The following is a 111,125-nucleotide window of genomic DNA, read 5'->3' as shown; positions in this document are numbered from 1 at the left end:
CACCGACACTTCCGAATCTTCGGTGAGGCACCATTCCGCCCACAAGCCGGCATCGACCAGCGCCTGTTTGCGGATGATGCACATCGTACCGATCGTGATCGCCGAATTATACTCGCTGAGCCCGGCCATCTCGATCTTGTTGTTGGGCATATATTCCCAATAACAGGCGGTCAGATAGGCGCTTTCCTCATGCTCGCGGTAATCGTGCGGGGTCTGGACGTAGCCGATCTTCGGGTTTTCGAAAAAGGCGGCGAGGCGCGACAGGAAATCGGGGGTTGAGAAATAATCCGCGTCGATCACCGCGATCAGCTCGGCGTCGGGCGAAACGAAACCGCCCTTCATCAGATAGTTGAGCGCGCCCGCCTTCGCGCCGTCGAGCGGGGCGACGTGGAAGAACTGGAAGCGGTTGTCGCTGCGCCCGGCGTTGAGCTTGGCACAATAGTCCTGCACCGGCATCCACAGCGTCGGGTCTTTGGTGTTGTTGTCGATGACGAGGATTTCGTAATCGGGGTAATCGAGCGCGGCGAGCGCATCGATCGTCGCGATCACCACTTCGGGCGGTTCGGCATAGCAGGGCAAATGGATCGACACTTTCGGCGCGCGGCGCGGGTGGAGCGGGTCGGCCGGCTCGACCGGACGCTGCCATTCGCGGTGCGTCATCAGCGCCTGCCGCGACAGCGCGACCGCGAAGGAGATGACCAGCCAGACCGCCGAGAACACGCTCGCGATCACCGCCATCACCATCATCCAGGTCGGCATATGCCCCTCGGCGAGCAGCCGCATCGTCCAGGCGGTGCCGACGATCCAGCCGAGCGGCAACATCGCGAGTTGTTGCGCGCCCGCCATCGTCAACCGCGGCAACCCGAAGCGCAGGGCAAGCGTGACGAGCGTGGCGACGCCGGTGACAAGCACCGATCCGGCAATGACGCCGGTGGCGATGCTGGCGACGACACCGCACAGCACCATCGACAAGGCCAGTTCGGCAGGCTCACGCTGGAGATCGATCTTGACGACGAAGGGGCGGTGGATGGTCATGACCATCAGAATCACCGTACTCACGCCCATCGCGGCAAGAAAGACGAGGCCGGGATCAAGAATCTCGCGTGTGATCGACATTGGCAAGCTGTGCTCCGATTGGCATCAGATGCGGGTCTGCGGTGCAAGCCTCGTCAGAACCCCCGTTCACGTCCGATACGATTGACCAAGTGCAGTAGTTCCATTGATACGATATGGAAACGGCTTTGGTCGCCTTCGCGGCCCGGTCCATCGCGTGCGGGGTCTTGCCTTGGGCGGCGTGCGATCTAAGGGCGGGGGGTATGACCCATGCCCGCTCGCCGCTCGCGCCCGCCGCTTTCCCCACCCTCCCCGCCATTGCCGGCGTGACCGCGCATGTCGCGCGCGCCCGGTATAAGAGCTGGGATCGCTGCGACCTGACCTTCGTCGCGCTCGACCCCGGCACCGTGGTGGCGGGCGTGACGACGCAGAGCCGATGCCCCTCGCCCGAGGTCGAATGGTGCCGCAAGGCACTGACGCTGGGCAGCGCGCGCGCGCTGGTCGTCAATGCGGGCAACGCCAACGCGTTTACCGGCAATCGTGGCCGCGCCGCAGTCGAAGCGATCGCGGCGCGCGCGGCGGGGCGGCTCGGCTGCCTGCCGTCGGACGTGTTCGTCGCCTCTACGGGCGTGATCGGCGTGCCGCTGCCGATCGACAAGGCCGAAGCCGGGATCGACGCCGCGTTGGTGGCCCCCCCCTGCACATGGGAAGACGCGGCGGCGGCGATCAGCACGACCGACACGTTCACCAAGGGCGCGGTGACGACCGCGATTGTCGATGGCCGCAGCGTGACGTTGGTCGGGATCATCAAGGGATCGGGTATGATCGCGCCCGATATGGCGACGATGCTCGGCTTTATCTTCACCGATGCCGCGATCGAGCCGGGGTTCCTCCAGGCAGCACTTGCCGAAGCGAACCGCGCCAGCTTTTCGTGCATCACCGTCGATAGCGACACCTCGACCAGCGACACCGTGCTGGCGTTCGCGACCGGGCAGGCTGGCAACGCGCCGCTCACCGCGTCCGAGGATGACGGTGCGGACGCCTTCCGCGCGGCGCTGTCGGACCTGTGCCTCCAGCTCGCGCATCTGGTGGTGCGCGATGGCGAGGGCGCGACCAAGTTCATCGAGGTGGCGGTGACCGGCGCCGAGAGCGACCGCAGCGCCCACCGCGTCGCGCTGTCGATCGCCAATTCGCCACTGGTGAAGACCGCGATCGCCGGCGAGGACGCCAATTGGGGCCGCGTGGTGATGGCGGTCGGCAAGGCAGGCGAGCCGGCCGAGCGAGATTTGCTCTCGATCCGCTTCGGTGACACGCAGGTTGCGACCGGCGGGCTGGCGGTGGAAGGCTATGACGAGGCGCCAGTGACGGCGCATCTTAAGGGCAGCGACATTGAGATAGGCGTCGATCTCGGCCTCGGGGAAGGCCGCGCGACGGTGTGGACCTGCGACCTGACGCACGGCTACATCTCGATCAACGCCGATTACCGGAGCTAGTCATGCTGACGATCTGGGGCCGGCTCAACTCGCATAACGTCAAGAAGGTGGCGTGGCTGGCCGAGGAAATCGGCCTGCGCTACGTCCGCCACGATGTCGGCGGCGCGTTCGGCATGTCGGCGGCGTATCTGGCGATCAACCCCAATGCGCTCGTGCCGACGATCGAGGACGGCGATGTCGTGCTGTGGGAATCGAACGCGATCCTGCGCTATCTCGCGGCGAAATATGCGCCGGCGCTGTGGCCCGCCAATCCGGCGGTGCGCGCGATCGGGGATCGCTGGATGGACTGGCAGTTCGGCTATGCCGACGCACAGCGCGATGCGTTCCTCCACCTCGTCCGCCGCGCGCCCGAAGCGCGCGATCCGGCAGTTATCGCTCGGTCGGCCGAGGCGTGCGCGGCGCAGATGGCGGTGCTGGAGCGGTATCTCGCCGAGACGCCGTGGCTGTCAGGTGCTGAGTTCGGGATCGGCGATATTCCGATGGGCGTTTACGCGCACACCTGGTTCATGCTCGATATCGCGCGGCCTGAGCTGCCGCATGTGCGGGCCTGGTATGAGAAGCTGGTGGCGCGTCCCGGGTTCGCCACGCAGGTGATGATACCGCTGACCTAAGGGTAGACACGCCCTAACCCGCTCGTCCTGAGCTGGTCGAAGCACGTCGCCCGAACGCAGCGCTTTTGCCACGCGCTTCGACAAGCTCGATGCGAACGGGTTAGGGTTGGCTTGCGCGCGACATGCGAGCGTAATCGCATCCCCTCCCCGTTCGTGCCGAGCGAAGTCGAGGCACCTGCGCTCCGGGCCGATCCCTCGACTTCGCTCGGGACGAACGGAGCGAGAGGGCTTAGTTCAGCCGACCAAGCCCGGCGATGGTGCGGTCCACCAGCGCGCGATCCGCGTCGGCGCCGTGCTGCTCCGCGAGGATCGTCGCGGCCGCGCGCGCCGCCGCATCGGCGGCGATGGCGCGGACTTCGGCGATCGCGGTGCGTTCGGCGGCGGCGATCTTGTCTTCGGCCATCTGCTGACGGCGCTTGACGAGATCGGCGGCGTCGGTCTCAGCCTTGGCGAGAAGCGTCTTGGCTTCGGCCTGCGCGTGCGCGACGATCGCGGCGGCGTCGCCGGCGCTGGCGGCGTTGCGCGCCTTGGCCTGAGCGAGTTCCGCCTCTGCTTCGGCGCGCAGCTTGGACGCCTCTTCGAGTTGCGTCTTGATCGTGGCGATGCGCGCGTCGAGCATGCCGGCGATCATCTTCGGCACCTTGGCGACGATGATGATGCCGATCACGACGAGCATCGACAAAGCGACGAACATCGGCGGGGTGATGCCCATGAACGCGAGTTCATGGTGGAGTTCTACGGTGCCGGTGCGTGCCGTCATGGTGGGGTGCCCTTCAGCCATGCGCCAGTTCCGCCTTCACCTGCTGTTCGATCCGGGCGCGATCGACCGTGATGCCGGACAGTTTGGCGAGGATCGATTCGACCGCCTCGACCGTCGCGGTTTCAATTTCGGAGACGGCGGTCTGCTTGGCCGAAGCGACCGCCTGGGTCGCCTCCGCAAGCCGCGTCGCCGCCGCCGCGTCGCCCGCCTTCAGCGCGGTCTCAGCCTGGGCAGTAGCGACCGCTTTGGCTTCGGCCACCGCCTTGGACGCTTGCGCGCGGGCAGTGTCGAGGCCCGCCTGATAGCGTTCCTCGTCGGCGCGCGCGGTGTCCCGCGCGGCCGCCGCCGCAGCGATGTCACCCGAGATGCGGGCGTCACGATCGTCGATCGTGCGCTCGATCTTGGGCACCATCGCCTTGCCGATCCCGAAATAGATCAGCGCGAATACGATCGCGAGCCAGAAAAGCTGCGAGGCGTAGATCTCGGTGATCTGGGATAGCTGCGGCATATCGGTCTCTCTTCGCTTACTTGACGACGAAGAGGATGAGGATCGCGACGACGAACGCGATCAGGCCGAGCAGCTCCGATGCCGCGAAGCCGATGAACAGACGGCCCTGCTGGCCATCAGCCGCGCCCGGATTGCGCAGCGCGCCTTCGAGGAACGAGCCGAACACGTTGCCCACGCCGAGCGCGGCAAGGCCGACGCCGATCGCTGCGAGGCCGGCACCGATGTACATTGCGCCAAGATCAGTCATGTTAAACTCCCTGAGAAATACGAAAGGCTGAAATACGATAGGTCAATGATTCAGACTTAGTGCAGATGCACCGCGTCGTGAAGGTAAAGCGAGGTCAAGAGCGCGAACACATAGGCCTGGATTGCGCAGACCAGCAGTTCGAGCGCGCTGACGCCGACGATCATGATGAAGCTGAGCACCGCGACGACCGGGCCAAGCGTGCCGCCGGCGTTGAGGCCCTGCACCACGAAGCTGCCGAACACTTCGAGCAGGATGTGCCCCGCCGTCATCGCCACGAACAGTCGCAGGCCGAGGCTGAACGGGCGCACCATGAACGAGACGAACTCGACCGGGATGATGACCGGCATCAGCCACGCCGGTGCGCCGTGCGGCACGAACAGCGAGAAGAACTTGAGGCCGTGCTTGGCGAAACCGACCGCCAGCACGATGCCGAACGAGAAGAACGCCAGAACTGCCGTCACCGTAATGTGGCTCGTCACCGCAAAGGTGTGCAGCCCCGGCACGATCGCGAGCGGCAGCACGCCGACCAGGTTCGAGATCAGGATGAAGAAGAACAGCGAGAAGATGTACGGCGCGAACTTCTTGCCGCCCTTGCCGATGCTGGTGCCGACCATATTGTCGATGAAGCCGACCATCATCTCGACCAGCGCCTGCCAGCGGCCGGGCACCAACTGGCGCTTGAGGCCGCCGCTCACCAGAACGGCGAGCAGCACGCCGACGACGACCATGAACAGCGCCGAATTGGTGAAGGAGATATCGAACGCGCCAAGATGGATCGGTCGCGTCAAAGGCGCGACGTGGAACTGCTCCATCGGGTCGATTCTGCCGGCGCTCATTCGGCGCGCTCCTTCGAAATGCGGTAGATGTTGCGGAAAGCGACGATGATGCTGAGCGTGATCAGGATCAGCAAAGCCCAGGGGCTGGTGCCGAACCAGTGATCGATTGCCCAGCCGAGGATGCCGCCGCCGAGCGGCGCGCCGATGAGCTCCATCAGCACGCGCGACCCTTGAGCATACCCCTTCGGCTGCGGCTTGACCGGCTTCGCCACACGCATCTCGGCCGCCGCCTTCGCTTGCGCGATACGGTGATCTAGATCGTCATTGTGACGAAGGTCGGCCAACACCCCAGCATCCTGATAAGAAAACGCCGCCGCGCGGTGCGCGACGACGAAAACATGGGGCATCACCCCCGTTGCCGGTGCGTTTAGAAAAGGGGTGCAGCCAAGTCAACCGCAACGGCAGTCACGGCAAAGTAGCGATTTTGGCTATGCCGCCCGACATTTACCGGCGGCGGCATCGCCGGTTCTTCTATGGTAGCGCTCGCAACCGCGTGCGGTTTGTCCGCGCGACGAACGAACCGGGCCGATATTCCTCAAACGCAGCGCGAATCACGCTCGGGCGGCGCGGCGGTGCGAGTCGCCCAGGTGCCGGCGGGCGTCTTGTACTTCTCGCCCGGCGCGGTCGCCGCGATCAGGCGGCAACCCGAGGTGAAGGCCATCTGCTCGACGGTCGCGCCGGCGGCGGCGGTCTGGGTGTATTTCGCCTTGCGCTGGATATTGATGTTGTTGACCAGCGCGCGCAGTTCCGGGCTGGCCGCGCCGACCACGCCGAGATAGCCGTCGGGCTGTTCGCCGACCTGCCCCGCCGAGCGCGCCGCCTGATACGCAGGATCGCGCTGGGCGAAGGCTGGGGTTGCCGCAGCGAGGGCGGCGGCGATCAGGACGAGGCTACGAACGGTCTTCATCAGAAAATCCCCGGGTTCGACTGGATCAACGACTTCGCCTCGCCATCGAGACGATAGACGACCTCCTGAGTCACGCTGATGTTGAGATTGATGACGATCGGCTTGTCCGGCGCGTTGACGCTTATGCATCCCGAGGCCAGCAGCGGCGTTACCACGCCTGCGATCATCATCCGTCTCTTCATCCTGCGACTCGTCGGTCTCCGCATCGGCTTCGTCAATCCTGTTTCGGTCATGGCACGGTCTCGATTGCGGGGGGCTGAACGGGTGGCGTTTGCGCGGCCTTCTTACGCTGCTGTTCCATCAGCGCGGGCAGGTTGCGTTCGATCAGCCGCTTGGGATCGTAGAAGGACTGCGCCGAATCGATGAGCTGGCGGAAGGGCGCGCGGATCGTCACGTTGAAGACGAGCGGCAGCTTCTGGAGCCGATCGAACAGGAAGTTGCGCTTGGCGCCCTTGCCCTGCGCGATGCCAGCGAACTTGACCTCGGTGATCATCTCGCCGGCGAGCGGGCCGTTCATCACCACGCCAAGGCTGCGATAGCGCAGCGATTTGAGCGCCTGGAACGCGAAATTGCCCCAGGTGCCGAGATCCTTCTGGCTGATGTCGCCGACATAGGCGATCGTGCCGCCGCCGTCCTGGACGGTGAGCCGGCCATTCTCGATGCGCCCGCCGCTCTCGTCGAAGATCATCGGCAGCACGCCATCGAAACTGCCGGTCGCGTCGAGATTCTTGAAATCGAACTGCTGGAGGAACTGCGCGGCATCGAGCGAACTGACCCGGAAGGTCATGTGGCGTTCGACGGGTTGCGAGAAATCGAGCAGGGTCGGTTCGAGCACAAGCGCGCCGCCCGCGAACGGCCAGCGCCCGTCCTCCACCATCACGCGCGCGCCGGCGAGCGTTTGCAGCCGGATCGTACCGTCGTTGACCGGCACGCCGGGGTTGATCGTCTTGACGGTGATGATCTGCGCGGGCGCGCTTTCTAGCGCGAGCAGATCGGTGAAGCGGATCGTGCCGGCGATGCCGGTGACCGGGCCGAACGCGGCGGCGAGATCGGTGCCGGCGGTGCCGAACACGCCGTCGCTGGTGACGCCGACTTTATTCCAGCGGATATGCCCCTCGCCTTTCACCGTGCCGGCGACATCGGCGATCACGCCGAAGGTGAGCGGGGTCAGCGCATCGGGCTGGAACGCCTTGCCGAAAGTGATGCCGGGCACGGCGAGATCGGCATGGCCCGATGCGTCGCCGAGATCGTGGACGATGCTCACGTCGGCGACTTTGACCTGCTTGGTCGGCTCGACCAACGTGCCGGTGGTGGTGATCTTGCCGCCTGCGAGCGTAAGCGCGACATTTTGCGCGGCGAGCGGTTTGAAGCGCGGGGTCGCGTTGCTGTCGGCGACGCTCAGCGCGCCATCGAGCGCGAGTTTCCCGGCGGCGAAGCGCCAGCGCCCCGCCGCGCCCGAAAGTGCGAGCGGCACGTTGGCGATCTGGCCACCGCCACCGGTGAAGCTGCCGCCGAGGGCGTTTCCGGTGACGCGGCCTTCGAGTGCCGCGAAGTCGAGCCGGGTCTGGCGATCCGCCGGGCCGAGTTTCGCCGACACGCCCGCGAGGCTGAAGCCGGTCGCGCCGAGCCGCACGCTGCCGCCGGTCGCGGAAAGGGTGAGCGGCGCGCCGCCGATGTTGCCGCGCAGGTTGGTCGCGGACAATCGTGCGCCGCCGCCAAGGTGGCCGCCGGCGAGCGTCACCAGCCCTGCGCCGCTCGGGCACAGGGTCAGCTTGGCCGGATCGAGCGTGAGGCTCGATACCGTAAGGCGCGCTACGGCAAGCGGCGTGCAGGACGGGTTGACGATCACGCGGTCGCGGCCGTTCCAATAGAGCGACAGCGGCGCGATCAGCCGCTCGACGCGCCCGCCCGAAAGCGGCCCGGACAGCGCGACCTGCGTCTCGACATGGGTGTTGCCGCCCGGCGTGGCGGTGAAGCTTACTGGCGTCAGTGCCAACGTCGCGCCGCCGGTGGTGTAGGGCGCGAGGGTGGCGGTGCCGGTGATGGCGGCGCCGGGCTGCGCTTGCGTAAGCGCCAGGCGGGTGGTTGGGAAGCCACCGCCATCGAGCGTCGCATTGGCATTGATCAGCGCGCGGCCGCCGGGCCAGTTATAGGCGATGCCCTTGCCACCCGACACCACCAGCCGCGCGCCCGAGGCGCTCTGCGCGGCGAGGCGTGACAGCGCCACCCGCCCGGTCGCGCCATCGAGCGTCGCGGCGACGTCGGCATCCACATCCGCCGAGCGTAGCGCCGCTTCGCTCGCGCTCGCCAGCCCGTTGAGGATCGGCGCGATCGGAGTGCTGGCGTCGCGGGTGCGATAGGCGGCGATGCGATCCCGCAACGCGGCGTCGGCGGTGATGCCGATGCCGCGCACGGTGCCCGACACCTCGCTCCGCGCCCCCGCGACCGCGAAACGGCCGGCGAACCCCAGCCCACGCCCGGTCGCGCCGGGCAAGCTCGCCGCGCCGCTGCGCAAATCCGCAGTGCCGCTGGTGCCCCGCGCTGTGCCGGTGAAGCCGATCACGCCGCCGATCGCTTCCGCACGCGCGCCCGCGCCGCGCACCGAGTCCACCGCAAGCCGCACGTCGCCGCTCCAGCGCTCGAGATGCGCGCCAAGCGTCGCCGTGATCCTCGCCGCCGGAAAGCCGGCGACGATGCCGCCGCACGCGCCCTGCGCGGCGCGCACCGGCCCTGCGATCGTCGGCTGCCCGGCGAGGGTCGTCAGCGTGAGCGCCAGCTCCGCCTGCGTCAACGTGCAGCCGCCGCTCGCGAGCTGGTCGCTCACCGCCGCGACCTTGCCGGAGAAGCCGTCATCGAGCGGGCCGCTCCCGGACAGCTTCGCACCGACCACGCCGTAGGGCGTCACCAGTCGCAATCGCGCGTCTGCGATGTCAAGCCGGATCGCCGGCAGCGCGAATGGTGCGGTGCCGCCCGATGCCGGGATCAGCCGGTCGAGCGTGCCGAACGACAGCTTTCCGTCCACCAGCCGCGCCGCCACGCGGACATGCCCGGCGCGCACGCCCGTCACCCGCGCGCCGCCGGTGCCAACCACCGTATCGAGCTCGATCCAGTCCGCGACCAGATCGGGATGCGCGGGATCACCCAACACGACGTTGGTCAACCGCTGACGGTTGAAGCCGAGATCAGCGATGCGGTAGCGCGCCGGTACATGATGCGCGGCGAGGAAGCGGTCGGCATAGCCGCGCGCGATCTGCTTGCGCTGAGACCACACAGTCACCAACGCGACGAGCAGCACGATCGCGAGCACCAGCAGGATTCGCCGCAGCCGCGCGAAGCCGATGCGCGGCGGCGCCGGCTCGGCCAGCGGCTGTTCGCTCGGTTCTTCCGTCACGCCTTCGCCTGCACGCCCGCTCATGCGTCTCCTTTAGTCGCATCGTCGCCGATTGCACGCGACAGCGACGCGGACTAATCGCAGGAACGGCGATGACAGTTCCCGACTCCGATCACACGGGCCATCGCGCCCGGCTGCGCAAGCGGCTCACCGAGCAGGGCGGCGAGGGTCTGCTCGACCATGAACTGATCGAATATCTGCTCGCACTGGCGATTCCGCGCCGCGACACAAAACCGCTCGCCAAGGCGCTGCTCACCGAATTCGGCGGGATCGGCGGTCTGCTCACCGCCGATCCCGAAGCGCTGGCGCGGGTCTCCGGCATGGGCGAAACATCGGTCGCGGCGATCAAGATCGCGCATGCCGCCGCGATCCGCCTGGTCAAGGCCGAGGTGGCGGCGCGCCCGGTGCTGGCCAATTGGCAGGCGCTGCTCGATTATCTGCGCGCCGACATGGCGCATCATACGATCGAGCGGGTGCGCGTGCTTCACCTCAACGCGCGCAACATGCTGATTCGCGACGAGGTGATGAACGAAGGCTCGGTCGATGAAGCCCCGGTCTATACCCGCGAGGTGATCCGCCGCGCGATCGATCTCGGCTCGGCCTCGATCATCCTCGTCCACAATCACCCGAGCGGCGACCCCTCCCCCAGCCGCGCCGATATCGACATCACACGCAAAGTCGGCGAGGCCGGAAAGCGGCTTGGCATCACGCTACATGACCATATCATCATTGGTAGCGACGGGCATTGTAGCTTACGCGCGATGGGACTGATCTGACACCGGGAGCCGGCATGTTACGGGTTTCGCTTCTGCTCGCCGCTATCGTCCTCCCCGCTGCACCGGCCGCAGCCGCCGACTGCAAGCTCGGTGTCCTCGCCGATCTGCCGGTGACGATGCAAAACATGCGCGTGAGCGTGCCGGTGAAAATCAACGACATCGAAACCCGGCTGTGGCTCGATAGCGGCGCGTTCTTCAGCGTCATGCCCAAGGCGAAAGCGATCGAACTGGGGCTGAAGATCGGTGCCGCGCCGTTCGGGCTGCGGCTGATCGGCATCGGCGGCGATTCCTCGACCGATCTGGTTACGATCAAGAAGTTCGGGATCGCCGACAGGGCGCTCACCAACGTGCAATTTCTGGTGGGCGGCAGCGATGTCGGCAACGGGCTGATCGGCCGAAACCTGCTCGCGCTCGCCGACACCGAGTTCGATCTTGCCGGCGGATCGGTCAAGCTGATCCAGCCGCACGACTGCAAGAATATGGCGATCGCCTATTGGGCGGCGGGCAAGCCGTTTTTCACCGCCGCGCTGGAGCAGGAAGAGAATCCGAACAACCGGAAATTCCGCGTGACCGTCCGCATCAACGGTGCCGCGATCGACGGCGAATATGACAGCGGCGCACCCAACACCTTGCTCAGCCGCCACGCCGCCGAAAAGGCGGGGATCGCGCTGAGCGGGCCGGGCGTGACGCCGATTCGCGGCATTGGCGGCTTCGGTCGGCGCTCCACTCCGGGCTGGACCGTGCCGGTCGAGAGCGTCGCGATCGGCGACGAGACCATCTTGAAGACGCGGCTCGACGTGATCGACGGGCCGATCTCCGCCAGCAACACCGCTCCCGACATGCTGATCGGCGCCGATTACATGCTCGCGCACCACATCTATGTCGCGCGCAGCCAGCACCGCATTTATTTCACTTACAGCGGTGGCAAGGCGTTCCGCACCATTGGCGCCGTGCCGGTTTCGGCTGCGCCGGGCGCGCTGTTGCCTGCCGACATCCAGCGCGTCGCGCCGGTGACGGACACCACCACACCCAAGACGGCGGACGAGTTCGCCCGACGTGCCAGCGCGCGCATGGCCCAGCACGCAGTCGCCGACGCCATCGCCGATCTGACGCAGGCGATCACGCTCGCGCCCAACACCGCCGATTATTACCGCGACCGCGCGCTTGCCTATCAGATCGCCGGGCAGCGTGGCCTCGCGCGCACCGATATCGAGCGCGCGCTCCAGCTTGCCCCGAGCGATGGCGCGCTGCTGCGAATTCGCGCGATCCTGCGGCTGCGCGAACGCGACCGCACCGGCGCGCTCGCCGATGCCGACGCGGCGGCGCGGGCAACCCCAGCGACCTCGCTCGACATGGTGCCGATCGCGAACCTGCTCGCCCGGCTTGACCAGCCGGCGCGCGGGATCGCGCTGCTCGGCCCGGTGATCGCCAGCCACACGGAAGATAGTGCGCTACCGCGCCTGCTCAACGCGCGTTGCTGGCTGCGCGCGCAGGCCGGACTGGATCTCGACGCCGCGCTGGACGATTGCAACCGCGCCCTGAAACGCGCCGGCAAGCAGCCGATGTTCCTCGACAGTCGCGGGCTGGTACAGTTGCGCAAGGGCGATCCCGCCGCCGCGATCGCCGATTACGATGCGGCGCTGGCGCTCAATCCCAAGCTGGCCTGGTCACTCTATGGGCGGGGTCTGGCGAAGATTGCGCTCGGCCAGAAAGATGCCGGGGAGGCCGACAAGTGGGCGGCGATCGCGATCTATCCAGAGATTGTCGAGGAAGCGAAGCGCTTCCACGTCATCCCATAACGTCGCCCCGGCGAAGCCTGTCCTGAGCGGCTGGCTTGCCAGCCAGCCGAAGGGGCCGAGGCCGCTGCGTAATCGGCAACCGAGTGCCACACACACAGCGGCCCCGGCCTGCGCCGGGGCGACGCCGGACCTTGCGATCCGGCGCCCCTCGTTAGCGTCTTACGATTTACCCTGCGACAGGAAGCCGGTCAGTTCGGTTTTCGACACGGTGCGGCTCTTGTCCTTGTCGGCGCTGGCGAAGGCCTGACCAACCCAGGTCTTGGTGGATGCCGCCTCGGCCTTGGTGCTGGGGTCGCTCGCGGTCTTCAGCGCGACCATCCAGTCGCTGAACTCGGCCTTGCTCAGCACGCCATCCTTATTCTTGTCATAAGTCGCGAACTCGGTGTCGACGACCTGCGCGACTTGCGCGCCACCCGAGGCGGGCTGCTGTGCGGTTTCGCCGGTGGTCTGCGCCGGAGCCTGCGCAGTATCGGTCGGCGCGGCGGGTGCGGCCTGGGCTGGCGCGGCTGCGGATGGGTCACTTGCGGCCGGTGCGCTAGATTGCGCAGGCGCGGTCTGCGTCATCGGCGAGGCTTGCGGAGCCGCTTGCGGCGCTTGCGCGAATGCGGGCACAGCAAAGCTCATCGCCGCGCACAGAAGAATTGCCTTTTTCATATAACTCTCCATTGCAGTTACTGATACTGTTCTGCTCATCACCGCGTCTCCACTGCGAGAACATTCAGGGTAACAACCCCTCATCCAACACAATGGTTCACCGTAACGATATTTGAAGGCTCGGCTCATCCCTGCTAACGCGCGGCTCATCGCGAGTCCGTGTCGATTCTGCGGTGATGTGAGCTACCCCGCGCAAAGGAATCCCGATGGTCCCCCGTTACTCCCGCCCTGACATGACCGCGATCTGGACGCCCGAAGCGCGGTTCCGCATCTGGTTCGAGATCGAAGCGCACGCCACCGAAGCGCTCGCCGACCTCGGCGTCGTGCCCAAATCGGCCGCGAAAGCGCTGTGGGACTGGTGGGCGACCAACCCGGCGATCGACGTCGCCGCGATCGACGCGATCGAAGCGGTCACCAAGCATGACGTGATCGCCTTCCTGACGTGGGTGGCCGAGCAGGTCGGCGACGAAGCGCGCTTCATGCATCAGGGCATGACCTCGTCGGACGTGCTCGACACCTGCCTGTCGGTGCAGCTCGTCCGCGCCAGCGACATCCTGCTCGCCGATCTCGACGCGCTGCTCGCAGCGATCAAGACGCGCGCCTATGAGCACAAGATGACGCCGACGATCGGCCGCAGCCACGGCATCCATGCCGAGCCGGTCACGTTCGGGCTGAAGCTGGCCGGAGCCTATGCCGAGTTCGCCCGCTGCAAGGCGCGGCTGGAGGCGGCACGCGCGGACATCGCGACCTGCGCGGTCTCGGGCGCGGTCGGCACCTTCGCCAATATCGATCCGGCGGTGGAGGCGCATGTCGCCGCCAAGCTCGGCCTCACGGTCGAGCCGGTTTCGACCCAGGTGATCCCGCGCGACCGGCACGCGATGTATTTCGCGACGCTCGGCGTGATCGCCTCGTCGATCGAGCGGCTCGCGATCGAGGTGCGCCATCTCCAGCGCACCGAAGTGCTGGAGGCCGAAGAATATTTCTCGCCAGGGCAAAAGGGTTCCTCGGCGATGCCGCACAAGCGCAACCCCGTGCTGACCGAGAACCTCACCGGCCTCGCGCGCATGGTGCGCAGCGCGGTCGTGCCGGCGCTGGAGAATGTCGCTTTGTGGCATGAACGCGACATCAGCCACTCCTCGGTCGAACGCTATATCGCGCCCGACGCGACGATCACGCTCGATTTCGCGCTCGCGCGGCTGACCGGCGTGATCGACAAGCTGCTGGTCTATCCGGCGCGGATGCAGAAGAATTTGGACAAGATGGGCGGCCTCGTTCACTCGCAGCGCGTGCTGCTCGCGCTGACGCAGGCCGGGGTGAGCCGCGAGGATTCGTACCGCCTCGTCCAGCGCAACGCGATGAAGGTGTGGGAGTCGGACGGCGAACTGTCGCTGCTCGAACTGCTCAAGGCCGATACCGATGTGACGGCGGCGCTGTCCGTCGCGGAGATCGAGGACAAGTTCGATCTCGGCTATCACCTCAAGCATGTCGACACGATCTTCGCGCGCGTGTTCGGAGAATAATGCGGATCGGGCGGGGTCGCATACCCCGCCCCACGACCGTCATGCCCGCGTAAGCTGCGGTGGCGCGGGCTATTTGCTAGCGCTGGGGTGACAATCAGACGATTTGGAGCAACCTAATTTCGCGAGAATAAACAGTTCATCGTCAGATTTGCACGGTTCAACGTGCAAATGCTGCACTTGCGAATGTCTGTAATAAAATTGCGCGATGCCGCAACAATCTCCAAATAGCTCTCAAGCCGGAATTGACCGGCTGGAGACCCTACCATGCGCATCCTTCAGAACCTCGTCGGCAGCATCTTCGCTGTGGCGGGTGTCGCGCTGGTGGTCGAGGTTCTCATCCTCTGATCCATCGGCCCACCCCGCCCCTTTTCATGAGGGGCGGAACGGGCCGGCGGGATCAAAGTTTACATATGGCCCGCGTCGATAAGACCGCAGGGCTGCGAAATTCCAGATCATAACGGCACTTGCGGCGGCACGTCGAACATCACGTTCCGTCCGCCCACAGGCAAGTGCCAAAGCCGATGCCGCCCGCCGCCAGCATGGCGGCGGGCGCAAGCATCACCCCCAGGCACCCTTCATCTTCTGGAAGAAGCCTGCGCTCTGCGGGGTTTCCGCGCCCGTCTCGGTGGCGCGCAATTCTTCGAGCAGTTCGCGTTGGCGCGCGCTGAGCTTGGTCGGCGTCTCGACCTCGATCCGCACGACGAGATCGCCGCGCCCGCGCCCTTGCAGCACCGGCATGCCAGCGCCGCGCTGGCGAAGCTCGCGGCCATGCTGCGTGCCGGCGGGGATCTTGATATGGTGCTGCTCGCCGTCCGGCCCCGGAATCGTGATCTCGCCGCCGAGCGCCGCCGTGGTGAAGCTGATCGGCGCGCGCGCGAGCAACGTCGTACCCTCACGCTCGAACAGCGGATGCCGCGCGACGTGCAAGAAAATGTAGAGGTCCCCCGCCGGCGCGCCGCGCAGACCCGCCTCGCCTTCGCCGGTCAGGCGGATGCGCGTGCCCTCATCGACGCCCGGGGGCACGTTGACAGTGAGCGTCTTGGTGCGCTCGACCCGGCCCTCGCCGTGGCACGCGCCGCACGGATCGGCGATGACGCGACCCGCGCCGTGGCAGGTCGGACAGGTCCGCTCGACCACGAAAAAGCCTTGCTGCGCGCGCACCTTGCCGTGGCCGGCGCAGGTGGTGCAGGCCTTGGCACTGGTGCCGCGCTTGGCGCCGCTGCCCTCGCAGACGTCGCACACCGCTGACACATCGACCGTGACGTCGGTCGAGCGGCCGTTGAACGCATCCTCAAGGCTGATTTCCATGTCGTAGCGCAAATCCGCGCCGCGCCGTGGCCCGCTGCGGCCACCGCCGCCGCGCTCGCCGCCCATGAATTCGCCGAAGATGTTCTCGAAAATATCGCTGAAGCCGCCGAAATCCTGCGCACCACCATGCCCGCCGCCCGGTCCGCCATTACGGAACGCAGCATGGCCGAAGCGATCATAGGCCGCGCGCTTTTGCGGGTCCTTGAGGCAATCATAAGCCTCGCTGATCGCCTTGAAGCGACCCTCGGAATCCTTGCACCCGGCGTTGCGATCCGGGTGATATTTCATCGCGAGCTTGCGATACGACGCCTTGATGGTGGCATCGTCAGCGGTGCGCTCGCATTCGAGCAGTTCGTAGAAATCGACTTCGGTGGTCATGTACCGCCCTCAAGCCCTCTCCGCTCCGGGAGAGGATTGGGAGAGGGGCAGCCACGAACCGATCGTTCGCGACTGCCCCTCTCCCGCCATCGCTTCGCTCGGCTGCCCCCTCCCCTCAGGGGAGAGGGCGAACCGGATTACGCCTTGGTGTCGTCGACTTCGGAGAATTCCGCGTCGACCACGTCCTCGTGCGGTGCCTCAGCACCGGCCGAAGGCGATGCTTCGGACTGGGCCTGCTTCTCGTAGATCGCCTGACCGAGCTTCATCGCAACCTGGCCGAGCGCTTCGGCCTTGGCCTTCATCGCCTCGGGATCGCCACTCTCGACAGCCGCCTTGGCCTCGGCGATCGCCGCTTCGATCTCGCCCTTGAGCGACGCATCGACCTTGTCGGCATTGTCGGCAAGCTGGCGCTCGGTCGTGTGGATCAGGCTTTCGGCGTTGTTCTTCGCCTCGGCCGCCGCACGGCGCTTCTTGTCGTCTTCGGCGAACTGCTCGGCGTCGCGGACCATCTGCTCGATGTCGCGATCCGACAGACCACCCGAGGCCTGGATGCGGATCTGCTGCTCCTTGCCGGTGCCCTTGTCCTTGGCCGACACGTTGACGAGGCCGTTGGCATCGATGTCGAACGTGACCTCGATCTGCGGCACGCCGCGCGGTGCGGGCGGGATGCCGACCAGATCGAACTGGCCGAGGATCTTGTTGTCCGCCGCCATTTCGCGCTCGCCCTGGAAGACGCGGATCGTCACGGCGTTCTGGTTGTCGTCCGCCGTCGAATAGGTCTGCGACTTCTTGGTCGGGATCGTCGTGTTGCGATCGATCATCCGGGTGAACACGCCACCCAGCGTCTCGATGCCGAGCGACAGCGGCGTCACGTCGAGCAGCAGCACATCCTTGACGTCGCCCTGCAGCACGCCGGCCTGAATGGCGGCGCCCATCGCGACGACCTCATCGGGGTTGACGCCCGAATGCGGCTCCTTGCCGAAGAAGTCCTTCACGACCTGACGGACCTTGGGCATGCGCGTCATGCCGCCGACGAGGACGACTTCCGAAATCTCGCTGGCCTGGATGCCGGCGTCCTTCATCGCCTTCTTGCACGGCTCGAGCGTGCGCTGGATCAGGTCCTCGACCAGCCGCTCGAGATCGGCGCGGGTGATCGCCTTGACGAGATGCTTCGGACCCGTGGCGTCCGCCGTGATGAACGGCAGGTTGACCTCGGTGGTCGCCGCCGACGAAAGCTCGATCTTCGCCTTTTCGGCCGCTTCCTTCAGACGCTGGAGCGCCAGCTTGTCCTTGGTGAGATCGATGCCTTCCGCCTTCTGGAAGTCGCTCGCCAGGAAGTTGAGCAGCTTGTTGTCGAAATCCTCGCCGCCGAGGAAGGTATCGCCGTTGGTCGCCTTCACCTCGAACACGCCGTCGCCGATCTCGAGGATCGAGATGTCGAACGTACCGCCGCCAAGGTCATAGACCGCGATCGTCTTGTTGGTGTCCTTGTCGAGACCATAAGCCAGCGCCGCAGCGGTCGGCTCGTTGATGATGCGCAGCACTTCGAGGCCGGCGATCTGGCCGGCATCCTTGGTCGCCTGGCGCTGCGCGTCGTTGAAATACGCCGGCACGGTGATGACCGCCTGCGTCACGGTCTCGCCGAGATACGCCTCAGCGGTTTCCTTCATCTTCTGGAGCGTGAAGGCGCTGATCTGCGAGGGGCTATATTCCTTGCCGCCGGCGCCGACCCAGGCGTCGCCGTTGTTGCCGCGCACGATCTTGTAAGGAACCAGTTCGGTGTCCTTCTTGGTGATCGGATCGTCGAAGCGACGGCCGATCAGGCGCTTCACCGCGAAGATGGTGTTTTCCGGGTTGGTCACCGCCTGGCGCTTGGCCGGCTGGCCGACCAGTCGCTCGCCATCCTTGGCGAACGCGACGATCGACGGCGTGGTGCGCGCGCCCTCGACGTTTTCGATGACCTTGGGCTTGCCGCCCTCCATCACCGAGACGCAGCTATTGGTCGTGCCCAGATCGATACCGATTACTTTTGCCATTGGTCCTCTACGGCCCCCGTCATGTTCAAGTTTGCAACACTGGCGGCGCCCCCGAATGGGCGACACCGCGCTCTACTCGCCGGATATAGGGGGGCTTTCGCTTGTCGCAAGATTTCGACGCGCCTAGAACGTCACGATCCTTTCCCGAAGCGGGAGTTCGTGTGCGCATCCTCGGTCTTTTGATGGCGATCCTGCTGGGCCTCAGCGGCTGCAGCCAGCCCAGGCAATTCTATATCGACCACGGCTACGTCCGCCTCGCGGCGGCGCCGGGCCGGCCGGCAGCGGCGTATTTCACACTGCACGGCGGCCCTGCCGACATGACGTTGATCTCCGTCCATACCGAAGTCGCGATCAAGGCCGAGCTTCACCAGTCGATGATGACGGGAAATATGTCCGCGATGAAGCCGCTCGACCGGGTCGCCTTGCCGGCCGGCGGGACATTAGTGTTCAAGCCGGGCGGGATGCACGTAATGCTGTTCGACATGAACCCCGCGATCAAACCCGGCAAGACGATCACGCTGGACTTCACCTTCTCGGACGGGTCGCGCTACGAATATGACGCGATGGTGATCCCGGCTGGCGCCCCAGCACCGAAGTTTTGACGCCTCCCTCCCGACCGCTGACCGAAGGGGAGATCGCGCTGGCGCGCAGCGTGTTCGGTGAGGCGATCGACTATGCGCCGGTGCGGATCGTGCTCGGCAAATGGGCGTTCTTCCAGCCGCGCGACACGGTGATGGCGCCGCGCGGGCGAATCCATTTCCACCCCAAGGGCACCGCCTATCGCGACGATTTCTCGCTCGCGCCGCTGGTCGCGCAGGCGCTGTTCATTCACGAGATGGTGCATGTCTGGCAGCACCAATGCGGGCTGTTCCTGCCTATCCGGCGGCATCCGTTCTCGCGCTATGATTATGCGATCCGGCCGGGCCTGCCGTTTGCGCGCTACGGCATCGAGCAGCAGGCCGAGATCGTCCGCCATGCCTTCGTGCTGCGGCACGGCGGCCGCGTGATCGGCGCGGCGGCGCTGGAGGTTTACGAGGGGATGCTGCCCTTCGCGGCGGGCGGACGCGCGTAGATGAGCAGCGCTGGCGCGGTGCGGTAAGATCCGGCTCGGCGCTGCCGAGGCTTGAGAGATGCAAGCTGCCTTCGTGGGCAATTGTTGGATAGCTACGGTGAAAAGGCCGGCAAACGACATCGCGGCGCTTTCCCCCGATCATGTCGTTACACACACGATTGAACTTCTCGGTGCCTTCGCGGGTTCTTGTTCCACGCCAAGATAGAAACGAAGGATTCCGCAGATGTTCAAGAAACTCGCACTGGCGACGTTGATCGCCACCGTCGCCATTCCGACCACCGCCTTTGCCGGTGGCCAGGATTATGATCGCAGCAGCCAGTGGCATCGCGAGCAGGCCGAGCGCGATTCGTCGTACAACAACCGCCGCTATCGTGACGGTGACCGTCGCTACAACGATCGTCGCTATCGCAACAGCAACCGTCGCTATTATCAGGATTGCCGGCGCAGCAGCGGCACGACCGGCACGATCGCTGGCGGCGCGGGTGGCGCCGTGCTCGGCAACGTGCTCGGTGGTGGTGTGCTCGGCACGGTGGCGGGCGGCGTCGGCGGCGCGCTGCTCGGCCGCACGCTCGACAAGAACCATGATCGTGCGCAGAACCGTCGCAACGGCTGCTGATCGCGCTTTGCGTCACCCCGGACATCGGTCCGGGGTGACGCTGACTCCAACGATTATTCCACCGTAACCGATTTCGCCAGGTTGCGCGGCTGATCGACGTCGGTCCCCTTGGCAACCGCGACATGGTACGCCAGCAACTGCACCGGCACCGCGTAGACCAGTGGCGCGATCAGCGGGTGGACCTTGGGCATGGTGATGGTCGCGATGCACCCCTCGCCCGCCGCCTGCACCCCGTCATAATCCGAGATCAGCACGACCTTGCCGCCGCGCGCCTGCACTTCCTGCATGTTGCTGACGGTCTTGTCGAACAGCGGACCCGACGGCGCGATAACGATCACCGGCACGGCATCGTCGATCAGCGCGATCGGGCCGTGCTTCATTTCGCCGGCGGCATAGCCTTCCGCGTGGATGTAGCTGATTTCCTTGAGTTTCAGCGCACCTTCCAGCGCGAGCGGGTAATCGGTGCCGCGCCCGAGATACAGCACGTCGCGCGCGCCGGCGATGAGATGCGCCATGTCGGCAATCGTCTCATCATAGGCGAGCGCACCGTTGAGCGCGGCCGGCGCTTCCGACAGATGCTTGACGATCGCCTTTTCCTCGGCGGCGTTGAGCTTGCCCTTGGCGCGTGCGAGGTTCGCCGCCAGCGCCGCCAGCACGGCGAGCTGGCAGGTGAACGCCTTGGTTGAGGCGACGCCGATCTCGGGGCCGGCGTGGGTCGGCAGCAGCAGATCGGCCTCGCGCGCCATGCTGCTGGTCGGCACGTTGACGACTGCGGCGATCGTCTGGCCCTCGGCCTTGGCGTGGCGGAGCGCCGCGAGCGTGTCGGCGGTCTCGCCCGACTGGCTGATGACGATCATCAGACCGCCCTCCTCCATTACCGGCTGGCGATAACGGAACTCGCTGGCGACATCGAGATCGACCGGCACGCGCGCGAACTGCTCGAACCAATATTTGGCGACCATGCCGGCGTAGTAGCTGGTTCCGCACGCGACGATCGTCACGCGCTTGACCGTGCTGAGGTCGAATTCGGGGATCGGCAGCGTAACCTGGTCCTCCATCCGCTGGAGATACGAGCGCAAGGTCTGCGCGACGACGATCGGCTGTTCGTAAATCTCCTTGAGCATGTAGTGGCGGTGATTGCCCTTGGAGATCAGCTCGCCGGTGACGCCCGAGATGGTGATGGCGCGCTCGACGGGATTGTTGTCGCGATCGAAGATCTGCGCCCCATCCTTATCGATGACGACCCAGTCGCCCTCGTCGAGATAGGCGATACGCTGCGTGAGCGGCGCGAGCGCGAGCGCGTCCGAACCGAGATAGGTCTCACCCTCGCCATAGCCCACCACCAGCGGCGAGCCGAGCCGCGCGCCGATCAGCAGATCGGGATGCTGGCGGAACAGGATCGCCAGCGCGAACGCGCCGTGCAGGCGCGGCAGCACCTCGCGCACGGCGTCGGCGGGGGCAAGCCCGGCCTCGACCTTCTCGCTGATCAGATGCGCGACGACCTCGGTATCGGTCTCGCTGGTGAACACGCGGCCGCGCGCGATCAGTTCGTCGCGCAGCGGCTTGAAGTTCTCGATGATGCCGTTGTGGACCAACGCAACCTCCTCGGTCGCGTGCGGATGCGCGTTGTTGGTGGTCGGCCCGCCATGCGTCGCCCAGCGCGTGTGCGCGATGCCGGTGGTGCCGGGCAGCGGATGCTCGGCAAGTTCGGTGGCGAGATGGACGAGCTTGCCCGACGCGCGCCGCCGCTCGATCCGCCCTTCGAAATCGGTGGCGATGCCGGCCGAATCATAGCCGCGATATTCGAGCCGCTTGAGCCCATCGAGCAGACGATCCGCGACCGGCCCCTGGCCGACGATTCCAACGATTCCACACATGCGCGCGTCCTTTACTGCTCGATCCGGTACGGAACCCGAATGCCTGGCGTCGTCTCTGGGAAATCTTTCGTGTTTCGGGTTACCAACATGCGACCCGCTGCCTGCGCCGATGCGAGAATGACCGCATCGGCCAGCTTGAGCTTGGTCCGTTCCCGACGAAGCTGTGCGGCACGATCCGCAATGTCAGCGTCCAACTCATCGATCGTGAAGCCAGTCAAAAACCGGATGACGACAGGCATCGTGCCATCCTCCACTTTGGACAGAACCTCGATCCACGTCACTCGGCTGATGCACGGCACATCAGCACGTCGAATCTCTTCGCGCGCCAGTTCGTGCCCGTTCAGCGCATCGATGAGAATGTTGCTGTCGAAGGAAATCGCGGTCACTTTTTCTCGCGCTGCCGGCTCAAGTAAAATTCTCGCTCCCGATCATCCTGCTCATCGAACAAATCAGGAAATTCCGCTTTGACATCCTCGTAATCATCGTCCCACGGTCGTGTCCAACTGGCGCGCTCACGCCGCTGCCACTCGACCGCATCGCCGATATCCGTTCGATCCTTCCAGATACCAAAGGCAGCGTCCAGCCATTCCTTTTTTTTGTCTGACTGGTTCTCAGCACGGTACTTCGACACCGCCTCGCGTACCAACGCGGCGCGAGATTTGCCGTTTTCAGCCGCTTGAAGATCAAGCCACTTCATGTCGTCCTCGGGTAAGTCGATTAGCGTGCGCATTTGGGCATGATATCACACCGCGATATCATTTCCCAGCATCCTTCTTCGCCTTCGCCGCCTCCCGGAAGCGCGGTGCCCAGCCGTCGCGCGTTTCCTGCCGGCCGCGCGCCACCGCGAGAGCGTCGGCGGGCACATCGGCGGTGATGACCGATCCCGCCGCGATCAGCGCGCCGTCGCCGATCGACACCGGCGCGACCAGCGAGGAGTTCGAGCCGATGAAAGCGCCCGCGCCGATCCGCGTCAGCGACTTGTTGTAGCCGTCGTAATTGCAGGTGATCGTGCCCGCGCCGATGTTCGCGCCCGCGCCGATCTCGGCGTCGCCGAGGTAGGTCAGATGATTGGCCTTGGCGCCCTTGCCGAGCACGGCCTTCTTCATCTCGACGAAATTGCCGACATGCGCGTCCTCGCCGACCACTGCGCCGGGGCGCAACCGGGCATAGGGGCCAATGATCGCACCGCTTGCGACGGTCGCGCCCTCGATATGGCTGAACGCGCGCAGCGTCACGCCGTCGGCGATCGTCGTACCGGGGCCGAACACGACGTTCGGTTCGATCACGACATCGCGCCCGATCACCGTGTCGTGCGCGAACCATACCGTCTCGGGCGCGATCAGCGTCGCGCCGTCGGCCATCGCGGCGGCGCGGCGCGCCTGCTGCCACGACGCCTCGACCGCCGCCAGTTCGGCGCGGCTGTTGACGCCGGCGACCTCGACGGCATCGGTCTCGATCACCACCGAGGTGCGGCCCTCGCTCGCGGCGAGCATGACGATGTCGGGAAGGTAATATTCGCCCGCCGCATTGTCATTGCCGACCTTCGCCAGCAACGGGAACAGATCAGCGGAGCGCACCGCCATCAGCCCCGAGTTGCACAATGTCTGCGCGCGCTCGTCGGGCGAGGCGTCCTTATACTCGACCATCTTGGCGATGCGGCCATCGGCATCGGCGATGATGCGGCCATAGGCGGCGGGATCGGTCGGGCGGAAGCCGAGTACCACCGTCGCCGGCCCATCGTCGGCCGCGAGCCGGTCTAGCATCCGCCGCATCGTCGCCGCGCTCACCAGCGGCACGTCGCCGTAGAGGATCAGCACCGCGCCATCGAACCCCGCCAGCGCAGCCTCGGCCTGCGCGACGGCATGGCCGGTGCCGAGCTGCTCGGCCTGAAGCGCGGTCGTGGCACCAAGCGGCGCGACCGCCGCCTCGACTTGCTCGCGGCCCGCGCCCGTCACCACCACCACCCGCTCAGGCGCGAGCGATTCGACGCTCGCCAGCAGATGGAGCAGCATCGGCCGCCCGGCGACCGGGTGAAGTACCTTGTGGAGATCGGATTTCATCCGCGTGCCCTTGCCAGCGGCAAGGATGATCGCGGCCAAAGGCGATGCCGAAGCAGGGGATTTCGCGTCCATGACCGCAGCCCTGCCACGAGAGGGTTGCCAATTCCATACCGGCAGTGTCAGGCGCGCCGATCATGACGGATTTTTCCTTCGATATCGTCGGATTCGACCTCGACGGCACTTTGGTCGACAGCAGTGGCGACCTCGCCGCAGCGGTCAACGCGATGCTCGCCAGCGACGGGCGGCCAACGCTCACCGTACCGCAAGTCGTGGCCATGACCGGCGGCGGCGTGGCGCGGCTGGTGCGGCTCGCGCTCGAGGCGACCGGCGGCGCGACGCCTGACGAGGCCGAGCGGCTTCAGGCGGTGATGCTCGCGTCCTACGAAGCGAACATCGCGGTGCTGACCCGGCCCTATCCCGGTGCGGTCGCGGCGATCGAAGCGTTGCGGGCGCGCGGCGTGCGGGTGGCGATCGTCACCAACAAGCTCGCCGCGCTGTCGGAAAAGCTGCTCGCCGACCTCGCATTGCGCGACCTGTTCGACACCGTGATCGGCGGCGACACGATGGGGCCGGGCAAACAGAAGCCTGATCCCGCGCCGATCCACGAGATGATCCAGCGGCTCGGTGGCGGGCGCGCCGCGTTCGTCGGCGATACGATGTTCGACGTGACCGCCGCGAAAGCCGCCGGCGTGCCAGTGGTGGTGGTGAATTTCGGGCGCGAGCCGGTCGATGGCTTCGACGCCGATGCGGTGATCGACCATTTCGACGCGCTGATCGCGACACTGGAGGGATTGAGGGCATGACCAAGGCGACGCTGGCGTTCCGGCTGCTCTTGTGGGCGGCGATCGTCTTCGCGGTGACGATGGCGGTGCTGCCGCATCCGCCACACATGCCGATCGACCGGTTCGGCGACAAGTTCGAGCATATGACCGCCTTCGCGGTGATCTCGGCGCTGGCGGCGCGCGCCTATCCGCGCTTTCCGCTGCTGCGGATCGGCGAGCGGCTGTCGTTCCTCGGCGCGCTGATCGAGGTGGTCCAATCGATCCCCGAACTCCACCGCGATTGCGATATCCGCGACTGGGTGGCGGATACGCTGGCGATTGCGGCGGTGTTGCTGGTGGCGGGGATGTTTCGGGCGCGACGCAAGCGGCGATAAACAGCCGTTCGCCCCGAGCGACTGTGAACGGTCAACCGGACTGCTTGCGCCACTTCGTCCACAAATGCCGTGCCAGCATCGCCGGTGGCATGCGTAGCCAGTGCGAGCGGATGTAGAACGCCAACCGCGTCCACGGGCGCGTCGCGCTGCCCCAGCCGTCGCGGGCGGTGACGCGGCGCAGGCAGGCGCGGTCGCCGGGCGAGAGTGTCGCGCCGTCGCCGTAGAGCGCCGCCGCCAGCCGCAGCGCGCGACCGACCGCGTCGCCGAGGCCGTGGTGCTCGGCGCGCTCGACCAGCCCCTCGACACCGAACTCCTCGATCAGGCAATGCACGTCCCACAGGTTGCGCATTCCGCCGGCGAGATCGCCGTCCGCGAACAGGTGCGCGGCGGCGTGGACGATCACGTCGGTGCGCGAGAGCATCGCCAGCCCCCCCTTTTCCTCGGCGCGCAGCGGCACCGACTCCGCGAGCAAGCCCTGCGCATCGGGGGTAATGCGGGCGGTGAGCGGCAGGATGGTGTGGTGGACGTCGATCATCCGGTCGCGGTCGCGGTGGATCAGCGGTGGCAGTTCGTGCATCCAGCGGCGGTAATAGGCGTCGTCATAGGCGTCGGGCTTGACCCATTCCCAGCCATTTTCGAGCAATGCGCGCTCGACCGCGTCGAGGCTCCCGCGTGGCACGAGGATGTCGAGATCGCCGATCGAGCGCCCCTGCCCCGCCATCAGCCCTGCCGCGACGAAGGCGGTGCCCTTGAGCAACACCACCGGCACGCCGAGCGGCGCCAGCGCCCGCCGCGCGGCCTCCGCCTCCCACAGTGCCAAAGTACGACCGTGGTCAGCGGACGCGCGCGCATCGGCGAGGATTCGCGCCACCGCCGGCGGCATCGCCGTGCCGTGCAGCCGCCAGGCGAGCGTACCGATCATCTGCTCGGCGCGCGCGATCGCGATCAGCGCGGTCCAGCCCGTCGCATCGAGCGCCGCCGCGTCGCCGGGCGAGCGCAGGATGCGCGCGAGCAGCCAGCCGTTCGCGCCAACACTCATAGGGCTTCCCACAACGCCTCGACCTGCGCGAGCGCGTGCTTGGTATCGGGATAGTCGATCGCCTGCGCGGGAATACTCAGCACCAGCCGGGTCAGCGCGTCGAAGCCGCGTTCGCCCATTGCGACATAGTTGGTCGAGGCCTGAGTCAGCCGCATGAACACCTCGCCCGGCGCAACGTCGCGGATGTCCGGCGCGAAGCCGAAGCGCGGGAACAGCAGCAGCGCGGGCTTGCCCGGCATGTCCATCGCCGCGACCGCAGCCGCATCGGGCACGAGATGGCGGATCGCGCCCTTGGGCGTGCCCTCCAGCAGCGGCCCGAAGCGTGCCTGCGGCATCGCCGCCTCGGCCACGGCAATCGCCGCGTTCTTGAGGCTCACCAAACGCGGAAAGGCGTGGGCGAGTCCGGTGACCGGATCGATCAGCGCGAATTCGTCGCCCATCAGTCGCCAGCCGCGCTGCGACAGCAAGGCGGCGAGCGTCGATTTGCCCGACCCGGACTCGCCGGTCATCAGCAGCACGCGCCCGTCACGCTCGACCGCCGAGGCGTGGAGCAGCAGATAGCGGCGCTGGCCGAGCGCCATCTGCAGGTTCATCGCCATTTCGGCGGCGAGCAGCCCCTGCGCGAGCGGCAAGGGCGCCGCATCGGGAATCATGAAATCGCCGCCGATCATCACCGCCGGGCGGATCACCCGCCGCCACGGGCGCTGCGCGAACAGCCGCACGGTAAAGTCAGGCACACCGTCTTCAGGCTGGGGATAGCCCGCGTAGAGCGCGGCGAGTTGGCGGATCGGCGCGCGCCAGTCCGATCCGACGCGAAAGCCGACCGGCCCGATGCGGACCGAGAAGACGTGCTTCATGCCGTTCGCACCAGACCCGCCGCGACCAGCTCGTCGAGCCGCGCGCCGAGCGCCGCCTCATCCGCATCGAGCAGATCATAAGTGTCGCCGAGGCGCGCGATCAGCGCGGGGAGCGTCAGCCCGTCCGGCCCGAGCGCCGTGAGAATCTCCGGCACGGGCGGGCCGACGAGGTGGGTGATGCCGGAGGCGCGGTGATAGATCGCGGTGAAGGCGTCGAGCGGCACGATCCGCAACGCCTCGGCCGGCGCGGCACGGTACACCGCCGCCACGCGAAATCAGCCGCGCGGCATCTGCAAGGATGCGAAGCAGGTGAAGCCGCTCGTCCCCGAATGGAGATTGCGGACATACTTCATATACGCCTGGCTGCGCTCATATTCGACGCCGGGCAATTGGCCACCGGCGAGCGCCTGCTTGACGTCCTCGCCCTTGAGCGGCTGGCGCGGCGGCGCGAACGCGCCCGCCGTCCCGCTCGCCACGACCGATCCGTCGGCGGCGATCCAGCCGCTGGCACGCGCCGCGTCGGGCACCGGGATCTGGCAATGCACGATCGACACCGCTGTGGAAGCAAGCGCGGGGCGGATCGACACGATCGCGCTCGCGCCGACCGCGCCGAGCATCAGCGCGCGCCGGCGGGTGGGGACACCTTCACGCTCGGGAATCTCGTTCCGCTGCTCGCCGTCTTCGCTCATCGACCGTCCTTTATGGGCATAGCCCTTTCACAATCATAAATGGCTGGCAAGCAAGGCTATCGCGGTTAACGATGTTTCGGATAGGGACACTGGCGTGATCCGTGCGGGCCGGGCGACGTCGAAGCCCATGCCTGTGGACACGTCCTCCGACTTCGCTCAGGACGAGCGGAACGCTGGGTCGCTCGGAAGGCAGCAGGAAACCGCATGATCAACGGCTTCGGTCTTCGCACGCTCGCCGCGATCGGCATCATTGTCGTCGCGAGCGTCGCGGTGTTCCTGATCGGCGACCTGCAGGCGAGCCTCATCACGCTGATCGGCGGCATCGCGGCGGTACTCACCGCTGCCGGCATCGGCGATGGCGAAGACGCCGCATCGCCCGCGCCCGCTGCCGACCCCACCCCGCCGCCCGATCACATCCCGGCGGTGATCGACGCGATCGTCGAGCCGATCCTGATCGTCACGTCGGGTCAGGTCAGCCACGCCAACGTGGCTGCGCGGACTCTGCTCGGGCAGCACATCGTCGGGCAGGACGTGCGGCTCGCGATCCGCCATCCGGGTGCGGCCGAACGGCTGATGAGCCCGCCCCGCGAAGGCGCGCAACCGCCGGTCAACCTCGTCGGACTCGGCGCGCGCGAGCAGCGCTGGGAAATGCGGATCGGCGATGCCCATGACGGGGCGGCCGGCGGGCGGCGGATCGTCCACCTCGTCGACCAGACCGGCAGCTATGCGGCCGAACGGATGCGAGTCGATTTCGTCGCCAACGCCAGCCACGAACTGCGCACCCCGCTCGCCTCGATCCTCGGCTATATCGAGACGCTCGGCGAGGAGGCAGGCGACGAGAAAGATTTACGCGAACGTTTCCTCAAGATCATGTTCGATGAGGCGCGGCGGATGCAGCGGCTGATCGAGGATCTGATCTCGCTGTCGCGGATCGAGGCGGAGAAATACCGCCTGCCCGATCGTGCGGTCGATCTCGCCGGGCTGATCGATGAAGTGCGCGGCGACATTCTCGATGCGCAGGGCGAGGATGCCGTGCCGATCCTTGCCGATCTCGCCGCCGACGTGCCGCCGGTATCGGGCGATTCCGCGCAGCTCAGCCAGGTGCTGTACAATCTGATCGGTAACGCGATGAAATACGGCCGCAAGGGCGCGCCCGTCACGATCCGGCTCGAACGGTTGCCGACCGGCATGGTGCGCTTCGCGGTGAGCGACGAAGGCGACGGCATTCCCGCCGAGCATATCCCGCGCCTGACCGAGCGCTTCTACCGCGTCGATACCGGCCGCAGCCGCGCGGCGGGCGGCACCGGGCTTGGCCTGTCGATCGTCAAGCACATCGTCGAGCGGCATCGTGGCCGCCTCGATATCGAGAGCATTATCGGTAAAGGCACCACTGTGGCGGTGATGATTCCGGCTCACGGAAGCGCAGTCATAAAACGGTAACCAAACCGTCACACAGGCTGGTGTTGCGGGTGATAGCGCGGCGCGGGGTGATCCACTTGCCCCGTGGGGAGGTCTTCATGCACAGGATGATTGCGATCACCGCCGCGTCGATGCTGGCGGCAGTACTGGGTGGCTGTACCGATCAAGCGGGCGGCGGCGGCGCCGGTTCGCGCGACCAGATCAAGGTGGTCGGTTCTTCGACCGTCTTCCCGTTCACCACCATCGTCGCCGAACAGTTCGTCGAAAAGACGCCGGGCGTGAAATCCCCCGTCATCGAATCGACCGGCACCGGCGGCGGCATGAAATTGTTCTGCGGCGGCGTCGGTGCCGCCCATCCCGATATCGAGGACGCTTCGCGCCGCATCAAGAGTTCCGAATATGCCACCTGTAAGGCCAATGGCGTCGGCGACATTCTGGAAGTGCAGGTCGGGCTCGACGGCATCGCCTTCGCCGAAGCGAAGAACGGCCCGGGCATGCAACTCACCACCACCGATCTCTTCAAGGCGATGGCCGCCACGATCGACGGCAAGCCCAACACCGCCAAGACGTGGCAGGACGTAAACCCGGCGCTGCCGACGACCCCGATCCAGATCTATGGCCCGCCCGCGACCAGCGGCACGCGCGATGCGCTCGCCGAACTGATCCTGGCGCGCGGGTGTGAAGCGCTGATGCCCGATCTCGCCGACCTGCGGGAAAAGAACCCCGCCGATTTCGCCCAGAAATGCACGCGCATCCGCGAGGACGGCGCCTATATCGACGCCGGCGAGAACGACAATCTGATCGTCCAGAAACTCCAGTCGAACGCGAACGCGATCGGCATCTTCGGCTATTCCTATCTCGAAGAGAATAAGGACAAGCTGAACGGCATCTCCGTCAACGGCACCGAACCGACTTATGAGACGATTTCGCAGAATCGCTATCCCGGCTCACGCCCGCTCTACCTCTATGTAAAGAAAGCGCATCTCGGCGCGATCCGCGGCCTGCGCGAGTTCCTGAAGTTGTACGTCGCATCGTGGAATCCAGGTGGTCCGCTCGTCGCCAAGGGGCTGATCGCCTCACCCGAAGATGTCCGCAAGAAGGCGGCGTCGGTGGTGAGTTGGGAAACCCCGCTCGACCCCAAGACGCTACCGTAACGCCACCGCCCGCCGGCTAGGTCGGCGGGCACCCTCCTTTTTCTGATCGAGCCATTCTTGTCCATCTTGGTCCTCTTCTTCCTGATTACGGGGCTCGGCCTGATCGCCTGGCTGAGCGCGCGGATGCGCGCGGCACGCTTCCGCCGCGCGAGCAAGGCGCGCTTCAGTTCGCTGCCGTCGCATTTCGGCGGGTTCGTCGCGATGTGGACGGTGCTGCCGGCCGCGATCTTCCTCGCGGTGTGGGCGTCGTGCGCGCCGGGACTCGTCACCAATCGCGTGCTGACCGAACCCGCCGCCGCGCATCTGCCGCCGCCCGGGTTCGAGCGCGCTGCGATCCTGTCGGAAGCGCGCTCGATCGCAAGCGGTGACGGCTTCGGCACGCCCACCCCGCTCGCCGCGACGCTCGCGCCCGCTTATGCCGCCGCGCAGACCCGCGCCGACTGGATCGGCGCCGGCGTCGCTCTGCTGCTCGCCTTCGCCAGCGGGGCGTGGGCATTCACGCGGGTCCGCCCCGATTTCCGCGCACGCAACCAGATCGAGCGGCTCGTCATGGCGCTGCTGCTCGCCGCCGCACTGGTCGCGATCCTGACGACGATGGGAATCGTCGCCTCGCTGCTGTTCGAATCGGCGCGCTTCTTCGGGATGGTGCCGATCGGCGAGTTCCTGTTCGGCACCCACTGGAGCCCGCAGGTGATCGACCCGCGCGATCCCGGCGCGTCGCTCGGCGCGGTGCCGCTGTTCTGGGGGACGTTCTTCATCGGCGCGGTGATCGCGATGTTCGTCGCCATCCCGCTCGGGCTGATGAGCGCGATTTACCTGACGCAATATGCGCGCCCGAGCGTGCGGATGTGGATGAAGCCGCTGATCGAGGTGCTCGCCGGCGTGCCGACCGTCGTCTACGGCTATTTCGCCGCGCTGACGGTCGCGCCGCTGGTGCGCGATTTCGCGGTCGCGATCGGCGTGCGATGGGCGAGTTCGGAAAGCGCGCTCGCGGCGGGCCTCGTGATGGGCATCATGATAATCCCGTTCGTCTCGTCGATGGCCGACGATTCGATCACCGCCGTCCCCGCCGCGATGCGCGATGGCAGCCTGGCGATGGGCGCGACCCAGTCCGAGACGATCCGCCGCGTCCTGCTCCCCGCCGCGCTCCCCGGTGTGGTCGGCGGCATCTTGCTGGCGGTGAGCCGCGCGATCGGCGAGACGATGATCGTGGTGATGGCCGCCTCGGGCGTCGCCACGCTGACGCTCAACCCGTTCGCCAGCGCGACCACCGTGACCAAGCAGATCGTCGACCTGCTCACCGGCGAGGCCGAGTTCGACAGCCCCAAGACGCTCGCCGCCTTCGCGCTGGGGCTGACCCTGTTCGTCATCACCCTGCTGCTCAACATCGTCGCGCTGACGGTCGTCAAACGGTATCGCGAAGCGTATGAATAGGGTCGCCATCGCTTTCACCGTTCGCCCCGAGCGAAGTCGAGGGGCCGTCTCGGCTCCGCTCGACGGGGCGCCTCGACTTCGCTCGGCACGAACGGCGTTGGGGAGCGGCGTATGACTGAGCGAGCGTCCATTGGCACACCCGCGCCGACCGACTGGCGCGATGCCGCGCACCAGCGGCGCATGGCGAAGCGCTATGGCGCCGAGCGCCGCTTCCGCTGGCTCGGCCTCGGCGCGGTGCTGATGTCGGCGGGGTTCCTCGTCGTGCTGCTCGTCTCGATGCTGTCGGCAGGGGTCAGCGGCTTCGTGCAGACGCAGATCGCGCTGCCGATCGATTTCGCGCACAGCCGGCTGACGATCGACCCTGCCAAGCTGCGCGGCCCCGGTGCGGACCTCGCGCTCGCCGCCGCTGATCTCGGCGGCGCGACCGATGCCGCCGCGATCGCGGCCTACGGACCGGAGGGCGATGCCCTGCTGTCCGATGGCGCGTGGACGCGGGTGCGCGACCAGCTCAAGGCCGATCCGTCGCTGCTCCACCGCCGCGCGACTGTGTGGGTGCCCGCCGCCGACCGTATCGATATCGCCGCGAAGCGCGAAGGCGCACCCGCCGACGAGGCGATCGTCGCCAAGCTCAATGCCGCGCACGCGCTCAAGACCAGCTTCAACAGCTTCTTCCTGACCAGTTCGGATTCGACCGATCCGACGATGGTCGGCATCTGGGGCGCGCTCAAAGGCTCGCTGCTGACGATGTTCGTCACGCTGCTGATCGCCTTCCCGGTCGGGGTGCTGTCGGCGCTCTATCTGGAGGAATACGCCCCGCATAACCGCTGGACCGATCTAATCGAGGTTTCGATCAACAATCTCGCGGCGGTGCCGTCGATCATCTTCGGGCTGCTCGGGCTGGCGGTGTTCCTCAACACCTTCCACCTGCAGCGTTCGGCGGCGATCGTCGGCGGGCTGACACTGGCGCTGATGACGATGCCGGTGATCGTCATCGCCAGCCGCAACGCGATCAAAGCCGTGCCGCCCTCGATCCGCGACGCCGCGTTCGGCATCGGCGCCAGTCCCGTGCAGGTCGTGTTCCACCATGTCCTGCCGCTGGCGATGCCGGGCATCCTCACCGGCACGATCATCGGCATGGCGCGCGCGCTCGGCGAGACCGCGCCGCTGTTGATGATCGGGATGCGCGCGTTCATCACCGCACCGCCGGGCGGCCTGCGCGATCCGGCAACGGTGCTGCCGGTGCAGATCTTCCTGTGGTCCGATCAGGTCAATCGCGGCTTCGTCGAGAAGACCAGCGCCGCGATCCTCGTCCTGCTCGTCTTCCTACTCGCGATGAACGGCGTCGCGATTTACCTCCGCAACAGATTCGAGACTCGCTGGTGACCGCTGCCCCCCACAAGATTTCCGCCCGTCACGTCAACGTCTTCTACGGCGACAAGCAGGCGATCAGCGACGTTTCGATCGATTTCGACCGCGATGTGGTGACCGCGCTGATCGGCCCGTCGGGCTGTGGCAAATCGACCTTCCTGCGCACACTCAACCGCATGAACGACACGATTCCCACGGCGCGGGTCGAAGGCGAGATCGACCTCGACGGCGAGGATATCTACGCGCCCGAGATGGACGTGGTGCAATTGCGCGCCCGCGTCGGCATGGTGTTCCAGAAGCCGAACCCGTTCCCCAAGTCGATCTTCGAGAACGTTGCCTATGGCCCGCGCATTCACGGCCTCGCGTCTAACCACACGCAGCTTTCCGACATCGTCGAACGCTCGCTCAAGCGCGCCGGCCTGTGGGACGAGGTGAAGGATCGCCTGTCGGACAGCGGCACCGCGCTGTCGGGCGGCCAGCAGCAGCGGCTGTGCATCGCCCGCGCGATCGCGGTCGATCCCGAGGTGATCCTGATGGACGAGCCTTGCAGCGCACTCGACCCGATCGCGACCGCCAAGATCGAGGAACTGATCCACGAACTCAAGGGCCGCTACGCGATCGTCATCGTCACGCACAACATGCAGCAGGCGGCGCGCGTGTCGCAACGGACGGCGTTCTTCCACCTCGGCGCGCTCGTCGAATCCGGCTCGACCTCGGACATCTTCACCAATCCGCGGCAGGAACGCACCAAGGATTACATCACCGGCCGGTACGGCTGAAGGACGCGCGCATGGCCACTTACGAACATACTATCAAGGTTTTCGACGACGAGATCGGCCAGTTGCGCGGGCTGATCGCGCAGATGGGCGGGCTTGCCGAACAGGCGATCGGCGACGCGATCGAGGCGCTCAAGCGCCACGACCTCGAAACCGCCGCCGAGATCGTCCGCAACGACAAGAAGATCGACCAGCTCGAGGTGCAGGCCGAGGAACTCGCCGTCCGCATCATCGCGCTGCGCGCGCCGCTCGCCGACGATCTGCGCGACGTGGTGGCTGCGCTCAAGATCGCCGGCGTGATCGAGCGGATCGCCGATTACGCCAAGAACATCGCCAAGCGCACGCCACTAATCGATTCGCACAGCGAGATCGAGCCGCTGTCGGTGCTGCCGGCGATGGCTGCGCTGGCGATCGAGATGGTGCATGATGTGCTCGACGCGTTCGCCGCGCGCGACCCCGAGGCCGCTCAACAGGTCTGCGCACGCGACCGCGCGGTCGACGATTTCTACAACAGCCTGTTCCGTGTGCTGGTCACGCACATGATGGAAAATCCCGCGACGATCGGCCAGGTCACGCACCTGCTGTTCATCGCCAAGAATCTGGAGAGGATCGGCGATCACGCGACCAACATCGCCGAGATGGTCTATTTCGCCGCGACCGGCACGCACATGGCCGAGCGCGATCGCGGCGCCTTCGTAACGCGTCAAGGGGAGTAAGCACATGGCCCGGGCCAAGATGTTGCTGGTGGAAGACGATGCCGCGCTTGCCGAATTGCTGATCTGGCACTTCAAGCGCGAGGATTTCGACGTGAAGCAGACGCCGGACGGCGAGGAGGCGCTGCTGCTCGCCAAGGAGAACACGCCTGATATCGTCCTGCTCGACTGGATGGTCGAAGGGCTGTCGGGGATCGAAGTGTGCCGGCGCCTGCGCCGCATGCCCGAAACCGCCAACGTGCCGATCATCATGCTGACCGCGCGCGGCGAGGAAGAGGATCGCGTGCGCGGGCTGGAGACCGGCGCGGACGATTACGTCACCAAGCCATTCTCCCCGCGCGAACTGGTCGCGCGCGTCGGCGCGGTGCTACGCCGGGTGCGGCCGGCGCTGGCGGGCGAGCAGCTCACCTATTCGGACATCGAGATGGACACGGTCGGCCACAAGGTCCGCCGCGCGGGCGAGGTGATCCCGCTCGGGCCGACCGAATTCCGGCTGCTCAAGCATTTCCTCGAACATCCCGGCTGGGTGTTCTCGCGCGAGCGGCTGCTTGATGCGGTATGGGGGCATGACAGCGACATCGAGAGCCGCACCGTCGACGTCCATATCCGCCGCCTGCGCAAGGCGATCAACGGCGACGACCGGCCGGACATCATCCGCACGGTACGCTCTGCGGGGTATGCGCTGGATTCGGGGGCTTAACCGTCTCCGATGGTCGGTTCACCGGCAAACCCCGGCAAATTTCGAATCGCCAGCGAAACGAGGGAGCCTTGCGCGCCGACGTGCGTTGGACCGGCGCGCAGTGGATAAAGCTGCCCGTTATTGCAGGAGTGAACCGATGAAGCTGATGATGCTCGCCGCGTTGGCGGTTGCCACCCCCGTCGCTGCCTTCGCCCAGATGGCACCGGCCCCCGAAGCCCAGACCGCTCCCGCCGCGCCGGCGGAGCAGGCCGCACCCGCGCCCGCCGCTGATCCGGCGGCCCCCGCTGCCGCGACGGCACCCACCGAGGCGGCCCCCGCAGCCCCTGCTGCTGCTGCCCCGCAGATGGGCGCGCCGGTCGCCAACCCCGCGCCTGCGGCGCAGGACAGCTATCCGGTCTGCTCGGCGAGCGTGAAGGACCAGTGCCGCGAAGGCGCCGGCGGCGCGCACAAGGCGCATCGCAAGCACAAGAAGTAAGCCGATCGGGGCGGGTGCGTGAGCGCCCGCCCCTTTCCACAACGTCTTCTACTCCACCGCAACGATCCGCGTGCCGATCCGCTCGGCCTCGCTCGCGTCGTGCGTCACCATCAGAATCGGCAACCGCACCGTATCGCGGATATGCTCGATCGCGGTGAGGATCTCCTCGCGCCGCGCACGATCCAGCGACGACAGCGGCTCATCGAGCAGCAGGAACGCAGGCGCGCCGAGCAAGGCCCGGCCGATCGCGACCCGCCGCGCCTCACCGCCGGACAGCGTTCGGGGCCAGCGATCGAGCAAGTGCGCGATGCCGAGAAAGCCGATCGCCGACATGTCCACTTGCCCGCCCGGCGCGCCGTAGCGCAGATTGTCGCGCACGCGCAGGTGCGGAAACAGCCGGGGTTCCTGGAACACATAGCCGGCGCGGCGCCGTTCTGGCGGCAGGTCGATGCCCGCGCGCGCATCGAACAAAGTTTCACCGCTCACGCGGACATAGCCCGCGTCGGCCGCAGTAACCCAGCGATCATGTTGAGCACGCTCGTCTTGCCTGCCCCCGACGGGCCGAACAGCACCGTCGCGCCCTCCCCGGCCTCCAGCGCGAACTCGATCCGCGTCTCACCGAGTTGCTTGGTTAACCGCAGGTCAAACGCCACCCTGCCCCCTCCCCGCCCGGCGTATGAGCAGTTCGGACACGATCAGCGCCGCCAGCGACAGCGCGACCGAGATCGCCGACAGCCGCCATACCAGCGCATCGCCGCCGGGTTGCTGCAACGCGCTGTAGATCGCCAGCGGCAGTGTTTGCGTCTCGCCCGGTACGTTCGAGACGAAGGTTATCGTCGCGCCGAATTCGCCCAGCCCGCGCGCGAAGCCGAGCACCAGCCCCGCCGCCACACCGGGTAGACTGAGCGGCAGCGTGATCGTGCGGAACACCCGCCAACGCCCCGCGCCGAGCGTGCGCGCGGCATTCTCCAGCCGCCGGTCGACCGCCTCGATCGACAGCCGCATCGCGCGCACCATGAGGGGCAGCGCCATCACCCCAGCCGCAATCGCCGCGCCGGTCCAGCGGAACAATACGGTGACGCCGAACGCGTGATCGAGCCAGTGTCCGATCGGGCCGGTCGGCGCGAACAGGATCAGCAGCACCCAGCCGGTCACGACGGGCGGCACGACCAGCGGCAAGTGAACGACCGCATCGACCAGCAGTTTGCCGGGAAAGCGCACGCGGGCGAGCAGCCAGGCGAGTGCGAACGCCAGCGGCAGCGTCACCGCCATCGCGACGAGACCGACGCGGAGCGAGAGCGCCACGATCTGCCATTCGGTGGGGGTCAGCATCGCGCGGCCGACTTTCTGCCGTTCCCCCGCGAAAGCGGGGGTCCAGAGCCAAGCAGTGCAGCGTTCGTGACTCTGGACCCCCGCTTTCGCGGGGGAACAGGTGTGAACCGCGTGCTTGCCTCTCCAAAGACAAATCCGCTCGCACTGAGCGATGTCGAAGTGCGTGCCTCAAGCGCGCCGTTCCGGGCACGTCCTGCGACTTCGCTCAGGACGAAGGGGGGGTGTTGGGCAGCGCCCTTTCCCAAGCCGTCGCTCACGTCGCCGAGAAACCGTAGCGCATGAAGATCGCCTTGCCAGCGCGGCTGAGCAGGAAGCGGCGGAAGGCTTCGCCCTCGGGGTTGGTCGAAGCTGCGAGCCGCGCGACCGGATAGGTGATCGGCGGGTGCGTATTTTGCGGGAACACACCCGCGATCCGCACCTTGGCCGAGGCGCGCGCGTCGGTCGCGTAGACGATGCCGAGCGGCGCCGCGCCGCGTTCGACCAGCGCCAGCGTCGCGCGTACGTTCTCCGCCGAGACGATATGCGGCTGCACCGCCGCCAGCACGCCGAGACGGGTCAGCGCGATACGACCGTACTTGCCCGCAGGCACCGCCGGATCGGCCATCGCCAGCGGCCCCGCGCTCAGGAACCGCCCGAGCCGCGCTCCGCCCGCTGGCGCGCGCGCGGTGCTGCCGGCGGGTGCGACGATCACCAGCCGGTTGCCGAGGAAGGTCGCGCGCGTCGCCGGCACGATCAGGTGCTTCGCCGCGACGTAATCCATCCAGTCCTCATCGGCGGACACGAACAGATCAGCACGCGCACCCGCTTCGATCTGCCGCGCGAGCGCGGAAGAGCCGGCAAACGACACCACCGGCCGGGGATGCCCCTGCGCCGCCCAGGCATCGGCGGCGGCGGTCATCGATTCCTGCAGGCTCGCCGCCGCCAGCACCAGCGGCGGTGCGGGCGGCGCGGCGACGGCGGCGCTCCCGGTCAGGAGCAACAGGAGCGCGGCGAGCAGGCGAGTCAACATATCCGCCGATATACAGCGTTCGAGCGACGGCGCTACATCGTCACCCGTCCGGTCCGCGCGAGCTTGCCCCAGCCGACCTTTGGCCCGCGCAGCGCCTGCGTGATCGCCTTGAGCACGACATAATACATCACCTGCCGGTAGCCGATCCGCTGCGGGATCAGCAGCCACAGCAGCTTCCAGTTCTCACGCCGCTCAAGCGCGAAGGCGATCGTCGCGGCAAGCAGGTCAATCGCGGTGAACACCAGCCAGTAGATCAGCATCGTCTCGACATCATGCTGGGTCTGCGCCCAGCCATGCGCGCGCACCGCGATATAGGTCATGACGAAGCTGACGATCAGCGCGAGATCGATAATCGGCGAGATCGCCGCGAGCACGATCTGGAACAGGATCGCCTGCGGCAACCCGACACGGGCGAGCCCGGCGGGCTTGCCGCTCGCCATCACGCCGCCATGCTTCCACAGACATTGCAGCGTGCCATAGGCCCAGCGGAACCGCTGCTTGGCGAGGCCCTTGAAGCTCTCCGGGCTTTCGGTCCAGGCGACGGCATATTGATCGTAATCGACCCGCCAGCCCGCACGCTGGATCGCGATCGTCAGATCCTGATCCTCGGCGAGCGTGTCGTCGGGATAGCCGCCGACGCTCTTGATCGCCTCGAGCCGCCACGCGCCGACCGCGCCCGGCACCACCGTCATCGCGTTGAGCCGCGCCAGCGCGCGCCGCTCGAGGTTCTGCGCGGTGATATATTCGAGCGCCTGCCAGCGCGTGATGAGGTTGACGCGGTTGCCGACCTTGGCGTTGCCCGCGACCGCGCCGAGCCCGGGATCGACGAACCAGCGCGCCAGCCGTGCGATCGTGGTCGGCTCGAACTGCGTATCGGCATCGAGCGCGATCACGATCTCGCCGGTCGCGAGCAGCAGCCCCTGGTTGAGCGCACGCGCCTTGCCGCCATTCTCCAGCGTCAGCAACCGCACGCTCGGCTCGTCGGCGAAGGCGGTGCGGACGACCTCGCTGGTGCGGTCGCTCGATCCGTCGTCGATCACGATCACTTCGAGCCGCACATCGGTACTCGCCAGCACGCCGCGCACCGCGCGTTCGATCACGGTTTCCTCGTTGAAGGCGGGGATCATCACCGTCACGAACCGCGTCGGGTCGATCGCGGGGAACACCGTGCGCCCCTCGCGTCGCGCCTGAATCAGCGCCAGCGCCGACAAAGTGAGCGCGCGGGCGATGCCGATCGTGATCGCGAAGAAGAAGATCCATCCCAGCCCGACCACGATCGAGCCGAGCGCGGTGAACACGAACAGATCGGCCGAGGACGCGAGCCGGTCGCTCTCCGAAATCGGCGGCATCGCGACATTGCGGGAAATTCCGGCCAGCGCGGAAACCGGCACGAAGCGGATGCCCTTGGCGCGAAGCTGCTCGATGATCTGCGGCAAGGCATCCACGGTCTGCTGGCGATTGCCGCCGCCATCGTGAAGCAGGATGATGTTGCGGCTGCAACTCGCGTCCGAATTCGCATCGCAATGCGGCGGCGGCACCACTTCCGAGAGGACGGTGTCGACGATCGCCGGCGCGCCCGGTCGCTTCCAGTCGCCGGGATCGACGTGCAGACCGACCGAGATGTAACCGCGGTTCTGCGCCTGCAGCGCCGGCTCGATTTCGTCGGCGGTGGTCGGCTCGGCATCGCCGAAATAGGGGGCGCGAAACAGCCGCAGCGATCGGCCGGTGAACGCCTGGAACAGTCGCTGCGTGGTGTTGAGCTGAAATGCGGTCTCGGTGTCGGTCGATCCCGCCATGTTGGGATGGGTGTAGCTGTGGCTGCCGACTTCATGCCCCTCGCGTACCATGCGTTCGAGCAGCGAGCGCTGGGTCAACGCATTCTCGCCGATCACGAAGAACGTCGCCGGCACATGCTCGGCCTTGAGGATGTCGAGAATCTTGGGCGTCCAGGTCGGATCGGGACCATCGTCAAAGGTCAGCGCGACATAGCCCGGCTTGTAGCCGGTGCGCTGCACCACATAAGGCGACGGCAGCCGCGTGAAATCGACACGGTCGATCGTGCCATTGGTGGCGGTGGCGTTTCGCACGCCGGTGACGGGGACGCCCGCTATCTTGAGGATTTCGCCATTGCCATCGATATCGACATCGGTGCCGACGGGAATCGTGTTCATGACCGACGGCGCCGGCAACGCGCGGTGTGCGCGGCCGAAGATCGACCACAGGCCGGGATCTTCCGAGCCGAGCCGCCACAATGCCACCGCGCCGAGCTTGGCGCGGTTGAGGAAGCGGATCTGGTTGTAGGCTGAGGGCGCGTCGAGCAGCCACAGGACATGGCGGACGTTGCCATCCTGATAGGCGAAGCTGGTGTTGCCGCTCGCCGGGTCGAACACCGGCGTCGCGCCGGATTCGCGCGCGGCCTCCCACGCTTCGTCGATCGCGACCGGATCGCCACCCGAGCTGCTGTCGCTGTGCCAATCGTAGCCGTAATTGCCGATCGCAACGACGATCTTGTTGCGCGGCACGCCCGACGCCGCGCGCACGACCGCATTCTCGAACCACGCCTGCGAGGCAATCGGGCCGGGCGGGCTGCTCAGTTCATGCTGGTCATAGGCCATCAGGAAAACGCGATCGACCACGGTGGCGAACGCCTTCACATCCCACGCATTCTCGCCAACCGGCACCGCGATCGCCACCACCCAGCCGCGCTTGGCGAAGCGCGTCTTGGCTTCGCGCAGGAATGCGCGGTAGTCGGGCAGGGTCTTGCGCGGCAGTTCCTCGAAATCGAAGAACACGCCGCCGGCCTGGTTGGCGACCAGCCACGGTTCGAGCTTGTCGAGCAAAGCGCGGCGGGTGGCCGGATTGTGGAGCAGCGCGGCCATGCCGGCGCCGTCCCAATTGCCCTGTTCGGCGTTCTGAATCATCGGTAGCAGCAGCGGCCGGCGCACTGCGCGGTTGAGGATCGCCTTGCCTGCGGTATCACGGAACACAGTGATGTGGTGGGTCGGCCCGGTGACGCTCACCCAACCCGGAATCAGCCAGTCGAGTTCGTTGACATGGCGGCGCAGCGACGCGGCGCTCGACGGGTCCCACGGCACATGGAAGGCGATGGCGAGCGGTACGTCACCGGCTGGCTTGACGCCGCGCGGCGGTGCGCCGGTGAGCATCCGGGCGTAATCGAGCAGTTCGCGGCGGGTGCGTTTGAGAAACGGCTCATGCGGCGCGGGCAAGCGGACGAGCGCGGCATGTTCGGATTCGACCGGCAGCAGCGGCGCGGGCGGCACGATGCCGATCGACAGCCCCAGCGCGACGATCGACAGGATCGCCAGTATGATGAACGCGCCGACCGCCAACGCGAACCGCCGCCGCCTGCGACCCGATGCATCGAAAAAAACCGGCGAATTCGCCATATCTGAAATAGTCCCCGTTACGGACCTTCCCTTACCAGCGCGATCGCCTACCCGGAAGCGGGTACGCCGATGACAAAACGTTCATCGCGGCGCACCGCCGCGTGCAGCAGAAAACCGCGGCGAAATGGTCGCGATGCGCAGTTTTGGCTTGCGAGCGCTCGATCTCGCCGCTAGGCGCACTCCCCTGCAATGTGTCGGGGCGTGGCGCAGTCTGGTAGCGCACTGGTCTCGGGGTCCAGGGGTCGTAGGTTCGAATCCTATCGCCCCGACCATTGCAGCAAATCCCCCGAAAAGATCGAGAGACCCTGAGCATCGGCTGCGTCGAAGGACGCGGGCCGTGTTTCGGCGTGAATCCGCTTGTCGAATGTCAGCGCGTTTCTCGCCGCCCCTTAGCGGAAGCGGCGAGTTGCGGCGCGATCAGCCTTTCTTGGCGGCCAGCGCCTTCACCGCCGCCATCGTGCCCGAGACATGGCCCTCGGGGCTCGGCTCGGTCAGCGCGTAAGCGATCGTGCCGTTCTTCGCGATCACGAACGAGGTGCGGTTCGACCAGCCGGCCTTTTGCGGCAACGTCACGTCATAGCCGGTGATCGTCGCAGGCGTCGCGACGCCGACCGGGAATTTGTTGCGGCATTCGGTGACCGAGAATTCCTTGATCCGCTCGGCATTGCCCGCAGTCAAACCGATCAGCGTCGCGCCGAGCTTCTTGTACTCGTCGGCGGCTTCGGCGAATTCATGCGCCTCGATCGTGCAGCCCTGCGTGAACGCGGCGGGGAAGAAATACAGCACGACCGGCCCCTTCTTCAGCGCGCTTTGCAGCGTGAAGGAGAAGGATTTGCCGCCCACCGCCGCCTGCGTGGTGAACAACGGCGCCTTCGCCCCGACGGCGAGCGCGGCATGCGCGGGCGCGGCGAGCGCGAGCGAACCGGCGGCAAAGGCAGTCAGAAACTTGAGCATCATTGTTCTCCTACAGGAACCGAGGTGTCGATCCCCGCCGGCACAGTGGCGCACCGGCGGAGAAACGGCGGTTATTGCGTCGGGCCGAGCTTGGTGTTGAGCACCCAGCCGACATTGTCGTTTTCGTCGGCGACTTCCCACCACAGGCCATTCTTGTTGCCGGTGGGATAGACGATCGATCCCGGCGTCAGCGTGCGGACCACCTTGCCGCCCGCCGATGCGGTCGCGCGCATCGTTACCGGCGCGAGCGCGCTGAACGTCTTGGAGGGGGCGGCCTGCGCGGTGCCGGTATCGCCCGGCGTGACGAGACCGAGATCGCGGACCAGCTTCGAATAGGCCTGGATGAACGCCAGCGTGACGATCTTGCCGATATCGGTGTTGTCGTAACCGCCGCCGACCACGCCGCCGCCCGCGAAGCCGCCGAACACGCCGCCACCGCCGCCGAAGCTCAACGAGTTCTTGGCGGCATAGCCGTCCTCGGTCGCGAGCGTCTCGGTGGTGCGGACGTTGGTGATCGACAGGACGACGTTCGCCTCCTGCTTGCGGCTGCGAAGGCCGCCGACGAGCCCGCCGACCGGGCCGCCGATCAACCCGCCGATGCCGGCACCGATGCCGCTGCCGCTGGCGTTGCTGTTGGCGGACTGCACTTCGGCCTGCATCACGTAATCCGCCGCCTTGATCTGGCCGACGCCGACGTTCGAGCCGCGCTGGAGACCGAGGCCGCCACCGATATCGCGCTCACGCTGCGCCGCCTGAAGGCCGGTGCCGCGATCGACCAGGTTGAAGCAGCCCGAACGCTGCACCAGCACCTTGAGCAATTTCTGAGGCGGCGCGAGGCTATACTGGGTCCAGCCACGCGGATCATCACCATCGACGATCGAGAGCGTGCCGAGCTTCTTGTAGCAATGCGGCACGTCATTCGCCGTTGCTTCCTGAAGCTTCTGCGCGCCCGAAGGCCGGGCGAGCCGTTGCGCGGACCCTGCCACGGGCGCCATCGCCACACCTGCCATGAGCACCGCCGAAATCAGTTTACGCATCGATTACCCCTGTCTTGATTTCGCCCGCGCCGATGCTTCGGCTGTGGGCACTCCTGGAAAGTTAGACCGCGACCTCAAACGCCGATCGCGTACCATTTCACAGGCGCAATCGCCAGTCTCTTGGCGCATGCTTTGGCTTATCGTCCAAGCAATGCTATCGGCGCGGTCACACCCTGCATCACAGAATGGCCGACGTGACGACTCCACTCGAAAAGATCCGTAATTTCAGCATTATCGCCCATATCGATCATGGGAAGTCGACGCTTGCCGACCGCCTGATCCAACAGACCGGCGGCCTCACCGCGCGCGAGATGTCCGAGCAGGTGCTCGATAACATGGACATTGAGAAGGAGCGCGGCATCACCATCAAGGCGCAGACGGTGCGCCTGTCGTACACGGCCGACGATGGCGAGACCTATACGCTCAACCTGATGGACACGCCGGGGCATGTCGATTTCGCCTATGAGGTGAGCCGCAGTCTCGCCGCGTGCGAGGGCGCGTTGCTCGTCGTCGATGCCGCGCAGGGCGTCGAGGCGCAGACGCTCGCCAACGTGTATCAGTCGATCGAGCACAATCACGAGATCGTGCCCGTCATCAACAAGATCGATCTGCCCGCCGCCGATGCCGAGAAGGTCAAGGCCGAGATCGAGGAGGTGATCGGCCTCGACGCGAGCCAGGCGGTGCTGACCTCGGCCAAGTCGGGCATCGGCATCCGCGAGACGCTCGAAGCGATCGTCACGCGAATCCCGCATCCCAAGGGCGACGCCACCGCGCCGCTGAAAGCGATGCTGGTCGATAGCTGGTACGACCCGTATCTCGGCGTCGTCATCCTGATCCGCGTGATCGACGGGGTTCTCAAGAAGGGCCAGCACGTCAAGTTCATGCAGGCCGGCACCGAGCATCTCGTCGACCGGGTCGGTTGCTTCCGCCCCAAGATCGAGCAGCTCGCCGACCTTGGCCCCGGCGAGATCGGCTTCATCACCGCGCAGATCAAGGATGTCGCGCAGGCGCGCGTCGGCGATACGCTGACCGACGTGAAGCGCCCCGCGCTGGCGGCGCTGCCGGGCTTCAAGGAAGTCCAGCCGGTGGTGTTCTGCGGGCTGTTTCCGGTCGATGCCAACGACTTCGAGAAACTGCGCGAGAGCATCAGCAAGCTGCGGCTCAACGACGCGAGCTTTTCGTTCGAGATGGAAACCTCGGCGGCGCTCGGCTTCGGCTTCCGCTGCGGGTTCTTGGGCCTCCTGCATCTGGAGATCATCCAGGAGCGGCTGACGCGCGAATATGATCTCGACCTCATCACCACCGCGCCGAGCGTGGTGTATGAGATCGAACTGGCGCATGGTGGCGGGCATCTCGAACTCCACAACCCCGCCGACATGCCCGATCCCAACAAGATCGAGAGCATCGCCGAGCCGTGGATTCTCGCGACGATCTATGTGCCCGACGAATATCTCGGCTCGATCCTGAAATTGTGTCAGGACCGGCGCGGCATCCAGAAGAACCTCACCTATGTCGGCGGGCGCGCGCAGGCGACCTACGAGCTGCCGCTCAACGAAGTCGTGTTCGATTTCTATGACCGGCTGAAGTCGCTGTCGAAGGGCTATGCGAGCTTCGATTACACGCAGATCGGCTACCGTGAGGGCGATCTCGTCAAGATGGGCATCCTCGTCAACGAGGAGCCGGTCGATGCGCTGAGCATGATCGTCCACCGCAGCACCGCCGAGGTGCGCGGGCGCGGCATGGTCGAGCGGCTGAAAGAGCTGATCCCGCGCCACCTGTTCAAGATCCCGATCCAGGCGGCGATCGGCGGCAAGGTGATCGCGCGCGAGACGATCAGCGCGATGCGCAAGGACGTGACCGCGAAATGCTACGGCGGCGACGCGACGCGCAAGCGCAAGCTGCTCGACAAGCAGAAGAAGGGCAAAGCGAAGATGCGCGAGTACGGCTCGGTTTCGATCCCGCAGGAAGCGTTTATCGCAGCCCTCCGAATGGGCGACGAGAACTGAGTGAGCGCGTCAGGCTAAGCGCAGCTTAGCCGAGGATCGAAACCAGCCCGGCCGGCGGCGCGCCAGCGCCGTCCGACGACGCGGCTTTGCCGCGGCGGACCAGAGCATCAGCACTGAATCAGCCGCAAATACTCCGGTCGTGCTCGCGCCAAGTCGCTCATCGGGCCATCGCGGGTCACGACGATCAGATCGTTGACCCGCGCGGTCGCGATGATGAAGCAATCGCCCGGATCGCCGATCCCATAAACATCAGGCACACGCGCCGCTTCCAGCGCGATCCTCGCGCCGATCGTCGCCAGCCTCGCGCCACTCGTCTGTCGCACGCGGCGAAACCACGTTGCGGCATCGTCTCCGCTGAGATCGGGACGGCGCGCCGGGTTCGCCTTGCGAAGCGCCAAAGCCGCTTCCCATGCGCTGATCGGAGAGACGAAGAGCGTGCCATCCCGCTGAGCAGTGGCGATCTCGAAAACCGCTTCGCCTTCGAGCGGTGCGCCGGCGTTGAACCAGATCAGCGCATTGGTATCGAGCAGTAGCCGCGCCATCAGCCCGGCTTGTGCGCGGCGATCGCCTTTTCCTTCGGCTTTACGTCGGCGGCCTGCGCGGCAATCGGCTTCGAAAGGTCGATCCCGTCGCGGACGACATATTCGCCGGACATCGCGCCATAGCCCCTGAGCGCGAGTACCGTGCCGCTTTGGGAATCGCGAATCGTCGATGGCGAATCCTTGCCGTTCGCAGCGATGCTGAAACGCCCTGTCGATCGGTTGCGAGAGACTTTGGCCATGTCTGGAAGATAAGCGCGAAAAGGTCCGGCAGCAAGAGTTTCGCCTGTAAGCGAATAAGGGTTAGCGCGCGAGGCCAAATGCGGTTTAGCTAGCATCGGTACAACCCCAACGGGGACAAGGCGAAAGCAACGCTATTTATAAGCGGTCGAGTGTAAAACGCCGGGAGGATTTCACATATGATTGACCTACGGGATACAATCGCAAATATCAAAACGCATATGACCGACGGATCGGCGCGCGCAATGACTTACGCCGCGCTAGAATGTCGCTTAGCGATTGAGCGCATCTGTTATGACAGATTGGCGAGAGCGCACGATTATATCTCCCATGAAGAGATTCGCCGCTGGCCGCCGCGACATGTGATCAAGGTTCTGGAAGAGGATGTCGATCCGCATGTTGCATCGACATATACGATCAGCATGGCTCGCCATCCGCCCGCCGAGGGCGACGATCTCTCCACGCTCGAATACGTTCCGCTCGGCACGCAGCAGGGTTTCGACGGAAGGCTGATCACCAAACTTTGGAATGGCTTGGCAAATACTGCCCTTCATGTTTCGTTGCCTAAATCAAGCGCCGTGCAGGTCGAACATTTCGGCGATATCAAGGCGATCCGAGAAAAAGTAGAGCAAGCGCTCATAGAGATTGAACGAATCGCAAGCGGAACCTTGACTTCAACAGGTATCGGCCCGGAGGTTTCGTTCATCTGTGACTGTGGAACTCGCATCAAGAGACGCTCCGAACTTCTGTCCGCGGGCAAGGTAATCCACTGCATAAACCCGCACTGCACGGAAAGTTTTGAGGTAGAGCTTGCTGAAAAGGAGATAACTTTTGTTTTGCGAAAGGTGCATGCAACCTGCACATGTAGAAAGATACATCACTTTCCCGTAAAACCTTTGGAAAATATGCGAGTTGGAGAGATTCGAAAATTCCTATGCAGTTGCGGTGACGAAATCGTTTTCCACTGCCGAATTTTTTATGGCACTTCGAAACCTGGGAAAATGGAGAGTACGACTGGTTAGGCACTTACCGCCGAGATGACCTCTTCGAAGGATCTGGCACAAGCGTTCATTTTGATCGCTGGACAGCCGCCTACCCCCTACCCCCCACCCTCCCCACACCACGCCGCCCACCCCTCCTCCGTCGCCGCCGCTTCCCACAGCGCCTGCGCCTCGGCCATCCGCCGGCACGCCGCGTCCTGTGCCGCATACCGCTCCTTCATATGCAGCCCGCCGTGCATGGCCGGAGACCCAAAAGCCTGGGCGGGCAGCTTGACCGGGGGGCGGATCAGGCCGTCGTCCGCCCATGCGGCGCGGCGGGCGCGGTCGAGGAGTTTGCAGACCGGGGTGGTGTGGGTCGGCAGGTCGTGCATAGTGCCTTCGCTCCACAAGGCGAGCACCGCTTCTGGCGCGCCGGCGCAGTCGAGCATCATTTCCATGTAAAAAATCTGGCGCATCGCGAAGTCGGCGCCGGCGAAATCGCCTTCCCGCCGCGCGTTGCGTTCGGTGACGACCTTGCCGATGTAGAGCTTGAGCGTCCGTTCGAGCCACGACCTGTCCGCCTTCGGCTTTTCGGCGGTGGCGGCCTCCGCCGCTTCGGCCTCGGCGGCGCGGGCCTTGCAGACCGGGCAGTTCTCCGCCGCCTCGCGCGCGATCGTCTCGGGGTTGCGCGTGCCGTGCGCGAGCCCCGGCCCGCCGTAGCGATCGGCGAGATGGTGGCGCAGGATGAACATCAGCAGCCGATCGTTGTAGCGGCGTTTCTCGCCGACCTGCTCGCCGCGCCAGTGGATCGGCACGGGCACGCCTTCGATCGCGCGTTCGATGGCGATATCGGCGAGGCGCTGGACACCGTGATCGAGCGCGGCGATCCAGGCGGCGCGGAAGCCGTCGGCACCGGGCTGGCGGCGCAGGTAATAGGCGCCTTCGTAGCTCATGTTGATGCGCGTGGCGGCGGCCTTGACCGATCCGGTCTCGGCGAGCGCGGCGATGAAGGCGCGCTGGCGCTCCGCCGTCCAGCCGTCGTAGCGGTATTTGCGGGGGACCGGCTCGAAATCGAGCGCGGGGCGAGCTGTGGGGACGCGGTTCTGCATGGGCGATGCATCTAACCTATTTGGTTCGCATAGGACAGCGGCGGCGGGCATGGCCTTTCCCGGGCCGGTGGCTTACCAGCCAGCCGACGGGGTGGCCGCGTGGCCGACGCCATTCGATACTACGGAGGAAACAGCATGAGCGACGACGAGTACGTCTATGACGAGGACAGCGGCGAGTGGGTTTCAGCGGCGGACCTCGCCGAGAAGACCAAGCTGGCGTCGCAGGTCGAGGTGCGTGACGCGGTCGGCAATCTGCTCGCCGATGGCGATCAGGTGACGCTCATCAAGGATCTCGAGGTCAAGGGCGCCGGCCAGACGCTGAAGCGCGGCACGCTGATCAAGTCGATCCGGCTGACCGGCGACGCGCAGGAAATCGACTGCCGCTACGATGGCATCAAGGGCCTGGTGCTGCGCGCAGAGTTCGTCAAGAAACGCTGATCGCGGTTCGGGCTTAGCGTTACGACGCCAGCCGCGCGCGGCTCATGCGGAGCGTCGCGATCAGCCCGGCCTCCGCCCAGTCGTAGGCGATCGTGCCGCCGAGCTGATAGGTCACGGTGCGCTCGACGAGCCGGGTGCCGAAGCCGCCCTCGTGGCGCTCGCGGACCTCCGGCCCGCCATGCTCCAGCCAGGTCAAGACGATGTCGTCCTCCTCGGCGACGCTCGACACGTCGAGCGTGCCGGCCGAGACCGACAGCGCGCCGTATTTCATCGCGTTGGTGGCGAGTTCGTGGATCACCAGCGCGAGGCCGGTCGCGGCCTTCTCGCCCACGCCCATCCGCTCGACGGCGACGCGGATGCGCCCCTTGAACGCGCCGAGATCGTCATAGGGTGCGAGCAGCACGGAGAGCAGATCGCCGAGCAGCGCGGCATCGCCCTGCCCGGTGGGGAGCGGACGGACGAGATCGTGCGCGCGGCCGAGCGCCGAGAGGCGGTCGGTCAATTCGCTCGCCATCTGTTCGGCGCTGTCGGCCGAGCGCGAGGAGATCGCGGTCAGCCCCGAGGCGATGGCGAGCAAATTCTTGACGCGATGGCTCATTTCGCCGGCGAGCAGCTCATGGCCTTCCTCGGCCTGTTTGCGGCCGGTGACGTCGAGGAAGATGCCGTACATCGTCCGCCCGACGATGCCGACATCCTCGCCCTGCCCGCGCGCGGATACCCAGCGCACCTCGTCGCCGATCAGGATGCGGAAGTCGGTCTCATACGGGCCGAGGATCGCGCGCGTCGCGGTGAAGGCGGAACGGACTCGGTCGCGGTCGGCCGGGTGGATGCGCGACGACAATTGTTCGAACGTGACGGTCTTGCGGTCCGGCAAGCCCCACAAGTCCAGGCCGATCGCATCCATCGTGAAGCCATCGGTATCGACATTCCACGCCCACAGCGCGACCCCGGCCGCGACGATGGCGCGGCGGAGGTGTTCGGGGCGCCACTCGTGACGCTCGGGCATGTCAGCAACCACTTCGAATTCCTCAGGTGCTTCCGGCACGACCGCACCCCCGCCTTAGCCTGCCCGCGCCCTTCGGCATAGCGACAAGCGGAGGGCGGGCGGCCACGAAAAAGCCCGGGTGCCGTTTCCGGCGCCGGCCCTTTCCCGTCGCGTCTTTGCGGATGCCAGCCGAAGGGCCGCAGCGGACAGGATATGCCGTTCTATCGCGCATTCCATTTGTTGCACTGCGGCAACAGTTAAAGAATTTCGCGCCGCCCCTCTCCAGAAACAATGTTTCCGCATTGTTACGAGGTCGAACTGACGACACCATGAGCGCGTGGGATTTCAAAACGGGGAAACAATAATGTTAAAAAAATCCATATTGCGCTGCGGGGTATTCCTGCCCGCGCTGATAATAGCGGGCACCGGGATCGCTTCCGCGCAAACGCCGGTGCCGGACGAGGGTGCATCCGAGCCGGAAACCGTCGTCGTCACCGGATCACGCATTCGCCGTGATCCGCTCCAACAGGATGCTCCGGTCGTCACGCTTGACCAGGGTGCAATCGCCAAGACCGGCCTGTCGTCTATCGCCGACATCCTGCAACACCTGCCGAGCGCGAGCGGCGGCCTAAACAGCAAGGTCAACAGCAGCGGCAACTTCGGCAACCCGCCTGACGGTGGTGGCGTCGGCGCCGGTTCGGCGGAAATCGAACTGCGCTATCTTCAAGCAAAGCGCACTCTCGTTCTGGTCGATGGACTCCGCTTTGTGAACGGCGCGTCCGCCAGCGGCATACCGACAACCGTCGATCTCAACGCGCTGCCGGCGAGCATGATCGATCATATCGACGTCCTGCAATCGGGCGCCTCGTCCCTGTACGGATCGGACGCAATCGCCGGCGTGGTCAACGTCGTAACCAAGCAATCGCAGAAGGGTTTGCAGGCGTCCGCACAGTTCGGCAGCTACCGGCAGGGCGACGGCCATACCCAGGACTACAACGTCAGCTATGGCCTCAAGAGCCAGGGTATGACCCTTGTCTTCGGCGGTTCCTATGTGAAGCAGGAATCGATCCTCGCCAAGGATCGCGCGATCTCGCGCTACCCTTCCGGCACGGACGATTGCCATTTCAGCACAAGCTGCAGCAGCGCGACGCCGCTGGGGCGCTTCCTCTTCACGAATCCCGCGATCTATAACGGCTCGCTCACTTTGAAGGCGCCCGTCTCGGGCAAACCGCGCTTCAATCCGCTCGATCCGACCGGCGCCAGCAGCGACTTCACATCCTACACGACCGCCAACAACGGCTTCAACTTCGGACCCTATAACTACATCCTTACGCCGTCCGAACGGTGGGGGTTATGGACAAGCTTCAAGCAGGAACTCACCCCGAACGTGAACCTGCGCGTGAAGATGCTCTACAATCGCCGCAATTCGCAGAACAGGGCGGCATTCCTGCCGCTCTTCATCGGGCCGGGCGCGGGAACTGGCGGGCCGATCGATTCGGTCACGATCGACGCGAGCAACCCGTATAACCCGTTCGGCACGATCACGCCGAACGACTATGTCTTCTTCGCCCGCCGCCTGGTCGAAGCCGGGCAGCGGACCTATACGCAGCATGTCGATACCATGTCGCTGACCGGTACGCTCGACGGTTCGTTCAACGTCGGCGATCGTCACTGGTACTGGGATGTCAACGCCGTGGTCGGCTCCAACCGCGCGCACCAACTCTTCACCGGCAACGTCAACGCTGCGAAAGTCGCGCAGGCGCTTGGGCCCGTTTCACAATGCACCAGCCAATGCGTGCCTCTCGATATCTTTGGCGGCGTGGGTTCGATCACGCCGGCGATGCTGTCGTACATCGGCTTCGACGAACACGACGCCAGCACGCAGGACATGGAGGATTATACCGCCAACCTGAGCGGTACGATCTTCGATTTGCCGGCGGGGCCGCTCGGCGTGGCGTTTGGTTACGAGCATCGCAACCAGCGCGGCTCGTTCACGCCCGACGCGATCATCCAGGCGGGTCTTGGTTCCGACATTCCCGCGCTCGCTTCGCATGGCGGCTACCATGTCGACGAACTTTATGGTGAGTTGCAGGTGCCGATCCTGGCCGACACGCCGTTCTTCCAGTCGCTCGAAGTCGATGGGTCGGGTCGATGGTCGCGCTATTCGACCGCCGGCACCAACTGGACCTACACCGGCAGCGGTCTTTGGAAACCCGTTAAGGACGTCCTCCTTCGGGCATCCTATGCGCATACGGTGCGGGCGCCGTCGATCGGCGAACTGTTCGGCAGCCAGTCGCGCTTCGACCAGACGCTGGACGTCGATCCCTGCTCGAACATCGCGGGGTCGCCGTATCAAACGTCGCAAACCGTCCAGAGCAACTGCTCGGCACACGGTGTACCGGCCGATGGAAGTTACAAGGAGGTCGTGAGCCAAGTTGGCGTCGTGACCGGCGGCTCGACAACACTGAAGCCGGAAACGTCGAACACGCTGTTGTTCGGCGGTGTCTACAGCCCGTCCTGGGCACGCGGAACCGGCTTAGCGAGCGTTCTGAGCCTCGAAGTCAATTATTACGACATCACCGTCAACGATACGATCTCGTCAATCCCGGCGACGACGTTGCTCGATCGTTGCGCACAGACCGGCGACGCGCTCAGTTGCGCTGCGGTCAAGCGGGCGAGCAACGGCTTCATCACGCGCATCGACGGCGTTCTGCAGAACGTCGGCGCCTACAAAACGCGCGGGATCGACGTGGTCTTCAACTATCGCACGCCGTTGACCTCGATCGGAACCTTCGGCCTGGCCGCCAACGGAACCTTCCTGCTCAGCCTGACCAAGGCAGTGCCATCATCGAGCGGCTTCACCGTCACCGAATATGTCGGCACCGAAAATGACGGCGGTCCCGATCAAGCCTATCCGCACTTCAAGGGCAACGCGACGATCGACTGGACCGGCGAGGCCGTATCCGCGTCGTTCACCGGCCGCTATATCTCCAGCGTGGTCGAACTTCAGGGCGGGAACAGGCTCAATTCGCGCTTCTATGGCGATGTGCAATTGAGCTTCAGCCCGGCTTTTCTCGAAAAGAAGGTCGCGCTGACGCTCGGGGTCAACAACGTCTTCAATCAGGACCCGCCCGGCTGCGTGAACTGCAGCCTGAACCACTTCGATCCGACGACCTACGACGTTCCCGGCCAGTATGGATACGCCCGGCTGTCCTATAAGATGTAAACCGAACGCCAGCTTCATGATCGGCCTCTCCGGGCGCAAGCCCGGGGAGGCTTTTGTTTGGCCGCCCCGCCTTTAGCCGACCGCGCTCCATACCGCGCCGCGCGCGCCGGCCACGGTGGATTTGGAATTTCGCGCCCAGGCGATGAACGCCTCCTCGGCCATCGGCTCGGCGATCGCATAGCCCTGAATCACGTCGCAGCCGATCACGCGCAGCACGTCTGCCTGCGCGCGGGTCTCGATCCCCTCGCCCACCGCCTCGCAGCCGAGGCCGTGCGCCAGCCCGATCACCGCCTGCGCGACCGCGCGGGCCTGCGCATCGTCGACGACATGCTCGATCAGCGAGCGGTCGAGCTTGATCCGGTCGATCGGCAGCCTGCGCAAGCGTGGCAGGCTGGAGGCGGCGGTGCCGTAATCGTCGATCGCGATCGTCGCGCCGTCGGCACGCAACTGCCGGATCGCGTCGATCACCGATTCACTGCACCGCATCGCCAGCGATTCGGAGATTTCGAGTTCGAGCAGCCGTGCCGGGGCGTTCGCCGCGTGCATCGCCGCGCGCAATTGCTCGAAGAAGGCGACATGATCGATCTGGCGCGGCGAGACGTTGATCGCAAGGCGTTGCTCGATGCCGATCCGCCCCCAGCGCGCGATCGTTTCGGCGACCTCGCGCACCACCCATTCGCCGATCTCGACGATCAGCCCGGTCTCCTCGGCGCGCTGGATGAAGCTGCCCGGCAGGCGGAAGCCGTCGCGCGGATGGCGCCAGCGCACCAGCGCCTCCGCCGCGACGATCGCGCCGTCGCTGGCGCAGACCTGCGGCTGGAAGACGAGCATGAACTGATCGTCGCGGATCGCATCGCGCAATTCCCTTTCGAGCTGGTGGCCATGCGCGATCCCGGCGGCAAGCGCTTCGGAGAAATGCTCGGCGCGGCCGCGGCCGGTCGCCTTGGCGTGGTACATCGCGGCATCGGCGGCGCGCATCAGCTCGGTCAGCGTCTCGCCGTGATCAGGGCGCAGCGCGATGCCGATCGACGCGCCGATCGTGACGTCTGTACCGTGCAGGCAGAACGGCTCGGCCAGCGCGAACAGCACGCTGCGGCAAATCTGTGTGGCGAGCGCCGGGTTCGCGACCCCCACGAAGAACATCGTGAACTCATCCCCGGCAAGTCGCCCGATCAGCGGCAGATCCCGGTCGCTCTCACCCGCGAAACGGTCCCCGACCGCGCGCAGCCGGTTCGCCACCATTTCGAGCAGCAGATCGCCGGTGGCATGGCCCATCGTGTCGTTGACCAGCTTGAAGCGGTCCAGATCGATGAACAGCAGCGCCGCGCTTTGCCCGTCCGCCATTTCGGCGAGCACGCGTTCGCAACTGCGGCGAAAGCTGGTGCGGTTGGGCAGCCCTGTCACCGCGTCGAACATGGCGAGGTGGCTGACCGTGTCGAGCGCACTCGCCTGCGCCTCGAACAACGCCGCCATCGCGTTTGCCAGTTCGGGGGCATGCGCGATGGTGATCGCGGGAACGGTGCTGCTGAGATCCCCCTGGGCGGCGACGGCAAGCCGCTGCACCGCGCCGTTGATCGCCGCACGACGCGCGGCGGCGGTGCGGCCCAAACCGAGCAGCAACACGCCCGAACAGGCGGCGGCGAAGATCAGCGCGACCGGAGCGGTAGGCGTATTGAAGATCGCCGCGGCGGCGAGCAGGACCGCCAACACCGCAGCGGCACCCGTCACCATATTCTGGCGCGTGCGTAAAGCTGCCGTCGTAGCGATCTTGAGGTACTCCTGCGACCGTGGGATGTTCGCTCCCGTTTGGAAGCAGATATCAGCCAAAGGTTAACGGTTTCGATGTTCCGTGCTGCGCCGCAGGATGATGTAGAGCGCGCCGGTTCCGCCGTGGCGCGGGTGCGCCGGGCGGACGGCGGCGATATGCGTGCCGTGGCGTGAACCGGCGAGCCAGTCGCCGATCGCGGCGCGGATCGCACCGCGCGCATGCGGCCGTTCGCTCTCGGCGCGGGGCGGTTTGCCGGTGATGACGAGCAGCACGCGCTGGCCGCTCTGGATCGCGAAATCGAGCGCGGCGTCGAGCCGGACATAGGCCGAGCTGAGCGTATGGCCGTGCAGGTCGATCGAACTGTCTGGCACGGTGCGGCCGCGCGACAGGTCGCGGTCCCACGATCCGTCAAGCGTGTTGGCGGTGAGCGGACGCGGTGCGGCGGGCTTGACGGGACGCGGCAAGGGCGCGGGCACGCGACCGCGCACCTTCTTCACCGGCGCTGGCGGCTCTGGCGCGGGCGCTACCGGCGCTTTGGGCGGTGCGGTCGGCTTGGGCGGTGCGGGCAAGCGCATCGGGCGGACACTCGCGATCACGCGCGCCCACAGCGCCGCTTCCTCAGCGCTTAACGGGCGCTTTCCCATTCAGCCCCTCCGCCGCGAGCCGCGCCAGCGTTCCGACCGGCAGCAACAGGAACGCGGTGCCGTGCGCGGACATGCCGCCAGCCGTCGCTTCCGCCTGCGCGCCGCCACCCCAATAGGTGTCGAAGCGGTTGGCGCCCTTGATCGCGCCGCCGGTATCCTGCGCGATCCAGATGCCGTTCGCGTCAGCGCGGTCCATCGACAGCAGCACCGGCGCGCCGAGGGGCACGAACTTCGGATCGGCGGCGACGCTCGCCCCACCCGTCACCGGATAGCCGAGCGCGCCGATCGGCGGGGTGTCGAGCGTTCGGAAGAACACGAAGCTCTTGTTCTCGCGCATCAGCGCGCGGCCCTCGGCGGGGTGGGCGCGCAGCCAGGCGACGATGCCCTGCATCGTCGCCTGCCCCGGTGCGAGCAGCCCGCGCTGGCGCATCAGCGCGCCGATGCCGGTATAGTCGCGCCCGTTCTGCGTGGCGTAGCCGATCCGCAGCGTCGATCCATCGGGCAAGCGCAGCCGGCCCGATCCCTGAATCTGGAGGAAGAACAATTCGACCGGATCAGCCGCCCAGGCGAGCACCGGCGCGCGCGTGCCGAGCGCGCCGTCCTCGATCGCGGCGCGATCGAAATAGGGCACGAAATTGGCGCCATCGACGCGACCACGGATTTTCTTGCCTTTGAGGGTGTCGCTGAACTGGCCGAGATCGACATCGACGAGATCGGCGGGACGCCCGAAGATCGGCACCTCATAGCCACGCCGGCGGTCGCGCGATCCGGCGATTTCGGGTTCGTAATAGCCGGTGGCGAATGCCTTGCCGTCGCCGATCTGCACGGTCTCGAAATATTGCGCGAAGAACCCGCGCGCCTCGCCGCGCTGGACGGTCGCCGCAGCGTCGCAGGCGGCGTTCCAGTCAGTCGCGCGGGTCAGGCCGGAGGCGTCGCTGCGTTTGCGCAGCGTCGGGCACGACAGGCGGAACGCCGCCAGCGCGCGCGCCGCCTGAGCATCGTCGATCGGCAGCGTGTAGATCGCCGGGCCGGCGACCACGCCCGCGTCACGCGCGCCGGGCGCGTTCGGGGTCGTCGTCGCGGGCGCCGGCGGCAGCGGCCGCGCGGCAACCGGCGGACGCCGCACCGGCGCGGTGCCGGCACCCGGTCGCGCATGTTCGGCAGGACTCACGCACGCGCCCAGCAGCAAGGCCGCAGCGACTACCCCCCAACGCAGCAAGGACGTCACGCCTCGTCGGTGTCGGCAAGCTTCCAGTTCGGATCGCTGCTCTTGAGCGTCCGCGCGAAGGTCCAGATGTCATGAGTCTCGACCGCATCGGTCATCGAGCCGGCCACGACGACCCCGTCGCGGTCGCGCGTCACCGCCGCGATATCGGCGTCGAAGCGCACCGTGATCCGCGCCGCCTTGCCGGTCAGCGTGGCATCGGTGATCGCGGCGCGCTCGATCGTGACGAGGCGATTTTCGAGCGTATGCCCGGCCTCGGCGCGTTCAGCGATGGCGGCGACGAAGGCGGCGCGCACGTCATCCTCGGCGAGCCAGGCGAGTTGCTCCTCGTCACCGCTCCAATAGGCTTCCAGGATCATCCGGTAGGCCGATTGCGCGCCTTCGAGGAAGCGCATCACGTCGAAGCCCGGCTCCGCCGCGACGATCGCGCGCAGGCCGGCTTCGGCGCGCGGCGCGATGTTGCGGCCGAACAGCTCGCGCGATTCGCCGGGCGTCTCGATCGGACGCGGCAGCACCGTGATCGGCGCGCGATCCTCGGCGGGCTTGGGCAAAGGTTGCTCATGCCCGGTCCGCTTGCCGAGGACCATATAGAGACGCAACGCCAGAAAACCGGCGACCATCCCGAGCAGAACGACGTAGAACACTTTGCCTCCTGAACTTCGGCGAACAGCCAATATAGGCGCAACGCACGGACGATACAAATGGCACCGCCGCCTGCGTGTTGAACTGCCGCGCGCCCCCTGCTACGCGCGCCGCTTCGGCAGCGCCAGAGGGCTGTGCCGCTCCGTTAGAGAATCAAGGACGCGTTTCATGAGCGAACAGGACGACGGCATCATCACCACCACCGCGCCGTTTTCGAATGGTGAGGACACGGCGCCCGCCGCCGGCATGATCTCGCAATATGTCAAGGACTTGTCGTTCGAGAACCCGAACGCGCCGGCGATCTACCAGACGCCGGGCGCGCCCGCGATCGACGTGCAGTTCAACATCGGCGCCAACCAGGTCGGCGAGGATGTCCATGAAATCACGCTGCGCATCGAAGTGCGCGCCGAATCCGAGGGCACCGTCGCGTTTCTGGTCGATCTGTCGTTCGCGGGTCTGTTCGGGCTGCGCAACATCCCCGAGGAGCATATCCAGCCGTTCCTGCTCGGCGAAGCGCCGCGCCTGCTCTTCCCGTTCGCGCGCCGCGTGCTTGCGGACGCCGTCCGCGACGGCGGCTTCCCGCCGCTGATGCTCGAGCCGATCGATTTCGGCGCGCTGTATCTCCAGCAGGCGGCGCAGCAGCAGGGCAATGTCGGCGTGACCGGCAACGCCTGATCCAAGCCAAGGGGGCGGGCGCCGAACGATGAACCTCGCGCGCGCGCTCGGCTCGGTCGGCGGGCTTACGCTCGCCAGCCGCATTCTCGGGCTGGTGCGCGACTCGCTGTTCGCGCGCTATGTCGGCGCGAGCTTCGCGTCGGATGCGTTCCTCGTCGCGTTCCGCCTGCCCAACATGTTCCGCGCCTTGTTCGCCGAAGGGGCGTTCTCGGCGGCGTTCATCCCGATGTTCAACAAGAAGGTCGGCGACAAGGACGGCGGCGGCCTGCCCGACGGGATCGCCTTTGCGCAGGACGTGCTTTCGGTGCTCCTGCCGATCCTGATCGTGATGACGGTGATCCTCGAAGTGTTCGCCTGGCCGGTGACGCTGGCGCTGTCGGGCAAGTTCCACGGCGTCAGCCACGATCAGTTCGCCTTCGCGGTGCTGCTGTCGCGCTTCACCATCCCCTATCTGATGTTTATCAGTCTGGTGTCGCTGCTCGGCAGTATCCTCAATTCGCTCCAGAAATTCTGGGTCAACGCCGCCGCGCCGATCCTGCTCAACGTGACGCTGATCGTCGCGCTGCTGGCGTTCCACAACCACGATCCGTTCCTGACCGCGCGCAATCAGGCGGTCGCGGTGAGCGTGTCGGGTCTGCTGCAACTGGTCTGGCTATATGCAGCCTGCCGCGCCAACGGCGTCAGCATCCGCCCGCGCGTGCCGCGCCTCAACGCCGACGTGAAGCGCTTGCTGGCGTTGATCTGGCCCGCCGCCGCCGGCGCGGGCGCGGTGCAGATCAACCTCGTCGTATCGACCGCGCTCGCCGCGTCGCTGCTTGATCACGGCTCGGTTACGTACATCTACATGGCCGACCGGGTGAACCAGCTTCCGCTCGGGCTGATCGGCATCGGCCTCGGCACGGTGCTGCTGCCGCTAATCTCGCGCCAGCTCGGCGCGGGCGAGGACAAGGCCGCGATGGAAACGCAGAACCGCGGCATGGAACTCGCGCTGCTGCTCACTTTGCCCGCCACGGTCGCTTTGGTGCTGTGCGGCGGGCCGATCGTCGCGGCGCTGTTCGAACACGGCAAGTTCGACGCGGTGGACACCGTCAACACCGCACAAGCGCTCGCCGCCTTCTCGATCGGGCTGCCGAGCTACATCCTCGTCAAGGTGCTGACCCCCGGCTTCTACGCGCGCGCCGACACGCGCACGCCGGTGCGCTATGCGACGATCTCGATGGGGGTGAACCTCGTGCTCAACCTCGCGCTGATCGTGCCGTTGAAGCACATGGGGCCGCCGCTCGCGACCGCGCTCGCCTCGACCGTCAACACCATCCTGCTCTATCGCGCGTTGCGTACACGCGGCCATTTCGCCCCCGATGCGCGGCTGCGCCGCCGCGCGTGGCGGCTCGCGCTCGCCGCGCTGGCGATGGGGCTGATCCTGTGGCTGCTGCAAGGGCTGCTGACGCCCTATACGCACGGGAGTTGGACCGTACGGACCGGCGCGATGCTGGTGCTGGTCGCCGCCGGTGGCTTGGTCTATGCGATCGCGACCTTCGTGCTCGGTGCGTTCACCCGCGCCGATCTGGCCTTCCTGCGGCGCCGTCGCGCCGCCTGACATTCGAGACCATTCATGCGTATCGTTTCCGGCATCCAGCCCACCGGCAACCTCCACCTCGGCAATTATCTCGGCGCCATCAAGCAGTGGGTGGCCATGCAGGACGCGATGGGGCCGGACGATATCTGCCTGTTCTTCCTCGCCGATCTGCACGCGCTGTCGCAGCCGGTGGTCGCCGCCGAGCTTCATGCCAACACGGTCGAGATGGCGGCGACGTTGCTCGCCTGCGGGATCGATCCGAAGCGGTCGATCCTGTTCAACCAGGCGCGCGTGCCGGCGCACACCGAGCTGAACTGGCTGCTGAGCGGTACTGCCCGGATGGGCTGGCTCAACCGCATGACGCAGTGGAAAGACAAGGCCGGCAAGAGCGGCGAGACCCAGTCGGTCGCTTTGTTCACCTACCCCGTGCTGCAGGCCGCCGACGTTTTGCTCTACAAGGCGACTCATGTGCCGGTCGGGCATGACCAGAAGCAGCATCTCGAACTCGCGCGCGACATCGCCACCAAGTTCAACGGCGATTTCGGTGTCGATCTGTTCCCGCTGCCGGAGCCTTTGATCTCCAAGGCCGCGCCGCGCATCATGAGCTTGCGCGACGGATCGGTGAAGATGTCCAAGTCCGATCCCTCGGACGCATCGCGCATCAACCTGATCGACAGCGACGACGTGATCGCGAGCAAGCTGCGCAAGGCCAAGAGCGACGCCGACGTGCTGCCCGAGACGGTCGCCGGGCTGGAAGGCCGCGCCGAAGCCCTCAATCTGGTGACGATCTACGCAGCGCTTGCCGGCGTGGAGCCGGTCGCGGTGCTGGCCGAGCATGCCGGCAAGGGCTTCGGCGCGTTCAAGCCCGCGCTCGCCGATCTCGCCATCGCGACGCTGGGGCCGATCCGCGACCGATTGACCGCGCTGCTCGGCGACCGGCCGGCGGTGGCGGCGGCGCTGGCGGAGGGTGCGGCCAAGGCGGCGGCGCTCGGCGCGCCGACGTTGCGCGCCGCGCAGGAGGCGGTCGGGCTGCATCTGTAAGCCCGGCCCGTTCTGCCCAATTCGCCCCCCGTTCGTGTCGAGCGAAGTCGAGACACCTGCGCTCCGGGCTGGTCCCTCGACTTCGCTCGGGATGAACGGTTGAGTTTGACGAGCGGCTGGGAATGGCACGAACGGCAGAGGTTTGATCCATCAGCCCGATCTCCCGCGCGATCCGTCCCTAGGCAGCGTCTTGTTCAAGCGCTATTCAGGGGCCATCTGGCAGTGCAGATATAATGCCGTCTCCAGCAAGGTCGTGAAATCATGAAGATGTTTCCTTTCGCCGCCGCCGCGCTGCTCGCGCTGGGCGGCTGTGCCCAGCCGTTCGCGGCGAAAGTGTCGCGCTTCCAGCAACTCGCGCCATCGACTGGCCAGACCTTCGTGGTGCAGCCGGTCGATCCCAATCAGCGCGGCGGCCTCGAATTCAGCCAATATGCCAGCCTCGTCTCGGGCAAGCTCGCCCAGCAGGGCTATCGCCCCGCGCAAGGTGGCCCGGCCGATCTGGTCGTCAAGCTTGCCTATGATGTCGATCATGGCCGCGAACGTACCGTCACCACGCCGGGCTTCGGCGGCGGTTATGGTGGATACGGCGGCTGGGGCGGCGGTTATGGTGGCTGGGGTGGCCCGCGCTGGGGCTATTATGGCCGCAGCCGCTTCGCCTTTGGCTTCAACGATCCGTTCATGTGGGGCGGCGGCTTCGGCCCCGACGTGTCGAGCTACACCGTCTACACCAGCGAACTGATGGTGACGATCGAGCGCGCCGACACCGGCGCGCATGTGTTCGAGGGCACCGCCAAGGCGCAGTCGCGCACCGACGATCTGCCCTATCTGGTGCCGCGTCTCGTCGAGGCGATGTTCACGGGGTTCCCCGGCAATTCGGGCGAGACGGTGAAGATCACGATCGCGCCCGAGAAGAAGGGCTGAACACTATCCACCGTTCGTCCCGAGCCCTGGGCGGCTGGCTTGCCAGCCAGCCGAAGGGTTCGGTACGAACGGTTTTCGGATAAGATCGAAGTGCGCCGACGGCAAAGCCGTCGGCCGGGTTCGGCGGCGAGCGCCGACCCGCCGGCCGCGCCGGGTAGTGCGGCGTTGCCGCACCGGCCAGCAGCGTGCTGGCCTCTACCCGTCAGTCCTCTTCAGCAATCCTAACGCGCATGCCGTCAAGCTCTTCGCTGAACGGCAACTGGCACGACAGCCGCGAGGTCGCGTCGCGCTCGTTGGTCGAATCGAGCAAATCGTCCTCGTCTGCGCTCATCTTCGGGAGTTTGGCCGCAAACTCCGGGTCGACATGGACGTGGCAGGTCGCGCACGAACAGCAGCCGCCACACAGAGCCAGGAGTTCATCGATGCCGGCGTCGCGAATGATCTCCATCACACTATGGCCGACCTGTCCGTCGAGCACGCGTTCTTCCCCTTCGCGGGTCACGACGATAAGCTTTGGCATCCATTTCCTCCTTCGGGGTTTCGTTGCGCCGCCATGCCGCGCCGCCCCGGTCAACGCAAGGACGTCGCCGTGGGCCTGAGCGCCGAGCACCTTCGCAGCGGCCTCGACGCGCTCGGCGCGATCGAGCCGGCCTTCGCCGCCGCGATTGCGCGCGCCGGCTATCCCGCGCCGCGCATCCGCGAACGCGGCTATGCGACGTTGCTGCGCACCATCCTCGGCCAACAGGTCAGCACGCATGCCGCCGAAGCGGTATGGCGCAAGCTGGCGATCGTCGCGGGCGACGTCACCGATCCGGCGGCGATCACCCGCACCACCGACGAGCAACTCCGCGAGGCCGGGCTGTCGCGCCAGAAGGCGAGCTACGCGCGCAGCCTCGCCGAAGAGGTGACGAGCGGCCGGCTCGACCTCGATCATCTTCCCGAGGATGACGAAGCGGCGATTGCCGCGCTGGTGCGGATCAAGGGCATCGGCCGCTGGTCGGCGGAAATCTACCTGCTGTTCGCGGAAGGCCGCACCGATATCTGGCCGGCGGGCGACCTCGCCGTGCAGATCGAGATCGGCCGCCTGTTGGGCCACGAGACGCGCCCGAGCGAGAAACTGCTGCGCGAGCTGGCGGAAGGCTGGCGCCCGCATCGCGGCGCGCTCGCGATCTTCGCGTGGCACCATTATGGGAGTGATATGAAGGTGATTTGACGGGCGCAGGCGCGACCAAGCGCCGGTGCGCGTAGCGCAGCGCCCGGCACGGCCGGCGGGTCGGCGCTTGCCGCCGAACCCGGCCGACGGCTTCGCCGGCGGCGACCTTCCATTCCCCTCCTATGACTTGCGCGAACACTCCACCGCGCTATCGCCTGAACGCAACCGGCACATTCTAAGAGGCGTACCCCATGACCCAATGGACGATCGGCATCATCGGCGGCTCGGGCCTCTACGCGATCGATGGCTTGCGCAATGCCGAGTGGCGGCGCGTCGAGACGCCGTGGGGCGATCCGTCCGACGAATTGCTGTTCGGCACGATCGGCGACGTCGATCTCGTCTTCCTGCCGCGCCACGGCCGGGGCCACCGGATCAGCCCGTCCGAGTTGAACGCGCGCGCCAATATCGACGCGCTCAAGCGCAGCGGCGTGACCGATATCCTCGCGATCTCGTCGATCGGCAGCCTTCAGGAAGAGCTGGAGCCGGGCAAGTTCGTGATCGTCGACCAGTTCATCGACCGGACAGTGGCGCGCGCCTCCAGCTTCTTCGGCACCGGCATGGTCGCGCACGTCTCGATGGCCGAGCCGACCTGCCCGCGCCTGTCGAGCCTCGCGGCGGCGGCGGTGACGGCGGCGGGCGGCACGGCGGCAGCCGGCGCGACCTATATCGCGATGGAAGGCCCGCAATTCTCGTCACGCGCGGAAAGCCTGCTCTACCGGCAATGGGGCGCGGACGTGATCGGCATGACCGCGATGCCCGAGGCCAAGCTCGCCCGCGAGGCGGAAATTCCCTACGCGCTGATCGGCATGGTCACCGACTATGATTGCTGGCGCGAGAGCGAGGCGCATGTCGAGGTGAGCGAGGTCATCAAGCAGATGCACGCCAATGGCGAGATCGCTCGCAAGACCGTGGCGGCGTTCGTCGAAGCGCTCCCGCCCGAGCGCGCGCCCTCCCCGCTCGACACCGTGCTCGATCAGGCGCTCATCACCGCCCCCGAAGCGCGCGATCCGGCGTTGCTCGCGAAGCTCGACAAGATCATGGCGCGCGTCCTCGGGCGCTGAACGATACAATCGGAGAGACTGTTATGGCCGGCATGAGCGCTTTCGACTGGGCGGACCCGTTTTTCCTCGACGATCAGCTCGATGACGACGAGCGGATGATCCGCGACACCGCGCGCGCCTATGCCGACGACAGGCTAGCGCCGCGTATCCTCGCCGCCTTCCGCGACGAGCAGACCGATCCCGAGATCTTCCGCGAAATGGGCGCGCTCGGGCTGCTCGGCGCGACGGTGCCGGAGCAATATGGCGGGGTCGGCGCGTCTTATGTCGCCTATGGCCTCGTCGCGCGCGAGGTCGAGCGGATCGATTCGGGCTATCGCTCGATGATGTCGGTGCAGTCGAGCCTCGTCATGTACCCGATCCTCGCGTTCGGATCGGAAGCGCAGAAGACGAAATACCTGCCGCGCCTCGCCAGCGGCGAGTGGATCGGCGCGTTCGGGCTGACTGAACCCGACGCCGGCTCCGACCCCGCCGGCATGACGACGCGCGCGGTCAAGACCGATGGCGGCTACCGCCTGTCCGGCGCAAAGACCTGGATCACCAACGCGCCGATCGCCGATGTGTTTGTCGTCTGGGCCAAGTCCGACGCGCACGGCGGCGCGATCCGCGGCTTCGTGCTGGAGCGCGGCATGGCGGGGCTGTCCACGCCGAAGATCGAGAACAAGCTCAGCCTGCGCGCGTCGATCACCGGCGGCATCGTGCTGGAGGATGTCGAGGTCGGCGAGGATGCGCTGTTCCCCGAAGTGTCGGGACTGAAGGGGCCATTCTCGTGCCTCAACCGCGCGCGCTACGGGATCAGTTGGGGTGCGCTCGGCGCGGCGGAGTTCTGCTTCCACGCGGCGCGGCAATATGGGCTGGATCGCAAGCAGTTCGGTCGGCCGCTCGCCGCGACGCAATTGTTCCAGAAGAAGCTCGCCGACATGCAGACCGAGATCGCGCTGGGGCTACAGGCCAGCCTGCGCGTCGGGCGGCTGATGGACGAAGGCCGGTTCGCGCCGGAGATGGTCTCGATGGTCAAGCGCAACAATGTCGGCAAGGCGCTCGATATCGCGCGGATGGCGCGCGATATGCACGGCGGCAACGGCATCTCGGGCGAATATCAGGTGATGCGCCACCTGATGAACCTCGAGACGGTCAACACCTATGAGGGCGCGCATGACGTACATGCGCTGATCCTGGGGCGGGCGATTACCGGGATTGCGGCGTTTTAACGCACGTCACCCTCACCCTTCCCACCGGCTGCGCCGGTGGGCCCCTTCCCTCTCCCAATGGGAGAGGGAGGGAGGAGCGAAGCGACGGAAGGGTGAGGGTGACGCGTTACCCGAACCGATACCCCGACACCGCCCACCCCATCACATGATCGCGGTAATCGCACACCGCCGCGTCATCGCCGCCCGCGCCGAGCGCGACCATCAGCGGCAGCAGGTGTTCCTCGCGCGGATGGGCGAACTTGGCGTAGGGCAGCTCGCTCCAGCGCGCGACGCGGTCGGCGCGCTTGGCCGGATCGGGATCGGTGACGGCGGCGACGAGCGCTGCGTCCCATTGGTCGGCGATCGGCGTCACCTGCGGCCCGCGTGCGCCGAGATTGTGGAAGCTCATGCCCGATCCGACGATCAGCACGCCTTCGTCGCGCAAGGGAGCGAGCGCGCGACCGATCTCGATGTGCGCGCGCGGATCGAGATCATGGCGCAGCGCCATCTGCGCGAGCGGGATGTCGGCGCCGGGCACCGCCACCATCATCGGGATAAAAACGCCGTGATCCCACCCGCGCGCCGCCTCTTCGCTGGTGGCGAAGCCCGCCGCCGCCAGCAGCGCCGCCGCGCGTCGCGCGACATCAGGCGCGCCGGGCGCTGGCCATTGCAGGTGATAGGTGTGCGGCGGGAAACCGCCGTAATCATAGAGCAACGGCTGGCCGCCCCCGACATGCACGGCCACGTCGCGCGTCTCCCAATGGCCGGAAACGAGCAGGATCGCCTTGGGCCGCTCGGGCAGCGACGCGATCAGCCCGGCGAGATACGCCTGCATTCCCCGCCACATCGGATCGGGCGGGCCGCCGGCCGGGTCCATGAAGAAACACGGGCCGCCGCCATGCGGGATGAACAGGGTGGGAAGGGTCATGCCACGCATATCGCCCCGCCGTGCTGCCCTCACAAGGTCGCCCGCAGAAACGACGCGTTTCCCGGCGCGCGCGCTTGGCGTAGGATCGCGGCATGACCCGTTTCACCGTCAACAACCAGCCGGTCCAATATCGGATGGACCCCAAGACGCCTTTGCTGTGGGCGCTGCGCGACGCCTCCAACCTGACCGGCGCCAAATACGGCTGCGGCACCGGCGATTGCGGCGCCTGCACGGTCGATATCGATGGCGAGGCGGTGAAGGCGTGCCAGACGACGATCGGCGCGATCGAAGGGAGCTTCGTCACCACGATCGAAGGGCTGTCGCGCGAGCGGTCGCATCCGGTGCAACTCGCGTGGCTGGCGAAGAACGTCACGCAATGCGGCTTCTGCATCCCCGGCATGGTGATGGCGGCGGCGGTGTTCCTCAAGAAGACCCGCAACCCGAGCGAAGACGATATCCGCGCGAGCATCACCAACCTGTGCCGGTGCGGCGTGTACCCGCGCGTGGTGGAGGCGGTGTTGCAGGCCGCGCGGGTGCAGCGCGGCGACGAGACGATCGAGGCGGGCGCGGCCCCCGATACGTCACCCGACGATGCCGCAAGACGCGTGCCGGCGCTCAGCCCGGCCAAACCATGAATTCTTTCGCATTGCTGTCAACAGAGTTCAGAATACGCTCAGTGCGCGTGGCGCAGTAATACAGTAACAGCGGCGAATCGTTCGACCGCTCTTTGGAAGGTTCGTTCGATGCGTAAGTATCTGCTTGCGGCAATCATGGCCGCTTCGGCGCTGGTGCCGGCTGCGGCGTTCGCGCAGGATCATCGTGAGTGGCGCGGCCGTGGCGACGGCGGCCAGCGTCCGGCGCCGCAGGGCCAGCCGCAACAAGCGCGCCCGCAACCCGTCGCTCAGCCGCAGCCTCAACCGCAGGCGCAGGCGCAGGCGCAGGCGCAGGCTCCGCAGGGGCAGCGCTGGCAGGGACGCGGTGACGGCGCCAACCGCCCGCAATATCAAGGCGGACGCGGCGGTGACGGACACGGCTGGCAGGGCCAGCCCGGCGGCCGACCCGACCAGCAACCCGGCGCCCAGCCCCAAGCTCAACCGCAGGCGCAACCGCAGGCACAACCGTCCGGGGGCTGGCAGGGCAATCGCGGCGACCGCGACGGGCGGGGTGGCGACGGGCGCGGCTGGCAAGGCGGCGATCGCGGCAATCAGCCACGCCCTGGCGGCCCCGGTAGCCCCGGCTGGCAAGGCAATGATCCGCGCGGCCACGACCGCCCCGGTGGCTGGCAACAGGGTCGTGGCGACGATCGCCCCGGCAACTGGCAGGGTCGCGGCAACGATCGTCCCGGCGGCTGGCAGCAGGGCCGCGACAATCGCCCGGGCGGCTGGCAGCAAGGTCGCGGGAACGACTGGAACCGTGGCAACGGCAATGATCGCCGTGACTGGAACCGTGGCTGGCGCAGCGACAATCGCTATAATTACTTCGCCTACCGCAACACCAATCGCGGCATCTACCGTCTGCCGCGCTACTATGCGCCGAGCGGGTGGGGCTATGGCTATCGTCGCTTCGGCGTCGGCCTGACGCTCGATTCGATCCTGTACGGGCAGAATTACTGGATCAGCAACGCCGATTACTACCGCCTGCCGCCGGCCTATGGTCCGTATCGCTGGGTGCGCTATTACAACGATGCGCTGCTCGTCGATATCTACACCGGCCAGGTGGTCGATACCGTCTACGACATCTTCTGGTAAAACGATCGGGGCCGGACGAGAGATCATCCGGCCCCTTGTTTTTCGTAGAGGTCTGGGCTGAAACGGCGCGATGTTGTTCCGCAAGAAACCCGTCAGAACCTCGCCGGTACGCCAATATTACGGGGAGTCGGTCTCGGCCCGCCTCGCCGCCAATCCGGCGACAAAGCCCGCCAAGAGCGACGCGATCCAGCTCTTTTATTATCCCGATTTCCTCAACGCTGCCGAATGCGCGCGGCTGCGCGCGATGATCGATGCCAATCGCCGTCCCTCGACCGTGCTCAGCACCGCCGATCCCGATTACCGCACCAGCGACAGTTGCGACATGGATCGCTGGTCCCCCGACGTGCGCCCGACCGACGAGGCGATCGCCGGACTGCTCGGGCTCGATCCGCTCCACGGCGAGACGATGCAGGGCCAGCGCTACGCGCCCGGCCAGCAGTTCCGCGCGCATTGCGACTGGTTCAGCGAGGACCAGCCCTATTGGCCGGCGATGCAGCAATGCGGCGGCCAGCGCACCTGGACGGCGATGATCTATCTGAACGACGTCGAGGAAGGCGGCGCGACCTGGTTCCCGCTCGCGGGGCTGCGCGTCAATCCGAAGCAAGGGTTGCTGCTCGCGTGGAACAACATGAACCCCGATGGCAGCCCGAACGACAAGACGCTCCACGAAGGCGTCGCGGTGATGAAGGGCACGAAGTATATCGTGACCAAATGGTTCCGCGAGGGGAACTGGATTCAGGGGTGAACATCAAACCGTTCGTGCCGAGCGAAGTCGAGGCACCTGCGCTCCGGGGCATGTGGCTCGACTTCGCTCGGCACGAACGGGTTCAGGATGCCCGCGCCACCTGAAACCCCGCGAAGCTCTGCCGCACCGGCATCAGCTCCAGCGTGTTGATGTTGAGATGCGGCGGCAGCGTCGCCACCCAGGCGATCGTCGCGGCGATGTCTTCCGCCGTCATCGGCTCGATGCCGGCGTACAGCGTGTCCGATGCGCCCTGATCGCCGCCGGTGCGGACAAGCGTGAATTCGGTTTCGACCATGCCCGGCTCGATCGAGGTGACGCGCACCCCCGTCCCCGCCAGATCGGAGCGCAGCCCGAGGCTGAACTGGTGGACGAACGCCTTGGTGCCGCCATAGACGTTGCCGCCGCTATACGGATAGGTCGCCGCCACAGACGACAGGTTGATGATCGCGCCCTTGCGCGCGACCAGCCCCGGCAGCAGCCGGTGCGTGACGGTGGCGAGCGCGGTGATGTTGGTGTCAATCATCGTGCGCCACTGGTCGAGGTCGGCGCTCTGCGCGGGCGCGGTGCCGAGCGCGAGGCCGGCGTTGTTGACGAGCAGATCGATGTCGCTGAACGGCGCCGGCAAGGCCGCCAGCGCTGCATCGAACGCGGCTTCGTCCCGCACGTCGAACGCGGCGACATGGACGAGATCGCCGATCTCCGCCGCCAGCGCGTCGAGCCGGTCGGCGCGCCGCCCGGTCGCGACGACATGCCAACCCGATCCGGCCAGTTCACGCACGGTCGCGGCGCCGATGCCGGACGTGGCGCCGGTGATGAAGGCGGTTGGCATCGGGGAGTCTCCTGAAGGTTACGCGCCCTCATGTCGCGGGCGGAGGGGCGAATGCAAGACACGATGCGCAGGCCGAGAAGAGTTCACGCGGAGGCGCGGAGACGCGGAGGTGATGCGCCGCAGGCTCCCTCACCTCCGATACTCGGCCCGCCCGTCGAACGCACCCGGCTGTCCGGATGCACAACGCTCTTCGCGCCTCCGCGCCTCCGCGTGCAAAACTGCTTGGGCTACGCCCTTAGAACAGCAGCTTGCGCACCGAGAAGCGCACCGTCCGCCCAAGCGGGTTGAGATAGCCCGGCTGATAGCTGACCGGCGTATCGCCTTGCCCGTCCCGCACGGTCTGGCGCGTGTCGAACAGGTTGGTGATGCCGAACGCGATCCTCACGCCACGCACCCACGGATGCGCCTTCACCAGATCGAGCCGCTGGCCGAGATCGGCGAACAGCCGCAGGTTGATCGTGCCCAGTGCCGAGAAGTGCAGCGGATCGGGGTTGCCGACGGTGCCGCCGGTCACGTCGGTCGCGCTCTGCCAATCGGCCGACAGCCGCGCGCCGAGGCCGTTGTTGCTATAGCCGGCCTGCGCCTCGATCTCGTGACGCGGCTGCCCGCCGCCCGAGCCGATCGTGTCGCCACGCAGCAGGTCGAGCGCGGGGCCGCCTTGCGCCACCAGCACGCGATCGGTGAAGTGCCAGGTGTGATAGACCGCGAATTGCAGGCGGCCACCCGCCTGCCCGCGCCCACCGCCACCGCCACGACCACCACGGAAGCCGCCGCCCGGCCCGCCGGGACCGTCGGGTCCGCCAGCGCCCGGTCCACCCGGACCGCCGGGTCCACCGAATCCGCCGTTGCGCGGGCCGCCCGGCCCGCCCGGGGGGGCGCCGTCGGGCCGGCGTCCGCCCGGCGGGAGCAGCCCCTCAAGCGGGTTCGGCCCCTTGCCGGCGCGATAGGCCTCGAACGCCTTCTGGATCTTCGACTTGAGCGGCACCGAGAAGTTGACGCCCCACCGCAACTCCGACCGGCTCGATTCGGCGAAGTTGATCGGCCGCTGATCGATCTGGGTCAGATCGCCATCGGCATCGCGCATGAAGCGATTGCCGAACACGCTTTCGATCGCCTCGGTCGCGCCGGGGAACGACACCGTCGGATTCTCGGTGCGGACCTGCACGTAATTGGCGGTGAGGTTGATGTCCTTCGCCGCCCACGGCTTGAGCGTCGCCTGGAGCTTCTTGGTGTGTGTCGTGCTGGCGATGAGCGCGCGGTTGCCGCCGCTGATCGCGGTGACGATCGCGTTCCTGCCGGTCACATAATCGAACACGCGCACGTTCGGCGTGATGAGGAACGGGTTGCCGAGCTGCTGCGCGGTCGGTGCGTTGTCCTCATCGGTCGCCGAGGCGATGATGCGCAGCGCCGGCACCGGCGCCCAGTTCACGCCGTAGCCGACCGTCGTCAGCGTGCCGAAATCGGAGAGATGATCGACCGCGAGGTTGACATTGGCGGACAGCGTGCCGATCGCGCCCAGCACCTGTTTCGACCGGCTGGTGAGCGGAATATCGACGTTGATCTGGCCGTTGACGATATCGCGCCGGACGGTGCCGGCCTGCTCGATGTTCGAACGGTATGAGCGGCTGTCGAAGCTGTTGGTCTGCGCGCCGACGCGGATCGCGGTCGAGATCGCGCCGGCCGGCAGCTTGAACAAAGTGCCACTGAACAAGGCGTCGGCGCCGCCGGTCTGCGCGGTCGACGTGCCGCGGTTGACCGGCAGCGCGCCCAATTGGCCGGCGAGCGATCCATACGGGTTGGCTGTCGGATCACCCGCGTCGAGCCGCGCCTGGAACGCGGACGTATCGACGCCGAGATCGGTGAAGGTCTTGCTGTCGGTGCGGTCGTAGGTGCCCGTCACCGACCATTGCCACGTACCCGCGTTGCCGTTCAGCGTGGTGCCGAAATGCGCGATCACGCTCGACGAATCCTGCCGCAGCGGCAGATAGCCGGCGCCGACCGAACGATCGAGCACCACGTTTTGCGAGAACGGCGAGAACGGATTGCCCGCCGGTAGCGTCAGCGCTGCGTTGGGCAGGCCGTTCAGCGCGTGGCTGTCGGTGACTTCGAGCCGGCCGTTGAACGATGCGCTGACATTGCCGAAGATCGATGTCGCATAGTTCGAATTGACCGCGAAGTCCCGGCTTGAGGGGACGAGCGTTCGATACGGGCTTTGATCGGTAAGGTTCGCCGCCGCCGCCGCGAAATCGCCGAGCGCGGGATTGGCGGTGGCGGCCGTGCCGGGCAGGTTGGCGGTCGTCAGCGTTCCCAGCGCGGGATCGAGATATCCGTTCGGGTTGAGCGGGCTGACCACCCCCGTCACGCCATTGCGCGATGACGAGGTGATGCCGCGCTCGTCCTCGGTCAGCGCCGAACTCGACTTGTACGAAAGGTGGACATTGGCGCGCGTGCCGCTCTGGATCTTGAGCAGATCGGCCTCGACGCCGGGGCTGGTGTTGCCGCCCTCGGTCGGCACGGTATCGGCGAGTTCGGTGGTGAGCGCGCGGAAGCGGCGGCGCAGCACGATGTTCACCACGCGCTGATCGGCGCGGTAGCCATATTTCAGCGCGACCTCTTCGGGCAAGATTTCGGCGCGTAGGATCGCTTCGGTCGGGATGTCGCGGATCTCGGCGAAGCTGGAGATGCGCTTGCCGTTGAGCAGCACCACCGGCGCGCCGCCGCTGCCACGGTCGCTGCGCGTCTGCGGCGACAGTTCGTTGAGCAGATCGGCGACCGAGCTGACCCCGTAGGAGCGGATGTCGGCTGGCCCCAGCGTCTGTTCGGGCGGGATGTCGCCAACCACCGAGCCGGGCGGCTTGACGCCCTGCACGACGATGTCGGCATTCTCCTCAACCTCTTCCGACGGCGCCTGAGCATGTGACCGCGCTTGCGGCGCATCCTGCGCGGTGGCGATCGTCGCCGTGCTCGCACATGCGAGAAACACTATGGCAGAGCTGCGGCGCATGGAAATCGTCCCCGTTTCGTAACGACGCCGGGATGCCCGCACTTTGTCGCAGGATTATGCCAGTTCGGCCCGAAATCGATTATTGTGCGTCGCACCCGCTCGTGCGCGACGACCAGCTCGCATTGGCGATCTTCCAGGTGCCGCCTTCGCGGATCAGGTCGAAATGATCGACGCCGCAATGGTGCAGCGTGCCGTTGATGCGGAAGGTGTACGGCGCCCACACCATCGCGATATCGCCGTCGCTCTCGATCGCGGGGTCGCTGATCCGCTCCTCGAAACGGTCGGCGCCGGGGGCGAAGCGCGCCGCGACCTCGGCCCAGCTCCGCCGCGTGATCGTGCGCGTGCCGTCCGGGTTCTCGACCGCATAGGTCGCGCCGCCGTCGGGCCGCGCCACCGCGAGGATCGCCTTGGGGTCACTCGCCGCGACACCGGCGAGGAAGGCGTTGACCGGCGCCATCACCGCGCTGGTGTCGGCATCCGCGAGCGGGATCGGGTTGGCCGGCGGCAGCTTGGGGATCGGCGTCGTCTGGCCCGCGAGCGACGCGGCGGCAAGGAACAGGAACATCAACGTCTCCGAAATCAGGCCGGCAGCATCGCCTTGAGCGGCACGTCGGCATCGGCGAGCAGCGCGGGGTCGATCGCCGCGCGCGCCAGTACCAGCGCACGGCCCTGCACATAGTCCTTGGTGGCGTTGACGCAATCGAGCGCGATCACCCGGCCGCCCTTGAGGTAAATCACCGAGAAGCTGCGGGTCTCCGGCACCCCGCGCACAACCACCGCGTCATGCCCAATCGACAGCCCGACCGTCTGGAGGCGGAGGTCGTACTGGTTCGACCAGAACCACGGCACCGCATCGTAAGCGACCTCTTCGCCGAGGATCGTCTTGGCCGTGATCGTCGCCTGATCGTTGGCGTTCTGCACCGATTCGAGCCGGATCGTCGCCCCTTCGGCGAAGCGATTGGCATGCGCCGCGCAATCGCCGATCGCGGAGATATCGGCGAGGCTGGTGCGGCACTGCGCATCGACCGCGACGCCGTTGCCGCCCTCGGCACCCGCCGCGATCAACGGCGCGACCGCCGGGATCACGCCGATGCCGACGATCACCATGTCGCACGGCAGGATCGCGCCACTCGCGAGCCGCACGCCGGATGCTGCGCCGTCGCGCTCCTCGATGCACGCGACGCCGACCGACAGGTGCAGATCGACGCCATGCGCGCGATGCTCCGCCTCGTAGAAGCGCGACAGCGGCTCGCCCGCGACCCGCGCCAGCACGCGATCCTGCGCTTCCAGCACGGTGACATGCTTGCCGAACTTGGTCAGCACCGCCGCCGCCTCGAGTCCGATATAACCGCCGCCGACCACCACGACGCGCTCGACCTGCGGAAGCTCGCGGACCAACTGGTCGACATCGGCGCGGGTGCGAACCGCATGGACGCCGCGCAGGCTGTGCCCGTCGCAGGTCAGTTTGCGCGGGCTGCCGCCGGTCGCCCAGATCAGCTTGCCGTAGCCGATCACGTCGCCCGCCGCCGTCTCGACGATCCGCGCTTCGGGATCGACCCGCGTCACCGCCGAGCCGAGCAGCATCGTCACCGCGCGCTCGTCCCAGAAGGCGGGCTGGCGGATCAGGATACGATCGAAGCTCTTGTCGCCGGCCAGATAATCCTTGGAGAGCGGTGGCCGCTCATAAGGAAGTTCGGGTTCGTCGCCGATCATCGCGATCGTGCCCGCGAACTTCTGCTGACGCAGCGCCACTGCCGCTTGCGCGCCGCCGTGCCCGGCCCCGACGATCACCACATCATAGCTGGTCATACGATCCTCCACCCCTGTTTCCCCAGCCTTTGCCGATCGGGGGCCGCATTGTCGAGATGGCCAGCCGCACCCGCATCCTGTATTGCATGACGATGAGTGAAGACCGATTCGAGCGCCACCGCCAACCCTGGACCACCGACGAGATCCAGAAGCTGCACACGCTGGCGAAGAAAGGCATGGCACTGAAAGCCATCGCCAAGGCGCTCAAGCGCAGCGAGGAATCCACCAAGGATCGCGCCAAGGCCGACGGGCTCTCGATCGCCAAGTTGCGGTAAGCCCGAATCGGGCGTGTTGCGCTGCAAAAGAAGTCGGTTACACAGGCGTTATACCCGGTATTCGGATTCGGCGTCTCGTGCGAAGGAATAACTCCCCGCAGGACCTCCGGGCGGATGCGCGATGGAGTTACGATGACGCCCCCCAAGCCCTGCCGCGCCCTCTCTTCGTCTTCCACCCTCGCCCCTGCCATCGCCCTGCTCTGCACGGTGGCGCTCGCCGGGTGTTCCGGGTCGGGCGGCAGCGGGAGCGCCGGCGGCAAGAAGGGCAATGCCGGCCCGCCGCAGGTCGGCTATGTCGTCGCCAAGATCAGCAGCGTGCCGCTCGTCACCGAACTGGCCGGGCGCACCTCGGCGTTCGAAAGCTCGGATGTGCGCCCGCAGGTCTCGGGCGTGATCTACCGCCGCTTCTTCACCGAAGGCGCGCTCGTCCATAAGGGCCAGCCGCTCTACCAGATCGATCCGAGCCTCTACCGCGCCTCCGCCAATCAGGCGCAGGCCAATCTGCTGAGCGCGCAGGCGACGGCGGCCTCGACCCGCATCAAGGCCGATCGCTACAAGCCGCTCGCCGCGATCGAAGCCGTCGCCAAGCAGGATTACACCGACGCCGACGCCGCCGCGAAGCAAGCCTCGGCAGCCGTCGCACAACAGCGCGCCGCGCTGGAGACGGCCAACACCAACCTGCGCTTCACCACCGTCCCCGCACCGATCACCGGGCGGATCGGCCGCTCGCTCTACACGGTCGGCACGCTCGTCACTTCGGGTCAGGCCGATGCGCTGGCGACGATCCAGCGGCTCGACCCGATCTTCGTCGATATCCAGCAATCGAGCGCCGATCTGCTGCGGCTGCGCCGCGCGCTCGCCTCGGGCGGTGAAGTCGCGACCAGCGCCGCGGTTTCACTCAAGCTGGAAGACGGCAGCGATTACGGCCTGACCGGCAAGGTGCAATTCTCCGAAGTCGTGGTCGATCAGACCACCGGCACGGTGACGCTGCGCGCAGTGTTCCCCAACCCCAAGGGTCTGCTGCTGCCCGGCATGTTCGTCCGCGCGAGCTTCGCGCAATCGATCGACAACAGCGCGATCCTGATCCCGCAACAGGCGGTGTCGCGCACCCCCAAGGGCGACGCGACGGTGTTCGTGCTGAGCGGCGACAAAGCCGTGCTGCGCACCGTCACCGCGACGCGCACGGTCGGCACCGACTGGGTCGTCACCGCCGGCCTCAAGCCCGGCGACAAGGTCATCACCGAAGGCGTCGGCAAGACCAAGCCCAACATCAAGGTAAGGCCGGTCCCCGCCGGCTCGCCGCAAAAGATTCAGGCGCCGCAGAAGCCCGGCCAGAAGGGCTGACCCGCCAGTGATCTCGCGCATCTTCATCGACCGGCCGATCTTCGCCTGGGTCATCGCCATCATCATCATGCTGGCGGGCCTCGGCGCGATCTACACGCTGCCGATCGAGCAATATCCCGACGTCGCCCCGCCGACCGTCAACATCCGCGCGAATTATCCGGGCGCCTCGTCCGCCACGCTGGAAAACAGCGTGACGCAGGTGATCGAGCAACAGCTCACCGGCCTCGACGGCCTGCTCTATTTCCAGTCGAGTTCCAGCTCGCGCGGATCGGTGACGATCACCGCGACCTTCCAGAAGGGCACCAATCCTGACATCGCGCAGGTGCAGGTCCAGAACAAGGTACAGCAGGCGGTCTCGCGCCTGCCGCAACAGGTCCAGCAGCAGGGCCTCACCGTCACCAAGTCGAACCCTGACTTCCTGATGGTCGTCGCGATCTACGACACGTCGAACCGCGTCACCAACGAGGACGTGTCCGACTACATGGTCTCGAACATGCAGGAATCGCTCGGCCGCCTGAAGGGCGTCGGCGACACCAACGTGTTCGGTTCGCAATATGCCATGCGGGTTTGGCTCAACCCCGACAAGCTCGCCAGCTACAGCCTGATGCCGAGCGACGTCATCACCGCGATCCAGGCGCAGAACGCCGAGGTCGCGGCGGGCGAGATCGGTGGCGCGCCCAATCCGCCCACGCAGGTGCTCGACGCGACCGTGACCGCGCAGTCGCGGCTGCAAACCCCCGAACAGTTCCGCGACATCGTCATCAAGACGCAGACCGATGGGTCGGCGGTGCGAATCCGCGATGTCGGCACGGTGCAGCTCGGCGCGGAAAGCTATGGCATCGTCAGCCGCTACAACGGCCATCCCGGCGCGGGCATGGCGATCAGCCTCGCCCCTGGCGCCGATGCGATGTCGACCGCCGAACTGGTCAAGGCCGAATTCGCGCGGCAAGCCAAGAGCTTCCCGCACGGCTTTGCCTATGCCTTCCCGCAGGATTCGACCGAGTTCATCAAACTCTCGGTCGATGAGGTCGTCTGGACGCTGATCGAGGCGATCATCCTCGTCGTCATCGTCATGTTCGTGTTCCTGCAAAGCTGGCGCGCGACGTTGATCCCGACGATCGCGGTGCCGGTGGTGCTGCTCGGCACGTTCGGCATTTTCGCGGTGGCGGGTTTCTCGATCAACACGCTCACGCTGTTCGGCCTCGTGCTGGCGATCGGGCTGCTCGTCGATGACGCGATTGTCGTGGTCGAGAATGTCGAGCGCCTGATGGACGAAGACCCCTCGCTCTCCCCGCGCGACGCGACGATCCAGTCGATGGACGAGATCACCGTCGCGCTGGTCGCGATCGCGCTGGTGCTGTCGGCGGTGTTCCTGCCGATGGCGTTCTTCGGCGGCTCGACCGGCGTGATCTACAAGCAATTCTCGGTGACGATCGTGTCGGCGATGGTGCTCTCGGTGATCGTCGCGCTGGTGCTGACCCCGGCGCTGACCGCGACCTTGCTCAAGCACCGCACCGAAGAGAAGAACACCGGCTGGTTCGCGCGCAAATCGCAGGGCGCGAAGGACTGGTTCAACACCAATTTCGACAAGATGGTCGATCGCTACGGCAAGGCCGTGGTCGCCGTGGTCGATCGCAAATGGGTGTTCCTGCTGATCTACGCGCTCGTGGTCGCGCTGCTGGCGATCATGTTCACGCGTCTGCCGACCGGCTTCCTGCCGACCGAGGACCAGGGCATCGCCTCGATCCAGTACAACCTCGCTCCCGGCTCGACGATCAACAGCACCAAGCTTGCGCAGCGCGAGATCGAGAAATATTTTCTCACGCAGGAAAAGGCCAATATCGACGGCGTGCTCACCGTGGCGGGCGCCGCCGGCGGTGGCGGTGGCGGCGGCCAGAACGCGGGGCGCGGCTTCGTCGCGTTCAAGGACTGGTCGCTGCGCAAGGGCAGCGTGAACGGCGCGCCTGCGATCACCCAGCGCGCCACCGCCGCGCTCGGCGCGTTGCGCAATGTTGAATTCTACGCGATCCAGCCCGGCGCGGTGCGTGGCCTCGGCCAGTCGAACGGCTTCACGCTCGAATTGCAGAACACCGGCGGGCTCAGCCGCGCCGACTTCAAGGCGGCGCGTGACAAATTGCTCGCTGCCGCGCGCGGCGACACCCGGCTCGCGGCGGTGCGCCCGACCGAACTCGACGACCAGCCCACGCTCAAGGTCGATGTCGATCCGCTCAAGCTGAGCGCGCTCGGACTCAGCCAGGCGAGCGTCAACGCGACGCTCTCGACCGCATGGGGCGGCTCCTACGTCAACGACTTCAACGATCGCGGTCGCGTCAAGCGCGTCTATGTGCAGGGCGACGCCGAATATCGGTCGCGCCCCGAAGACATGGCGCGCTGGTACGTGCGCGGCAGCAGCGGATCGATGGCGCCGTTCTCCTCGTTTGCGACGACGAGCTGGAACACCGCGCCAAACTCGCTGTCGCGCTTCCAGGGGCTGTCGTCCTACGAAATTTCGGGCCAGCCCGCGCCGGGGCAAAGCTCGGGCGACGCGATGAACGTGATGACCGAACTCGCCGCCCAGCTTCCCGGCACCAGCGTCGCGTGGAGCGGCCTGTCGTATCAGGAGCGGCTCTCCACGGGTCAGGCGCCGTTCCTCTACGGCATCTCGCTGCTCGTCGTGTTCCTGTGCCTCGCCGCTCTGTACGAAAGCTGGACGATCCCGGTGGCGGTGCTGCTGGTCATCCCGCTCGGGCTGGTCGGCGCGATCTTCGCGGTGACGCTGCGCGGGCTTCAGAACGACGTCTATCTCCAGATCGGCCTGCTGACGACGATGGGCCTCGCTTCGAAGAACGCGATTCTGATGATCGAGTTCGCCGAACAGGCCGAGAAGAAGGGCGCCCGCGTGATCGACGCGGCGCTGGAGGCGGCCCGGCTGCGGCTCCGCCCGATCCTGATGACCAGCTTCGCATTCATCTTCGGCGTGCTGCCGCTGGCGATCTCGACCGGCGCGGGCGCGAACAGCCGAGTCGCAATCGGCACTGCCGTGATCGGCGGGATGCTGACCGCGACGATCCTCGCGATCTTCTACATCCCGTTGTTCTTCGTGCTGGTGCGGCGCGGCGTTCGCGACGGACTCAAGGCGGTGCAGCACCGCCTCCACCACGACACCCCGCCGGAGACCGCGGCATGACCCGCACGATCGCCACCGCGCTTGCGCTCGCCGCGCTCGGCGGCTGCACGATGGCGCCGAAATACGTCCGCCCGGTCGCACCCGTACCGATGTCATGGCCGACCGGCGACGCGTATCTGCGCCAGACCGAAGCCGCGCTGCCGAGCGTCAGCTACCGCGACATCTTCCGCGATCCGCGCCTGCAACAGATTGTCGAACAGGCGCTGGTCAACAATCGCGACCTGCGCGTCGCCGCCGCCAACATCGCCATCGCGCGCGCGACCTACCACATCCAGCGTGCCGAACTGCTGCCGACGGTCAGCGCGAGCAGCGGCTACACCTTCCGCCAGAACAGTTCGGCGGGCGGCACCAACACTGGCGGCGGGGGCAACGGGGGCGTTGGCAACGGCGGGTTCGGCGCGGCGGGCGGCACCTCGAACAACTTCTCGGCGAGCGTGGGCATCACCGCGTTCGAGATCGATCTGTTCGGCCGAATCCGCTCGCTGAGCGAGGCCGCGCAGAACCGCTATTTCGGCACTGAGGCGACCGCGCGCGCCACCCGCCTCACGCTGATCGGCGACATCGCCACTGGCTGGCTCACCTACGCCTCCGACAAGAGCCTGCTGCGGATCGCCGAACAGACCGCCGAGATCGCCCAGAAAAGCGTCACGCTGACCAGCCAGCGGCTGAGTGGCGGCATCGCGCCGCGCACCGATCTCGCGCAGGCGCAGATCACCTTGCAAACCGCTTTGTCCGACCTCGCCGAGCAGCGCACCGCGCTCGCGCAGGACGTCAACGCGCTGCAATTGCTGGTCGGCGCGCCGGTCGATCCGACATTGCTGCCCGACGGGATCGAACAGGCCGGCACGACCATCGCCGAACTCCCCGCCGGTCTCGATTCGCGCGTGCTGCTGCGCCGGCCCGACGTGGTCCAGGCCGAATATGAACTCCGCGCCGCCAACGCCGAGATCGGCGCGGCGCGCGCGGCCTTGTTCCCGACCGTGTCGCTCACCTCGCTGGCGGGGCTGGCGTCGAGCGCGCTGTCGACGCTGTTCACCGGCGGCGCGTTCAACTATTCGGTCGCGCCGAGCGTGAGCTACCCGATCTTCCGTGCCGGCGCCGCCCGCGCCGGGGTCGCACAATCGCAGGCGCAGCGCGATTCCGCGCTCGCGACCTATGAGAAATCGATCCAGACCGCGTTCCGCGAAGTCTCCGACGCGCTCGCACGGCGCGGCACGATCGCCGATCAGGAACGCGCGCAACAGGCGCTCACCGCCGCCTCGCGCGACAATTTCCGGCTGTCCGAAGCACGCTATCGCGGCGGCATCGACACCTATCTGGCGAGCCTCACCGCGCAGCAATCGTTCTATGCATCGCAACGCTCGCTGGTGAACACGCAACTGACGGCGGCGACCAATCTGGTGACGCTGTACCGCACGCTGGGCGGAGATTCGACGCTCGACGTGGCGCCCGACGACAAGCGGCCGGCGCAGTAGCGTTTAGCCCTCTCCCCTCCGGGGAGCGTCGGGTCGGATCGTCCCCCGGACGATCCTCGACCATGCGGGGCATGGTCGACCCGACGCTGGTGGCCGAGCGCAGCGAGGTCGGGAGAGGGGCAGTAACGCAGCGCAGCGTCTGTGACTGCCCCTCTCCCAACCCTCTCCCCAAAGAGGAGAGGGCTAAACGTCACTCGCCCTTCGTCGGCGTCACCACATCTCGGCCGAACTTCATGATAAGCTCGCCGATCTCGCGCGCCTGATTGACCGAGCGGCTGCTCTGTTCGCGGATGAAGTCGCCCTGGATCTTCATCACCTGCGACAGATCCTGCGCCTCGGCGACCTGGCGCATCGCCGCGAACGCTTCGCGCGTGTTGGACTCGGCCTGATCGAGCATACGCAAGCCAAGGCTCGACCCGCCCTCGACGAACTTGGCGTGCGCCTTGCGGGCGGGATCGACGATCTTCTCGTCGAACGCTTCCTTGGTCTTGTTGGCGAATTCGTTGATATCGACCATCGAACGGCTCCTTCTCTCGCGGACCGCCGGAGTGCTCCGGCAGGGATCGGCTCTGCGGCCGGAATGCGCGGGCTTGCTCCCACGTCGTTCATGCAGCGGAGAGTAAGGCGGCGTCCCCGCGCAGGCAACGCCCACCCCCACGCAGCAACAGAATTTTACGGAGCACGCACCACCGCCGCGCGATCCGCGCAACACGGACGATCCCCCTGCCTATCCGCCGACTGGCGATGCACCACCGCCGGCACTGTGATACTCGATCCCAGGTCGCCACCGCCGGGCGGCATAGCAAGGGAGCGCATGATGACCGTACCCGTTCTTCCGTGGACCGCTGGATGCCGCTGCGGCGGGGTGCGCTTCCACATCACCAAGCCGGCGATGCTGACCGTGGCCTGTCATTGCACCGGCTGCCAGAAGATGACTGGCAGCGCGTTTTCGACGTCGATCATGGTGCCGTCCGACGGCATTGTCGTGACGGGGGACACGGTGCGCGGTGGCCTTCGCGAGGGCATGTTGCATCACCAGCATTGCGATGCCTGCAAGAGCTGGGTTTTCACCCGCTTCGATCCCGATCCCGGCTTCGTCAACGTGCGCGCGACGATGCTGGATGATGCGACCTGGTATGCGCCGTTCGCGGAGACCTTCACCAGCGAAGCGCTTCCGTGGGCGAAGACCGGCGCGCGCTGGAGTTTCGAGCGCTTCCCGGCGCCCGAGGAGCATTCCGCCTTGTTCGCGGCCTTCGCAGCCGAAGCCAGCTAAGCGGCCTCTTCGCTTAGCCGGAGCGTCCCGTGTATCGGAACGCTCCGGTCGGGCCGGATCACCGCACCCGTTCGCCGCCCTTGATGACCGCGGCGGGATGTTCCAGCACGCGCACATCGGCAAGCGGATCGCCATCGACCGCGACGATATCGCCGTAACGGCCCACCGCGATCTGCCCGACATCCTCGGGCGTGCCGAGCGCGTCGGCGGCGCTCAGCGTCGCGGCGCGGATCGCCTGCAGCGGGGTCATGCCCCATTTCACCATCACCGCGAACTGCTTGGCGTTGTCGCCGTGCGGATAGACGCCCGCATCGGTGCCGAACAGCAACGGCACGCCCGCTTTCACCGCGCGCTGGAAGGTCTGGCGCTGCTTGAGGCCGATCATCCGCTCCTTGTCGATGCTCTCCTGCTCGGTGCCGTTCTTGGTGCCGGTGGCGAGGATATAATCGTCGTTGTAGATATCCATGTCGAACCAGGTGTGATGCGCGATGGCGAGCTTGATCGCCTCGTCCGAGGCGAGGCTGCAATGTTCGATCGTGTCGATGCCGGCGAGGATTGCGGCCTTGATGCCCTCGTCGCCATGCGCGTGCGCGGCGACCTTGAGGTGGAGCATATGCGCCTCGTCGGCGATCGCCTTCATCTCCTCGAACGAAAGCTGCTGCCCGCCGACGCTGTCGCCGAGCGAGAAGACGCCGCCGGTCGCGCAGATCTTGATAACGGTCGCGCCATATTTGTGCAGCCAGCGCACCTTCGCGCGCGCCTCTTCCGGCGAGTTGACGACCGAGGGCTGCTGCTTGTCGAGGCTGGGCGGCAGCGAATTGTCGTCGCAATGCCCGCCGGTCGCACCGATCGCATAGGTCGCGGTGGTCATGCGCGGGCCTTCGATCCAGCCGCCGTCGATCGCCTGCCGCAAGCCGACGTCATCGAAATTGCCCGAGCCGACGTTGCGTACCGAGGTGAAGCCCGCCTTCAGCGTGGTCTTTGCGTTGGCCACGCCGACCGCCTGCCAGAAGCTGTCGGTGTATTTCAGCCCGGTATAGCCGCCGATCTCGGCGAGCGACGTAAGGTGGACGTGCATGTCGATCAGGCCGGGCAGGATCGTCTTGCCGGGCAGGTCGATCCGCGTCGCGCCGGCGGGGATGACCGGACGCGCGTTTGCACCGGTCACGACCGAGGCGATCCGACCGTCGGTGATGACCACGACCGGATCGTCGAGCGTCTTGCCCGAAGCGACATCGAGCAGATGCGACGCGGTAACGACCACGCTATCGGCCAGCGCCGGTGTCGCCACGGACGCAAGCAGCGCCGCCGCGAGAATCTTGCGAACCATCAAATCCCCCTTTTTCAACCCTATAACGCGGGTTGTCGCGCGGGTGCGGCCGCCTGTCCATCCCATTCGAGCATCGCCGTATAGCCCGGTGGCGGTGACGGCAGCGTCGCGCGGGCACCGACGCCGGCGGCAATCACCAGCGCGAGCGCGAGCGCACAGCCCAGCGCGAGCCGGCGCGGCACCCTGCCCTCGCTCGCCACCAGAATCGCCGCGAGCGCTGCCGCCATCATCGGCCACAGATGGTAACGCAGGTCCGAGGCGATACTCACCACCGCGAAGCTTGCCTCCAGCGCCAGCGCGGAGACGGCGAGCGCCAGCGCGAGGTCGCGGATCGGCGTGCGCGCGCTGGCGATGACGATCGCCACCACGGACGCCGCGACGACGATCCACGCGATCGGCCAGCCGAGCGGCGACGCCGCCAGCCACCCCGCCGCCGCGACGATCGGTTGCGCCACCTTCGCGGGCGTCCCCAGACCGACCGTATTAATTTCCGAAACCGACGGCGGCGCGGCGCTCGTCCATACCGCCGGCACCAGCCACCGCGTCGTCGCGTTGAGATGCGCGATACGGTGGCGCGCATAGGCGAGCGGATGCCGCACGATCGCGCCCGCCCAGGCGAGGTCGAGCGTGCCGGCGGGAACGGGCTGAAAACGGTCGGCAATCGCCCCGCAGCGCGACGCACTGCCGATCGGGTCCCAGAAGAATGGCTGGTAGCAATGTTTCGCGACGATCAGCACGCGCTCGTCGGCGCTCAGCACGCCATCATTCCCGGCGAAATGCGCGATCCCGGCGAGATCGAACAGCGGCAGCGTATGGCTCACGCTGGTCGGCTCCGCGCCGAACAGCCGGTGGTTGATGGCCGGCGACACCGCCAGCACCGCCAGCGTCAGCCCGGCGATCGCCCCGGCCCGCCCGACCCAGCGCCGCCGCCCCGGCACCAGCATCACGCCAAGCGGCACCACCGCGAACACCGCATTGGTCCGCACCAGCGCCGCATAGCCGAGCAACACCGCCACCGCGATCAGCGCGGGCATCGACAGCGACCGCCCGGCGAACCGCGCCCGCGCGACGATGCCGACCGCCGCGAGCATCGCGCCGAGCATCTGCGCATCCTTGAGCACCACCGATTGCCACGCGACGAACAGCGGCAGCGCACCAAGCGCGATCACCACCCAGCCCGCACGCACCCGCCCGCTCCGCGCCAGCGCCGCCGCGATCAGCCCGAGGCCGAGCCAATAGGCCGCCGCCTGCACGACGAACATCGGCACCGCACCCGGCCCGAGCGGATGCAGCAGCGCCCACAGCTTCGCCATGATCGGCGGATGCCAGTCGTCATAGGCGCCGCTCAGCACCTGCGCATACTGGCCGATCGTGTCGAACATCGCGACACCCGGCCACCACAAGGCGATCTGGAGCAGGAACAGCAGGCCCGCTGCCAACGGGATTTGGCGCGACGTGGTCACGCGCCGGAAACGACCGGCGCGGCGAGCACTAGCAAGGCCGCCGCGCCGTACCGCATCAGATGTGGATCGCGCGGCCGTAGGCGCCGAGCACGCTCTCGTGCATCATTTCCGACAGCGTCGGATGCGCGAACACCGTTTCCATCAGCTCGGCCTCGGTGGTTTCGAGCTGGCGGGCGATGACATAGCCCTGGATCAGCTCGGTCACTTCCGCGCCGACCATGTGCGCGCCGAGCAGTTCGCCGGTCTTGGCGTCGAACACCGTCTTGACGAAGCCTTCCGCCTCGCCAAGCGCGATCGCCTTGCCGTTGCCGATGAAGGGGAATTTGCCGACCTTGACCTCATGGCCGGCGTCCTTGGCCTTCGCCTCGGTCAGCCCCACGCTCGCGACCTGCGGGCGCGAATAGGTGCAGCCGGGGATGTTCCACGTCTCGAACGGATGCGGCTTCTCGCCGGCGAGCGCCTCGACGCAGACGATCCCCTCGTGGCTCGCCTTGTGCGCGAGCCAGGGCGCGCCGGTCACGTCGCCGATCGCATAGATGCCCTCGACGTTGGTGCGGGCATAGCCGTCGACCTTGATGTGGCCACGATCGGTCTCGACGCCGAGCGCCTCGAGCCCGATATTCTCGGTGTTGGGGACGATGCCGATCGCGACGATCGCATGGCTGAACTCCACCGACGAAACCGTGCCGTCCTTGCCCTTGATCTTGGCGGTGACGCCGTTCGCGCCGCTCTCAAGCCCCTCGATGCCGGTGCCGGTCAGCAGCTTGATGCCCTGCTTGGTCAGCGCCTTGTCCATGAACGCGGAGACTTCCTCGTCCTCGACCGGCAGGATGCGCGGCAGCATCTCGACGATCGTCACGTCGGCGCCCATGTCGTTGTAGAAGCTCGCGAACTCGACGCCGATCGCGCCCGAGCCGATCACCAGCAGCTTGGTCGGCATTTCGGGCGGCACCATCGCGTGGCGATAGGTCCAGATGCGCTTGCCGTCGGCCTTGGCGAACGGCAGGTCGCGCGCGCGCGCACCCGTCGCGACGATGATGTGCTTGGCCTTCAGCTCGGTCTTCTTGTCGCCCTGCGTCACGACGAGCGTGTCCTTGGCGGTCAGCGCGCCGATGCCCTCGAACACCGCGACCTTGTTCTTCTTCATCAGCCCTTTGACGCCGGCGTTGAGCTGCCCAGCCACCTTGCGGCTGCGCTGCGTCACCGCTTCAAGGTCGAAGCCGATGTTGTCGGCCTTGAGCCCGTAATCCTTGGCGTGGCTCATGTAATGATAGATTTCGGAGGTGCGCAGCAGCGCCTTGGTCGGGATGCAGCCCCAGTTGAGGCAGATGCCGCCCAGCCGCTCGCGCTCGACGATGGCGGTCTTGAGGCCAAGCTGCGCCGCGCGGATCGCCGCGACATAGCCGCCGGGGCCGGAGCCGAGGATTACGAGATCGAATGATTCGGACACTTAAAGGGTTCCTTCCAGCAGCGGCTTGATATCGGAAGTGGGTGGCACGGTGTTAAGGGCTTTCGGGGCGCCGTCGTCGCCCATCGCGACGAGCACGAAGGTGCCGCGTGCGGCGCGCGCGGTGCCCTCGCCGTGTCGGTCGCGTCGCCACACCTCGACCGCGACCGTCATCGAGCTGCGCCCGGTGCCGACGATCGCGGCGTAGAACGAGACTTCATCCCCCGCCATCACAGGTGCTGTGAAGGCGAGGCCATCGGCGGCGACCACCGGCGCGCGCGCGCCGCTATGGCGCGACGCGACCGATCCGGCGGCGAGCGCCATCTGCCCCATCAGCCAGCCGACGAAGATCGTGCCATAAGGGTTGTTGTCCGCCGACATCGCGGTGGCGCGGATCGCGGGTTCGCCGGGTGGCAGGGTCGGTTCAGCCATCGACGGTCTGCGTGTTCGCATGATCGAGCTGCCACGCGCGGCGGATCGGGCGGACCTGGAGCAACACGTCGAAGATCATCACGACATAGGTCACGCCCCAGACGGCGCGGCCGGTGCCTGGCACCGCCCACACCGCCACCGACGCGATCGTCATCGCCACGCCCAGCCCGAGCGCGAGGAACATCAGTTCGACGAGCGTCCGGCGCACAAGCGTCTTACGCGAGCATCGCGAGCGGCGATTCGACCAGCGTCTTGAACGCCGCCATCAACTGCGCGCCGTCGGCGCCGTCGATCGCGCGGTGATCGAAGCTGCCGGTCGCCGACATCACCGTGGCGATGCCGAGCTGGCCGTCGATCACATACGGGCGCTGGTCGCCCGCACCGATCGCCATGATCATGCCCTGCGGCGGGTTGATGACCGCCTCGAACTGCTTGATGCCCATCATGCCCATGTTCGAGAGCGACGCGGTGCCGCCCTGGAATTCCTCGGGCTTGAGCTTGCCGTCCTTGGCGCGGGTGGCGAGATCCTTCATCTCGGTCGAGATCGCGGCGACGCCCTTGGTATCGGCACCCTTGATGATCGGGGTGATGAGGCCGGCCGGCACGCTCACCGCGACCGACACGTCGGCGCGGCTGAAGCTGATGAGCTGGTCGGGTGTGTACATCACGTTGCACTTGGGCACCTGCATCAAGCTGACGCCAAGCGCCTTGATGAGCAGATCGTTGACCGACAGCTTCACCCCGCGCGCGGCGAGGCCGGCGTTCAACTCGCCACGCAGCTTGAGCAGCGCGTCGAGCCGGATGTCGACGGTCAGGTAGATGTGCGGCACCTGCTGCTTCGATTCGGTCAGGCGGCGCGCGATGACCTTGCGTACGTTCGACAGCTTCTCGGCGGTGTGCGGGATGTCGGGCACGTTGGCGACGATCGGTGCGGGGGCCGGCGCGGCGCTGGGCGCTGCGGCTTCGGCAGCCTTGGCGGGCGCTGCGCCCGACTTGGCGCCGTCGAGATCGGCCTTGACGATGCGGCCGTTGGGGCCGCTGCCGGTCAGCGCGGCGAGATCGATGTTCTTCTCGGCGGCGAGGCGGCGCGCGAGCGGGCTGGCGCGCAGGCGGTCGCCCTCGGCGGCCTTGGACGCGGGCGCCGCTGCCGGCGCGGGTGCAGGCGTCGGAGCTGGCGCGGCTTCGGCCTTGGGAGCTTCCTTCGCGGCAGGCGCTTCGGCCTTGGGCGCGGGCGCGGCATCCTCGCCGTCACCGGCCATCACCGCGATCACGGTGCCGACCTTCACGCCCTCGGCCCCCTCGGCGACGAGCAGCTTGCCGATGACGCCTTCATCGACCGCTTCGAATTCCATCGTCGCCTTGTCGGTCTCGATCTCCGCGAGCAGATCGCCCGACTGGACGGTGTCGCCTTCTTTCACGAGCCATTTCGCGAGCGTGCCCTCCTCCATCGTCGGGGAAAGCGCGGGCATCTTGATCTCGATCGGCATGAAGTCGTCCTTGAAATCGAATCCTGGGGCGTCCGCGTCTCTCGCGCCCCGAACCGGCCCGGTCAAGACCATGTTCCGTGCAGCCAGGCTTGCACAGGACGCGCGCACGCGCCACCTAACGCCGTGAGGGGCCTTCGCACATGCGCATCTATCTCGTCGTGATCGACAACAATCCCGAAAGCGCGATCGCGCTGCGCTTCGCGGCGCGGCGCGCGGTGAAGACGGGCGGCGGCGTCGAGATTCTCGCGCTGATCGAGCCGCAGGAGTTCATCCCGTTCGGCGGCGTGCAGGCGACGATCGAGGAGGAAGCGCGGCTCCACGCCGAGGGCCTCGTCGCGGGCGCGGCGGGTACGCTGATCGAGGAATCGGGGCTGCGCCCGTCGATCACGGTGCGCCAGGGCGACGGCCCCAAGATCATCCGCGAGATGATCGCGGGCAACCCCGACATCGCTGCTTTGGTGATGGGCGCGGCGCCGGTCGGCTCGCCCGGCCCGCTGATCGCGCATTTCGCCGGCGATTCGGGCGCGCTGCCGATCCCGCTGATGATCATCCCCGGCTCGCTCGACGCCGAAGCGATCGACCGGCTGAGCTGAGCGCTTGATCTATCGGTGACGCTGCCCGATCATGCCGGGATGCGCGAACCGCCCGTGATCGACCATCGCCCCGAAAACGCCCCGGACACCGTCGTCCTGCCGGCGCGGCCCGAGCCGATCCGCGTGTCGCCGCACGACACCGCCGTCGTCGTGATCGACATGCAGAACGCCTATGCGAGCGAAGGCGGCTATGTCGATCTCGCCGGGTTCGACATTGCGGGCGCCGCCGGCGTGATCGGCAAGATCGGCCAGGTACTCGATGCCGCGCGCGGCGCCGGCATGCCGGTAATCTTCCTCCAGAACGGATGGGATGCCGAGTATGTCGAGGCCGGCACGCCGGGGTCCCCCAATTACCACAAGTCCAACGCGCTCAAGACAATGCGCGCGCGCCCCGATCTCGCCGGCCAGTTGCTCGCGCGCGGCGGCTGGGATTACGAACTGGTCGATGCGCTCACCCCCAAGCCGGGCGACATCCGCGTCCACAAGACGCGCTATTCGGCGTTCTTCAACTCGCAGCTCGATTCGATCCTGCGCGCACGCGGCATCCGCACGATCGTGTTCGTCGGCATCGCCAGCAATGTCTGCGTCGAATCGACGCTGCGCGACGGCTTTCACCTCGAATATTTCGGGGTGATGCTGGAGGATGCCACGCACCACCTCGGCCCCGATTTCATCCAGCAGGCGACCGTTTACAACGTCGAGAAATTCTTCGGCTGGGTCAGCACCGTTGCCGATTTCTGCGGCGCGGTCGGCCAAGCGCCAAATAAGGAAGCATGATGCCGTTCGAAGCGATCAACCCACCGCAATTCCCCACCCCGATCGCGCCGTTTTCGGCCGGCGCCAAGGCCGGGAACACGCTTTACGTCTCAGGCATGCTCGCGCTTGGCGAGGGCGGCGTGGTGCTGCATGTCGGCGATGCGGCGGCACAGACCCGGCACGTTCTGGACGCGATCAAGACCACGGTGGAGGCGGCGGGCGGCAGCATGGCCGACATCGCCATGAACCACATCTTCCTCAAGGATCTCGGCGATTACGCCGCGTTCAACGCGGTCTACGCCACCTATTTTCCGGGCGACAAACCGGCGCGCTATTGCATCCGCGCCGATCTGGTGAAGCCCGAATGCCTCGTCGAGATCGCCTCGGTCGCGCATCTCGGCTGATGCCGCACGCGGACGGGCTTTACTACGAACTGCACGGCCCCGAAGGTGCGCCGCCATTGCTGCTGTCCTCCGGGCTGGGTGGCTCGGGCGGCTATTGGCAGCCCAACCTCTCGGCGCTCGCCGAGCGGTATCGCGTCATCCTGTACGATCATCGCGGCACCGGCCGTTCCGAGCGTGAGATCGCCGGCGAGGTGACGCTGGAGGCGGTCGGCGCGGATATGCGCCGGCTGCTCGACGCGCTCGACATTCCCTCGGTGACGATCGTCGGCCACGCGATCGGCGGCATGGCCGGCATGGCGCTCGCCCTCGCCGCGCCGGAGCGTGTCGCGCGGCTGGTGGTGGTCAACGGCTGGGCGCGGCTCGATCGGCATACCGAGCGCTGCTTCGACACCCGCCTCGCCTTGCTGCGCGATAGCGGCGCGCAGGCCTATCTCCACGCGCAGCCCTTGTTCCTGTTTCCGCCGCAATGGATCAGCGAGCATCACGACCGGTTGGTCGCCGAAGAAGCCGAACACCTCGCACACTTCCCCGGCGCGGCGATGATCGAGCGCCGCATCGCCGCCGCGCGCGGCTTCGACATCGCCGACCGGCTCGGCGAGATCGCCACGCCGACGTTGCTGATCGCCAGCGACGACGACATGCTCGTGCCGCCCGCCTGCTCAGCGGCGATTCACGCTGGCATGGCGGGGTCGCAACTGGTGCGGTTCGCGCGTGGCGGCCATGCCTGCAACGTCACGCAGGCCGATGACTTTAACGCCTGCCTGCTCGGCTGGCTCGACGGCAACGGAAGAGAGTAGCGCATGCAGATCGGCGTCTTCATCCCCATCAACAACAACGGCTGGCTGATCAGCGAAGCGGCGCCGCAGTACAAGCCGAGCTTCGATCTCAACAAGGCGATCGCTCTAAAGGCCGAGGAGCATGGCCTCGATTTCCTGCTGTCGATGATCAAGCTGCGCGGCTTCGGCGGCAAGACCGAGTTCTGGGAATACGGCCTCGAAAGCTTCACGCTGATGGCCGGCCTCGCCGCCGTTACAGAGCGGATCAAGATCTACGCCACCTGCCCCACCCTGCTGATCCCGCCGGCCTTCGCCGCGCGGATGTGCAACACGATCGATTCGATCAGTCACGGCCGCTTCGGGCTGAACCTCATCACCGGCTGGCAACCGCCCGAATATACCCAGATGGGGATGTGGCCGGGCGAAGAGCATTTCCGCAACCGCTACACGATGCTCGACGAATATGCCCATGTCCTGCGCGAGCTGTGGGAGACCGGCACGTCGGACTTCAAGGGCGACTATTACCAGATGGACGACTGCCGCGTCTGGCCGCAGCCGCAGGGCGAGATGAAGATCATCTGCGCGGGATCGTCCGACGCCGGTCTCGCCTTCTCGGCGAAATGGGCGGATTACGCTTTCTGTCTCGGCAAGGGCGTCAACACGCCGACCGCGTTCGCGCCCAACAACGCCCGGCTCGCCGTCGCGACCGAAAAGACCGGGCGCGACGTGTCGATCTTTGTGCTGGTGATGGTGATCGCCGCCGAAACCGACGACGCCGCGCAGGCCAAGTGGCGCGCCTATAATGACGGCGCCGATCTCGACGCCATCGCCTGGCTCGCCGATCAGGGCGCCGCCGACACGGTAAACACCGACACCAACGTCCGCCAGCTCGCCGCGCCCGAAGGGGCGGTGAACATCAACATGGGCACATTGGTCGGCTCGTATGAGACGGTCGCGCGGATGCTCGACGAGATGGCAGAGGTGCCCAATACCGGCGGCGTGCTGCTCACCTTCGACGATTTCCTCGAAGGCGTCGAAGCGTTCGGCACCCGCATCCAGCCACTGATGAAAAGCCGCGCGCATTTGCGGTGAGGGGCGACCTCTTCGCCATTCGTCCCGAATGAGTGAGAAACGCCTCCCCCTCCCGTTCGTCCCGAGCGAAGTCGAGGGACATACCCCACACGCGAGCGCATTGTGTCTCGACTTCGCTCGACACGAACGGTTGCGAAGGCGCGCCCTCAGCAGCCGCTCAAAACGCCGTCGCCAGTCGCTCCTGCATCGATCGCGCCGGGCTTTGCAGCGCCGGCACCCCCGCCTGCGCCGCGTCGAGCAGGCCGACCCGCCGGTACAGGTCCGCGCTCGACTGGATCAGCGCCCGCGCCCGCGCCGGCAGCTCCGCCACCGCCGCTGCATCGCTGATCGGCGCGGGGCCGAGCCGCCGCGACGGATCGAGCGCGTCGCGTGGCGCCATCTCGCCCGCGCTCACCGCGCGCTGGGTCAGCAGCCAGGCGATGACGTGCATCAGCCGGGTCGTCACCTTGAGCGATTCACAACTGAACGCGACGCGCGCGAGCGGCGGCAGCGCTTCGCGATCGACGCGACCGCCATCGTCGAAATAGCTGCGCGCCTCGTCGGCCAGCACCATCGCATCGACGTACAACACATCGATCAGACGGCGGTGAATCCGCGAGTCCGAAAATCCCCCCCTCATCCCGCCCCCCTCATGCCAGCTCTGTGACGCACATGGCGCGCGCGGCGGTAGCGCGGCGCGTGGCGGTAGCGCCACCGATCGTCCCGTTTCGGATCGCCGCCCCGCTCACGCGATGATGTCGGGGATCAATTGATCCTCCAGCGAGACGATCTCGTCGCGCAGCCGCAGCTTGCGCTTCTTGAGGCGAGCAAGCTGCATCTGATCGGCCGCGCCGCCGGCGATCAGCGCGGACAGTGCGGCATCGAGGTCACGATGCTCGACTCTCACCACCTCAAGCCGCTTGGCGATCTGCGCTCCGTCCATTCGTCCCCCTGCGCCGGTGATCGGCTGAGTCGCACCGGCCCGCACCACCGCCCGACGGCCCACCCGGATCTACCAAGGGGTTTCGGGCGGGGGAACGGGCCGGTCGCTGGAACTCTAGCAAAACCGTGGAAGGACGCGAGCGCCAAAAATCCGGTCGTCGCACTTCTTTGCTCGGTACGTCGAATCGCACCGCCGAGGGGGCAGACATTGAACCGGAATCATGCTTGATTGCTTCCCCCGCCACCCTTTCGGAAGGAGGAAAACTCAATGCAGAACGCGCACCATATGGCCCTGGAGGCCAAACACGCCGTCCTCGAGGAGAAGATCAGCGCCGAGTCGCATCGACCGCAGCCTGATAGCGCAATGTTGGCCGCGCTCAAGAAGCAAAAGCTTCGCGTTAAGGAAGAAATGACGATCCTTTAACGATAGCGCGCCCGGGCAGCACCGCTGCCCGGGCTTCGAACCCCCGCTTTACGTGCGCGGCGTGTATTTGGGCGCGACCACCATGTTCGGCTTGGCCCCCGTGCCGACCGGCTTGCGCGCCAGTTTAGGATCGATCTGCCGGTCGAACGCGATCCCGATCCGCCCCGCCGCCGACCACGCGACTCGCCCGCGCACCACGCCGACCCCGCGCAGATCGCATTCGACCTCGGTGCCGACATCCAGACCCTGCTGATATTCCGCCATCAACCCGCCCGCAGACAGGTTGCGCACGCGCACCGTCGTCGTGGCATCGCCGACCCGCAGGTCCGACATCAGCAACAGGCTGTCGCGCGCGCCGCTACGGTCCCCCGCGTCTTCGCCGCTCGGGTCACGCAGGGAATCTTTGGAGGACTCGTCCATCACCATCGCCGATTGAAGATACTTGGCTCCACGATAGCGGACTTCGGTATCCAACGTCTTAATTATCGGGCCGCGCTCAATCCTCGCGCGAGACCTTTTCGTGGCGTTCGTGGCGTTCCTGCGCCTCGACGGTCATCGTCGCGATCGGCCGCGCTTCGAGCCGGCCGAGCGAGATCGGCTCACCGGAGACTTCGCAATAGCCATATTCGCCGTCCTCGATCCGGCGCAGCGCCGCGTCGATCTTGGAGATGAGCTTGCGCTGCCGGTCGCGCGTGCGCAGCTCGATCGACCAGTCGGTCTCGCTCGATGCGCGATCGGTCAGATCCGCCTCGCGCAGCGAATCGAGCTGGAGCTGCGAGAGCGTGCCTGCCGATTCGCGCAGGATCGCGTCCTTCCACGCTTGCAGCTTGTCCCGGAAATACGCCTGCTGGCGTGGGTTCATGAAAGGTTCGTCGGCGCTCGGCCGATACCCGTCGCTATCGTTCGACAGGGCCGGAGGCGCGTCGAATTTCGTGGTGTCATCTCGGTGATTCAAGACCAGTCGCCATCCCATCGCTGCCAGTCGTATGACGCTCAAAGCGTTCTTTTTTCACGCCCGGCTGTCCCATGATGAGCGGGCCTATAGCCATGCCGTTCCCGCACCACAAGCAACCCCCGGTAAAAGCGCGCCATTCGCTCATCATTCCCGATGCACGCGGGGAAGTACGAACGCCCGGTGGATCTGTACCGCTACGATACGTTAACCACGATCCGCGCGGATGCGGCGCCATGAATCCCGTATCGAGACCCCTACAACGCGGTTAACGGCCTTGAACTTAACACTTTGTTCGGCACTTTGGGCAAAGAGCGGCGGACCCGCTGAGGTAATGCAGACCCGGTAGAAGACCCTGCCGGCAACGAAAGAACGAGATCATGTCGGTGCGGATGGCCTTGGCTAAACTGTGCGCTTGCGCATGCGGCGGCGCTATCGTCGGCGGTGGCGCGGTGCATGTCGCCGAAGCATCGAAGACGCGCCACGCCTATGTGCAGAAGACCAAGCGCGTCGTGCGCCGCACGGTGAGCCACCCCGCCGGACGCGTCCGCCGAGTCGTGACGCAGACCCGCGCGGTGTGCCCACCCGCGGTCGTCACCATGACGAGCCAGGGCGCGCCGATCCCGCTGCCCCCGGCTGATCCGCCCGCGATGGGCGGCGGTGGCGGTGGCGGCATGACCGTGATCGGCGGCGGCTTCGGCGGATTCGGCGGCGGCTTCTCGGGCGGTGGGTTCTTCGGCGGCGGTGGTAGCGGCGGATCGGGCGGCATCGTCATCTCCTCGACGTCGAGCGGCGGATCGACCTCGACCAGCGGCGGCTCCACGTCGACGGGTGGGTCTTCCACCGGCGGTTCGTCCACCTCGACCGGCGGGTCTTCGACCGGAGGCTCATCCACGTCCACAGGTGGTTCCTCGACTTCGACGGGCGGCTCTTCGACATCGACCGGCGGTTCCTCGACCTCGACCTCCACCGGCGGCTCTTCCACCTCCACATCGACGGGCGGTTCCTCGACGTCGAGTTCGACCAGTTCCTCCACCTCGGGGTCTACCTCCACGTCGAGCGCGTCGAGCGGATCGAGCAGCTACGCATCGAGCAGCCACGGCTTCCCGGGCAGCAGCGGCTGGCATGGCGGCAGTAGCGGTTGGCACGGCGGTAGCAGCGGCGGTCATGGCGGCAGCAGCGGCGGCCACCCGGCCCCCGTGCCCGCGCCGCCGATGGTGTTGTTGTTCGGTGCCGCCGCCGCCGCGCTGGTCGCCCGCAAGCGCTTCGCCAAGCGACCCGCCGCCGAAGCCTGAGCCGCACCACCTGTCAAAAAACGAAAACCCCTGCGCGACGCGAGTCGCGCAGGGGTTTTTCGATTCGCTTGCGCAGGCGGAACCGCGCGGCCATAGCCTCGCGCATTATGCACGACATCCGCCTGATCCGCGACGATCCCGCCGCTTTTGACGCCGCCCTCGCCAAACGCGGGGTCGCGCCTGCGTCGGCGCACCTGCTCGCGCTCGACGAGGCGCGCCGCGCGCTCATCACCGAAGCGCAGACCGCACAGGCGCGCCGCAACGAAGCGTCGAAGGCGATCGGCGCCGCCAAGGCCCGCCGCGACGACCCCACCGACCTGCTCGCCGAAGTCGCCGAGTTGAAGGAACGCCTGCCCGCGATCGCCGCCGAGGAGAAAGCGGTCGGCGAGACGCTCACCGCCGCGCTCGCCGCGATCCCCAATTTGCCGCTCGCCGACGTGCCCGCCGGCAAGGACGAGGACGACAATGCGCTGGTCGCGGTGCATGGCACGCCGCCCGCCTTCACTTTTGCGCCGAAGGAGCATGACGCGATCGGCCCGACACTCGGCCTCGATTTCGAGACCGGCGCGGCGATGTCGGGCGCGCGCTTTACGCTCGTACGCGGCCACGCCGCCAAGCTGCACCGCGCGCTCGGCCAGTTCATGCTCGACACGCTGACGGCTGAGCATGGCTATGAGGAAGTCGTGCCGCCGCTGCTGGTGCGCGACGAGGCGCTGTTCGGCACCGGCCAGCTTCCCAAGTTCGCCGAGGATCTGTTCAAGACCACTGACGGTCGCTGGCTGATCCCGACCGCCGAGGTGAGCCTCACCAACATCGTCGCGAACAAGATCCTGAGCGAAGCGGAACTGCCGCTGCGCTTCGCCGCGCTCACCGCCTGCTTCCGCTCAGAAGCGGGCGCGGCCGGACGCGACACGCGCGGCTTCATCCGCCAGCACCAGTTCGAGAAGGTCGAGATGGTCTCGATCGTCACGCCCGACACGTCCGAGGCCGAGCACGAACGCATGACCGCCTGCGCCGAGGGCATCCTGACCGCGCTCGGCCTGTCCTTCCGCCGCATGAAGCTCTGCACCGGCGACATGGGCTTCACGGCGGCGCGCACCTATGATCTCGAAGTGTGGCTGCCCGGCCAGGGCCGCTACCGCGAGATTTCGAGCTGCTCGACCTGCACCGATTTCCAGGCGCGCCGCATGAACGCGCGCTACCGCCCCGCCGAGGAAAAGGGCACGCGCTTCGTCCATACGCTCAACGGCTCCGGCCTCGCGGTCGGCCGGACGTTGGTGGCGGTGCTGGAGAATTACCAGCAGGAAGACGGCTCGGTCGCGGTGCCCGAGGTGCTCAAATCCTACCTCAAGGGCCTAAACCGGCTGGAACCCAAATGATCCTCCCCGGCACGGAGCGGATTTGATGCGCATTCTCCTCTCCAACGACGACGGCATCCACGCGCCCGGCCTCGCCGTGCTCGAACGGCTCGCGCGTACGCTTTCCGACGACGTCACCGTCGTCGCGCCGATCGCGGAGCAATCGGGCAAGGGCCGTTCGCTCACGCTCACCGAGCCGGTGCGGCTGCGTCAGTTCGGCGAGAAGCGCTGGGCGGTCACCGGCACGCCGACCGACGCGGTGATGATCGCGCTCGCCGAGATCATGAAGGACGCCAAGCCCGACCTGATCCTCTCGGGCGTCAACCGCGGCGCCAATCTCGGCGAGGACGTCAGCTATTCGGGCACCGTCGCCGCAGCGATGGAGGGCGCCCACGCCGGCATCCGCTCGATCGCGCTCAGCCAGCGTTATGCCGGTAGCAGCCTCGGCGACGCCGTAACCTTCGCGGCGGCGGAAGCCTGGGGCGAGCGCGTGCTGCGCACACTGATCGACACGCCGTTCGCGCCGCGCACCTTGGTCAACGTCAACTTCCCGCCGGTCGCGGCCGAGGATGTGCAGGGCATTCGCGTCGTCGCGCAGGGCCTGCGGGATTACGGACGGCTCCAGCTCGATCGCCGCACCGATCCGCGCGGCTTCGACTATTACTGGCTGCGGCTTGGGCGCATCCCGCACACGCCCGCCGAAGCGACCGATCTCGAAGCGATCGAGCACGGCCACATCACCGTGACCCCGCTGCATCTCGACCTGACACACCACGCGTCGCTCGCTATGCTCACCGAACGGTTCCTATAAGGGCGCGTAATGGGGCGATTTTCGGGTTCGGGTCGGTCGCGCAATGCGGCGTCGTTGGTCGTTCTGCTACCGGCCCTCGCCGCCTGTATCCCGCAAGGCGCCGCCCCCGATCCCGACGCGACGCGCTACCGCCCGCAACAGTCCATGCCCGAGCGGCATGACGCCCCGCCCCCCAACGACCAGCCACGCTACGAACCGCACCGCATCGACGAAGGCGTCGCCGCCCTGCCCGCGCCGCCGCCGGCATGGCAGGCGCGTCCGGTCAGCGCCGATGCGAAGCCGGTCGACTCCACCACCTATGTCGTCCGCCCCGGCGACACGCTCCGCGCGGTCGCGGACCGCACCGGCGCCGGCACCGAAGCGATCGCGCGCGCCAACGGGTTGAGCGTGCCGTTCGTGATCCGCGCGGGCCAGCGACTGTCGATTCCCGGCGGCCGCTATCACCTCGTCCGCTCGGGCGAGACCGGCATCGCGATCGCACGCGCTTATGGCATCGACTGGTCGCGTATCGTCACCGCCAACGGCCTCAGCGAGCCCTATACGCTGCGTGCGGGCATGCGCGTGCTGATCCCCGGCGCCACGCCCGGGATCAGCAGCGCGGCCGAGCGCGCCGCCGCGTTCCGCCTCGATGTCGACGACATCGTCACCGGCAGCGCGCCCGCGCTCGCCAGCAACCAGCGCCCCGCCCCGCCCTCACGCTCACCCCGCCGCGTACTCGCGCCGACCGAGGCGATCAGTGAGCCGGCGCGGCTGCGCGGCGTGTTCGGCTGGCCCGCGCAGGGCCGCATCGTCGCGCGCTTCGGCCCGAGCGGCGCGAGTGGCGAGCGCTTCAATGGCATCAAGATCGCGGTGCCGATCGGCACGCCGATCCTCGCGGCCGCCGACGGCGTGGTCGCGTATGCCGGCAGCGAAGTGCCGACGCTGGGCGGCCTCGTCATCGTCAAGCACGGCGACGGCTGGACGACGGTCTACGGCCACGCCAGCCGCCTGCTCGTCCAGCGCGGCCAGGCGGTCAAGCGCGGCCAGACGATCGCGCTGTCGGGCGATACCGGGCTGGCCGACAGGCCGGAGCTGCACTTCGAAATGCGCAAGGGCCGCACGCCAGTCGATCCGATTGCGCAACTGCCGCGATCGTAACCGCCGCCCCATCGTCACCCCAGCGCAAGCTGGGTCTCTCGGTGAGACTCGCTCCGCCCGCAGCCTCGCACCGCTCGCCCAATCCAACCGTTCGTGTCGAGCGAAGTCGAGACACAATGCGCTTCCGCGTGCCGCGTGTCCCTCGACTTCGCTCGGGACGAACGGACTAAGGGTTCAGCGGTTAGCCGACGGTTCCAGCACCGAAAACGCGCCATAGCTCCCCTGGAAGAACAGCAACGGCGCACTCGGCGCTTCCACTTCCAGCGCGATCACGCGGCCGAGCACGATGAAATGGTCGCCCGCCTCGTGGACGACATCGAGGTTGCAGTCGATCCACGCCACCACCCCGTCGAGGATCGGCGAGCCGTTGGCGGAGTGGCGGTGCGAGATGCCGGCGAACTTGTCCGCACCGCGCGCCGAGAATTGCCGGCACAATGCCTCCTGATCGGCGGCGAGCACGTTGACGCAGAACTTGCCGACCTTCTCGATGCGCGGCCAGCTCGACGATGTGCGATCGGGGAAGAACGCGACAAGCGGCGGATCGAGCGAAACCGACGTGAACGAGCCGACCACCATGCCGGTCGGCGTGCCGTCTGCCTCGACGGCGGTGATGACGCAGACGCCGGTGGGATAATGGCCCAGCACGCGGCGAAACGTGGCGTTATCGAAACTCGTGCTCATCGTGGTATCTCCCCCGTCTTTATCCGAACGCCCTTGCGGATTTCGCGCGCGGCAATCAACCCCGCCTAGCTGCGATTGGGGCCGGCCTAGAATCATTCGCTTGCCCGCAGCCCCGGCAGGCCGTCTTGGGGGCGCTCCTAAGTCGTTCATCGGACATGCCCGTGGAATCCCTGACTCATCTGCAACGCCTCGAATCCGAAGCGATCCACATCCTGCGCGAAGTGGTCGCCGAGGCCGAGAAGCCGGTGATGCTGTATTCGGTCGGCAAGGATTCGGCCGTGATGCTGCATCTGGCGAAGAAGGCGTTCTACCCTTCGCCGCCGCCCTTCCCGCTGCTCCACGTCGATACGACGTGGAAATTCCAGGAGATGTACAAGCTCCGCGACAAAGCGGCGGCGGATGCCGGCATGGAATTGCTGGTCTACCAGAACCCCGAGGCGCGCGAGAAGGGGATCAACCCTTTCGACCACGGCCCGCTCCACACAGACATGTGGAAGACCGAGGGTTTGAAACAGGCGCTCGACCTCTACGGCTTCGATGCGGCGTTCGGCGGCGCGCGGCGCGACGAGGAGAAGAGCCGCGCCAAGGAACGCATCTTCTCGTTCCGCACCGCCAGCCATCGCTGGGACCCCAAGGCGCAGCGCCCCGAACTCTGGCACCTCTACAATGCGCGCAAGGCCAAGGGCGAGAGCATGCGCGTGTTCCCGATCTCGAACTGGACTGAACTCGACATCTGGCAGTACATCCAGCTCGAAGGCATTGAGATCGTGCCGCTCTATTTCGCCGCTCCGCGCCCCACCGTCGAGCGCGACGGGCTGCTGCTGATGGTCGACGACGAGCGCTTCCGCCTCAACCCCGGCGAGGTGCCCGTGGAGCGCTCGATCCGCTTCCGCACGCTCGGCTGCTATCCGCTCACCGGCGCGGTCGAGAGCGAGGCGAAGACGCTGCCGGAGGTGATCCAGGAAATGCTCCTCACCACCACCAGCGAACGCCAGGGCCGCGCGATCGACAAGGACGGCGGCGACGCGAGCATGGAGAAGAAGAAGCAGGAGGGGTATTTCTGATGCGCGACCCCGCCCCGGCCCTCGCCCCCGGCGTCACCCCAGCGCACGCTGGGGTCTCCTGCGGCTCGCGCGCGCCCTCCCCCATGAGATGCCAGCTTACGCTGGCATGACGGACTGGAAGACATGACCGACACTACCCTGACTGACCCCATCTACCAGACCGACACCCTCATCGCCGAGGATATAGACGCGTATCTCGACGCGCATCAGCACAAGACGATGCTGCGCTTCATCACCTGCGGCTCGGTCGATGACGGCAAATCGACGCTGATCGGGCGGCTGCTCTACGATTCGAAGATGATCTTCGAGGATCAGCTCGCCGCGCTCGAGGCGGACAGCAAGCGCGTCGGCACGCAGGGCGGCGAGATCGATTTCGCGCTACTCGTCGATGGCCTCGCCGCCGAGCGCGAGCAGGGCATCACCATCGATGTCGCCTATCGCTTCTTCGCGACCGAGAAACGCAAGTTCATCGTTGCCGACACGCCCGGCCACGAACAGTACACGCGCAACATGGTGACCGGCGCCTCGACCGCCGATCTCGCCGTGATCCTGATCGATGCGCGCAAGGGTGTGCTCGTCCAGACGCGGCGGCATTCGTACCTCGCGCACCTGATCGGCATCCGCAACATCGTGCTGGCGGTCAACAAGATGGATCTGGTCGGTTACGACCAGAGCGTGTTCGAGCGAATCGTCGCCGAATATACCGCCTTCGCCACATCGATCGGCATCGAGGCGTTCGTCGCCATGCCGATTTCGGGCTTCAAGGGCGACAACATCACCAGCGCGAGCGCCAACACGCCCTGGTACACCGGGCCGACGCTGATGGAGCATCTCGAAACCGTCGCGGTCGATGCGACGCTCGACGCGCAAAAGCCGTTCCGCATGCCGGTGCAATGGGTCAACCGCCCCAACCTCGATTTCCGCGGCTTCTCCGGGCTGATCGCGAGCGGGCGGGTCGCGCCCGGCGACGCGATCCGCGTACTGCCCTCCGGCAAGACCTCGACCGTCAAGTCGATCGTCACGCTTGATGGCGATCTCGACCACGCCATCGCCGGCCAGTCGGTGACGCTGACGCTCACCGACGAGGTCGATTGCTCGCGCGGCGACGTGATCGCCGCCGCCGATGCGCCGCCGCAAGTCGCCGACCAGTTCGAGGCGACGATCGTATGGATGGACGAGGCCGAGATGCTGCCCGGCCGCCCCTATTGGCTCAAGATCGGCACACAGACCGTCTCGGCGACGCTCCAGCAACCGAAATATCAGGTCAACGTCAACACGATGGAGCATCTCGCCGCCAAGACGCTCGATCTCAACGCGATCGGCGTCGCCAACCTCTCCACCGACCGCCCGATCGCGTTCGAACCCTATGCGCAGAACCGCGATCTCGGCGGGTTCATCCTGATCGACAAGATGACCAACGCCACCGTCGCGGCGGGGATGATCCATTTCAGCCTGCGCCGCGCCGATAACATCCATTGGCAGGCGGTTGATATCACCCGCGATGTCCATGCCGCGCAGAAGTGGCAGCAGCCGCGGCTGGTCTGGCTGACCGGACTGTCGGGATCGGGCAAATCGACCATCGCCAACATCGTCGAGAAGAAGCTGTACGCGCGCGGCAAGCACAGTTTCCTGCTCGACGGCGACAACGTCCGCCACGGGCTCAACAAGGACCTCGGCTTCACCGATGCCGACCGCGTCGAGAACATCCGCCGCGTCGGCGAGGTGGCCAAGCTGATGACCGATGCCGGGCTGATCGTCATCACCGCGTTCATCTCGCCGTTCCGCTCGGAGCGCGACATGGTGCGCCAGATGCTTCCCGCCGGCGAGTTCATCGAGGTACATGTCGACACCCCGCTCGCCGAGGCCGAGGCGCGCGACGTCAAGGGCCTCTACAAGAAGGCGCGCGCCGGCCAGCTCAAGAACTTCACTGGCATCGACAGCCCCTATGAGCCGCCGCTCACCCCCGAAATCCGCATCGACACGACCAAGCTGACCGCCGATCAGGCGGCGGACGTGATCGTCGAGGCGATCGTCGGCATCTGGAGCCATGACCTGTGAGCATGACCGACGCAGACCTCGCCGCGCACCTCGCCGAGACCGCTGGAAAATTGCTGCGCGATGTGCGCGGATCGGGCATCTTCTCGCCCAAGGCGCTCGGACTGGCGGGCGACCAGACTGCCAACCAGTTCCTCGTCCACGCGCTGCGCGAGGCGCGGCCCGATGACGGGCTGCTCTCCGAAGAGATGAAGTGCGACGGCACGCGGCTCGGCATGAAGCGCGTGTGGATTGTCGATCCGGTCGACGGCACGCGCGAATATGGCGAGGCGCGCGCCGACTGGGCGGTCCATGTCGCGCTGGCGATCGACGGGGTCGCCAGCGTCGGCGCGGTCGCGCTGCCCGATGCCGGGCTGGTGCTGCGCTCCGACCGCCCTGCCCCCATTCCCCCGGCGCCCGCGCAACTCCGCATGGTCGTCAGCCGCACCCGCCCCGCGCCCGAGGCGGTGACGATCGCCGGCAAGCTCGGCGCCGAACTGGTGCCGATGGGCTCGGCTGGCGCCAAGGCGATGGCGGTGGTGCTCGGGCAAGCCGACATCTACCTCCATTCGGGCGGGCAGTACGAATGGGACAGCGCCGCCCCGGTCGCGGTGGCGGCGGCCTACGGGCTGCACTGCTCACGGATCGATGGCTCGCCGCTGCGGTATAACAATGCCGACGTGTATATGCCCGACCTGCTGATCGCCCGCCCGGAGCACGCCGAGATGGTGCTGAAGCTCCTCCACCCCTGATCCTCCCCGCTTGGCGGGGAGAATCGAAAGGACGTTCTCCAATGCCCACCGCACGCTGGAACGGCGCGATCATCGCGCAATCGGATGATACCGTCATAGTCGAGGGCAACCACTATTTCCCCGCCGACTCGGTCGATCCCGCATTGCTGGAAGACAGCGACACGCACACGATCTGCCCGTGGAAAGGCACCGCCAGCTACAAGACGCTCGTCGTCGGCGGCGAGCGCAACCGCGATGCCGCATGGTATTATCCCGACCCCAAATCCGCCGCCGCCGAGATCAAAGGGAGGTTCGCGTTCTGGAAGGGCGTGACGGTCGGCTGACACTGGCTGGCGCACGCGCGCGACCGGCGGTATGGAGCCGCATGTCCACGACCTTCACGATCGACACCGCGACCAGCCGCGCCAACCCCACGCCAGCGCCGATGAAGCGGCTCACCGTACCCGCCATCCGCAAGCGCAAAGGCGGCGAGCCGCTGGTGATGCTCACCGCCTATACGGTGCGGATGGCGCAATTGCTCGATCCGCAGTGCGACATCCTGCTGGTCGGCGACAGTCTCGGCCAGGTGATCTACGGCCTGCCCTCGACGCTGCCGGTGACGCTCGACATGATGTGCGCGCATGGCGCGGCGGTGGTGCGCGGCAGCTATCATTCGGTCGTCGTCATCGACATGCCGTTCGGCAGCTATGAGGCCAGCCCGCAAGCCGCCTTCGCCTCAGCAGCCCGGATCATGGCGGAAACCGGCGCGGCGGCGGTCAAGCTCGAGGGCGGCGTCGCGATGGCGCCGACCGTCGCCTTCCTGTCCGAACGCGGCGTGCCCGTAATGGGCCATGTCGGCCTCACCCCACAGGCGGTCAACGCACTCGGCGGCTATGGCGCACGCGGCCGCAGCGAAGCCGAGCACGCCAAGATCCTCGCCGATGCCCGCGCGATCGCCGATGCCGGCGCATTCGCGATCGTCGCCGAGGGCATTCTCGAACCGCTCGCCCGCACCATCACCGCCGAGGTCGCCTGCCCCGTCATCGGCATCGGCGCATCGGCGCAGTGCGACGGGCAAGTGCTCGTCACCGAGGATATGCTCGGCCTGTTCGAGCGCACGCCGCGCTTCGTCAAGACGTTCGAGGACATGGCTGGCCGCATTTCCGCCGCGGTTGAGACCTACGCACGCGATGTCCGGTCACGCACGTTTCCGGGCGTCGACCAGACGTATCTGCCCAAGGATTGACGCCACTTCCCCTAATACTCGCGGCCCGCTAAGGTCCGCGCCTTCCCCGCCCGATTGGAGTTATGCGTTGGCTGTCCCGCCGAATACCGATGCCGCTTTCCTGCGCGAAGTCGATGAGGAACTGCGCCGCGACCAGCTCGCCGGCGCGTGGCAGCGTTACGGGCGGATCGCGATCATCGCGATCATCGTCGCGCTGGCCGCGTTCGGCGGCTATCTGCTGTGGCGCAGCCACCAGCAGTCCGAAGCGGGCGAAAAGGCCGAGGCATTGCAGAAAGTGTATGACGGCATCGCCGCCAAGGACGCCGCCACCAAGCCGCTGCCCGATCTCGCCACGGCGAGCGAGCCCGGCTACCGCGCGCTCGCGAAATTCACCCAGGCCGATGTTCTCCTCCAGAAGAACGACCTGCCCGGCGCGGCGAAGCTGTTCGCCGCCATCGCCGCCGATACCGGCGTCGGCCAGCCGTTCCGCGATCTCGCGCTGATCCGCGAGACCAGCGCCGAGTTCGACACGCTCAAGCCCGAGCTCGTCGTCTCGCGGCTGCGCGATCTCGCCAGGCCGAGCAACGCGTGGTTTGGCAGCGCCGGCGAACTGGTCGCGATGGCCTATCTGCGCATGAACAAGCCCGAACTGGCCGGGCCGCTGTTCGCGCAGATCGCGCGTAACGAAGATGTACCCGGCACGATCCGCCAGCGCGCCGTGCAGATGACAGGCGTGCTCGGCGTGGATGCCGTCGATCAGGGTGAGGACAAGAAGGCGAAATGAAGACGAGGATATTTCTGGCCGCGACGGCATCTGCCGCGCTGGCGCTGAGCGGCTGCGCCGCACTGAAAGGCTCAGGCCGTCACAAGACGCCGACGCTCGGCGAGCGCATCCCGATCCTCGCCTCCGAAAGCGCGGCCGATCCCGACAAGACGATCGCCGACGTGCAGGTGCTGCTGCCCGAGGCGACCGTGAACGACACCTGGGCACAGCCCGGCGGCAGCGCGTCCCGCTCGCTCGGCCAGCTTGCGCTCGGCACGTCGCTGACGCGCCAGTGGACCGCGCAGATCGATGGCGGCTCGAACCGCCAGCGGCTCGGCTCCGCGCCGATCGTCGCCGACGGCAAGCTGTTCGCGGTGGATGTCGATGCGACGATCCACGCCTTCGACGCTGCAAGCGGCGCGAAGATCTGGACCGCCGACATCGCCAAGGGATCGGATAAGAAGAACCGTTCCGCCCGCTTCGGCGGCGGCGTGAGCTTCGAGGACGGCAAGCTGTTCGCGACCGACGGCCTCGGCGATGTCGTCGCGTTCGATGCCAAGGACGGCAAGGAGCTGTGGCGCGTCAAGCCCGGCGGCCCGTTACGCAACGCGCCGACTGTCGCTTCGGGCCAGCTCTATGTGCTGAGCCAGGACAACCAGCTCTATGCGCTGTCGCAGACGGACGGGTCGATCGTGTGGTCCGGCTCGGGCTCGCTCGAAACGCAGGGTGTGTTCGGCGTGGCCGCCCCCGCCATCGCGCAGGGCACCGTGATCGCTGGCTTCTCGTCGGGCGAACTGACCGCCTATCGCTATGAGAACGGCCGCACGCTCTGGCAGGATGCGCTGTCGCGGTCGAGCATCTCGACTTCGGTGTCGTCGCTCGCCGATATCGATGCCGATCCGGTGGTCGATCGCGGCACGGTATTCGCGGTCGGGCAAGGCGGCCGCACCGTCGCGCTCGAGATCGTCTCCGGCCAGCGCCAGTGGGAGCAGAATTTCGCGGGCATCTCGACGCCGTGGGTTGCCGGCGAGTGGCTATTCCTCGTCACCGACGACGCGCGGCTGGTCTGCCTCGCACGCGGCACCGGCAAGGTGCGCTGGATCGCACAGCTCCAGCATTACAAGAGCGACAAGATCGTCGCCGAGGATGCGGGCGAGAAGAAGAAAAAGAAGAAGAAGGAAAAGCACAAGAACCCGATCACCTGGTTCGGCCCGGTGCTGGCGGGCGGGCGGCTGGTGCTGACCAACTCGCTCGGCCAGATCGTCTCGGCCGCGCCCGAGACCGGCAAGGTGGTATCGACGATCGAGGCCAAGACCAGCTTCACGCTGCCGCCGATCGTCGCCAAGTCGACGCTCTACGTGCTCGACCAGAAGGGGCATCTGGTCGCGTATAAGTGAGGGTGGCGGGCTGTGGCCCGCCCCTCACACTCCGTTCGTCCCGAGCGAAGTCGAGGGATGGCCAGCGCTTCGTAATAACACCCGTTCGTGTCGAGCGAAGTCGAGACACCTGCGCTCGGCGCATGTCCCTCGACTTCGCTCGGGACGAACGGAAAGAGACGATCGGGAAGCAACGAACGGGCGTGACATCACAGGAATACCGGCACGGGGGTGACGAACCGGCGCGCGTGCCGTAAGGGAGCGCGATGCCCAATCTTCCCGTGGTCGCGATTATCGGCCGGCCCAACGTCGGCAAATCGACTTTGTTCAACCGTCTCGTCGGCAAGAAGCTCGCGCTCGTCGATGATCGTCCCGGCGTCACGCGCGATCGGCGCGAGGGCGATGCCTCGCTGATCGGCCTCGATTTCCGCGTCATCGACACCGCCGGCTATGAGGATCAGGACGCCGCCTCGCTGCCCGGCCGCATGCGCCAGCAGACCGAAGCGGCGGTCGCGCAGGCCGACGTGGCGCTGTTCCTGATCGATGCGCGCGCCGGGATCGTTCCGCTCGACGCCGAAATCGCGCGCTGGCTGCGCGGATCGACCACGCCGATCGTGCTGGTCGCCAACAAGGCCGAAGGCCGCGCCGGGGAATCCGGCATCATCGAGGCGCTCGGGCTTGGCCTGGGTGATCCCGTCCAGCTTTCCGCCGAACATGGCGAAGGCATGGGCGAATTGTTCGAGGCGCTGCTGCCGCTCCTCGAACCCGATGGCCAAGCGCCGGCCGAGGAACCGCCCGAGGACGACGAATTCTACGAAAAGGGTCCGCTCAAGCTCGCCATCATCGGCCGGCCGAACGCGGGCAAATCGACGCTCATCAACCGCATGCTCGGCGAGGAACGGCTCATCACCGGGCCGGAAGCTGGCATCACGCGCGATTCGATCGCGATCGACTGGATGTGGGAGGGCCGCCCGGTCCGGCTGATCGACACCGCCGGCATGCGCAAGCGCGCTCTGGTGCAGGACAAGCTTGAGAAGCTCTCGGTCGCCGATGCGCTCCACGCGATCGATTTCGCCGAGGTCGTCGTGCTGCTGCTCGATGCCACGCGCGGGCTGGAGGCGCAGGATCTGCGCATCGCCGACGCGGCGTTGCAGGAAGGCCGTGCGCTGATCGTCGCGATCAACAAATGGGATGTCGCGGAGAATGGCAGCAGCCTGTTCAACGGCATCCGCGGTGCGCTCGAAGAGGGGCTGAGTCAGGTCAAGGGCCTGCCGGTGCTGACCGTCTCGGCGGCGACCGGCAAGGGCATCGACACGCTCATCCAGGTCGCGTTCGACACGCGCGAGGCGTGGTCGCGCCGCGTCGGTACGGGCGAACTCAACCGCTGGTTCGAAAAGGCGGTCGACGCCAACCCCCCGCCCGCCCCCGGCGGCAAGCGGATCAAGTTGCGCTATCTCACCCAGGCTAAAACGCGTCCGCCCGGCTTCGTGTTGTTCGGCACGCGCGTCGATCAACTGCCGATGAGCTATCAGCGGTATCTCATCAACGGCATCCGCCGTGATCTCGGCTTCGGCGCAGTGCCCGTGCGATTGACGTTGCGGGCACCGAAGAACCCATTCGACCGATAGATTTTCTCGCGCTCGACTTGGTTGAGCGCGCGGAAAGCCTGTTTCATCAACATCTCGTTTACGCAGCGCATGTAGAGTTCGGCCAGAACTGCCGTGATCGCTCTTGATCGCGGTGGAGGAGAACGGCCGTGTCGCTGGACGATCGGGAGCTTGTCGACTGGACCGTGTTCGCGCGTGCGCGTAGCGACCTGGGTGCCAGCTTCGTGCGTATTCTCGGCTATTTCCGCGAGGATGGCGTGAAATCGGTCGCCGCGATCGAAGCCGCGATGGGCGCGCGGAACACCGCAGGACTGGTGATGCCCGCGCACACGCTCAAGAGCGAATCGCGTCAGTTCGGCGCCGCGCCACTGGCCGACCTCGCCGAACGAATCGAGACGACCGCGCGCGACTGCCTCGAAAGCCACGACACGCCCGAGGCGATGCTGGGGCTGGTGGCGACCCTGCGCGCGCTGTTCGAACGCACGCTGGCGATACTGGAACACGAGGCCAACCCGCTGGTAGAACGCCGCCCCGCCTCAGGGCAACGCACCGCCTGACAATACCGTCGCCTCCAACCCCACCAAGCCTCAGTTCCGCAGCCGCTCGATCGCCTGTGCCAGCGCCACGTAGAGCTTGCCCATGTCTGAAGACAGCAAGGTCACGCCCAGCGGCGATCCGTCGCGCTGCGCGAGGATCGCGCGCAGCATCGCTTCGAAATCGTGGATGTACCGGTTGACGTGGTCGCGGAAGCGATTGTCGTCGTCGTACAGCCGGGCGATGTCGCGCGCCTCGCCGCCGTCGAGCAGTCGCACCGCGCGGCGGGTGAACACACCGCGATCACCGCGCAGATAGGCCGCCCAGGCGCTGTCAGCGACTTCGGTCGAGAAACTCTTGGCGATGTCGATCGAGGCCGAGTTGAGTGCTTCGATCAGCAGCGAGACGCGGCGGGCGAAACTCTCCTCCTCGGCGTTTTCGCGTTCGTTGCGCGCCTGCTCGACGCGGGTTTCGACGATCGCGCTGGCCGCACTGATCGTCGCGACCTGCTCGGCGATCCGCGCCGAGACGCGTTCGGCGACGCGCGCGGCCTCTTCGGCTGCCTCGCCGATCGCGGTGAGGTTGAGCTCGAGCGACGATGCCGCAGCACGCTGCATCGCGTCGACACTGGCCGCCTCCAGCGCGGCGGCGGCTTCGGGTATGACGCTGGCGAGCGTATCGCGCGCGCTCGCGGCGGCGGCGTTGGCGGTGTCGCGCACGCGCAGCAGCGTATCGACGAGGCGCGGCGCGGCTTCTCCCGCGAAGCGGTTCGCGTGCGCGATCGTCGCCTCGACGGAGGCGCCAAGCTCTGCCGCCCGGTCGGCACTCGCCGCCAGCGTCGTTTGCAGCGTCCCGGCGAGCCGCTCCGCGCGCGTGCTCTGGCCGGAGATGACGAAAGCGACCGACTCGATCGCGGCATGCGTGCTTTCGGCGGCAGTGACGAGCGCGCCGAGTTCGGGCTTGGCCTCGCCGACCAGACGGCGGCTGGCGCCGATCCGCTCGTCGAGGCGGGCGAGTGCGGCGGGAATCGTCTCGTCGATCTCACGCGTCGCCGAATCGAGCGCGATCAGCAGCCGCTCGGTTGTCGCGATCGTCATCGTGGCGATGTCGTCGCCGGCGCGGATCGTCTCGGACATGCCTTCGGCCGAGGCGCGCAACGCCTCGATCGACACGGCGAGGTCCTGCGCGCGCGCGGCCTGTCGGTCGTAGAGGCCGTCGAACTCGGCGGATAGATGCTCGACACCGGCGCCGAACGTTTCGACCATGTCGGTGGTGGCCTCGCTCTGCGTCGCCAGCCGGGCCGCGATCCGGTCGATCACCGTATCGATGTCGGAAATGCGCGCGGCGAGCGCCTCGGCGCTGTCGCGCGCGGCATGGTCGAGCGCGGCCTGATGGGCGCCGAGCATCGCCAGCATCGCCTCGCCCTGTGCGCCGATCCCCTTGCGCGCCTGGTCGACCGCGCCGGCCGTGCGGTCGAGCAAACTGTCGACCGATGCCGACATGTCCGCGCTGACCTGTTCCAGCCGCGCCGCCGCCGATTCGCTGGTCGCCTTCATCCGCATCAGATTGGCGGCGAGCTTCTGCGCGGCGCCGCCGGCGACCTGATCCGCCTCGCGCCCGCGCTCAGTGAGCGCGGTGAGTTGCGCGTCGAGCGAGGTAGCGCTTTCGCTCGCCACGATCGCGGTGTGTTTGAGCTGTTCGGTGAGCGCGGCGGTATCCTCGCCGGCGCGTGGCAGCAGCGCGATCAGCGTGTCGAGATTGGCGCAGGCATCGGCCGAGAGCGCAGCGAGCGACTGCGCGTTGGTCTCGGCGCGCGCGATCTCGGCGGCGATGCCACTGCCGATGCTGCCGAGCCGAGCGGTCGCGGTCTCGCCGAGCATCGCCAAGGTCGCGGTCTGCTCGGCCAGCCGTTCGCGATTGTCCTCGATTCCGCGCGACAACACCGCGATCGTGCTTTCCAGCGACGCCGCCTCGGCGCGCATCGCTTGCGCGGTGCCGGCGAAGCGATTCGCCTCGGCCCGGCTGGTGCGCAGCGTGAGCAACAGCCCGATACCGATCAGCGCGGGCGGTACGCACAAGGCCGCGATGAACACCGCCAACTCCATCGGCGGCGTGGCGGCAAGCCGGCCCCAGCTCAGCGCGAGCATGGTGCCGATCCAGCCGATCGACACCAGCGCGCCGAGCGCCGGCAACAGCCAGCCGAACCGATATGCCGGCGCGGTTTCGGGTTCATCGTCGAGATGAATCACGTCTTGCGGAACGTCCGCCGGCAGCTCTTTGATATGCTCTCCGCTCCCGGCGCCTTCGCCGACGAAAAAATCCACCGCGCCCGGTCGAAGATCAATGATGCGAGAACCCCCGTTCATTTGCATGTGTTTACCATGTTTCCGGCGACGGGGAAGCGAATTGCGAAACCTTGCCTTAACATCCGTCGTGATATTGCTCCGTTATGGCTTATGATCCCGGAGCAATCGATGCGACGCTGGCGGCGGCGGTGGGCGACGAGCCCGAGCTGATCGCCGAACTTCGCGGCGCCTTTCTCGACAGCGCCAACCGCGCGCTCGACCAGCTCGAAGCGGCACGCCGCGCCTCCGACTGGCGGCTCGCGGCAAGCCGGCTCAAGGGCCTCGCCGCCAGCTTCGGCGCGGTGCGGCTGATGGCAGTGGCGAGCGAAGCCGCCGAAGCCCAGCCGCTCGACATGGCGATGGTGCGCCGGCTGCGACGCGCGGTGGAGCGGCTTTAGGCGCGCCTTCGCTCCCCTCCCTTGATCACTGCCCCCCTCCCTTTCAGGGCAGGGGAATCGCATTTGAGCTGGAGGGAGTAGCGCCGGGCAGGAAAAAGGATTCTGAAGCGTCTTCTGGAAAGACCGGGAGATGCAGGTGCGTGGTTTTCGAGAGTTGTTCGAAGTTGTGCCAGAT

The 111,125-nt window shown here is 66.8% G+C and carries 109 protein-coding genes, 1 tRNA gene and 1 pseudogene (1 of these 111 running past the window's edge); 58 read left to right on the top strand and 53 right to left on the bottom strand.

What is annotated here, in order from left to right; genetic code table 11:
• Nucleotides 1–1,116, bottom strand: partial view of a glycosyltransferase gene (locus EWE75_RS03970; RefSeq protein WP_130155397.1) — the 5' portion only. Its footprint begins 801 nt before the window's first position; only the first 1,116 of its 1,917 coding nucleotides appear in the window; the start codon lies at nt 1,114–1,116; its stop codon lies off the left edge, out of view.
• 200 nt (nt 1,117–1,316) lie between these two features.
• On the opposite strand from EWE75_RS03970, the gene argJ reads away from it, so the two are divergent.
• Nucleotides 1,317–2,546, top strand: a complete 1,230-nt coding sequence (argJ, locus tag EWE75_RS03965; RefSeq protein ID WP_130155396.1) for a bifunctional glutamate N-acetyltransferase/amino-acid acetyltransferase ArgJ — start codon at nt 1,317–1,319, stop codon at nt 2,544–2,546.
• A gap of 2 nt (nt 2,547–2,548) precedes the next feature.
• Entirely contained in the window at nt 2,549–3,157 is a 609-nt protein-coding gene (locus EWE75_RS03960) for a glutathione S-transferase family protein (RefSeq protein ID WP_130155395.1), read from the top strand.
• A gap of 229 nt (nt 3,158–3,386) precedes the next feature.
• Here the strand turns inward: EWE75_RS03960 and EWE75_RS03955 are convergent, their stop codons facing one another.
• The 8 genes from EWE75_RS03955 to EWE75_RS03920 all read right to left on the bottom strand — a co-directional run bounded on the left by EWE75_RS03955 (nt 3,387) and on the right by EWE75_RS03920 (nt 9,830).
• Nucleotides 3,387–3,917, bottom strand: coding sequence for a F0F1 ATP synthase subunit B family protein (locus EWE75_RS03955; protein ID WP_231708201.1), 531 nt, complete (start codon nt 3,915–3,917; stop codon nt 3,387–3,389).
• A gap of 13 nt (nt 3,918–3,930) precedes the next feature.
• A complete protein-coding gene (locus EWE75_RS03950; protein ID WP_130155393.1) occupies nt 3,931–4,425 on the bottom strand; it encodes a F0F1 ATP synthase subunit B family protein in 495 nt (164 codons plus the stop codon).
• Between the two features lie 16 nt (nt 4,426–4,441).
• Nucleotides 4,442–4,654, bottom strand: coding sequence for a F0F1 ATP synthase subunit C (locus tag EWE75_RS03945; protein WP_010164404.1), 213 nt, complete (start codon nt 4,652–4,654; stop codon nt 4,442–4,444).
• A gap of 74 nt (nt 4,655–4,728) precedes the next feature.
• Entirely contained in the window at nt 4,729–5,508 is a 780-nt protein-coding gene (locus EWE75_RS03940) for a F0F1 ATP synthase subunit A (protein ID WP_130155392.1), read from the bottom strand.
• Entirely contained in the window at nt 5,505–5,855 is a 351-nt protein-coding gene (locus tag EWE75_RS03935; protein ID WP_130155391.1) for an AtpZ/AtpI family protein, read from the bottom strand. Before EWE75_RS03935 ends, EWE75_RS03940 begins: the two co-directional genes overlap by 4 nt.
• Before the next feature lie 188 nt (nt 5,856–6,043).
• Complete coding sequence (locus EWE75_RS03930; RefSeq protein WP_130155390.1) at nt 6,044–6,415, bottom strand: YdbL family probable chaperone protein; 372 nt, start codon at nt 6,413–6,415, stop codon at nt 6,044–6,046.
• The gene (locus EWE75_RS03925) at nt 6,415–6,597 is read right to left on the bottom strand and encodes a YnbE family lipoprotein (protein WP_231708200.1); all 183 of its coding nucleotides are present in this window, start codon (nt 6,595–6,597) and stop codon (nt 6,415–6,417) included. Before EWE75_RS03925 ends, EWE75_RS03930 begins: the two co-directional genes overlap by 1 nt.
• Before the next feature lie 47 nt (nt 6,598–6,644).
• Entirely contained in the window at nt 6,645–9,830 is a 3,186-nt protein-coding gene (locus EWE75_RS03920) for an intermembrane phospholipid transport YdbH family protein (RefSeq protein ID WP_130155388.1), read from the bottom strand.
• A 68-nt stretch (nt 9,831–9,898) separates the two neighbouring features.
• On the opposite strand from EWE75_RS03920, the gene radC reads away from it, so the two are divergent.
• Both radC and EWE75_RS03910 read left to right on the top strand, forming a co-directional pair.
• Complete coding sequence (gene radC / locus EWE75_RS03915) at nt 9,899–10,582, top strand: RadC family protein (protein WP_130155387.1); 684 nt, start codon at nt 9,899–9,901, stop codon at nt 10,580–10,582.
• Between the two features lie 14 nt (nt 10,583–10,596).
• Complete coding sequence (locus EWE75_RS03910) at nt 10,597–12,381, top strand: aspartyl protease family protein (RefSeq protein WP_130155386.1); 1,785 nt, start codon at nt 10,597–10,599, stop codon at nt 12,379–12,381.
• A gap of 159 nt (nt 12,382–12,540) precedes the next feature.
• On the opposite strand, the gene EWE75_RS03905 is transcribed toward EWE75_RS03910, so the two are convergent.
• A complete protein-coding gene (locus tag EWE75_RS03905) occupies nt 12,541–13,035 on the bottom strand; it encodes an EF-hand domain-containing protein (protein ID WP_130155385.1) in 495 nt (164 codons plus the stop codon).
• 206 nt (nt 13,036–13,241) lie between these two features.
• Here EWE75_RS03905 and purB point away from each other — a divergent pair, with 206 nt between their 5' ends.
• The gene (gene purB / locus EWE75_RS03900) at nt 13,242–14,555 is read left to right on the top strand and encodes an adenylosuccinate lyase (RefSeq protein WP_130155384.1); all 1,314 of its coding nucleotides are present in this window, start codon (nt 13,242–13,244) and stop codon (nt 14,553–14,555) included.
• Between the two features lie 558 nt (nt 14,556–15,113).
• Here purB and dnaJ read toward each other — a convergent pair.
• Complete coding sequence (gene dnaJ / locus EWE75_RS03895) at nt 15,114–16,241, bottom strand: molecular chaperone DnaJ (RefSeq protein WP_130155383.1); 1,128 nt, start codon at nt 16,239–16,241, stop codon at nt 15,114–15,116.
• Between the two features lie 137 nt (nt 16,242–16,378).
• Nucleotides 16,379–18,277: a molecular chaperone DnaK gene (gene dnaK, locus EWE75_RS03890; protein ID WP_130155382.1), complete on the bottom strand. Its 1,899-nt coding sequence runs from the start codon at nt 18,275–18,277 to the stop codon at nt 16,379–16,381.
• A gap of 161 nt (nt 18,278–18,438) precedes the next feature.
• Between dnaK and EWE75_RS03885 the strand changes: the two genes are divergently transcribed.
• The 3 genes from EWE75_RS03885 to EWE75_RS03875 all read left to right on the top strand — a co-directional run bounded on the left by EWE75_RS03885 (nt 18,439) and on the right by EWE75_RS03875 (nt 19,965).
• Nucleotides 18,439–18,879 (top strand): copper chaperone PCu(A)C, encoded by a 441-nt coding sequence (locus EWE75_RS03885; RefSeq protein WP_231708199.1) that lies wholly within the window; start codon nt 18,439–18,441, stop codon nt 18,877–18,879.
• Nucleotides 18,876–19,349, top strand: a complete 474-nt coding sequence (locus EWE75_RS03880) for a vgr related protein (RefSeq protein WP_130155381.1) — start codon at nt 18,876–18,878, stop codon at nt 19,347–19,349. Before EWE75_RS03885 ends, EWE75_RS03880 begins: the two co-directional genes overlap by 4 nt.
• A 223-nt stretch (nt 19,350–19,572) precedes the next feature.
• The gene (locus EWE75_RS03875) at nt 19,573–19,965 is read left to right on the top strand and encodes a hypothetical protein (protein ID WP_130155380.1); all 393 of its coding nucleotides are present in this window, start codon (nt 19,573–19,575) and stop codon (nt 19,963–19,965) included.
• 53 nt (nt 19,966–20,018) lie between these two features.
• Here EWE75_RS03875 and glmS read toward each other — a convergent pair whose 3' ends face one another.
• Genes glmS through glmU form a run of 4 tightly spaced genes read right to left on the bottom strand, consistent with a single transcriptional unit; the run spans nt 20,019 to nt 23,974 of the window.
• Nucleotides 20,019–21,842, bottom strand: a complete 1,824-nt coding sequence (glmS, locus tag EWE75_RS03870) for a glutamine--fructose-6-phosphate transaminase (isomerizing) (protein WP_130155379.1) — start codon at nt 21,840–21,842, stop codon at nt 20,019–20,021.
• Between the two features lie 11 nt (nt 21,843–21,853).
• A complete protein-coding gene (locus EWE75_RS03865) occupies nt 21,854–22,228 on the bottom strand; it encodes a type II toxin-antitoxin system VapC family toxin (RefSeq protein ID WP_130155378.1) in 375 nt (124 codons plus the stop codon).
• Complete coding sequence (locus EWE75_RS03860; protein WP_130155377.1) at nt 22,225–22,572, bottom strand: ribbon-helix-helix protein, CopG family; 348 nt, start codon at nt 22,570–22,572, stop codon at nt 22,225–22,227. Before EWE75_RS03860 ends, EWE75_RS03865 begins: the two co-directional genes overlap by 4 nt.
• 25 nt (nt 22,573–22,597) lie before the next feature.
• Entirely contained in the window at nt 22,598–23,974 is a 1,377-nt protein-coding gene (gene glmU, locus EWE75_RS03855) for a bifunctional UDP-N-acetylglucosamine diphosphorylase/glucosamine-1-phosphate N-acetyltransferase GlmU (RefSeq protein WP_130155376.1), read from the bottom strand.
• A 62-nt stretch (nt 23,975–24,036) separates the two neighbouring features.
• Here glmU and EWE75_RS03850 point away from each other — a divergent pair, with 62 nt between their 5' ends.
• Nucleotides 24,037–24,705: an HAD-IA family hydrolase gene (locus tag EWE75_RS03850; RefSeq protein WP_130155375.1), complete on the top strand. Its 669-nt coding sequence runs from the start codon at nt 24,037–24,039 to the stop codon at nt 24,703–24,705.
• A complete protein-coding gene (locus EWE75_RS03845; protein ID WP_130155374.1) occupies nt 24,702–25,058 on the top strand; it encodes a VanZ family protein in 357 nt (118 codons plus the stop codon). The genes EWE75_RS03850 and EWE75_RS03845 overlap by 4 nt, the downstream gene beginning before the upstream one ends.
• Before the next feature lie 31 nt (nt 25,059–25,089).
• On the opposite strand, the gene EWE75_RS03840 is transcribed toward EWE75_RS03845, so the two are convergent.
• From EWE75_RS03840 to EWE75_RS03825, 4 genes are read right to left on the bottom strand one after another with little or no spacing between them, the layout of a single operon-like run.
• Complete coding sequence (locus EWE75_RS03840) at nt 25,090–26,097, bottom strand: nucleotidyltransferase domain-containing protein (RefSeq protein ID WP_130155373.1); 1,008 nt, start codon at nt 26,095–26,097, stop codon at nt 25,090–25,092.
• Complete coding sequence (locus tag EWE75_RS03835; RefSeq protein WP_130155372.1) at nt 26,094–26,954, bottom strand: HprK-related kinase A; 861 nt, start codon at nt 26,952–26,954, stop codon at nt 26,094–26,096. The genes EWE75_RS03840 and EWE75_RS03835 overlap by 4 nt, the downstream gene beginning before the upstream one ends.
• Nucleotides 26,951–27,223: an HPr-rel-A system PqqD family peptide chaperone gene (locus EWE75_RS03830; RefSeq protein ID WP_231708197.1), complete on the bottom strand. Its 273-nt coding sequence runs from the start codon at nt 27,221–27,223 to the stop codon at nt 26,951–26,953. The genes EWE75_RS03835 and EWE75_RS03830 overlap by 4 nt, the downstream gene beginning before the upstream one ends.
• A 6-nt stretch (nt 27,224–27,229) precedes the next feature.
• The gene (locus tag EWE75_RS03825; RefSeq protein ID WP_130155371.1) at nt 27,230–27,643 is read right to left on the bottom strand and encodes a hypothetical protein; all 414 of its coding nucleotides are present in this window, start codon (nt 27,641–27,643) and stop codon (nt 27,230–27,232) included.
• Nucleotides 27,644–27,847: 204 nt separating this feature from the next.
• On the opposite strand from EWE75_RS03825, the gene EWE75_RS03820 reads away from it, so the two are divergent.
• The 8 genes from EWE75_RS03820 to EWE75_RS03785 all read left to right on the top strand — a co-directional run bounded on the left by EWE75_RS03820 (nt 27,848) and on the right by EWE75_RS03785 (nt 35,682).
• On the top strand, nt 27,848–29,083 hold the full coding sequence (locus EWE75_RS03820; RefSeq protein WP_130155370.1) for an ATP-binding protein: 1,236 nt from the start codon (nt 27,848–27,850) through the stop codon (nt 29,081–29,083).
• A gap of 77 nt (nt 29,084–29,160) precedes the next feature.
• Nucleotides 29,161–30,216 carry a substrate-binding domain-containing protein gene (locus EWE75_RS03815; RefSeq protein ID WP_130155369.1) on the top strand — a complete coding sequence of 352 codons (1,056 nt, stop codon included), beginning with the start codon at nt 29,161–29,163 and terminating at the stop codon, nt 30,214–30,216.
• Between the two features lie 57 nt (nt 30,217–30,273).
• Nucleotides 30,274–31,650, top strand: coding sequence for a phosphate ABC transporter permease subunit PstC (gene pstC, locus EWE75_RS03810; RefSeq protein WP_130155368.1), 1,377 nt, complete (start codon nt 30,274–30,276; stop codon nt 31,648–31,650).
• Nucleotides 31,651–31,761: 111 nt separating this feature from the next.
• The gene (pstA, locus tag EWE75_RS03805) at nt 31,762–33,033 is read left to right on the top strand and encodes a phosphate ABC transporter permease PstA (RefSeq protein WP_130155367.1); all 1,272 of its coding nucleotides are present in this window, start codon (nt 31,762–31,764) and stop codon (nt 33,031–33,033) included.
• Nucleotides 33,027–33,797 (top strand): phosphate ABC transporter ATP-binding protein PstB, encoded by a 771-nt coding sequence (gene pstB, locus EWE75_RS03800; protein ID WP_427915765.1) that lies wholly within the window; start codon nt 33,027–33,029, stop codon nt 33,795–33,797. The genes pstA and pstB overlap by 7 nt, the downstream gene beginning before the upstream one ends.
• 11 nt (nt 33,798–33,808) lie before the next feature.
• Nucleotides 33,809–34,510, top strand: coding sequence for a phosphate signaling complex protein PhoU (phoU, locus tag EWE75_RS03795; RefSeq protein WP_130155366.1), 702 nt, complete (start codon nt 33,809–33,811; stop codon nt 34,508–34,510).
• 4 nt (nt 34,511–34,514) lie between these two features.
• Nucleotides 34,515–35,207 carry a phosphate regulon transcriptional regulator PhoB gene (phoB, locus tag EWE75_RS03790; protein WP_130155365.1) on the top strand — a complete coding sequence of 231 codons (693 nt, stop codon included), beginning with the start codon at nt 34,515–34,517 and terminating at the stop codon, nt 35,205–35,207.
• Nucleotides 35,208–35,343: 136 nt separating this feature from the next.
• Nucleotides 35,344–35,682: a hypothetical protein gene (locus tag EWE75_RS03785; RefSeq protein WP_130155364.1), complete on the top strand. Its 339-nt coding sequence runs from the start codon at nt 35,344–35,346 to the stop codon at nt 35,680–35,682.
• A 48-nt stretch (nt 35,683–35,730) separates the two neighbouring features.
• Here EWE75_RS03785 and EWE75_RS03780 read toward each other — a convergent pair.
• The 4 genes and pseudogenes from EWE75_RS03780 to EWE75_RS03765 all read right to left on the bottom strand — a co-directional run bounded on the left by EWE75_RS03780 (nt 35,731) and on the right by EWE75_RS03765 (nt 41,430).
• Nucleotides 35,731–36,335 (bottom strand): annotated as a pseudogene (locus EWE75_RS03780) (ATP-binding cassette domain-containing protein).
• Nucleotides 36,325–37,014 carry a molybdate ABC transporter permease subunit gene (gene modB / locus EWE75_RS03775; RefSeq protein WP_130155363.1) on the bottom strand — a complete coding sequence of 230 codons (690 nt, stop codon included), beginning with the start codon at nt 37,012–37,014 and terminating at the stop codon, nt 36,325–36,327. The pseudogene EWE75_RS03780 and the gene modB overlap by 11 nt, the downstream one beginning before the upstream one ends.
• A 253-nt stretch (nt 37,015–37,267) precedes the next feature.
• Nucleotides 37,268–38,023: a molybdate ABC transporter substrate-binding protein gene (gene modA, locus EWE75_RS03770; RefSeq protein ID WP_130155362.1), complete on the bottom strand. Its 756-nt coding sequence runs from the start codon at nt 38,021–38,023 to the stop codon at nt 37,268–37,270.
• A 32-nt stretch (nt 38,024–38,055) separates the two neighbouring features.
• Nucleotides 38,056–41,430, bottom strand: a complete 3,375-nt coding sequence (locus EWE75_RS03765; RefSeq protein WP_130155361.1) for a polysaccharide deacetylase family protein — start codon at nt 41,428–41,430, stop codon at nt 38,056–38,058.
• A 195-nt stretch (nt 41,431–41,625) separates the two neighbouring features.
• Here EWE75_RS03765 and EWE75_RS03760 point away from each other — a divergent pair.
• Nucleotides 41,626–41,702: transfer RNA gene (locus tag EWE75_RS03760), tRNA-Pro, on the top strand.
• A 145-nt stretch (nt 41,703–41,847) separates the two neighbouring features.
• Here EWE75_RS03760 and EWE75_RS03755 read toward each other — a convergent pair.
• Nucleotides 41,848–42,387, bottom strand: coding sequence for a peroxiredoxin (locus EWE75_RS03755; protein WP_231708196.1), 540 nt, complete (start codon nt 42,385–42,387; stop codon nt 41,848–41,850).
• A gap of 68 nt (nt 42,388–42,455) precedes the next feature.
• Nucleotides 42,456–43,421 (bottom strand): CsgG/HfaB family protein, encoded by a 966-nt coding sequence (locus EWE75_RS03750; protein WP_130155360.1) that lies wholly within the window; start codon nt 43,419–43,421, stop codon nt 42,456–42,458.
• 194 nt (nt 43,422–43,615) lie between these two features.
• Here EWE75_RS03750 and lepA point away from each other — a divergent pair, with 194 nt between their 5' ends.
• On the top strand, nt 43,616–45,427 hold the full coding sequence (gene lepA, locus EWE75_RS03745; protein ID WP_130155463.1) for a translation elongation factor 4: 1,812 nt from the start codon (nt 43,616–43,618) through the stop codon (nt 45,425–45,427).
• A gap of 107 nt (nt 45,428–45,534) precedes the next feature.
• Here lepA and EWE75_RS03740 read toward each other — a convergent pair whose 3' ends face one another.
• Both EWE75_RS03740 and EWE75_RS03735 read right to left on the bottom strand, forming a co-directional pair.
• Nucleotides 45,535–45,969 (bottom strand): type II toxin-antitoxin system VapC family toxin, encoded by a 435-nt coding sequence (locus EWE75_RS03740; protein ID WP_130155359.1) that lies wholly within the window; start codon nt 45,967–45,969, stop codon nt 45,535–45,537.
• Nucleotides 45,969–46,208, bottom strand: a complete 240-nt coding sequence (locus tag EWE75_RS03735; RefSeq protein ID WP_130155358.1) for a hypothetical protein — start codon at nt 46,206–46,208, stop codon at nt 45,969–45,971. The genes EWE75_RS03740 and EWE75_RS03735 overlap by 1 nt, the downstream gene beginning before the upstream one ends.
• Nucleotides 46,209–46,385: 177 nt before the next feature.
• Between EWE75_RS03735 and EWE75_RS03730 the strand changes: the two genes are divergently transcribed.
• On the top strand, nt 46,386–47,228 hold the full coding sequence (locus tag EWE75_RS03730) for a hypothetical protein (RefSeq protein ID WP_130155357.1): 843 nt from the start codon (nt 46,386–46,388) through the stop codon (nt 47,226–47,228).
• A gap of 77 nt (nt 47,229–47,305) precedes the next feature.
• Here EWE75_RS03730 and EWE75_RS03725 read toward each other — a convergent pair whose 3' ends face one another.
• The gene (locus EWE75_RS03725; RefSeq protein ID WP_130155356.1) at nt 47,306–48,295 is read right to left on the bottom strand and encodes a hypothetical protein; all 990 of its coding nucleotides are present in this window, start codon (nt 48,293–48,295) and stop codon (nt 47,306–47,308) included.
• A 135-nt stretch (nt 48,296–48,430) separates the two neighbouring features.
• Here EWE75_RS03725 and EWE75_RS03720 point away from each other — a divergent pair, with 135 nt between their 5' ends.
• The gene (locus EWE75_RS03720) at nt 48,431–48,733 is read left to right on the top strand and encodes an alkylphosphonate utilization protein (protein ID WP_130155355.1); all 303 of its coding nucleotides are present in this window, start codon (nt 48,431–48,433) and stop codon (nt 48,731–48,733) included.
• A gap of 19 nt (nt 48,734–48,752) precedes the next feature.
• On the opposite strand, the gene EWE75_RS03715 is transcribed toward EWE75_RS03720, so the two are convergent.
• Nucleotides 48,753–49,778, bottom strand: a complete 1,026-nt coding sequence (locus tag EWE75_RS03715; protein WP_231708195.1) for a sensor histidine kinase — start codon at nt 49,776–49,778, stop codon at nt 48,753–48,755.
• Nucleotides 49,779–50,082: 304 nt separating this feature from the next.
• On the opposite strand from EWE75_RS03715, the gene EWE75_RS03710 reads away from it, so the two are divergent.
• Entirely contained in the window at nt 50,083–52,944 is a 2,862-nt protein-coding gene (locus EWE75_RS03710; RefSeq protein WP_130155354.1) for a TonB-dependent receptor domain-containing protein, read from the top strand.
• 72 nt (nt 52,945–53,016) lie between these two features.
• On the opposite strand, the gene EWE75_RS03705 is transcribed toward EWE75_RS03710, so the two are convergent.
• From EWE75_RS03705 to EWE75_RS03690, 4 genes are all read right to left on the bottom strand, one after another.
• A complete protein-coding gene (locus EWE75_RS03705) occupies nt 53,017–54,675 on the bottom strand; it encodes a putative bifunctional diguanylate cyclase/phosphodiesterase (RefSeq protein ID WP_130155353.1) in 1,659 nt (552 codons plus the stop codon).
• A 99-nt stretch (nt 54,676–54,774) separates the two neighbouring features.
• Nucleotides 54,775–55,356, bottom strand: a complete 582-nt coding sequence (locus EWE75_RS03700; RefSeq protein ID WP_130155352.1) for a Smr/MutS family protein — start codon at nt 55,354–55,356, stop codon at nt 54,775–54,777.
• On the bottom strand, nt 55,331–56,584 hold the full coding sequence (gene mltA / locus EWE75_RS03695) for a murein transglycosylase A (RefSeq protein WP_206364668.1): 1,254 nt from the start codon (nt 56,582–56,584) through the stop codon (nt 55,331–55,333). Before mltA ends, EWE75_RS03700 begins: the two co-directional genes overlap by 26 nt.
• A complete protein-coding gene (locus EWE75_RS03690; protein WP_130155350.1) occupies nt 56,581–57,225 on the bottom strand; it encodes a Tim44/TimA family putative adaptor protein in 645 nt (214 codons plus the stop codon). Before EWE75_RS03690 ends, mltA begins: the two co-directional genes overlap by 4 nt.
• Nucleotides 57,226–57,391: 166 nt before the next feature.
• Here EWE75_RS03690 and secB point away from each other — a divergent pair, with 166 nt between their 5' ends.
• The 4 genes from secB (at nt 57,392) to EWE75_RS03670 (ending at nt 61,436) form a co-directional block, all read left to right on the top strand.
• Nucleotides 57,392–57,898: a protein-export chaperone SecB gene (gene secB, locus EWE75_RS03685; RefSeq protein ID WP_130155349.1), complete on the top strand. Its 507-nt coding sequence runs from the start codon at nt 57,392–57,394 to the stop codon at nt 57,896–57,898.
• Between the two features lie 28 nt (nt 57,899–57,926).
• Entirely contained in the window at nt 57,927–59,495 is a 1,569-nt protein-coding gene (gene murJ / locus EWE75_RS03680) for a murein biosynthesis integral membrane protein MurJ (RefSeq protein WP_130155348.1), read from the top strand.
• Nucleotides 59,496–59,510: 15 nt separating this feature from the next.
• Nucleotides 59,511–60,515, top strand: a complete 1,005-nt coding sequence (gene trpS / locus EWE75_RS03675) for a tryptophan--tRNA ligase (protein ID WP_130155347.1) — start codon at nt 59,511–59,513, stop codon at nt 60,513–60,515.
• A gap of 261 nt (nt 60,516–60,776) precedes the next feature.
• Nucleotides 60,777–61,436, top strand: a complete 660-nt coding sequence (locus EWE75_RS03670; RefSeq protein ID WP_130155346.1) for a DUF4136 domain-containing protein — start codon at nt 60,777–60,779, stop codon at nt 61,434–61,436.
• Nucleotides 61,437–61,638: 202 nt separating this feature from the next.
• Here EWE75_RS03670 and EWE75_RS03665 read toward each other — a convergent pair whose 3' ends face one another.
• Entirely contained in the window at nt 61,639–61,956 is a 318-nt protein-coding gene (locus EWE75_RS03665; RefSeq protein ID WP_130155345.1) for a 2Fe-2S iron-sulfur cluster-binding protein, read from the bottom strand.
• Between the two features lie 69 nt (nt 61,957–62,025).
• Here EWE75_RS03665 and EWE75_RS03660 point away from each other — a divergent pair, with 69 nt between their 5' ends.
• The 3 genes from EWE75_RS03660 to EWE75_RS03650 all read left to right on the top strand — a co-directional run bounded on the left by EWE75_RS03660 (nt 62,026) and on the right by EWE75_RS03650 (nt 64,918).
• Complete coding sequence (locus tag EWE75_RS03660) at nt 62,026–62,649, top strand: DNA-3-methyladenine glycosylase family protein (protein WP_130155344.1); 624 nt, start codon at nt 62,026–62,028, stop codon at nt 62,647–62,649.
• A gap of 191 nt (nt 62,650–62,840) precedes the next feature.
• Nucleotides 62,841–63,710 carry an S-methyl-5'-thioadenosine phosphorylase gene (locus EWE75_RS03655; protein ID WP_130155343.1) on the top strand — a complete coding sequence of 290 codons (870 nt, stop codon included), beginning with the start codon at nt 62,841–62,843 and terminating at the stop codon, nt 63,708–63,710.
• 23 nt (nt 63,711–63,733) lie between these two features.
• A complete protein-coding gene (locus tag EWE75_RS03650) occupies nt 63,734–64,918 on the top strand; it encodes an acyl-CoA dehydrogenase (protein WP_130155342.1) in 1,185 nt (394 codons plus the stop codon).
• A gap of 106 nt (nt 64,919–65,024) precedes the next feature.
• Here the strand turns inward: EWE75_RS03650 and EWE75_RS03645 are convergent, their stop codons facing one another.
• Nucleotides 65,025–65,825, bottom strand: a complete 801-nt coding sequence (locus EWE75_RS03645) for a DODA-type extradiol aromatic ring-opening family dioxygenase (RefSeq protein ID WP_130155341.1) — start codon at nt 65,823–65,825, stop codon at nt 65,025–65,027.
• Nucleotides 65,826–65,917: 92 nt separating this feature from the next.
• On the opposite strand from EWE75_RS03645, the gene EWE75_RS03640 reads away from it, so the two are divergent.
• The 3 genes from EWE75_RS03640 to EWE75_RS03630 all read left to right on the top strand — a co-directional run bounded on the left by EWE75_RS03640 (nt 65,918) and on the right by EWE75_RS03630 (nt 68,318).
• Nucleotides 65,918–66,460, top strand: coding sequence for a (2Fe-2S)-binding protein (locus tag EWE75_RS03640; RefSeq protein ID WP_130155340.1), 543 nt, complete (start codon nt 65,918–65,920; stop codon nt 66,458–66,460).
• 108 nt (nt 66,461–66,568) lie between these two features.
• Entirely contained in the window at nt 66,569–67,573 is a 1,005-nt protein-coding gene (locus tag EWE75_RS03635) for an RcnB family protein (protein ID WP_206364667.1), read from the top strand.
• 70 nt (nt 67,574–67,643) lie between these two features.
• Nucleotides 67,644–68,318, top strand: coding sequence for a prolyl hydroxylase family protein (locus tag EWE75_RS03630; protein ID WP_130155339.1), 675 nt, complete (start codon nt 67,644–67,646; stop codon nt 68,316–68,318).
• Nucleotides 68,319–68,400: 82 nt separating this feature from the next.
• On the opposite strand, the gene EWE75_RS03625 is transcribed toward EWE75_RS03630, so the two are convergent.
• The 4 genes from EWE75_RS03625 to EWE75_RS03610 all read right to left on the bottom strand — a co-directional run bounded on the left by EWE75_RS03625 (nt 68,401) and on the right by EWE75_RS03610 (nt 73,960).
• On the bottom strand, nt 68,401–69,147 hold the full coding sequence (locus EWE75_RS03625) for an SDR family NAD(P)-dependent oxidoreductase (protein WP_130155338.1): 747 nt from the start codon (nt 69,145–69,147) through the stop codon (nt 68,401–68,403).
• Nucleotides 69,148–69,382: 235 nt separating this feature from the next.
• Nucleotides 69,383–72,151, bottom strand: coding sequence for a porin family protein (locus EWE75_RS03620; RefSeq protein ID WP_130155337.1), 2,769 nt, complete (start codon nt 72,149–72,151; stop codon nt 69,383–69,385).
• 79 nt (nt 72,152–72,230) lie between these two features.
• Nucleotides 72,231–72,716 carry a nuclear transport factor 2 family protein gene (locus tag EWE75_RS03615; RefSeq protein ID WP_130155336.1) on the bottom strand — a complete coding sequence of 162 codons (486 nt, stop codon included), beginning with the start codon at nt 72,714–72,716 and terminating at the stop codon, nt 72,231–72,233.
• Between the two features lie 14 nt (nt 72,717–72,730).
• Nucleotides 72,731–73,960, bottom strand: a complete 1,230-nt coding sequence (locus EWE75_RS03610) for an NAD(P)/FAD-dependent oxidoreductase (RefSeq protein ID WP_130155335.1) — start codon at nt 73,958–73,960, stop codon at nt 72,731–72,733.
• A 92-nt stretch (nt 73,961–74,052) separates the two neighbouring features.
• Here EWE75_RS03610 and EWE75_RS03605 point away from each other — a divergent pair, with 92 nt between their 5' ends.
• The 4 genes from EWE75_RS03605 to EWE75_RS03590 all read left to right on the top strand — a co-directional run bounded on the left by EWE75_RS03605 (nt 74,053) and on the right by EWE75_RS03590 (nt 80,241).
• On the top strand, nt 74,053–74,235 hold the full coding sequence (locus EWE75_RS03605; RefSeq protein WP_069207285.1) for a hypothetical protein: 183 nt from the start codon (nt 74,053–74,055) through the stop codon (nt 74,233–74,235).
• A gap of 132 nt (nt 74,236–74,367) precedes the next feature.
• Nucleotides 74,368–75,579 (top strand): efflux RND transporter periplasmic adaptor subunit, encoded by a 1,212-nt coding sequence (locus EWE75_RS03600; protein ID WP_130155334.1) that lies wholly within the window; start codon nt 74,368–74,370, stop codon nt 75,577–75,579.
• Nucleotides 75,580–75,586: 7 nt separating this feature from the next.
• Nucleotides 75,587–78,766 (top strand): efflux RND transporter permease subunit, encoded by a 3,180-nt coding sequence (locus EWE75_RS03595; RefSeq protein ID WP_130155333.1) that lies wholly within the window; start codon nt 75,587–75,589, stop codon nt 78,764–78,766.
• On the top strand, nt 78,763–80,241 hold the full coding sequence (locus tag EWE75_RS03590; RefSeq protein WP_130155332.1) for an efflux transporter outer membrane subunit: 1,479 nt from the start codon (nt 78,763–78,765) through the stop codon (nt 80,239–80,241). Before EWE75_RS03595 ends, EWE75_RS03590 begins: the two co-directional genes overlap by 4 nt.
• 190 nt (nt 80,242–80,431) lie before the next feature.
• On the opposite strand, the gene EWE75_RS03585 is transcribed toward EWE75_RS03590, so the two are convergent.
• Nucleotides 80,432–80,758, bottom strand: coding sequence for a phasin family protein (locus tag EWE75_RS03585; RefSeq protein WP_130155331.1), 327 nt, complete (start codon nt 80,756–80,758; stop codon nt 80,432–80,434).
• 300 nt (nt 80,759–81,058) lie between these two features.
• On the opposite strand from EWE75_RS03585, the gene EWE75_RS03580 reads away from it, so the two are divergent.
• On the top strand, nt 81,059–81,514 hold the full coding sequence (locus EWE75_RS03580) for a GFA family protein (protein WP_130155330.1): 456 nt from the start codon (nt 81,059–81,061) through the stop codon (nt 81,512–81,514).
• Between the two features lie 58 nt (nt 81,515–81,572).
• Here EWE75_RS03580 and EWE75_RS03575 read toward each other — a convergent pair whose 3' ends face one another.
• From EWE75_RS03575 to EWE75_RS03550, 6 genes are read right to left on the bottom strand one after another with little or no spacing between them, the layout of a single operon-like run.
• Nucleotides 81,573–82,844, bottom strand: coding sequence for a Xaa-Pro dipeptidase (locus tag EWE75_RS03575; protein ID WP_130155329.1), 1,272 nt, complete (start codon nt 82,842–82,844; stop codon nt 81,573–81,575).
• A 20-nt stretch (nt 82,845–82,864) separates the two neighbouring features.
• The gene (locus EWE75_RS03570) at nt 82,865–84,307 is read right to left on the bottom strand and encodes a glycosyltransferase family protein (protein ID WP_130155328.1); all 1,443 of its coding nucleotides are present in this window, start codon (nt 84,305–84,307) and stop codon (nt 82,865–82,867) included.
• Nucleotides 84,308–84,362: 55 nt separating this feature from the next.
• The gene (gene lpdA, locus EWE75_RS03565; protein WP_130155327.1) at nt 84,363–85,757 is read right to left on the bottom strand and encodes a dihydrolipoyl dehydrogenase; all 1,395 of its coding nucleotides are present in this window, start codon (nt 85,755–85,757) and stop codon (nt 84,363–84,365) included.
• On the bottom strand, nt 85,758–86,186 hold the full coding sequence (locus tag EWE75_RS03560; protein ID WP_130155326.1) for an acyl-CoA thioesterase: 429 nt from the start codon (nt 86,184–86,186) through the stop codon (nt 85,758–85,760). It abuts the gene before it with no gap.
• Nucleotides 86,179–86,394: a hypothetical protein gene (locus EWE75_RS03555; protein ID WP_130155325.1), complete on the bottom strand. Its 216-nt coding sequence runs from the start codon at nt 86,392–86,394 to the stop codon at nt 86,179–86,181. Before EWE75_RS03555 ends, EWE75_RS03560 begins: the two co-directional genes overlap by 8 nt.
• 7 nt (nt 86,395–86,401) lie before the next feature.
• The gene (locus EWE75_RS03550; protein WP_130155324.1) at nt 86,402–87,673 is read right to left on the bottom strand and encodes a pyruvate dehydrogenase complex dihydrolipoamide acetyltransferase; all 1,272 of its coding nucleotides are present in this window, start codon (nt 87,671–87,673) and stop codon (nt 86,402–86,404) included.
• 140 nt (nt 87,674–87,813) lie between these two features.
• Between EWE75_RS03550 and EWE75_RS03545 the strand changes: the two genes are divergently transcribed.
• Genes EWE75_RS03545 through rutA form a run of 5 tightly spaced genes read left to right on the top strand, consistent with a single transcriptional unit; the run spans nt 87,814 to nt 91,294 of the window.
• Nucleotides 87,814–88,266, top strand: a complete 453-nt coding sequence (locus tag EWE75_RS03545) for a universal stress protein (protein ID WP_130155323.1) — start codon at nt 87,814–87,816, stop codon at nt 88,264–88,266.
• A 39-nt stretch (nt 88,267–88,305) separates the two neighbouring features.
• The gene (gene rutB, locus EWE75_RS03540; protein ID WP_130155460.1) at nt 88,306–89,043 is read left to right on the top strand and encodes a pyrimidine utilization protein B; all 738 of its coding nucleotides are present in this window, start codon (nt 88,306–88,308) and stop codon (nt 89,041–89,043) included.
• Nucleotides 89,043–89,426 carry a pyrimidine utilization protein C gene (gene rutC, locus EWE75_RS03535; protein ID WP_130155322.1) on the top strand — a complete coding sequence of 128 codons (384 nt, stop codon included), beginning with the start codon at nt 89,043–89,045 and terminating at the stop codon, nt 89,424–89,426. The genes rutB and rutC overlap by 1 nt, the downstream gene beginning before the upstream one ends.
• Nucleotides 89,426–90,223, top strand: coding sequence for a pyrimidine utilization protein D (rutD, locus tag EWE75_RS03530; RefSeq protein WP_130155321.1), 798 nt, complete (start codon nt 89,426–89,428; stop codon nt 90,221–90,223). The genes rutC and rutD overlap by 1 nt, the downstream gene beginning before the upstream one ends.
• A 3-nt stretch (nt 90,224–90,226) precedes the next feature.
• Complete coding sequence (rutA, locus tag EWE75_RS03525; protein WP_130155320.1) at nt 90,227–91,294, top strand: pyrimidine utilization protein A; 1,068 nt, start codon at nt 90,227–90,229, stop codon at nt 91,292–91,294.
• 157 nt (nt 91,295–91,451) lie between these two features.
• On the opposite strand, the gene EWE75_RS03520 is transcribed toward rutA, so the two are convergent.
• Together EWE75_RS03520 and EWE75_RS03515 are read right to left on the bottom strand one after the other, a co-directional pair.
• Nucleotides 91,452–91,913 carry a DUF1465 family protein gene (locus EWE75_RS03520; RefSeq protein WP_130155319.1) on the bottom strand — a complete coding sequence of 154 codons (462 nt, stop codon included), beginning with the start codon at nt 91,911–91,913 and terminating at the stop codon, nt 91,452–91,454.
• A gap of 105 nt (nt 91,914–92,018) precedes the next feature.
• Nucleotides 92,019–92,216, bottom strand: coding sequence for a YdcH family protein (locus EWE75_RS03515; RefSeq protein WP_069205212.1), 198 nt, complete (start codon nt 92,214–92,216; stop codon nt 92,019–92,021).
• Between the two features lie 267 nt (nt 92,217–92,483).
• On the opposite strand from EWE75_RS03515, the gene EWE75_RS03510 reads away from it, so the two are divergent.
• Nucleotides 92,484–92,639, top strand: a complete 156-nt coding sequence (locus tag EWE75_RS03510) for a YdcH family protein (protein ID WP_083224665.1) — start codon at nt 92,484–92,486, stop codon at nt 92,637–92,639.
• 48 nt (nt 92,640–92,687) lie between these two features.
• Here EWE75_RS03510 and EWE75_RS03505 read toward each other — a convergent pair whose 3' ends face one another.
• Together EWE75_RS03505 and dksA are read right to left on the bottom strand one after the other, a co-directional pair.
• Nucleotides 92,688–93,059 carry a PilZ domain-containing protein gene (locus EWE75_RS03505; RefSeq protein ID WP_130155318.1) on the bottom strand — a complete coding sequence of 124 codons (372 nt, stop codon included), beginning with the start codon at nt 93,057–93,059 and terminating at the stop codon, nt 92,688–92,690.
• A gap of 76 nt (nt 93,060–93,135) precedes the next feature.
• Nucleotides 93,136–93,501: an RNA polymerase-binding protein DksA gene (dksA, locus tag EWE75_RS03500; protein WP_427915764.1), complete on the bottom strand. Its 366-nt coding sequence runs from the start codon at nt 93,499–93,501 to the stop codon at nt 93,136–93,138.
• A 470-nt stretch (nt 93,502–93,971) separates the two neighbouring features.
• Between dksA and EWE75_RS24900 the strand changes: the two genes are divergently transcribed.
• The 4 genes from EWE75_RS24900 to EWE75_RS03480 all read left to right on the top strand — a co-directional run bounded on the left by EWE75_RS24900 (nt 93,972) and on the right by EWE75_RS03480 (nt 98,192).
• The gene (locus EWE75_RS24900; RefSeq protein WP_165388259.1) at nt 93,972–94,886 is read left to right on the top strand and encodes a PEP-CTERM sorting domain-containing protein; all 915 of its coding nucleotides are present in this window, start codon (nt 93,972–93,974) and stop codon (nt 94,884–94,886) included.
• Between the two features lie 107 nt (nt 94,887–94,993).
• Complete coding sequence (gene serS / locus EWE75_RS03490) at nt 94,994–96,265, top strand: serine--tRNA ligase (RefSeq protein WP_130155316.1); 1,272 nt, start codon at nt 94,994–94,996, stop codon at nt 96,263–96,265.
• Nucleotides 96,266–96,290: 25 nt separating this feature from the next.
• Nucleotides 96,291–97,055: a 5'/3'-nucleotidase SurE gene (surE, locus tag EWE75_RS03485; protein ID WP_130155315.1), complete on the top strand. Its 765-nt coding sequence runs from the start codon at nt 96,291–96,293 to the stop codon at nt 97,053–97,055.
• A 9-nt stretch (nt 97,056–97,064) separates the two neighbouring features.
• Nucleotides 97,065–98,192, top strand: coding sequence for a M23 family metallopeptidase (locus EWE75_RS03480; RefSeq protein WP_130155314.1), 1,128 nt, complete (start codon nt 97,065–97,067; stop codon nt 98,190–98,192).
• Nucleotides 98,193–98,366: 174 nt separating this feature from the next.
• Here the strand turns inward: EWE75_RS03480 and EWE75_RS03475 are convergent, their stop codons facing one another.
• Complete coding sequence (locus tag EWE75_RS03475; protein ID WP_130155313.1) at nt 98,367–98,873, bottom strand: flavin reductase family protein; 507 nt, start codon at nt 98,871–98,873, stop codon at nt 98,367–98,369.
• Nucleotides 98,874–99,028: 155 nt separating this feature from the next.
• Between EWE75_RS03475 and cysD the strand changes: the two genes are divergently transcribed.
• The 9 genes from cysD to EWE75_RS03430 all read left to right on the top strand — a co-directional run bounded on the left by cysD (nt 99,029) and on the right by EWE75_RS03430 (nt 108,230).
• A complete protein-coding gene (cysD, locus tag EWE75_RS03470; RefSeq protein WP_130155312.1) occupies nt 99,029–99,937 on the top strand; it encodes a sulfate adenylyltransferase subunit CysD in 909 nt (302 codons plus the stop codon).
• 123 nt (nt 99,938–100,060) lie between these two features.
• Nucleotides 100,061–101,995: a sulfate adenylyltransferase subunit CysN gene (gene cysN / locus EWE75_RS03465; protein WP_130155311.1), complete on the top strand. Its 1,935-nt coding sequence runs from the start codon at nt 100,061–100,063 to the stop codon at nt 101,993–101,995.
• A gap of 2 nt (nt 101,996–101,997) precedes the next feature.
• Entirely contained in the window at nt 101,998–102,723 is a 726-nt protein-coding gene (locus tag EWE75_RS03460; protein WP_130155310.1) for a 3'(2'),5'-bisphosphate nucleotidase CysQ, read from the top strand.
• Between the two features lie 41 nt (nt 102,724–102,764).
• Complete coding sequence (locus tag EWE75_RS03455) at nt 102,765–103,046, top strand: DUF427 domain-containing protein (protein ID WP_130155309.1); 282 nt, start codon at nt 102,765–102,767, stop codon at nt 103,044–103,046.
• 41 nt (nt 103,047–103,087) lie between these two features.
• A complete protein-coding gene (panB, locus tag EWE75_RS03450; protein WP_130155308.1) occupies nt 103,088–103,948 on the top strand; it encodes a 3-methyl-2-oxobutanoate hydroxymethyltransferase in 861 nt (286 codons plus the stop codon).
• Between the two features lie 67 nt (nt 103,949–104,015).
• On the top strand, nt 104,016–104,711 hold the full coding sequence (locus EWE75_RS03445; RefSeq protein ID WP_130155307.1) for a tetratricopeptide repeat protein: 696 nt from the start codon (nt 104,016–104,018) through the stop codon (nt 104,709–104,711).
• Nucleotides 104,708–106,087, top strand: a complete 1,380-nt coding sequence (locus tag EWE75_RS03440; RefSeq protein WP_130155306.1) for an outer membrane protein assembly factor BamB family protein — start codon at nt 104,708–104,710, stop codon at nt 106,085–106,087. The genes EWE75_RS03445 and EWE75_RS03440 overlap by 4 nt, the downstream gene beginning before the upstream one ends.
• A gap of 245 nt (nt 106,088–106,332) precedes the next feature.
• Complete coding sequence (der, locus tag EWE75_RS03435; RefSeq protein WP_165388258.1) at nt 106,333–107,694, top strand: ribosome biogenesis GTPase Der; 1,362 nt, start codon at nt 106,333–106,335, stop codon at nt 107,692–107,694.
• A 128-nt stretch (nt 107,695–107,822) separates the two neighbouring features.
• Nucleotides 107,823–108,230: an Hpt domain-containing protein gene (locus EWE75_RS03430; RefSeq protein WP_130155305.1), complete on the top strand. Its 408-nt coding sequence runs from the start codon at nt 107,823–107,825 to the stop codon at nt 108,228–108,230.
• A gap of 30 nt (nt 108,231–108,260) precedes the next feature.
• Here EWE75_RS03430 and EWE75_RS03425 read toward each other — a convergent pair whose 3' ends face one another.
• On the bottom strand, nt 108,261–110,531 hold the full coding sequence (locus tag EWE75_RS03425; protein ID WP_231708192.1) for a coiled-coil domain-containing protein: 2,271 nt from the start codon (nt 110,529–110,531) through the stop codon (nt 108,261–108,263).
• 125 nt (nt 110,532–110,656) lie between these two features.
• On the opposite strand from EWE75_RS03425, the gene EWE75_RS03420 reads away from it, so the two are divergent.
• Nucleotides 110,657–110,950, top strand: coding sequence for an Hpt domain-containing protein (locus tag EWE75_RS03420; RefSeq protein WP_069205194.1), 294 nt, complete (start codon nt 110,657–110,659; stop codon nt 110,948–110,950).
• Nucleotides 110,951–111,125 lie beyond the last annotated feature (175 nt).

The sequence above is a fragment of the Sphingomonas populi genome (assembly GCF_004208535.1).
Lineage (GTDB): Bacteria > Pseudomonadota > Alphaproteobacteria > Sphingomonadales > Sphingomonadaceae > Sphingomonas > Sphingomonas populi.
Note: the sequence above shows the minus strand (reverse complement) of the source record. Positions and strands in the feature narration are given on the sequence as shown.

What these genes read in the sequence shown, in the direction of transcription:
- argJ (WP_130155396.1), top strand. Translation starts at nt 1,317, where the DNA reads ATGACCCATGCCCGCTCGCCGCTCGCGCCCGCCGCTTTCCCCACCCTC.
- EWE75_RS03960 (WP_130155395.1), top strand. Translation starts at nt 2,549, where the DNA reads ATGCTGACGATCTGGGGCCGGCTCAACTCGCATAACGTCAAGAAGGTG.
- EWE75_RS03955 (WP_231708201.1), bottom strand. Translation starts at nt 3,917, where the DNA reads ATGACGGCACGCACCGGCACCGTAGAACTCCACCATGAACTCGCGTTC.
- EWE75_RS03950 (WP_130155393.1), bottom strand. Translation starts at nt 4,425, where the DNA reads ATGCCGCAGCTATCCCAGATCACCGAGATCTACGCCTCGCAGCTTTTC.
- EWE75_RS03945 (WP_010164404.1), bottom strand. Translation starts at nt 4,654, where the DNA reads ATGTACATCGGTGCCGGCCTCGCAGCGATCGGCGTCGGCCTTGCCGCG.
- EWE75_RS03940 (WP_130155392.1), bottom strand. Translation starts at nt 5,508, where the DNA reads ATGAGCGCCGGCAGAATCGACCCGATGGAGCAGTTCCACGTCGCGCCT.
- EWE75_RS03935 (WP_130155391.1), bottom strand. Translation starts at nt 5,855, where the DNA reads ATGCCCCATGTTTTCGTCGTCGCGCACCGCGCGGCGGCGTTTTCTTAT.
- EWE75_RS03930 (WP_130155390.1), bottom strand. Translation starts at nt 6,415, where the DNA reads ATGAAGACCGTTCGTAGCCTCGTCCTGATCGCCGCCGCCCTCGCTGCG.
- EWE75_RS03925 (WP_231708200.1), bottom strand. Translation starts at nt 6,597, where the DNA reads ATGAAGAGACGGATGATGATCGCAGGCGTGGTAACGCCGCTGCTGGCC.
- EWE75_RS03920 (WP_130155388.1), bottom strand. Translation starts at nt 9,830, where the DNA reads ATGAGCGGGCGTGCAGGCGAAGGCGTGACGGAAGAACCGAGCGAACAG.
- radC (WP_130155387.1), top strand. Translation starts at nt 9,899, where the DNA reads ATGACAGTTCCCGACTCCGATCACACGGGCCATCGCGCCCGGCTGCGC.
- EWE75_RS03910 (WP_130155386.1), top strand. Translation starts at nt 10,597, where the DNA reads ATGTTACGGGTTTCGCTTCTGCTCGCCGCTATCGTCCTCCCCGCTGCA.
- EWE75_RS03905 (WP_130155385.1), bottom strand. Translation starts at nt 13,035, where the DNA reads ATGAAAAAGGCAATTCTTCTGTGCGCGGCGATGAGCTTTGCTGTGCCC.
- purB (WP_130155384.1), top strand. Translation starts at nt 13,242, where the DNA reads ATGGTCCCCCGTTACTCCCGCCCTGACATGACCGCGATCTGGACGCCC.
- dnaJ (WP_130155383.1), bottom strand. Translation starts at nt 16,241, where the DNA reads ATGACCACCGAAGTCGATTTCTACGAACTGCTCGAATGCGAGCGCACC.
- dnaK (WP_130155382.1), bottom strand. Translation starts at nt 18,277, where the DNA reads ATGGCAAAAGTAATCGGTATCGATCTGGGCACGACCAATAGCTGCGTC.
- EWE75_RS03875 (WP_130155380.1), top strand. Translation starts at nt 19,573, where the DNA reads ATGTTCAAGAAACTCGCACTGGCGACGTTGATCGCCACCGTCGCCATT.
- glmS (WP_130155379.1), bottom strand. Translation starts at nt 21,842, where the DNA reads ATGTGTGGAATCGTTGGAATCGTCGGCCAGGGGCCGGTCGCGGATCGT.
- EWE75_RS03860 (WP_130155377.1), bottom strand. Translation starts at nt 22,572, where the DNA reads ATGCGCACGCTAATCGACTTACCCGAGGACGACATGAAGTGGCTTGAT.
- glmU (WP_130155376.1), bottom strand. Translation starts at nt 23,974, where the DNA reads ATGGACGCGAAATCCCCTGCTTCGGCATCGCCTTTGGCCGCGATCATC.
- EWE75_RS03850 (WP_130155375.1), top strand. Translation starts at nt 24,037, where the DNA reads ATGACGGATTTTTCCTTCGATATCGTCGGATTCGACCTCGACGGCACT.
- EWE75_RS03845 (WP_130155374.1), top strand. Translation starts at nt 24,702, where the DNA reads ATGACCAAGGCGACGCTGGCGTTCCGGCTGCTCTTGTGGGCGGCGATC.
- EWE75_RS03840 (WP_130155373.1), bottom strand. Translation starts at nt 26,097, where the DNA reads ATGAGTGTTGGCGCGAACGGCTGGCTGCTCGCGCGCATCCTGCGCTCG.
- EWE75_RS03835 (WP_130155372.1), bottom strand. Translation starts at nt 26,954, where the DNA reads ATGAAGCACGTCTTCTCGGTCCGCATCGGGCCGGTCGGCTTTCGCGTC.
- EWE75_RS03825 (WP_130155371.1), bottom strand. Translation starts at nt 27,643, where the DNA reads ATGAGCGAAGACGGCGAGCAGCGGAACGAGATTCCCGAGCGTGAAGGT.
- EWE75_RS03820 (WP_130155370.1), top strand. Translation starts at nt 27,848, where the DNA reads ATGATCAACGGCTTCGGTCTTCGCACGCTCGCCGCGATCGGCATCATT.
- EWE75_RS03815 (WP_130155369.1), top strand. Translation starts at nt 29,161, where the DNA reads ATGCACAGGATGATTGCGATCACCGCCGCGTCGATGCTGGCGGCAGTA.
- pstA (WP_130155367.1), top strand. Translation starts at nt 31,762, where the DNA reads ATGACTGAGCGAGCGTCCATTGGCACACCCGCGCCGACCGACTGGCGC.
- phoU (WP_130155366.1), top strand. Translation starts at nt 33,809, where the DNA reads ATGGCCACTTACGAACATACTATCAAGGTTTTCGACGACGAGATCGGC.
- phoB (WP_130155365.1), top strand. Translation starts at nt 34,515, where the DNA reads ATGGCCCGGGCCAAGATGTTGCTGGTGGAAGACGATGCCGCGCTTGCC.
- EWE75_RS03785 (WP_130155364.1), top strand. Translation starts at nt 35,344, where the DNA reads ATGAAGCTGATGATGCTCGCCGCGTTGGCGGTTGCCACCCCCGTCGCT.
- modB (WP_130155363.1), bottom strand. Translation starts at nt 37,014, where the DNA reads ATGCTGACCCCCACCGAATGGCAGATCGTGGCGCTCTCGCTCCGCGTC.
- modA (WP_130155362.1), bottom strand. Translation starts at nt 38,023, where the DNA reads ATGTTGACTCGCCTGCTCGCCGCGCTCCTGTTGCTCCTGACCGGGAGC.
- EWE75_RS03765 (WP_130155361.1), bottom strand. Translation starts at nt 41,430, where the DNA reads ATGGCGAATTCGCCGGTTTTTTTCGATGCATCGGGTCGCAGGCGGCGG.
- EWE75_RS03755 (WP_231708196.1), bottom strand. Translation starts at nt 42,387, where the DNA reads ATGATGCTCAAGTTTCTGACTGCCTTTGCCGCCGGTTCGCTCGCGCTC.
- EWE75_RS03750 (WP_130155360.1), bottom strand. Translation starts at nt 43,421, where the DNA reads ATGCGTAAACTGATTTCGGCGGTGCTCATGGCAGGTGTGGCGATGGCG.
- EWE75_RS03740 (WP_130155359.1), bottom strand. Translation starts at nt 45,969, where the DNA reads ATGGCGCGGCTACTGCTCGATACCAATGCGCTGATCTGGTTCAACGCC.
- EWE75_RS03735 (WP_130155358.1), bottom strand. Translation starts at nt 46,208, where the DNA reads ATGGCCAAAGTCTCTCGCAACCGATCGACAGGGCGTTTCAGCATCGCT.
- EWE75_RS03730 (WP_130155357.1), top strand. Translation starts at nt 46,386, where the DNA reads ATGATTGACCTACGGGATACAATCGCAAATATCAAAACGCATATGACC.
- EWE75_RS03725 (WP_130155356.1), bottom strand. Translation starts at nt 48,295, where the DNA reads ATGCAGAACCGCGTCCCCACAGCTCGCCCCGCGCTCGATTTCGAGCCG.
- EWE75_RS03720 (WP_130155355.1), top strand. Translation starts at nt 48,431, where the DNA reads ATGAGCGACGACGAGTACGTCTATGACGAGGACAGCGGCGAGTGGGTT.
- EWE75_RS03710 (WP_130155354.1), top strand. Translation starts at nt 50,083, where the DNA reads ATGTTAAAAAAATCCATATTGCGCTGCGGGGTATTCCTGCCCGCGCTG.
- EWE75_RS03705 (WP_130155353.1), bottom strand. Translation starts at nt 54,675, where the DNA reads ATGGTGACGGGTGCCGCTGCGGTGTTGGCGGTCCTGCTCGCCGCCGCG.
- EWE75_RS03700 (WP_130155352.1), bottom strand. Translation starts at nt 55,356, where the DNA reads ATGGGAAAGCGCCCGTTAAGCGCTGAGGAAGCGGCGCTGTGGGCGCGC.
- secB (WP_130155349.1), top strand. Translation starts at nt 57,392, where the DNA reads ATGAGCGAACAGGACGACGGCATCATCACCACCACCGCGCCGTTTTCG.
- murJ (WP_130155348.1), top strand. Translation starts at nt 57,927, where the DNA reads ATGAACCTCGCGCGCGCGCTCGGCTCGGTCGGCGGGCTTACGCTCGCC.
- trpS (WP_130155347.1), top strand. Translation starts at nt 59,511, where the DNA reads ATGCGTATCGTTTCCGGCATCCAGCCCACCGGCAACCTCCACCTCGGC.
- EWE75_RS03670 (WP_130155346.1), top strand. Translation starts at nt 60,777, where the DNA reads ATGAAGATGTTTCCTTTCGCCGCCGCCGCGCTGCTCGCGCTGGGCGGC.
- EWE75_RS03665 (WP_130155345.1), bottom strand. Translation starts at nt 61,956, where the DNA reads ATGCCAAAGCTTATCGTCGTGACCCGCGAAGGGGAAGAACGCGTGCTC.
- EWE75_RS03655 (WP_130155343.1), top strand. Translation starts at nt 62,841, where the DNA reads ATGACCCAATGGACGATCGGCATCATCGGCGGCTCGGGCCTCTACGCG.
- EWE75_RS03650 (WP_130155342.1), top strand. Translation starts at nt 63,734, where the DNA reads ATGGCCGGCATGAGCGCTTTCGACTGGGCGGACCCGTTTTTCCTCGAC.
- EWE75_RS03645 (WP_130155341.1), bottom strand. Translation starts at nt 65,825, where the DNA reads ATGACCCTTCCCACCCTGTTCATCCCGCATGGCGGCGGCCCGTGTTTC.
- EWE75_RS03640 (WP_130155340.1), top strand. Translation starts at nt 65,918, where the DNA reads ATGACCCGTTTCACCGTCAACAACCAGCCGGTCCAATATCGGATGGAC.
- EWE75_RS03635 (WP_206364667.1), top strand. Translation starts at nt 66,569, where the DNA reads ATGCGTAAGTATCTGCTTGCGGCAATCATGGCCGCTTCGGCGCTGGTG.
- EWE75_RS03630 (WP_130155339.1), top strand. Translation starts at nt 67,644, where the DNA reads ATGTTGTTCCGCAAGAAACCCGTCAGAACCTCGCCGGTACGCCAATAT.
- EWE75_RS03625 (WP_130155338.1), bottom strand. Translation starts at nt 69,147, where the DNA reads ATGCCAACCGCCTTCATCACCGGCGCCACGTCCGGCATCGGCGCCGCG.
- EWE75_RS03620 (WP_130155337.1), bottom strand. Translation starts at nt 72,151, where the DNA reads ATGCGCCGCAGCTCTGCCATAGTGTTTCTCGCATGTGCGAGCACGGCG.
- EWE75_RS03615 (WP_130155336.1), bottom strand. Translation starts at nt 72,716, where the DNA reads ATGTTCCTGTTCCTTGCCGCCGCGTCGCTCGCGGGCCAGACGACGCCG.
- EWE75_RS03610 (WP_130155335.1), bottom strand. Translation starts at nt 73,960, where the DNA reads ATGACCAGCTATGATGTGGTGATCGTCGGGGCCGGGCACGGCGGCGCG.
- EWE75_RS03605 (WP_069207285.1), top strand. Translation starts at nt 74,053, where the DNA reads ATGAGTGAAGACCGATTCGAGCGCCACCGCCAACCCTGGACCACCGAC.
- EWE75_RS03600 (WP_130155334.1), top strand. Translation starts at nt 74,368, where the DNA reads ATGACGCCCCCCAAGCCCTGCCGCGCCCTCTCTTCGTCTTCCACCCTC.
- EWE75_RS03590 (WP_130155332.1), top strand. Translation starts at nt 78,763, where the DNA reads ATGACCCGCACGATCGCCACCGCGCTTGCGCTCGCCGCGCTCGGCGGC.
- EWE75_RS03585 (WP_130155331.1), bottom strand. Translation starts at nt 80,758, where the DNA reads ATGGTCGATATCAACGAATTCGCCAACAAGACCAAGGAAGCGTTCGAC.
- EWE75_RS03580 (WP_130155330.1), top strand. Translation starts at nt 81,059, where the DNA reads ATGACCGTACCCGTTCTTCCGTGGACCGCTGGATGCCGCTGCGGCGGG.
- EWE75_RS03575 (WP_130155329.1), bottom strand. Translation starts at nt 82,844, where the DNA reads ATGGTTCGCAAGATTCTCGCGGCGGCGCTGCTTGCGTCCGTGGCGACA.
- EWE75_RS03560 (WP_130155326.1), bottom strand. Translation starts at nt 86,186, where the DNA reads ATGGCTGAACCGACCCTGCCACCCGGCGAACCCGCGATCCGCGCCACC.
- EWE75_RS03550 (WP_130155324.1), bottom strand. Translation starts at nt 87,673, where the DNA reads ATGCCGATCGAGATCAAGATGCCCGCGCTTTCCCCGACGATGGAGGAG.
- EWE75_RS03545 (WP_130155323.1), top strand. Translation starts at nt 87,814, where the DNA reads ATGCGCATCTATCTCGTCGTGATCGACAACAATCCCGAAAGCGCGATC.
- rutB (WP_130155460.1), top strand. Translation starts at nt 88,306, where the DNA reads ATGCGCGAACCGCCCGTGATCGACCATCGCCCCGAAAACGCCCCGGAC.
- rutC (WP_130155322.1), top strand. Translation starts at nt 89,043, where the DNA reads ATGCCGTTCGAAGCGATCAACCCACCGCAATTCCCCACCCCGATCGCG.
- rutD (WP_130155321.1), top strand. Translation starts at nt 89,426, where the DNA reads ATGCCGCACGCGGACGGGCTTTACTACGAACTGCACGGCCCCGAAGGT.
- rutA (WP_130155320.1), top strand. Translation starts at nt 90,227, where the DNA reads ATGCAGATCGGCGTCTTCATCCCCATCAACAACAACGGCTGGCTGATC.
- EWE75_RS03520 (WP_130155319.1), bottom strand. Translation starts at nt 91,913, where the DNA reads ATGAGGGGGGGATTTTCGGACTCGCGGATTCACCGCCGTCTGATCGAT.
- EWE75_RS03515 (WP_069205212.1), bottom strand. Translation starts at nt 92,216, where the DNA reads ATGGACGGAGCGCAGATCGCCAAGCGGCTTGAGGTGGTGAGAGTCGAG.
- EWE75_RS03510 (WP_083224665.1), top strand. Translation starts at nt 92,484, where the DNA reads ATGCAGAACGCGCACCATATGGCCCTGGAGGCCAAACACGCCGTCCTC.
- EWE75_RS03505 (WP_130155318.1), bottom strand. Translation starts at nt 93,059, where the DNA reads ATGGACGAGTCCTCCAAAGATTCCCTGCGTGACCCGAGCGGCGAAGAC.
- dksA (WP_427915764.1), bottom strand. Translation starts at nt 93,501, where the DNA reads ATGAACCCACGCCAGCAGGCGTATTTCCGGGACAAGCTGCAAGCGTGG.
- EWE75_RS24900 (WP_165388259.1), top strand. Translation starts at nt 93,972, where the DNA reads ATGTCGGTGCGGATGGCCTTGGCTAAACTGTGCGCTTGCGCATGCGGC.
- serS (WP_130155316.1), top strand. Translation starts at nt 94,994, where the DNA reads ATGCACGACATCCGCCTGATCCGCGACGATCCCGCCGCTTTTGACGCC.
- surE (WP_130155315.1), top strand. Translation starts at nt 96,291, where the DNA reads ATGCGCATTCTCCTCTCCAACGACGACGGCATCCACGCGCCCGGCCTC.
- EWE75_RS03480 (WP_130155314.1), top strand. Translation starts at nt 97,065, where the DNA reads ATGGGGCGATTTTCGGGTTCGGGTCGGTCGCGCAATGCGGCGTCGTTG.
- EWE75_RS03475 (WP_130155313.1), bottom strand. Translation starts at nt 98,873, where the DNA reads ATGAGCACGAGTTTCGATAACGCCACGTTTCGCCGCGTGCTGGGCCAT.
- cysD (WP_130155312.1), top strand. Translation starts at nt 99,029, where the DNA reads ATGCCCGTGGAATCCCTGACTCATCTGCAACGCCTCGAATCCGAAGCG.
- cysN (WP_130155311.1), top strand. Translation starts at nt 100,061, where the DNA reads ATGACCGACACTACCCTGACTGACCCCATCTACCAGACCGACACCCTC.
- EWE75_RS03460 (WP_130155310.1), top strand. Translation starts at nt 101,998, where the DNA reads ATGACCGACGCAGACCTCGCCGCGCACCTCGCCGAGACCGCTGGAAAA.
- EWE75_RS03455 (WP_130155309.1), top strand. Translation starts at nt 102,765, where the DNA reads ATGCCCACCGCACGCTGGAACGGCGCGATCATCGCGCAATCGGATGAT.
- panB (WP_130155308.1), top strand. Translation starts at nt 103,088, where the DNA reads ATGTCCACGACCTTCACGATCGACACCGCGACCAGCCGCGCCAACCCC.
- EWE75_RS03440 (WP_130155306.1), top strand. Translation starts at nt 104,708, where the DNA reads ATGAAGACGAGGATATTTCTGGCCGCGACGGCATCTGCCGCGCTGGCG.
- der (WP_165388258.1), top strand. Translation starts at nt 106,333, where the DNA reads ATGCCCAATCTTCCCGTGGTCGCGATTATCGGCCGGCCCAACGTCGGC.
- EWE75_RS03420 (WP_069205194.1), top strand. Translation starts at nt 110,657, where the DNA reads ATGGCTTATGATCCCGGAGCAATCGATGCGACGCTGGCGGCGGCGGTG.